This is a genomic window from Paracoccaceae bacterium, assembly GCA_033344815.1.
Classification (GTDB): Bacteria; Pseudomonadota; Alphaproteobacteria; order Rhodobacterales; family Rhodobacteraceae; genus Roseobacter.
On sequence record JAWPMR010000001.1, the window covers coordinates 4,601,107 to 4,716,449 of the forward strand.

Genomic DNA, 115,343 nt, shown 5'->3' on the forward strand with positions numbered 1-115,343 from the left:
GCCGACCTGTGGAAAAACTGCAAGAGCACCGTGCGATTGGACTGATCCCAACCAAAGACGGCAACGCGCTGGCAGGTGTTCTAATGATCGACATGCGAACGGGAAAATTCCGTTTCGTCAGGGCCAAAACGGTTTTGATGGCGACGGGCGGTGGCCCGACCATGTATAAATACCACACGCCAAGTGGCGACAAGACCATGGACGGTTTGGCCATGGCGTTGCGGGCGGGATTGCCGCTGCGCGATATGGAAATGGTGCAGTTTCATCCGACCGGGCTTCTGGCTGGCGAGCATAGCCGTATGACCGGCACGGTGCTCGAAGAGGGGCTGCGGGGGGCTGGTGGACAACTGCTGAATGGCGCGGGCCAGCGGTTCATGTTCGATTATGACGGCAAGGGCGAGCGCGCTACGCGCGATGTTGTCAGTCGGGGTATTTATGCCGAAATGCGCAAAAGTAATGATCCTGGACAGGTGGGCATGTTCATTTCCATGGCGCATCTTGGGCCAGACAATGTGCGGACCAAATTCAAGGGCATGGTGAAGCGGTGTGAGGACAGTGGCCTTGATCTTGCCGGTGGTTTGGTCGAGGTCGTCCCGACGGCGCATTATTTCATGGGGGGTGTTGTGGTCGATGTGGACACACGCACCGCACTTGAGGGGCTTTATGTGGCGGGTGAAGACGCGGGTGGTGCGCATGGTTCCAACCGTTTAGGCGGGAATGGTGTTGCGAATTCAACGGTATATGGGGGCATTGCAGGCGACATCATGGGCGCTGATATCCGATCCATGGAAGCGCTGCGCGACCCGGATGAGAATGTGTTGGCCGCTGAATATGATCGGGCTTGCCATCCGCTGACGCGGCCTCCTGATCTGGTGCAGCCCTTGCGCAACCGCCTGCAAGAAGCGATGTGGGAAGATGTTGGCGTCATGCGCGACGCCGCTGGCATGGCGCGGGGACTGACGCGCATCGAGGCGATCCGCAAGGATTTGATGGAGGTCGGCGTTGCATCGGACAATCTGGCGTTCAACCTGACATGGCATGATTGGCTGAACATGGCCAGCTTGTGTGAGGTGTCGGAGGTGATCACCAGAGCGGCGCTGGCGCGTGAAAATTCGCGGGGCGCGCACTACCGGGAGGACTTTCCCGAGGCTGGCGATATGGCGGCATCCTATTATACAGTGGTCAAGCGGGATGGCACCGGGATGAATGTCGCCCGCGAAGATGTTGATTTTTCAATCGTTCACCACGGTGAGACCATCTTGCCAGAGGGTGAACCTGAAACACTGGTGGCGACATAATGACAGAAATAACACCCGCGCTTCTTACGCTGACCGCCAGCATCGTCTTGGCGTATGTGACCGCGCGCCTGTCTGCGCAGAATGATATGACGAAATTGCGCGCGGAAATGAAGCTGGACTATTCCGTTGAAACGGCCATTCGGCATCTGTTGGAAAATCCGAACTATAAAAAACGCAGCCTCAAGAAAATCAAACACCATCTGCGTGGTTTCGAGAGCGATGATGCCCTGCGTATGGCGCTGGTCCGTGCAGGTGCGGTGGCCTTCGCCGGAGCGGGAGAGGATGAGACATGGGGCCTTGTTTCGCGCAACACAGAGGATTTCAAATGATCCCCATCGACCTCATCCAGAAAACGGCCGAAACTCTGATGGACAAGGCCGCCATAGAAATCCCACAAGATTACCTTGACGGGCTGCAAGCCGCCGCCAAGACCGAAGATGGCGATTTGTCGTCCTTTGTGCTCAAGGCCATGCTGGAGAATTATGAGGCGGCCAAAGAGGACCGACGCGCGATGTGTGGCGACACAGGCGTGCCGCGCTGGTTCGTGAAAATGGGAAATGATGCGCGCATTGAGGGCGGACCGATCGCCCTGGAGGCGGCATTGCGCCGTGCCACAGCCAATGCAACAACCGGCGTGCCGCTTCGGCCTAATCGTGTGCACCCGCTTTGGCGGACGGACCACAATAACAATGTGGGCATCGGCGCGCCCGAGATTGAATACGGTTTTGAACCAGATGGCGAATGGATTGACCTGATCACTGTGCACAAAGGTGGGCTGTTCGGGACCGATTACCGGATGCTTTTCCCGTCGGATGGCGTGCAGGGGATCAAAAGATTCTACCTCGATAGTCTGGTCGCTTTTGGCAAACGCGGGCTGGCGTGTCAGCCTGCGATCATCGGGATTGGTCTTGGAGGATCCAAAGACACCTGCATGGTGTTAGGCAAACGCGCGTCTGTTTTGCGCACCGTGGGCAGTCGGAACCCGGATCCGAAAATCGCCGCGATGGAGGATGAATTCAAGGAGTTGGGCAATTCTATCGGCATGGGGGCCATGGGTTTTGTCGGCAAAAACATGGTGATCGATTGCAACATCGAAGTGGGGTATTGCCACACGGGGGGTATGCAGATGTCGGTGCATGCATTCTGTTTATCATCGCGCCGGGCGGTTGCGCGCGTCTTTCCGGATGGCCGGGTTGAACACCGCACGGACCCCGATTGGTTCACCGATTATCAACGCCGGGAAACCGTTGAATGGGAACCGATCAAGGAGGCTGCGGAATGAAGCTGCGCGAAGTCACGCTCTCGACCACACCAACGGCTGAAGCTGTCGCCGGCCTGCGTCTGGGTGACATCGTCTATCTTGACGGGTTGATCTACACGGCGCGCGAAGGTGTTTATATGCGTGCGCTGGAGGATCAAGCGAACATCCCCATGGAATTGCCGTCCCAAAGTGCTGCAAATTTCCATTGCTCGCCTGCCGCTGTGATCCGTGAAGACGGCTCCTTTGATCTGGGCGCGGTTACGGCCACCGCGAGTTTTCGCTTTGCCAAATGGTTGCCGGAATGGATGGCCAAAACCGGTGCGCGGTTGATCATCGGCAAGGGTGGCATGTCCTCAAAAGACTACAAGGAATATTTCGTGCCCAATGGCGCAGTGTATCTGTCCACTGTTGGATATGGCACCGGCGCGTTGCTAGGGCGTGGGGTTGAAACGGTTGAGGCCGTGCACTGGCATGAAGAGCTCGGTATTGCGCAGGCGATGTGGGTGATACGAGCGCGCCGGATGGGGCCGTTTATCGTGGCGTCGGACTTGAAGGGCGAGTGCCTTTTTGAACGCGAAAACGCCAAGATCGTGCAGAACCTCGACCGGGTGTATGAGGGAACCAAACCTGCCGTGCTCAAACGCTATGGCGAAACGGATGACCGCTCGGACGAGGTCATCGGCTAAAGCCCCTGTTGCGCCATGGCGGCCTGAACGGCGGGGCGTGTTAACATTGCGTCTGTATGTGCTGTCAGTTTGGGGAAAGCATCCAAGGCGATGTCATTTGCACCCATCCAGCGGTGCACCAGAAACACGCATGGGTCGCAGATGGAATACGTATCCCCCAGTACCCAAGGTCCTTTGATCAGGTGATCTTCGACGAACTGCGCACCCTCTTTGATGGTTTGCGGGACCTTCTCCTGCATTGATTTTATCGCGTCGGGATCATCCGACCACCGGGCACCGCGCCCTTTATGGGCGAAGGCCACATGCATCGTGGCGGCCAGATAAAGGTTCACCGATTGCGCTTGCGCGAAGGCATAGGGCTCTGTTGGCACGAGGTTCTTGTCAGGATGGCTTTGTGCGAGATAGGCAAGTATGGCGGGGTTTTCGACAATAACACCCTGCGCTGTCACCAAGGCCGGCACGCGCCCACGCGGATTTATGGCAAGGAAGTCTGGTGAGAGATGTTCCTTTGCAGGAATGGACAAAGTGTGGGTTTCGTAAGGCACGCCGATTTCTTCGAGCAAAATATGCGCGGCAAGCGCGGATGAGCCGTTTGCGATGTAAAGACTGTACATAAAATCACCTTCATGTCTGGCTTCTCAAATAGGGCGACTGTGATCCCGATACAGCCGCAATGTACGATAGGGTTCAATGTCTTCAGGCAAATGCTCAATCCCAAGACCGGGAACCTCCGAAATGTGCCAGAGCCCGTTTTTCAACGGATCAGACGCAAAAAATTCATCCCTGAGCGGGTTTGGATTGGCATCGAGTTCCAGCAAACCCGGCCCGCCCACAGCGGCCAATAGATGCGCAGAGGCCTGCATTCCGATGCCACCGCCGAGAAAATGCGGGCAATACGTCAGGCCTGCGGCACGGATGGCTTTAGCCACTTCAAAACATCCCGAAATGCCACCCCATTTGGCGACATCTGGTTGCAACACGCCAAACACGCCCGAAGAAATGGCCTGATCAAACCCGCTCAGACCTGTTATGTTTTCTCCGCCTGCCAAACGGGTCTGTGAAGCATCTGCCAATTGAACCCAATCTGAAAGGGGCGAGTCCGCCGCGATAGGTTCTTCGAGCCAACCGATAGGTAAATCCCGCGTCGCGGCGATAAATTGCAAAGCTTGAGCGGGTGTCCATGCCTGATTAGCATCGGCAAACAAGGTTTCACCGGGTTGCAAGCCTTTGGATAAATCCAAAAGCCGCGAGATATCATTGGATGCATCAAATCCCACTTTGACCTTGAAGGCGGAAATGCCGCGGGCGCGTTGCAGCGGGATATGATCAGACGCTTGATGGATCGCGAGCCCGCTTGCATAGACAGGAACAGTTGGCAAAGCGTCCTGAGACAGAAACCCCGCTAGGGGGAGTCCGGCACGGCGGGCGAAAAGGTCATGAACGGCGATATCCACGCCCGCCAGAACCTGCGCAAAGGGACCGGGCTCGCCACATTGGAGTGCGCGTATGTAAGTTTTTTGGGTCAGTGTGTCCCAGAAAAGATGCGGTGCGGAAATGGTTTGCCCCAATATCATCTCTGACAGATCTTCGATCAAAAGCCGGGCGCGGTGTTCTGCGCCCGCAGACGGCCAGTTGGCAAATATCTCGCCCCAGCCAAATCCGCCATTTGACGTTAGGAGTTTTACAAATACAGCTGGTCGATCGCGCATTATACCAAAAGAAGTGGCGACCGGAGTTGGGGTGGGCGCGCGAAATACATGTGCTTCGATCCGGTCTATTTTCACAGCAGCTCCCGCAACAACAAGAACGAACCAGACACCAGACAGACCGCAATCAGCAGGCGGCGGAACAGGTCATCATTCACCCTGTGAAACACAAAAATGCCCGCCTGTGCGGCCACCATTGCGGATGGAACAGCCACGCATAAATGCAACATTGTGTCCGTGTCATATGTCCCGTCCCATGCCAGCATGATCGCTGTTAACCCCAAGACCATGACGTTGAACGGTTGCAGCACAGCGCGCGTTTCGTATTTGGGCCAGGCGCGCATCGAACACCACATGGTCGGCAAGGCCCCCGAAAGTGATGCGGCACCGCCAAGGACACCGCCGAAGAATCCCACGATCATGTCGATCACCGGCGTCGGGTTTTCAAACTTGGGCAGGTTGCGACGAAAAGTGAAAAACCCACCGTATAGTATGAGAAAGAACGCGATCAGATACTTCAGCACCGAGACGTCAATCTGTTTCAGGGAGGCGATGCCCAATGGAATGCCAAGGACCGCAGGCAGCAGGAAACGGGCAAGACGGCGTTTGTTCCGGGTTATTGCATGGCGCACGATCCACAGGCCTTGCAAGCCGCTGACCACCGAAATGGCGACCGTGATGGCAACCGCTTCGACCGGACTCATAATGGTCAGGAAAAATCCGAGCGCAAAGAGCGACGTTCCGAATCCTGCCAGCCCGTTGATAAATCCGCCGGCCAACCCGCCAATGATCAAAAAAGTGAGTTCATGAGATGTCATTGGGGCGTTGCCGGTGGTGTTGCTCCGAAGGCGCCAATAGACACGGACTGCAGACAGGTGCTGTGGAGCGCGGCCAACACGCGGCTGCGTGCTGTATCCTGCGGATAGGCAAGCCCTAACCTGCGGATGGGGGCATCCTCGCCAAGCGACAAACGCTTTAGCGGCAACGGGCTGGTGGACTGGACTGCGCGTTTTGGCGCGATCGCGACACCCAAATTCGCATAAACCATGCTGGAGATCGCCTCCAGCCCGTCGAGTTCCATGGTTTCAGCGACGCTGATGTTCTTCTTTTGCAGCCAGCTTTCGATCATGTGCCCAACGACGGCCTCGCGGTTGAAGCGGATGAACGGGTGATTGGCAATCAATTCAAACGGATCGTCGCTGTCTGTGTCCAGCGAGGCAAGCAATTGCAGCGGTTCCTCGGCGATATCGCGAAACTCAAATCCCGGCGGCATCAGTTGCGGACGCGAAATAAGGGCCGCATCCAAAGTCCCCCGTTCCAGTTGCGACACCAATTGATGCGTCAAACCAGGGTAGAGCCTCACATGCACCTGCGGATAGGTTTTGACCAGCATCGAAATCGCCGAGGGGACAAGCGTTGTAAGGGTGGTCGGCAGCGCACCAAGCTTGACCTCGCCACTGACGCTGTTTTCCCCCAGAACCGACGGCAGCATCTGATCATAAGACCGCACGACATCGCGAGCCTTGGCCACCAGAGCGCGACCCAGTGGAGTCAATTCCGGTGTGCGTTTTGAGCGGTCAAAAAGCTGCACGCCCCAGTTTTCCTCAAGGGCGCGCATTTGCTGGCTGACGGCAGCATGAGTGACACATACGGCATCAGCGGCGGCGCTGAACGTCTTGTGATCATGTACTGCGATAAGTGTTCGCAGCGTGCGAATGGACATTCCAAACCGGCCTTTTTCGTTAGCGCTGCTAACGGATTTTGTAATATATTATTACTTCTATAAAGCATGTCTTAACGTTACCAATTGTCAAGGGCGCTATCGGCTTCGCCCCGGGGAGCTTCAAAGGCCGGTCATACTGGGAGGAATACGATGTCTTTTAAATCACTTGGTGCAATCTGCGCCTTGAGTGTCGGGATTGCGGGTGCGGCATTGGCCGAATACCCTGAGCGGTCAATCAATATGGTCATTCCCTATGGCGCTGGCGGCGCTACGGATATTTCTGCGCGCACCATTGCTGAACCGCTTGGCGCCGCAGTGGGCAAGCCTTTGGTGATGGCGAATGTGACCGGTGCGGGCGGCGCCACAGGCTCGGTCGCGGTGCAAAACGCCAAGGCGGACGGGTATACAATGCTGTTTGCGCGTGTGGGATCCCACTCCGTGAACCCTGCGATGAAGGCGACGCTGCCTTACACGCTGGATGATTTCCGGTTTGTGACGGTCTATGAGATCAACCCCTTTGCCTGCGCCGTGTCTTCGAATTCCGACATCATGTCGATGGATGACCTGCTGGCCGCTGCCAAGGGCGACGGCATCAGCTTCTCTTCGTCGGGCGTGGGGTCTGGCCTTCATCTTGCTGGCGCGATGATCCTTGATGCCTTTGGTCTGGAGGACGCGGCCAACACCGCCATACATATTCCGCAACAGGGTGGTGGAGCTGCGGCAACGGCGGTTTTGAACGGTACGGCGGATTTCCTCTGCACCAATACATCCGCGCTTGCGAGTTTTGTGGCCAACAATCAGATGCGTCCCTTGATGGTCACAACCGCAGAGCCTGTCGTGGGTTTTGATGCGCCGACGGCTACCTCTCTGGGTCACCCGGAATTGCAGCAGATGGTTGGCTGGACCGGCATTGCCGGCCCGGCGGATCTGCCTGATGATGTTGCGGCAAAATGGGGCGATTGGATGACCGCAGCCGCCGGAGACGCAAAATTTGTAGAGACCATGGAGTCGCGCGGCTCGATCATCCGCGTAATGTCCCCCGAAGAAGCCAATACTTTCATCCGCACCCAATACGAAACATTCAGGAAACTGGTTGACGATCTGGGTATGAGAATTGAAGGCTAGGGCAATCGCCCGACGAAACGCTTCATAGTGAGCGCCGGGCCGCACATGCGCCCGGCGTTTTTCATGAGAACCGCAGCGGGCAGAAGGGCAGGGCAAATGACACCGCGACAATTACAGTTGCGCCTCGGTCTGGGGGCGATCATGGCTGCCGCATTTCTAACGCTATATGCCATCCCGACCTGGATTTCTTCGCCAAGTAATGTGCGTAATATCGTATTGTCTCCCCTGTTCTGGCCCTATGCCCTGGCCGGATTTACCGGATTGGCCGGGCTGGGACTTGTGCTTTCCGGCGTCCGGACACCGGCGGAGGACGCGCCGGTCAATGATCCGATTGAGGATCCTTTAGCGGCGTGGATGCGGCTGCTTGGCATGGCCTTGATTATGGTCCTAACCATGTTTCTATTACCCCGTTTGGGCATGGTGCTGACCTCGATGTTGGTTTTTGTCGCGACCGCCTTTCTGGTGCGCACGCGCCACCCGATCACGGCGCTTGTCTGCGCTGTCATCATTCCGTTGGTGCTTTATGCGTTCTTTGCGCATGTCGCCGGGGTCGCGATCCCGCAGGGTGATTTTCTGAGGCTGCCATGAGTTTTCTAGACAGTATCGCCGCCGGTCTCAGCCTTGTCGGCAACATTGAGTCCTTTCTTGCGCTTTTCGTTGGTGTGGCAATTGGTGTTGTCGGGGGCGCGATCCCGGGGATGTCAGCCACAATGGCTGTCGCTTTGACGTTGCCGTTCACTTTTGCGATGCAACCGATCACTGGAATTCTCTTACTGCTGGGCGTCTACAAAGGCGGGATATTCGGCGGTTCGATCCCCGCGATTCTGATCAAGACCCCCGGCACGCCGGCGTCTTCTGCGACCATTCTGGACGGCTATCCGCTGGCGGAAAAAGGGGAGGCGGGGCGCGCGCTCGGCATGGCGCTCTGGGCCTCCTGTACGGCAGATGTGATTTCCAATTTAGCGCTGATCCTCTTTGCCGGTTGGCTGGCGTCCTTCGCGCTCAGCTTCGGACCGCCGGAGTTCTTCACGCTCATCCTGTTTTCACTGACAATCATCGCCGGTGTATCAGGTGAAAGTCTTTTGCGCGGTGCCTTGTCGGCCTTGTTGGGATTGCTGTTGGCGACGGTCGGGCTGGATCTGGTCTATGGCACAAATCGCTTTACATTTGGCGATCCGAACATGATGGGCGGTCTGAATTTCATCGCGGTATTGATCGGCTTGTTTGCGATCCCTGAAATTCTCGCCATGGTTTGGCACCCCACTGCGCATGTTGGCAAAGCGCGCAGCCTGGGTAAGAACTGGGTGACATTCGCTGATTATCGCCGCAGCTTTAAATCCATCGTGCGCGGCAGTTTCATTGGTGTGTTCCTTGGGTCCATCCCTGGCATCGGTGCTGCCCCATCTGCCTTCCTCAGCTATTCCGAAGCGCGGCGCACATCCAAAAACAAGGACAACTTCGGCAAGGGTGAAATTGAGGGCGTTGCCGCTTCCGAGGCGGGCAATAACGGCGTGGCCGGGGCCACATTGATCCCGCTTCTGGCCCTGGGTGTACCCGGGGATGTGATCACCGCGATCATTATCGGGGCCTTCATGGTGCACGGGCTGCAACCCGGACCGATGATGTTCATCCTGAATGTAGATATCATTTACGGTCTGTTCATCGGGTTAATTGTCAGCTCTGTCTTCCTCTTTTTGATTGGATCCGCGGCCATTCGCGGTTTCAAATATGTGGCCGACATTCCCAAACGCATCCTGATCCCGGCTGTGCTGGTGCTCTGCATCTATGGCGTTTTTGCGGTGAACAATAACATTTTTGATGTTGGGGTGATGTTCGCCATGGGCTGGGTCGGTTATCTGATGGTGCGCTATCACATTCCGGCTGCACCTTTCCTGATCGCTTTCATCCTGGGACCTCTGTTGGAGGACAATTTCAGGCAATCCATGTTGATGTCGGGCAGTGATCCCAGCATTTTGGTTCGCGGCCCGATTACATGGTTTTTCTGGACCTTGACGTTACTGACAGTGGTGGCCATCGCGCGGGCGGTCAAAAACGGGCCACTGATGGGGCAAAGCCCGAAGCCGTAGTCTGTGAGCCTGTGACCAAGGTCGCAAGCGCGCACAAAAGGGTTGAAAGCCGCGACGTGATCGTGGTCGAATGAACCGGGTGGCAGAGCCAGATAACACCTGACACAGTTTTGCAACAACAGGGTCCATTGTGCGCCGTTTTGCGGAAAATGAAAATTGTGATTTGGCTTATCCGTATGCGACAAGGCAGGCTGCCCCAAAAACCGCCCTGATGCCCGGCCGAAGGCGTCAGCAAACCAGAGCCGACAAGGGAGTCAAATAATGATCGCAACACCCGTCGCCACCCTCAGCGAACTGCCGGACCGTGACCCTCAATATGCCATTGTGGGAGAGGTTGATTTGGTGGTGGTGCGCTGTGATGACGAGGTGTCGGTGTTTTATGGGCGGTGCCTGCACCGCGGGGCATTAATGTCGGACGGGCATGTGCGTGGTAAGGATCTGATTTGTGGCGTGCACGATTGGGACTACCGATTGGACAGCGGTGTGTCATCTTATGCCAATGAGGAGGCATTGCCCAAGTTTCAGTCATGGATTGAGGACGACCAGATCATGGTCGATGCGGATGAGATCAACCAATGGGGGCACGACAATCCGCAGCCCTACAACCGCGATGCCTATCTGGGGCTTTATGCCGATCCGAGCCATGGCGATACGGGCGAACCCTACACAGGTTTGATTCAGCAATATGCACGCGATGGACTGAGTAAAACGGGCCATCACGGAGTGGTGGACGCCATGGGTGTTTTACGCGCTGAGTTGCCGGATTGGGACGATATACAGCTGTTGACCGCGCAATTGGCCAAACCACCGCTTTTGGATGATGAACCAGTCGGCACCGAGGTTGTCATCGGGCCGAATGCCCAAAAACCCTTGCGTTTGGACATTCCGCTGTTTGTGTCGGACATGTCCTTTGGGGCCTTGTCGGAGCCAGCGAAAATCGCTCTGGCGCAAGGCGCGGAGATGGCCGGAACAGGCATTTGTTCCGGCGAAGGTGGCATGCTGCCCGAAGAGCAGGCGGCCAATTCGCGATATTTCTATGAGTTGGCTTCGGCCCGGTTCGGATTTGACTGGCACAAGCTGGACAAGGTTCAGGCGTTTCATTTCAAGGGTGGACAGGGGGCCAAAACCGGAACAGGCGGGCATCTGCCGGGCGCCAAAGTCAAGGGCAAGATCGCCGATGTCCGGGATCTGGATGAAGGTCAGGACGCGATATCGCCCGCGCGTTTCCCTGATTGGACGAACCCGGCGCAGATCAAGGATTTCGCCGACGAGGTACGCGACCGCACCGGCGGCATTCCGATCGGGTACAAACTCAGCGCGCAGCATATCGAAAAGGACATTGATGCCGCTTTGAAGGTCGGTGTCGACTATATCATCCTGGACGGGCGCGGGGGCGGTACCGGGGCGGCTCCGGTCATATTTCGCGATAACATCTCAGTGCCGACGATCCCGGCACTGGCGCGCGCGCGTGCCCATCTGGACCGGTTGGAACGCAGTGATGTGTCACTGGTCATCACTGGCGGTTTGCGCAAACCGGCCGATTTCATCAAGGCAATGGCCTTGGGGGCGGATGCGATCGCACTCTCCAATTCCGCAATGCAGGCCATTGGCTGCCTGGCCATGCGCGCCTGTCATACCAATAATTGTCCGGTCGGGATTGCCACGCAGAAACCGCATCTGGTCAGCCGCATCATTGTCGAGAAATCCGCCCGACAATTGGCCAATTTCTTTGAAGCCTCGGTGGAATTGATGCAAGTTATGGCACGTGCCTGTGGACATAGCCATTTGTCGGAATTCAACCATGATGACCTGACGACATGGAAAAAGGAGATGTCGCAAATCTCTGGCGTCACTTTCGGAGGTGTTGCATGAACCAGGCAGAGGCAATCCTGATGGGCTTGCGCATCTGGGGCAGCATTGGGGCTTTGGTCGCGGCGTTTTTCCTGACCATTGGCATGGACCGGATCGATGAGGACGCGCGTGATGCCTATATTTTTCGCGTGCTTTTGATACCGGGTGTTCTGGTCATCTGGCCGCTGGTGCTGTGGCGCTGGTATCTCTATGAAACGGGTGCCGAAAAATGGCAAAACCGGTATGATCCACCGCGGCGCGCGCATTTTGCAGTCGGATGGGCGCTGCCGATCGGTATCTGTGTGATCATCCTGACGGGACTCAATCTGCGCCAGACCTGGCCGGCTGATTTTGAACCCATCCGCCTGTCCGCACCTGCGGAGGTGACACAATGAGTGTCAAATACATTCCCGTTCAGTGGAATACCAACAAATACATATACGATGCCGTCATGCTGCTGGGCGTTGGCCTGTTCCTTTATGTGTTCCTTTATGCGGCACCGGGTCTGCTCAGCCATGAGCGACCGATCAACCCGCAGATCCACAATGCCCGCGCCTTTGGGGCCTGCGCCTTTGTGATGTTGAGCGTCATCCTGTGCATCGGCCCGCTGGCGCGGCTGGATGAGCGTTTTTTGCCATTGCTGTATAACCGCCGGCATTTTGGTGTGATGACCGTCTTTGTGGCGATCACCCATGCGGGCTATGTGGTCGATTGGTATTTCGCATTCTCGAGTTCTAACAAATACGAGGCCCTGCTTTTTGCAAATACCAGTTACGGCCAGCTGGCAGGCTTCCCTTTTGAGGTTTTCGGCATTTTCGGTTTGTTCACGCTGATCGTGCTTGCGGCCACAAGCCATGATTTCTGGATGAAATTTCTCAGCCCGCCCGTCTGGAAACGCATTCATTACCTGATCTATCCCGCCTACCTTTGCGTGGTTGCGCATGTGTCCTTTGGTATCTTGCAGGACCAGCAAAATCACGTCTTCACGGTGATTTTCATCGGTGGCGCGGTGGCGGTTGGCGCTCTGCACCTGATGGCCGCGATGCAGGAGCGGCGCGCCGATCACGCTATTCAGGCGGATGCGACGGATTGGGTGCCAATCTGTGATGTTGCGGAGATGACCGAAGGTTTTGCCAAAATCAAACTCCTGGCCAATGGCGAGCGCGTGGCCGTGTATTTGAACAATGGAAAGCTCAGCGCGATTTCAAACGCCTGCGCACACCAGAACGGGCCGTTGGGTGAGGGCAAAATCATCGACTGTCTGGTCACCTGTCCCTGGCATGGGTTTCAATACGATGTGACTTCGGGGCGTTCCCCCGCGCCGTTCACCGAAATGGTGCCCACGTACAATGTGAAAACGCAGGGGAGTACAGTGATGGTCGACACAAACGCCAATGCACCGGGTACCTATGTTGAACCGGTCCCGGCCCTAGCAGGGGAGACCGCGACATGAGCGACAATAACAAGCCCTTTTTTGTCGGATACCTGCCAGCCCCACAGGGGTTGCGCGGTCTGTTGTTGGCGATCTGTGTGCTTTTCATCAGCGGTCTTGCTGGTTTTGGGCTGGCGCTTGGCGTAGCGCAGGATGATCCGGGTGAGGGGGCTTTTCGCTTTGACTATGGGCGCCAGACGGTGACGGGTGTGGTCGAACTGACCCCCTATCCGCTGTTGCGCGTCACACAAGGAAATGACCTGATCCAAGCCGGGCACACGCTTATGCTGGCCGGTGGCGGCAAAACCAATGTCGAGAGCCGCGCGATCCCATTGGAGGGACAACTAGCGCAGGTCTCAGGCGTCATTCTGGAGCGTGGTGATCTGGATATGATGCAATTGCGTGGTGGAAAAAACGGTTTGGACGCTGTCGACGGCGACGTACCTGAAATGATCGTAGAACCGCTTGGGCGCTGGAAACTGGCTGGTGAAATCTGTGACGGCAAATGCCTGGCGGGCGCGATGCGGCCGGGACGAGGTCTTGCGCATAAGGCCTGCGCCAATCTCTGCCTGATTGGGGGTGTGCCGCCAGTATTTGTGTCAACGCAGCCGATTGAAGGATCTGAGTTTTTACTGATCACGGGACCGGACGGCACCCCGTTGCCGCAAAAAGCCTATCACTACGTGGCGCAATTTGTTTCACTTGAAGGCGACGTTGAACGGCGGGGAGATCTGTTGGTCCTGCGTATGGATCCCGAAACACTTGAGGTATTGGAATGACGCGCCGGATCGTGATGCTGACCCTCGTGGCACTCATTGCAGCGGTGTTTTTCTATCTGTCGCGCTTTTGGTATCTGTCGTTGTGGCCGCGCCCCGGTCTCTTTGGCCTTTCAGAACTGCGCCCTCAAGGGGGGCTGGTTGCTCAATGGTTGCGCGGGACCGACGCAGCCCCGTTTGAATTGCTGATCTGGGCACTGGGGTGCTTCGTCCTTCTGACACTTGCGCAGAAACTCTATGATTACGCCACGACCCCGAAAGATGCAGGAGAGCCGCATGAGTGATGAAACCCTCGATTGGATCAGTGTCGGCCATATAGATGACCTGCCGGAAGGGCGCGTGAAGACCGTTACGGCGCGCACGACATCTATTTGCCTTGTGCATTTCGATGGCCAATGGGCGGCGATGAACAACCACTGTCCGCACCAGCGCGGCCCCCTGGGCGAAGGATCGATCGAAAAAGGCATCGACGATAAATGCTGGATTCGCTGCCCCTGGCATGGCTGGGACTTTGACCCGCTGACAGGCAAGCCGCCCGGCGGTCATGAGGATAGCGGGCAGGACATGTATCCGGTCGATATTCGCGATGGCGAGATTTTCGTTGGCATTGAGGCTGAACCGCCGCATGTGCGCACGGTCACGGATGTCATGGTCGACACGCTCAGCAATTGGGGCGTGCAGTCGGTATTTGGCATGGTCGGTCACTCCAACCTGGGTCTGTCGGACGCTATCCGTCTGGCCGTTGTCGATGGCAAAATGTCTTACTTCGGGATCCGTCACGAAGGCGCCGCTGCCTTTGCTGCCTCGGCTTACGGCAAACTCACCGGGACTCCTGCCGCTTGTTTGACGATCGCCGGGCCGGGAGCGACGAACTTGCTGACCGGGTTATGGGATGCCAAGGTGGACCGTGCGCCAGTATTGGCGTTGACAGGTCAGGTTCAAACTCAGGTCATGGGGCCGGGTGCTTTTCAGGACATTGACCTGCTCTCTGCCTTTCAGGCCGTCACCCGTTTTTCACAGCCCGTGTTGGGGAGTTCCAATCATGCGGAACTGGCTGCTCTCGCCTGTAAAACTGCAATTGTTGAACAGGACGTAGCGCATCTGATCTTTCCTGATGACGTGCAAACAAACCCCTCTGATCAAGCGGCACGTTCCCCTGAAGGACGTGTAACGCAAGCGCCTATCATCCCGGCGCAAAGCGAGATCGATAAAGCCGCTGCCATGATCAAAACCGCCAAACGCCCGATTATTGTGGTCGGGCATGGCGCTTATCCGATGCGCGATGACATCGCGGCACTGGCCGAAACGCTGGGCACGCCCGTGGTCACCACCTTCAAGGCCAAAGGGCTTTTGCCGGATGATCACCGATGCGCGGGTGGCGTTTTGGGCCGGTCGGGGACGCCCATCGCCAGTTGGTTCATGAACGAGGCCGATCTGATCATTGCGCTGGGCACCAGTTTTTCCAACCATACCGGAATTGAACCCAGCAAGCAGATCATTCAGGTCGATCATGAACGCATGCAGCTGGGGAAATTCCACCCTGTGGCCTTGCCTATTTGGGGTGACGTCGGCGCGTTTTGCCATGCGATCACGCGTGCGGATCACGAAAACCCGGACGCTGTAGATCAAGTGTCCGAGCTGAAAGAACGCTGGGACATCTGGCGGCGCGAGAAACAGCACCGTTTAGAAGAAGACGCAGGCAAAGGCATCCATTCCTTCGCCATATTTGAAGCATTGGGACGACTTGTTCCTGATGACGCGATCTTCGCCGTCGATGTGGGCAACAACACATATTCCTTTGGGCGTTATCTGGAGACCAAGGGCACGCAACGGGTGTTGATGTCCGGATATCTGGGATCCATCGGTTTTGGACTGCCCGCCGCCATGGGCGCATGGGCGGCGACACAGGACAAGGCGGATTTGAAGGGGTGCAAGGTCGTTTCGATCTCCGGTGACGGCGGGTTTGGGCAATACCCGATGGAATTCACCACGGCAGTAAAATACGGCATGGATATCACCCATATCCTGCTGCACAACGGAGAGCTTGGCAAAATATCCAAGGAACAGCGTTCGGGTGAATGGCCGGTCTGGGAAACGGATCTGCAGAATTCGGGTTTCGCGGCGTTTGCGCGACTGTGTGGCGGTCATGGGACCAAGGTCACCGATGCCGGCGACATTGAGGCGGCGATCAAAGAAGCGCTGGATCACAAAGGCCCGGCGTTGGTTGAGATCATGACGGACGCGGAATTGGTCTGATGTGATTGCGCAAGGTCCGCGCATGTCCTAGGAGACTGCAACAGAATTTTGAACGCGTTGTACATGAACCGGCCTGAGACATGAACGATATCTATGAAGGGCTGGTGTCGGCGTTCTGGTTGGTCGTCACCCTTGATCCGGACCTTTTGCAGATCAGCCTGCGTTCCCTGCAGGTCAGCCTCACGGCGCTGATCATTGCCTCGGCCATCGCGCTGCCTTTGGGCACCTTTCTGGCGGTTCGCCGGTTCCGGTTTCGCCGCTTGACCATATCCTTGCTGAACGCGTTGATGGGATTGCCCCCAGTGGTGGTGGGTCTGATTATTTATATCCTTTTGTCGCGTTCCGGACCGTTTGGCGTGCTGGGTCTGCTGTTCACACCCACGGCGATGATCATTGCGCAGGTGGTGATCATCACGCCGCTGATTGCCTCGATCACGCATCAGGCGATGCGCGAATTATGGGCGGAATACCACGACCTTTTGATTTCTCTCAATACAACCAATTGGCAACGGATCAAGACGCTGATCTGGGATGGGCGGCGCAACCTGCTCACGGCCTCGCTCGCCGGATTTGGTCGTGCCATTGGTGAGGTAGGCGCGATCATGATCGTGGGCGGTAACATTGATAACGCAACCCGTGTTCTGACTACCGCGATTGCGCTGGAAACGGGCAAAGGGGATTTCGCGCTGGCCTTGGCCTTGGGCTTTGTGCTGATTGCTTTGGCCATTGGCGTCAATATTTGTATTCACTGGCTGTCACGCACGGAACGGGAGGGCCGGTGGTGAGTACGATCCTGCCCCTGACCCTGTCGGATGTGGCCGTTTATCGACGCGGTAAACGCCTGTTGGGCCCAGTGGATATGACACTGCAAGCGGCAGGGCTGACGATGATCATCGGCCCAAACGGCAGCGGCAAAACCACCCTTCTGCGCGTGATGCATGGGGTTGAACGGCTGAGCAAGGGATCGGCCAGATGGTCGGTTCCAGATGCGGAAGCGCAGCATCGTCAGTCCTATGTGTTTCAGACGCCAATCATGCTGCGCCGCACCGTAATCGAAAATCTACGCTATCCGATGCAATTGATTGGTCTGCCGCGCGCAGAGATCAAAGCACGCGTGGATCACTGGATGGAACGCGTTGGTTTGACGGACCGCGCAACCCTCTCGGCGACGCGGCTGTCAGGGGGCGAAAAGCAACGCCTCGCACTCGCACGTGCCTTGATCCGTAAGCCGGACGTTCTGTTTCTGGATGAACCCTGCGCCAATCTTGACGGCGCCTCAACGCGTGATATCGAGAGTATCCTGCACGGGGCCTTGGGCGAGGGAACCCGCATTATCATGACCACGCATGATCTGGGACAGGCAAAACGGCTTGCGAGTGATGCTGTCTTTATGTTGCATGGATGCGTGCATGAAACCGGCAAAGCTGATACTTTTTTCAATGCACCACAAAGCGCCGAGCTGCAGGCTTTTTTCAGAGGAGACATCATCACATGATCGCGCGTTTAGCCGCTTTTTTGACGGCTTTGGTTTTGGGAACGGCCTCCTTGGCCGATGAAATCAAACTGGCTGTTACCACATCCTTCGAAAACTCAGGCCTTGCAGATGTATTGCTGCCCGCGATCAAGGAAGATCTTGATCTTGACGTGCAATTGCTGGTCGTTGGCACCGGTCAAGCGTTGCGTTTGGGTCAGGCCGGGGATGTCGACGCGATTCTCGTGCATTCGCGTGCTGCGGAAGAGAAATTCGTCACTGAAGGCTATGGCACCTATCGCCGCGAGATTATGTATAATGATTTCGTGTTCATTGGCCCATCAGATGATCCTGCCGCCATCGCGCAATCACAATCTGCAGCGGAAGCGCTGAAACGGATCGGCGTGGTCAAACCGGCCTTTGTCAGCCGCGGTGATGACAGCGGCACGCATAAAAAGGAAATCGCCCTATGGCGTGCGGCGGATCTGGTGCCTGAAACCTTTACGGAGTGGTATCGCGAAGTTGGGGCGGGCATGGGCGCAAGCCTCAATACAGCCGCAGGGCTTGATGCTTACATTCTGGCGGATCGGGCGAGTTGGTTGAATTTTGGCAACAAAGCCAACCTTGCATTGCTCTATGCGGGGGATGCCGCGTTGTTCAACCAATACGCGTTTCTCGCGGTGAACCCGGAACGGCATGCCCATGTGCGCAATGATCTGGCCGTTCAACTCGAAGAGTGGCTGGTTGGCTCACGCGCCGCCGAGTTGATCAATGCCTATACGATCAATGGGGAAGCGCTCTTCACGTTCAATGCGAAACCCGAATGACGTCAGTGCTTATGCGGTTCTTCATCCAGTGAACCATGGATTGCGAATTGCTCGATGCCCGCATCCTGGGGTTCAATCATGCGGTAGCTTTCCTTCACACCCGCCTCCGTCAATTCGCGCGTCACGGTCAAAAGCGTGTTGAACTCCTGATCCTCACAAAGCTCGATCATCTGGCTGATCTCTTCATGGGCCACACCCATCGCGGCCTGTTTTGATGGCGCGCCGTATATGTCGACGAAATACTGCGCGAGCGTGTCCGCAATTGCGTCGCGCTCGCTTTCTTCGATCTGCGTAACCGCAACAAAACTTGTCCGCCCGAATGTTTCGACCCCCATCCAGCCGTTGGTAAAAGCCTGCTTGGCTTTACCGGTCAGGTCGCCTTCAGACCAGTTGGAGAATTCGAACCCGCCCGATATGCACCACTCGCCCGTGCGAGCAGGGCTGGCGAAAACGCGGGTATCGCTGTCGTCGAAATGGATGGCGCGGGCCAGTTTCATGGAGCCTCCGTCAGGGTTTGTGTGAGAGGTATCATCACCGTCTGATCGTCTTGCTGCAAGAGCAATCCAAAGGTTTCGTCAACGCCAAGAAATTTGCCGGTTTGATCGCCAACCGCAACCGTTTCACCCTTGCCATGTGCCAGCCCATTCCATTCATTGTGGACCGGTTTGACACCGTCTTCGTCCCAGCGGTTTATCCAGACCAGCGTGTGTCGTACCCAGGCTTCAAGTAAATGCGCGGCCTCGACTTCGCTGCAACCTTCGTCAAAAAGCGTGGTTTCGTCCGGTGTTTCACCTTTGTCGCTGCCCTCAGACCAAAGCGTGAGGCTCAGTCCAATCACCAGCCAGTCGGGTTCTTCCTGTGGCTCTTGCGGGGATGCCGCGACCTGCAACGCGCCGCAAGTCGCTCCGTTCAGGCGAAGGCCACCCCCCCATTCCAGATGCACCGAAACCTCGGGTGGAGCCAACGCGCCGAGTGCATTCTGAAACCCGATGCCACACAGCGGCAGCATAATCATCGCCTCTTGCAAGGACACTTCGGGGGCAAACACAATGGCGGCGCGAAGCTGGTCGAGGGCAATATCATAGGTCACCAGTCCCGCATCACATCCCGTGTGCGCTTCGGAACAAGCCACCGTAAAAGGATCCGCACCAGCGGTAGCAAGCCCATGAAATAGCGGTGGAAAATTCGGGCCGCTCATGCTTTTCCGTCTGCGATCAAGGCACGTGCGACCGTTCGGAAGGCCTCGGCCTGCGCACTGTCAGGTTTGGACACGACAATGGGTGCGCCGCCGTCAGCAGCCATTCGGATGTCCAGATGCAATGGGATTTCTGCGAGCAAAGGCACGTCCAGTTTTTCCGCCTCGCTCGCGACCCCGCCATGGCCGAACACGTGTTCTTCATGGCCGCAGTTGGAACAGATATGTGTGGACATGTTCTCGATCATACCCAGGATCGGCGTGCCCAGTTGGTTGAACATATCGATGCCTTTGCGCGCATCCAGCAACGCCACGTCCTGCGGTGTTGAAACCACAATCGCGCCGTCCACATGCGCCTTTTGTGCCAGCGTCATTTGCACATCGCCTGTGCCCGGTGGCAGATCAACGATCAAGACATCCAGCGCGCCCCATTGGACCTGGTTCATCATCTGTTGCAAAGCGCCCATTAGCATCGGACCGCGCCAGACAACCGCCTGGTCATCATTGGTCATCAAACCAATGGACATCATGGTCACGCCAAAATTCCGCATCGGCAGAATGGTTTTGCCATCCGGCGAGGACGGTCGCCCCGACACGCCTAACATGCGCGGCTGGGAGGGACCATAAACATCTGCGTCCAGCAAACCCACGCGGCGACCTTCGGCAGCCAGCGCGCAGGCGATGTTGGAGGCCACGGTTGATTTGCCAACGCCGCCCTTGCCGGAGGCAATGGCCACGATCCGGTCAATCCCGGGGATTTTCTGCGGACCTGAGGGGGCGCTCGATTTTTGCGGTTTCAGATCGGGTGGGGCGGCCGGCGTGCTATGGGCGGTCATGACCAAGGAGACCGTTCCGACGCCAGAAAGCGTCTTTACGGCCGCTTCAGCCGCTTTTTGAACATCGCCATAAAGTGAGGCTTGCGAAGGCGGCACTTCGATCACGAAACGCACATCCTGCGTGTCACTGACCGTCAGCGCCTTGACCAGTCCAGCGGCCATAATGTCGGTGTCGCTCACCGGATCGGTGACAGTTTTGAGGGCGGTAAGAACGTCGTCGCGCGTCAGGCTCATTCCGTTTTATCCGTCTTGGCGGCCAGTGATCTGGCCCGTCACTGTATGTTCAAGATCGAGACCATCAACGGTCAGCACGACTTTGGCGGTATAGGTCTTGCCACTGGTGTCGCCGGCATTGCGCATCGCTTCTTCAATGGCTTGCTGGGACGTTACGCCGACCTGCTTGAGGAATTTGCGCATCGACATATTGAAATCTTCGCTCATTTTAGGCTCCTTTTGACTGCTGAAGGAAAGAGATTTTTGAAAAACTTGACGGTTTGCAGGGAGTGGTTTTACGTTAACCTCTCAACCCACGACGGATAGGAGGGCGCGTGCGGATATTTTTGGCGATGATGCTTGTGATATGCGCTCTGCGCCCCGTGTCCGCACAAGAGGGGCTGCGATTGGCAGTTCCGAGCGCTTTGAAACAATCCGGTTTTGCACAATTCGTCGTGCCGCGTTTTGGTCTCAAGACAGGAGTGCGTATTACCCGCGTTGAGGAGGGCGCTGAGGCTGAGATGCGGTTTACCAATGAGGGCGCCGTCCTGTTTGAAGGGGCGGGGGGACAGTGGTCTTTGGCGCATGACGGCACCGCAGGTGCGGAGCGGTTTGCGGAGTGGTTGCGCTCTGACATCGGCAGACGCACGATCGAGAGTTTTGTCGCCCCGGATGGCAGTACGTTTTCCACAGAAGTAAAAGTCGTCGTTACCGCCCCGGTTTCGAGTTATGACGGGGACGCCAAGATAGGCGAAAAACTGTCCCTTCAGATGTGTGGCCGCTGCCATGTGATCAACGCCAAGAACCGCATGAACGGCATGGGCGCCACGCCGTCCTTTGCGGTTTTGCGTGGTTTTGCAGATTGGGACCAACGGTTTGAAACCTTCCATCTGCGTAACCCGCATCCCAGCTTTACCCAGATTGCAGAGGTGACAGAGCCATTTGACCCCAGCCTGCCGCCGCCCATCGTTCCGATGGAAATGACGCAAGATGATCTCACCGCGATCCTGACTTATGTCGCAGAGATGGCGCCTGCTGATTTGGGAGCTCCCTTGCAAACTCAGTGATCCTTGCGCTTGCTGAGGTAATCATCGGTGGTGCGCACCCGTGGCCTGTCCTTGCTGGCGAAAGGGTTATTTTCCGAATGATATTGCGCCTGAATTCGGCAATTGTCGCACATTTGAATCATCCGTGCGGTCTGCGGATTTGAGAACATCGCATGTTTGCCGGCCAGTTTTTCAGTGATTTTCTCGACGGTCGATTTCGATCCGAAAAGCGCACCACATTCCACACAAGGGAAAGGTTCCTCTTCGTTTACGACCTTCTGAGTGAAGGCCTCTTCGGTCAGATTAAGTTGCGGGGTCAGCGTGATCGCATCTTCGGGGCAAATGTTGGCGCACAAACCACATTGCAGGCAGGCGTTTTCTTCAAAGCGCAGTTGCGGCTTGTCAGGATTATCGCCCAAGGCACCCGCCGGGCATAACGATACGCAGGACAGGCACAAGGTGCAGGCGTCCTGATCCACAAGTATGGCACCATACGGTGCCGCATCGGGCAAAGCGATGACCTCGGCCTCGGGCTGCAAAGCCTGCGCGGCCAGACGTGTGACCTGTCGCCGTGTTCCCAAGGGCAAGATCGGTGTATCAACGCATGTTGGTTCCGCGTCGATGTACAATGCGTCGCTGAGGGCGTCAGGATCATTGACGTCAATCAACGTAACGGCATCGCGACCTGCGATGGCACGAGCCAAAACCGCCTCGTCTTCAAGCACCGGGCGCTCTGTTTGCGGCGCCAAGACAACGCAGACCTCGCCAAAACCGCAAGCCAGCGCGGCGAGCATTTCGGCATGACCAAACCCTGCGAGGGCCGAGACCGACATCGGGATCACATCGGCGGGCAAACCGCGGCCAAAGCGTGCGGCCAGCGAGATCAATTCCGATCCGAAATTTTCGTCATGCACCAACAGGCGCGGCGTGTCGCCGCCTGCTTTGCGGTAGGTGCTGGCCAGCGTGTTCACCCGGGAAAAGACGCTGGAAACGGGCGGGGCGTCATATGTGATTGCGCTGGAGGGGCAAAGCGCTGAGCACGCGCCGCACCCTGCGCAAATCATCGGGTCAATGGCGACATGTTCACCCGCTGAGGTGATGGCACCCGTCGGACAGATATCAAGGCATTTTGAACAGGCAGCTTGTTCGGCGCGCGAATGGGCGCAGAGGGATTCTTCAAGCCGCACATAAAGTGGTTTTTCAAAAGTGCCGATCATTTGGGAGGCGTCCAATACGGCCTTGGCAACAGCGGGTTGGCTGCCCGGATCTGCGCGCAGATACCCGTCACGCTTTTCAGGTGCTGGGAACAAGGCAGGTGCGCCGCTCAGATCGAGAATAATGTCGCACTCGGTCATGGCACCGTCCTGTGGCGGTGTCCACTGGGCCGCGCCACGCCCGCCGGCAATGATCTGCTGCAGCTGATCGATACGCAGGCTGAATTGCCCCAACGTGCCGCTGGCGCGTGAAAGCGTGCCACTCACCATGTCAAAGGAAAGGCCGGGATTTGTGTCCTGCGGCGTGGGAACCAAGAGCGTGACTGCCAGTGTCGCTGATAAGTCCTCAGCTGCTTTGCGGGCTGCATCGTTCGACCCGACAATGAGGCAGGCACCTCCGGAGACTACATCTACGGTGCGCTCAGAGGGGCGCGGCAACAGGGCTTCAGCGGCCAATGCCGCCATTTTCGCGCTGGCTTTTGCGCCTTCATCACTCCACCCGGCACGATCCCGCAGGTCCAGAAATTCAGGATCTGGTGCATTTATCTCCTCCACCAATTCGCGGAAAAGAGGCGCTTCCTGTTGGCAGGCGATGATCGCATCCCCCTTGCCAAGCAGGGCGGCAGTCTGTTCGATCTGTGCGCCACAGGCATGCGTGAACATTTTAGAGCAGGCCAGCCCCGTCGCATCACTCAGCTTGTCTGCATCAATGGTCTGACTGCCAAGGCAATCGCACAAAATAAGAGTTTTTGTCATGTCTCCCCCCAAAAGGCACGGCTTGATCTGCGTATCCGTCGCCTTTCGCCGCTCTATAGGTAGTCAGGTATTTAGGGGCGCGTAAACTGGATTCGACCCGATGTTGTTTAAAAGTGCAGCTTTAGATGCTGTTCATACAGGTTTTTTTGTCGGGCCGTTCAATATGCAGGATCGACAAATATCAGGGATTTCATGCCCTTGGCAAAATGCAAGACAAAGCAAGGGCTTGGTCTGAAAGGAATGTGTACGTCTGCATGCAAATTTTCCTAGGATAACGGCGATGTTTTGATAGAGTAGAGAGACTTACAGAGCGCCGGGGAGAAACTTTGGGAGTCGTCTATCCAAATTCACAAACAGTGAAGCTTGGCGTTGTGCTGCGCCGCGCGCCCGGTGTGACTGCTTGGGTCAAGTGGGCTTGGACGGCCACATCGGTGCTGATCGGTGCACCTCAAGCGTCCTGGAAAGTGCTGCGGCAAGAAGGCGATATCACGGAGTATCACGCCTCCACGCATGATTTGGTGCTCTATGTGTCAGATACCGAGGCTTACGTGCATGAGCTTCAGGCAGAAACGCCGTCCGTCTATGTGGTGATGCGCGATGCTGAGATCCCAAATGAAGACGCGCCCTTGAGTATTCTTCACGTGACCGTATCGCCTTACGAGGCGCAGGATTACTGTGATAGCGGCGAAGAAACAGTCGAACGTGTGGCGATGCCCGCGGCTGTTTTGGCTTGGGTCGAGGATTTTGTTGATCAGCATCATGTCGAAGAAGAATTCGTGAAGCGGCGCCGGGACAAGGCGCGGGTGGATCGCAAGGATGATGGCATCGGCGATGCGCGTATTTCGCAAGCCTCTGATGTGTACCGCGCCCCGACGGCTGGACCGCGCGAGGCTGCCGAATGAGCGCGCAAACATCTTTCTGGGCGCGTCGTCGCGCCGGTGTACAAGCCGAGGCGAAGGCCGAAACGCAGGCGCAATTGGCCGAAGAAGCCGCCGTGCGCGCCGAGGTGCATGCGGAAAAAGATGACGCGACAGTTTTGGAGGAAATGGGCTTGCCCGATCCGGACGCATTGACGGCGGGGGATGATTTTGCCGCTTTCATGGCCAAGGACGTGCCAGAGCACCTCAAGAATAAGGCTTTGCGTGTTTTGTGGCGCAGCAATCCGGTACTGGCCTGCGTTGACGGGCTCAATGAATATGACGATGACTATCGGGCGGCGATGCTGGCAGCGGAGCCAATCAAGACTGCCTATCAGGTCGGCAAAGGCATGATGGCGCATGTAGAAGAGATGGCACGCCAGCAAGAAGCTGCAGAGTTGACGGCTGAAGCGCCTGAAGTTGAAGAGGAAGTGCCCGAACAAATGGTTCAGGACGACGCACCGCGTGAACAGGTTGTCACCGAAACCCCGCAAGAGGTCGCTGAAGCGACATTGAGCGATGATCTCGCGCCGGAAACGGCCCCGCGCCGCATGCGGTTCCGGTTTGAGGAGGCAAGCGCATGACGGCAACCGCCGAAACATTGGATATTGCGCCAGAGGATCGCCTGCGGGCGGATCTCTATAACTATCTGGGTCTGTTGTTGGCCCGTCCTGCGGATCAGATGTTGTTGGATCAGACGGCGGGGCTTTCGGGTGACGACAGCCCGATTGGTGAGGCGATCAACGGTCTGGCGCGCGTGGCAAATGCCACCAAACCCAAATCGGCAGAGCGCGAATTCAACGCCTTGTTCATTGGCCTGGGTCGGGGTGAACTGCTGCCCTACGCCAGCTACTATCTGACCGGGTTCTTGAACGAAAAGCCGCTGGCCAAACTTCGTCAGGACATGTCTGTGCTGCAGATGACGCGGGCGGACAATGTTTTTGAGCCCGAAGACAGCATGGCCGCACTGATGGAAATGATGGGCGGTATGATCGTCGGTCGTTTTGGTCAACCCGCCGGGCTGGATCAGCAACGCACGTTTTTCAACAATCACATCGCCCCATGGGCCACGCATTTCTACACGGACCTGGAGGCCGCCAAGACGTCGGTTCTTTATGCCTCTGTGGGTGCGGTGGGGCGCGAGTTCATGGCCATCGAAAAAGAAGCATTCAGGATGACGGCAGACTGATCTGCCAAAAGGGGCGGGACGCCGCCCGACAAGATGAAAAGGAGAGACAGACATGGCAAAGACTTCGGAAGGCGACACAAATCGCCGAGGTTTTCTGAAACTGGCAGGCACGGCGGCACCTGCTGCTGTTGCGGCAGTTGCGGCAGGAACCACGACTGCTGAGGCATCCCCAGTGGATCCAACGGCTGAAACCATGCAGGACACGGCCCATACACGGGCCTATTTCGACAGCACACGCTTCTGAGGTCTTTGGACCTTCAACGCTCATTTTGAGCGACCATAAATACCTAGCCACCTGAATGGGGCAGCAAGGGAGGACTACATGCTAAGGAAAAAGACCAATCGGGTCTCGCATCGCGCAGGACGGACCAACATCCTGTCAGAAGCGGGATCAAAATCGGTAGACCGTCGCGCGTTTTTACGCGGATCTGGACTTGCCATCGGCGGATTGGCCGCCATTTCCGCAACAGGCGGGTCGGTCACGCAGGCCTCTGCGGCCACCGCCGTGAACGGCGCGGTTGAAACCATCAAGACGGTTTGCACCCATTGTTCTGTGGGCTGTACGGTCATCGCGGAAGTCGCAAATGGCGTTTGGACCGGGCAGGAGCCCGGCTGGGACAGCCCGTTCAACCTTGGCGCACATTGTGCCAAAGGCGCTGCGGTGCGCGAGCACGCCCATGGTGAACGCCGCCTGAAATACCCGATGAAGAAAGAGAACGGCGAATGGGTTCGCATCTCTTGGGAGCAGGCGATCAACGAAATCGGCGATGGCATGATGAAGATCCGCGAAGAAAGTGGACCGGATTCTGTGTATTGGCTGGGGTCGGCGAAATCCAACAACGAACAGGCCTATCTGTTCCGCAAATTCGCCGCCTACTGGGGGACAAACAACGTCGACCACCAGGCGCGGATTTGTCATTCCACCACGGTGGCGGGTGTTGCGAACACATGGGGCTACGGCGCCATGACCAACAGCTACAACGACATTCACAATTCCAAAGCGATGTTCCTGATCGGTGGCAACCCTGCGGAGGCGCACCCTGTGTCGCTGCTGCATATGCTCAAAGCCAAGGAGCAGAACAACGCGCCCTTTATCGTTTGTGATCCGCGCTTTACCCGCACGGCCGCACATGCCGATGAATACGTGCGCTTCCGTCCCGGTACGGATGTGGCATTGGTCTGGGGCATCCTGTGGCACATCTTTGAGAACGAGTGGGAGGACAAAGAGTTCATCCGCACCCGTGTCTGGGGCATGGACCAGATCAAGACGGAAGTCGCGAAATGGACCCCGGAAGAAGTCGAGCGCGTCACGGGCGCACCCGGCAGCCAACTCAAACGCGTTGCGCGCACATTGGCCAACAACCGCCCCGGCACCGTAATCTGGTGCATGGGTGGCACGCAGCACACCAATGGTAACAACAACACCCGTGCCTATTGTGTGCTACAGCTTGCGCTTGGCAACATGGGCACCGCAGGTGGCGGCACAAACATTTTCCGTGGCCACGACAACGTGCAGGGCGCAACCGACCTGGGTGTTCTCGCCAATACGCTGCCCGGTTACTATGGCCTGTCTGATGGATCATGGGCGCATTGGGCGCGCGTCTGGGAAGAGGACGTTGATTGGCTGAAGGGCCGTTTCGCGGTCATGGAAGGCGCTGGCAAAGACGGCGGCGACCGGATGATGGTCAACGAAACCGGCATCCCGGTGTCGCGCTGGATTGACGGTGTTCTCGAAGATAAGGAAAACATCGACCAGCCTGACAACACCCGCGCCATGGTGCTCTGGGGTCACGCGCCAAACTCGCAGACCCGTCAGAAAGAGATGAAGACGGCGATGGAGAAACTGGACATGTTGGTTGTGGTTGATCCCTTCCCAACAGTCTCGGCGGTGCTTCAGGACCGTGAAGACGGCGTCTATTTGCTGCCCTGCTCGACACAGTTCGAGACACGCGGGTCTGTGACAGCTTCCAACCGGTCGCTGCAGTGGCGTGACAAAGTGGTTGATCCGCTGTTTGAATCCAAACCCGATCACACGATCATTTCGCTTTTCGCAGAGAAGTTTGGTTTCCACGACAAGATCTTCCGCAACATTGCCATGGATGGTGAAGAGCCGGTGATCGAAGACATCACCCGCGAATTCAACCGTGGTATGTGGACAATCGGCTATACCGGTCAAAGCCCTGAGCGTCTCAAGATGCACATGGCCAACCAGCACACCTTCGACCGCACAAGCTTGCGGGCGATTGGGGGCCCGGCAGATGGTGATTTCTATGGTCTGCCATGGCCAAGCTGGGGCACACCTGAGATGAACCACCCAGGCACGGCAAACCTCTATGACATGTCATTGCCGGTTGCTGAGGGCGGTCTCGCTTTCCGCGCACGTTTCGGCGTGGAGCGCGATGGGGACAATCTGCTCGCAGAAGGGGTGTCCAACCCCGGCGCGGAAATTCAGGACGGGTATCCTGAGTTTACCATGCAGATGCTCATGGACCTTGGATGGGACGGTGATCTGACGGCGGATGAACGCGCCGCCATTGATGCGGTCGCAGGACCTAAGACCAACTGGAAAACCGACCTTTCGGGCGGTATCCAGCGGGTTGCGATCAAGCATGGCTGTGCGCCCTTCGGGAACGCCAAGGCCCGTGCGGTTGTCTGGACCTTCCCGGATCCGGTGCCGGTTCACCGCGAACCGCTCTATACCAACCGTCGCGACCTTGTGGCCGATTATCCGACTTATGAGGACAAGAAGTTCTGGCGCCTGCCGACCATGTATAAGTCGATCCAGGATCAGGATTTCTCCGCGGATTATCCAATTGTACTGACCTCCGGGCGGCTGGTTGAATATGAAGGCGGTGGGGATGAGACGCGCTCCAATCCATGGCTCGCCGAATTGCAGCAAGACATGTTTGTCGAAGTGAACACCCGCGATGCCAACAATCTGGGCATTCGGGACGGCGAGCAGGTCTGGGTCGAAGGCCCCGAAGGCGGCAAGGTCAAAGTGATGGCCATGGTCACCGAGCGGGTCGAAAGTGGCGTGGCGTTCATGCCGTTCCACTTTGGCGGACATCTGGAAGGTGTTGATCTGAGGGATAAGTATCCCGAGGGCGCCGATCCATATGTATTGGGCGAAAGCACCAATACCGCACAAACCTACGGCTATGACAGCGTAACTCAGATGCAAGAGACGAAAGCCACTCTTTGCAAAATCTGGGCAGCATAAGGGAGGCATGAACAATGGCCGCTAGAGCAAAATTTCTCGTCGACGCTGAACGCTGCATCGAATGCAACGCTTGCGTTACAGCCTGTAAAAATGAGCACGAAGTGCCATGGGGCATCAACCGCCGGAAGGTTGTCACCATCAATGACGGCTCTCCCGGCGAGAGGTCGATTTCCGTGGCATGCATGCACTGTTCAGACGCGCCCTGTATGGCCGTCTGCCCGGTGGATTGCTTCTATCAGAACGAAGAAGGCGTCGTTCTGCACTCCAAGGACCTCTGCATCGGTTGCGGATACTGTTTCTATGCATGCCCCTTCGGCGCACCACAGTTCCCACAAGCGGGCAACTTCGGGTCGCGCGGCAAGATGGACAAATGTACCTTCTGTGCCGGTGGCCCAGAGGAAAACAACTCCACAGCCGAATTCGCCAAATACGGTCGCAACCGCATTGCAGAAGGCAAATTGCCGATCTGTGCGGAAATGTGCGCGACCAAGGCGTTGCTGGCTGGTGATGGTGACATCGTTGCCAACATCTACCGCGAGCGTGTCGTCGCTCGTGGCTTTGGATCAGGTGCCTGGGGCTGGGGAACAGCCTACGATCAGAAGGGCGGCTAAAGCGCTGCATCTGTGAAACGACTTAAACTCCAGGGCGGCTCAATCGGGCCGCCCTCATCGTCTTAGCCAATTTGGATATGCCCATGTTCCGACTTCTGTGCCTTTTGGTGTTCACTCTGACCCTATCGCTCCCGGTACATGCGCAGGAAGAAGCCGCACCGGCTGATCGCAGCGCGACAGGCGGGGCACAAACGCTTGAAGACATCATGAAGCGTCAGGAAGGGCTGAAACTGGACAACAGCTTCCGCAGCGACGTAACCGGCAACCCGGATATGGCCAAACCCACGACGGACCAACTTGGCACGCTCGGCGGTGCATCGGACCCTGATTTGTGGCGCGCCTATCGCTTCAACTCTGCGGCCATCACCACACAGGCGCGTGGCCCGGCGGTTGATGTGTTGATACAGGACGGCGGCATGCGCTGGTTGATCTTCCGTGAGGGGCCATTGCTCACCTATGGATCGTGGTTGATGGGGGGCATGGTTGTACTCCTTGCCATATTCTACCTGATCCGTGGCAGGATCAAAATCGACGGCGAGAAAACAGGGCGCACGATCCTGCGTTTCAAGTCCGCTGAAAGATTTGCGCATTGGCTGCTGGCCGGATCCTTTATTTTACTGGGCATTACCGGGCTTATATCGCTGGCAGGTCGGAAACTTCTGATCCCTGCTTTCGGGCATGAGGCGTTCTCCATCATCGCGATCGGATCCAAATGGGTTCATAACAACGTGTCCTGGGCCTTCATTCTGGCGCTGGTCCTGGTGTTTGTGTTCTGGGTCGTGCACAATTTGCCGGACCGCACGGATATCAACTGGATCATAAAAGGGGGTGGCATCTTTGGCGGGGGTCATCCACCAGCCAAGAAATTCAATGCCGGTCAAAAGCTGATCTTCTGGTCGGTAATTATCTTGGGCGGTTCGATTGCCGTGTCTGGGGTATCGTTGCTTTTCCCATTCGAATTACCCATGTTCGCGGCGACGTTTGAGAAACTCAACGCGCTCGGCTTACCGCAATTGGTAGGTTTGGGTGAGTTGAACACGAACCTCGCACCGCACGTGGAAATGCAATACGCACAGGCCTGGCACGCCATCGTCAGCTTTGTGCTGATGGTGATTGTGATAGCTCACATCTATATCGGGTCCGTCGGCATGGAAGGCGCCTACGACGCGATGGGCAAGGGCGAGGTCGAATTGCAATGGGCACGCGAGCACCACAGCATCTGGACGGCTGAAGTCGAAGAAAACGAGAAAAAGGCGGGCACCTCATGAGAGAGATTATCCTCGCCTGCGTGGCCATGATCGTCATTTCGGTGGGCGCAAGTTCCGTACTCAAGGAAGTTGGGTTTTCAGCCGCAGATCAAGCAACAGGCCCAGCAGTACGCCTGGATTGACCTTATTGCGCGGCGGTTCTGAGTTCCGTCATCAGATGACGAAACTTCTCGCCCTGAATGCCAACATGATCACGAAGCGCATTGGCTGCGCGGTTTTCATCACGTGTTTTGAGTGCGGCGACAATCTCTTCGTGCTCGTTCATCGATTGAGCCATCCGACCTCTCAGCCGTAACTGCAATCGGCGAAAGGGTTTCAGCCTGCTGTGCAAGTTCAAGGCTTGATCGGCCAGGTGGTTATTGCCGGATTGCGTGTAGATTGTGTGATGGAACCGCTCGTTCTCGCGGTAAAATGCATCAGTATCATCAGAGGCATTCGCCGCGCGGCACACCTGATTGGCACCTTCCAGCATGTTCAGAGCCTCATCAGAAATCCGCAGCGCTGCCAGCCTGCCACAAACCCCTTCGATCTCGGCCATCGTTTCAAACAGCTCCATCAGCTCGGTGGGCCCGTGCTGGCGCACAAAAACGCCACGCCGCGGCAGTTGTTCAGCAATGCCAGAAGCCACAAGGCGCTGCAACGCTTCGCGGATGGGCGTGCGCGAGACGCCGAACTGTTTGGCCAATCTGATTTCATCGAGGCGGTCGCCATCATCGAACTGACCGGTAAAGACAAGTTCTTCCAATGCGTCGGCAATTCTGTCGGCGTATCTCACTTCCATGGGATGTATATAGGGTCTGGAAGCGCACTCAACAATGGGTGTATTGGATACAAAACCTTTAAGTGTGCATGCCAAAAAGAGAGTACTGTACTGTTGATCAGTGAATGAAATCCTGCAACCCGGGGGGGCTAAGAAGACGAAATGGCTTCTTCAGCCTTGCGATCACTTTGCCTCGTATTTCTGCCGTCGGTATACTTCGGAGGTTGGGTGTTTCGCGCTGAAGTCGTTTTTCAAATCGCGCGATCAAAACAAACCCGTGAACCGGGGATCGTCGAACGTGACTTAGTTTCCTCTGGCCTACGCAAGTGATCAACGAAAGGTTTTCAACCGGACAATAGTATTATTTTCTGGTGAAGCATCACGATCATGCGGCGGGCTTTGGCGGCAGCCTCTTTATGACTGCACGGGACTCAAAAATGGTCGCTGAACGAGTGATCTTATTGGTGCAGGGTGATTTTGCCGATGGCTTCTCGGGAAAAGACAAAGGTAAGATAAGTCCAGAATACTATCTTTATCGGCGAACCTGTGTGATGGCCAAAGAGATTGGACAGATTTTACTGGGGCAGGGGAGAAGATTGTTCCATATAGTCCTTACACATCTGTACTGTCGTTCGAGCGGACGCCTTGCTGTCGGTTAATACACCGTCATCGTGTTACGAGCCAAGATCCAGCCAGCTTGGTAAAACAATCAAAATTTTGGAAACTGTCTGAGACGTTAACCGACCGCCTTTCGCCTCGCCAATTTGAAAGCTGAGGCTTGCCAAAACGCATAATCCTTATAGCAGGATTCGGTGCCTCGTAAGTATTTCGCCTCGCGCACATAGAGATCGCTTAAATGAATGCGTGTGTTCAATAGGGCGGACCCATCGCTACCTAACCCGCCTGCGTGATTTTCTTTGACGCGGGTCCGGATGGCCAATGTTGGTCGTTAAATTAGTTAGTGGGGGCCGCACCATGGCGCGGTTTCTAAACTGAATGATTGGGCTTTCCTGATAACCGGTCAAAACTCCGCAACCAATTCTCAGGTGGGAAATCGTTTTTTTCTCCCGGCTGTTAGATCTTTCGACGAGGTGGGACGATGCGCAACGGTCAAATTGGCGACGGCCGTAACAATCGTTGTTCGGGTGGCTTCCGCACGCCCCATGCTCAACGGTTCAACAAATATGTACCATTTTCAATGGCGCCACACTAGTGGGGCTACCGTATTGACACCCGGCGCGCGGCCATATGAAATTTGATGAGATCCCGCCGGACCTACTTGAAAGGATTGCCGGCAAGTCGCGGAACTGATGCCGTCGCCATTCATCTTGATCATGGATTAACTCGGGCGATCAGCTGGCATTTTGTCCGAGATCTGGGCTGGGGATCGGACACCGTTTCGTGGGTGAATCTGTGGTTTCCTTATCTGGCGTGATCCGCTGAAATTGTGTTGCCAATGCTTTAACCGCTACGGGTTATCTGTAGCATACAAACCAATCCCGAAACAGTTTTGGACTCTTTTTTCCTCCGCGCGTGGGTAGCTGCTGCCACCATCTTCGTCTTGCTTCCGAAAGTGTTCGTTGTCGCTGAACTTCTGGGAGCAACCGGCGGTTTTCTGTTCATCGCGCACATTATTCGCAATCTCAAAACGTGGCCAAAAATCCAATTTGGCAAGTATGACAGACACGCGTGTCTTTCGACACGGATGATCATCATTTTTGGATCCCTAATTGCCAGCATTCGCGCAGGTGAAAACCTTTGTGAGGCATCACGTGCTTCGTTGTTTCGCGCGTTGTACGGCACTGTCATCAGCGACCTTGGGGGTTGAGTAGTCTGGGCCGCAGCACGTCTGCTGCTTGTTTCGTCTTTGGCAAATTGCCGTCCTGATCCCGCCGTTTGCCGTGGTGACATTCCGCAGCGGAACGACGAAAACCTCAATTGCTCGACCGTTTCTGGCTGGGGTTGTTTCGGAGCGATCGGTGGCGCCGTGCATGGTTCGTGCGGTCTATTTTGCGGAGGAATCCGCCGATACGCTTCTACCTCCAGTAGAAGCCGCGAAAACTCAAAGTCCCCTCGCCTGTGCCGCCGTTCATCGGGATCATCATCAATGCACTCCGTGTAAAACGGGATCGCCACTTTTTCGGAAGTTATCGCAGTTCACCTGCGCCCTTCTCAGATCGTCGCGATCATTTGTTTGTGCACCTCATGGAGTCACCACATTGTTGCCTGATCGCATCACGACACTGTCGTTGAGCTCTTTGGCCGATACCTTGCGGACGGTTCTTGAGCGCCGGTATCACGCAAAGCAGCCAAGTCGGTCGGAGCGCTTGATGCAGGAACTCTGCCTCGCTCTACCGGGCAATTCCACCCAGGTTTCAGGCCCGATTACGGCATTTAAATCCCGATTCGGTGACGTCAAACAGGATATGCCGACAAATTAGCGCTTCACTCGTTTCCATCTAAGAATAATAGGTTTGATCTGCAAGTTGTTGAACGCGCTGTACAAAGCGCCATCAAAGCGAACCTGACATTTCTTTACCAAGGCCGGAACGAAAGGGCAAAGGTTGCAAGCGGATCGCACCCAAATGCCAGGTGGAATGACGCAATTTACCCAAATGCTGATTTCTGGTCACGTTTTTTCAGATGATGGACGAAGATGATGGGCCATGAAACCGCACATGCCAAGGACAACCGCATTGCCCCGCACCGCCGAATAAAAACAACGATTGGCGTGCTCTGGAGTTTCCCTTCAGCAGTTGCGAATTCAACACCGGTTGGTGTCGAAGCGGCCTTAACGTGTTGCAATCTTGTGTCGCTCAAGGCCGCGTTTTCAAGCCGTGCGACTTCATTCTGTACGTCCGTGACAACAAGGTAGTTCTCCAATTTGGTTCGAAATGACAGACTGAGGGGGTGATCGCCCCTTGCCACGCGCTGATTGCAAAAGTCATCGCGGGTCTTCCAACGTCATGAAATAGGGCGCGCGTGCCCGCCTCTTGCTCAAGGCGATATGTGCATTTCACAGGCGGCGCGATCGGTTGGTGCAATCTCAACAGTAAATACATGCGATGTTACATGGTGCGTTTTTGGGAGCCGAATTGACGCCGGATGGCATGGCCTAACCGAGAGGATTGCTTTTAAGGCACGATATCGAGTGCGCACAGCGGCGCAGGCTATGCAGTCAAATACAGGGTCTCAGCATCCATTTAATCCATGGCCCTGACGATGGAAACAACAGTGCATTGAAGACGTGGGACGGGTCATCCGCTTTTTTGACTCCATGTCGACATAGAGATGGTCTTGTTTCAACTATCTAATGCTTGGCTCCTCTCGCATGGCGCAGTTCCAAAAATGATCACACGCGACATAGTGATATTGCCAGGATTGGTTCAGGATCGTGCGCTCAATTAGCACTTCGGGTGGAGAAATCCGTACGCTCTTGGCCGTCTACGCCAAGTCTACCGGGTCTGGCTTCTTCTTTGCGTTCACGAATTTCGGGTACATGCCAGCTGAGGTTTCCTTTTTGTTCAAAAACACGGCACCCACCTGCTGATTGGTGGCTCCGGCCGGGTTGACGGGTTGTGTTCGTAGGACGAGGCCGCAGAAGCTCCTTTGGGAACGCCCGGAGCGGACGTCTCGCGTCACTCAGAGGCACGTTTACCTTGGGCTGCGCGCCGTTGCGCGTTGAGACCCGTGTTCTGTTTGATGTTCGGCCAGCGTCACAACATTATGAAATTCTATGGGTTGGCGGAAAACACTTTGGAAACAGTCGATCGGTATCAGGTCGACCGCCGCGTCGTCATAGGTCGTCTCCCGCGGGCAATTGTTGAGCTGCAGGCAACTGACCCTACCAAGGGCGATACACCGACGGATGTGGGATTTGGACCAAATGAGAGGCGTGCAGAAAACCTGTTCAAGACCAATCGGCAAGCGCCCGTAAGAAACGCGATAACTCAATGAAAATAAATGTTTTTTACATCGATGATGTAAGCTTGATCGACAATAATGGCAATTTTCAGGTTGCTGGCTGCAAATAGTTTCTTCAAGAGGTCGCAACCTCCAGCCCGCGGGACTTGAGACCCTGCTGAACGCGCAGACCGGTACGTCCGAGAGTGCTATGATCGATGTTCAACATTCCGGTTTTGGCGGGACCCTCATGGGGAGCTGGCGGTTGAAAAAGACGAGATACTTGACCTTAGTATTCTTTTGGCCACTGCCTGCGTGCACCCGGCGCGGACCAAGCACCCGATCCGTTGTTTGTCCTGCTGGAGTCGCCGCGCAATATTGTGGACAAGCCTCAACAGAGCGTGCCGCAGGGTGATTGCAGCAAACTGTTCACTCGGTGAGGGTCAAAGGGTGTCTTTTGGTGTCTTGCCGGCAAAAAACGCATCGAGATTATCCAGCGCCCTGAAGCCCATCGCGTCGCGGGTGCGTGTCGTGGCAGATCCGATATGGGGCAACATGAAGATATTATCATGCGCCGCAAACGCAGGATTTCCGCCGGGTTCTATCTGAAAGCAATCCAGACCGGCCGCGGCAATCTGACCGTTTTCCAACGCGCCGATCAAAGCGTCCTCATCCACCAGCGCGCCGCGCGCCGAATTTACAATAATCGCTCCTTTCGGCAACAAGGCAAAGCGATCCGCGTTCATCAGGTTTGTGGTCTCGGGCGTTGCCGGGCAGTGTAGGGACAGGAAGTCCGCAACACTCAAAAGGCTGTCAACGGTGTCATGATAGATCGCGCCCTGTGCTTCATCCTGTGGCAGTTCTGAACGATTGAAGTAATGGATTTCCATGTCGAAACCGCGCGCTTTGGCGGCGAAGGCGCGGCCAACGCGGCCCATGCCGACGATTCCAAGACGAGATCCTGTCACCTGTTTGCCGACCATGAAAGACGGCGACCAGAAATCCCATTGCCCGTTGCGCACGATCCGGTCGCCCGCCACTGCGTGACGCGCCGCACCCAGCATCAGCAACATAGCCAATTCCGCTGTGGCATCTGACAGCACATCCGGCGTGTTTGTTACCGTAATGCCGCGCGCTTTGAGAGCAGGTAAATCACAATGATCCACACCAACGGAGTGATTGGCGATAATCTTCAGACGTGTGTCCAGTTTGGCCGCTACATCGGCATTGAAATGCTCCGAATGGCAAGGGATTATAGCATCGAATTCCGCGCTGGCGGCAATCAGTTCCTGTGCGGTGCCGGGGGTGTCCTCGTGGTTGATGACAACATCATAGTCACGTGCTGCGCGTTCCAGCGTCGCATCTGACAGACGGCGGGTGATCCAGAGACGGGGTTTGGTCATGGCTTATTTCTTTCGGATGCATTCGTCCCAGTAGTCGTAAATCGCCATCGCGCAGACGATGATCACGATCACCATGAACGGAAATCCACCCCAGAACCCGGCAAAGCCGGTTGAGATGCTGTGCGACAGTTCGCCGACAAATATCACCAGCAGGGCGGTTCCGATTAACCCGACGATCAGTTTGACGATATATGACATTTTGATGTCCTTTTCTTCAAGCGGCGGCTGCCGCAATGTGGTTTTGTAACCAACGCGCCGTGCGCAGCAGGCGGTTATCTTTTTTCGCAGGTCCGATGAGTTGCACCCCAATGGGCAAGCCGGTTTCACCCACCAACAAGGGCAGGGTCACGCAAGGCAGGCCGGCCAGCGTCCACAGGGTGCAGAAAATCGGATCGCCCGTCCCCGCACCAAAAAGCGGCGCTTCGCCAGCGGCCGCAGGGGCGATGATCGCATCAAATTCAATAAAGAAGTCATCGAAAAACGCTTGCGCCGAGGCTTTGACGGCCAGCGCGTCTTCATATTCGGCTGTGCTGATCTGACGCGCGCGGGTGATGACCGGTTTCAGTGTCTCACTGATCTGATCCCAGTTGTTGTCAAACACCTCGGCCTGATGCAGCGCGATTTCATATTCGTGAATGCGCGCCTGAACGGCAACCAGATTGGAGAGTTGGTTGGCCGGATCCATACGCGTGACGCGTGCGTCGAGGATCTCCATCACACCTTCCAGACCTTCATGCGCGGCTTCTGAGAGGCGGTCATTGAAAGGCAAGTTGAACCAGGCAAAATCGGGATCAACCGGGGCCTCCTCCTGCGCTCCCCTGGACATACTGGGGCGTGCGTGGGCAAAGCTTTCTGGGTCGCGCTGATCATATCCTGAAATGGCATCGGCCAGAAATGCTGCGTCCTCCAGGGTGCGCGCGAAGGTTCCGATCTGATCAAGCGAGACGGAGGTTTGCAAAACGCCCGTGCGGGGGATCATCCCGCGTGTGGGTTTAAGTCCGAAGGTTCCACAGAAAGACGCAGGCCGGATCACAGATCCATTCGTTTGTGTCCCAATTGCCAAGGGAACATGGCCCGCCGCAACAGCTGCTGCCGATCCACTGGAGGAGCCACCCGGCGAATGATCCGCATTATGCGGGTTGCGGGTTTCATTGGCATGCACGAAAGCAAGTTCGGTGGTCACGGTCTTACCCATGATCACCGCGCCCGCCTCGCGCAGCATTTCAACGATCCGCGCGTCAGCCTCGCTTTGACGACCTTTGAAAATGGCGGTGCCGCGTTGTGTGGGCATGTCACGCGTATCAATGATGTCCTTGAGCGCTACCGGGATGCCGTGCAGTGGGCCGGTGGCCAGACCTTTTTGGCGCAGCGCATCGCAGGCCGCAGCCTGAGCCAGTGCCGCTTCGGGATCAAGATGCGCCCAGGCGTGAATGACACCATCCGTCTCTGCGATGTGGTTGAGACAGGATTGCACCAATTGCACCGATTTGAGCTGGCCGGAGGCGATGTAACCCGCCGCCTCCGTTGCTGTAAGCGTATGTGGTTTAATCTTCACGGAACATAGACACCGAAGAGATAGTCAGGGAACCACAGGGCGATGCCAGGGAACTGGTACATCAGGACCATCGTAAAGATCACAATGCCGAGGTAAGGCATGATCCCGCGGAAGATTTCCATGAGCTCGATCTGCTTTTTTAACACCCCTTTTAGGTAGTAGGCCGACATGGCCATAGGTGGTGTCAGGAAGGAAGTTTGCAGATTGAGTGCAACCAGCATGGCAAAGAAATAGGGGTTCACACCGAATACTTCGAGCAGTGGCAGGAAGATCGGGACGAAGATAATCAGGATTTCCGACCATTCCAGCGGCCAGCCGAGCAGGAAGATGATGATCTGCGCGAGCACGAGGAATTCCCATGGCTCCAGATCCATACCGCCCACCCAATCGGCGATGATGTCATGTCCTCCGAGGTATGAGAAAACGCTTGCAAAGGTCCAGGAGCCGACGAAGAGCCAACAGACCATCGCTGTGGCCTTGGCCGTCAAAAACACACTTTCCTTGAGCTTGGTCCATGACATCGAGCGATAAAGAACGGCGAGAACCATACCCCCGAGCGCGCCCATCGCGGCCGCTTCTGCCGGGGTTGCGAGACCACCGAGGATGGAGCCAAGCACCAGTGCGATCAGGACCGTAAGAGGCACGAAGCTCACCAACAGGTTCAAGTAAATCTCGCGCGGGGGCGGGACGTCATCCATTGTTGGCTTTGGGGCCAGTGCCGGATTGAAAAACACCCGAATGATCACATAGACGATGTAAAGGCCCGCGAGGATGATGCCCGGGAATACTGCCGCAGCATAAAGCCGCAAGGGCGAGAGATCTGCGATGGCAGAGTAGACGATCAACATGATCGAGGGCGGGATCAGAATGCCCAAGGTCCCACCAGCACAAATCACGCCTGCGGCGAAGCTCTTGTTGTAGTTGGCATTTGCCATAGCCGGGAAAGCGAGCAATCCCATCAACGTCACAACCGCACCAACGATCCCCGAAGCGGTTGAGAAAACCGCACAGGTCAGGAGTGCCGCGATGGCCAGTGATCCAGGCAGGTTACGCGCCGCCTGATAGAGCGAAAAGAAAAGCTTGTCGACGATGTTCGCGCGTTCCACCACATAGCCCATGAAGAGGAACAGGGGGATGGCAACAAGCGTCGGGTTTTCCATCACCGAATAGGTATTCTGGTTTAGCAGATAGAAAATGTTGTTGTTGAAAATGTCACTGAAGGTCTCGATCGGGCCGCCCTGGTGATAAGCGTAATAGCCAAAGGCCACACCCATCGCCAGCAACGTGAACGCAATCGGAAAACCAAGTAAAACCAGCACAATAAATAGGCCCAGCATCAACAGGGCGACTTCGGGATTTGTCATTTTTTTATCTTTCTTCCTGCAGCGCGTTGCTATTTCTTGCTTGGGTGTATCGCTTGGATTTCGGCCAGATCTGCCTCTGAGAGCAGGTCTTCTGTCTCCTTCACATCCGCCAACCGTTCGGGCCATTCGCCGCTGCGCATCGCCATCACACAACGCACGAGTTCAGCGGCACCTTGTACCATCAGCAAAACGCCGGCCACCGGTATCAGCGATTTGAAAAAATAGACCTGAATGCTGGCCGGGCTGTTGAAGCTGACCTCTTTCCAGCGCCAGCTGTCAGAGGCGATTTCATAACCAAACCAAGCCAACGCGGTGATGCCAGGGAAGAAAAACAGGAAATAGAGGACGAAATCGAGACCCGCCTGCACCTTGACCGGGAAGAGGCGGTACACGACGTCAGCGCGCACATGGGTGTCCTGGGCAAGAGCGTATGCACCACACATCAGAAACAGTGCGCCGTACATCTGGATCATCATGTCAAAAGCCCAGACGGTAGGCGCATTCAGGACGTAGCGCACAAAGACCTCATAAGACACCGAAAGCGTCAGGATCAGAATGCACCAGCCGAAGGCACGACCGACCCAAAGGCTCAGTCCTTCGATGGCGTGAACGAATTTCATGGTATTGATTTCCCTGTCATGGCTGCGCGGGTTTTCTTGTCGAAACCCGGTCAACGCAGTGGAGTCCGGGCGCTCGTCGAGAGCGCCCGAACTCAGTCCGTCACGTGTTAAATCAACCGAAGTAGTGGTTGTAGGCCAGCTTGTAGTCAGGCTGGTTCAGGTTGAGATAGTTCATCACGTCCTTGGCATAAGCTTTCTGTGACTCCATCACCTTGGCAAAGAACGGATCGTCTCCGGCGATGCGGTCGGCAACCTTGTCCCAGGCTTCAAGCTGTGCGGCCATCACCGAATCCGGTGTGCGGTACACGTTCACGCCGTCCGTTTCCTGCAATTTCAGCAGGTCATCGGAATAACGCTTGGTGTTGCCCCAGTAGAAGCCGGAGTTTTCGGCCATGGACGCATTTTTGATGATCGCTTTGTGATCATCGCTGAGCGCATTGTATTTGTCTTTGTTGATTGTGACCTCAAAGAACTCCTGGCTCTGGTGGAACGACGCCAAGTGGTAATGCTTGGACACGTCCTGCATACCAAAGTCACGGTCAGACGTCGGGTTGTTGAACTCTGCCGCGTCAATCAGGCCTGACTTCATTGCAGGCTGGATCTCACCGCCCGGAAGTTGAACAACCGACATGCCCATTTCAAGCAGAACGTCAGCAGCCAGGCCAACGGTCCGGTATTTCAGACCACTCATTTGTGAGGCGTCTTTGATTTCTTCTTTGAACCACCCCAAAGGCTGTGCAGGCATTGGTGAATTGAAGAAAGACACAACGTTCAAACGCAATTCGGCCATCAACTCGTCAAAGAGCTCTTGCCCGCCGCCTGCGTAAACCCAGCCCAGCACTTCCTGGCTCGACCAGCCAAAGCAAGGACCTGTGCCAAAGAGCGACGCGGCTTTTGATTTGCCGTACCAGTAGGCGGGTACGTAGTGCGCTGCATCCAGAACGCCGCGATGTACCGCATCCTGCATCTGGCTGGTTTTGACAACGGCGTCTACCGACAGCACTTCGATTGTCAGCGATCCGCCGGACATTTCATTCACGCGGGCCGCAAAAGATTGAGCGTTTTCAAGGAAAATACCGCCACCCCATGCAGCTTGCATTTTCAATGTGACGCCATGTCCGTCGGCGAGAGCGGGTGTGGCGAGTGCTGCAGCGCCTGCTACGGCAGAGCCACGCAGGAATTTTCTGCGGTTAAGATTATCTGTCATATATCCTCCCAAGGAACGGGCATGATGTGCCCTTTTGTGTGTTGCGTGCGCGAAGCACGCTGTCTGCGAAAAATTTGGAAATCAAACTCGCCAAAGAATATGGCCATTCTCAACCGTATCCTCCTGAAACCGTTGAGCGGAGCCCCTCCCAAATTATCATTTGCGAAGATAGCCTATGCCACCCGGCTGGCAAGGGAAATTTAGCGGTAAAACAACCCTTTAGTTCAACCTGCGAGTGAAAGAAGCTTGATTTCCATCGATATCATAGTGATTCTTGCCGTCTCTCCCTTTTCTCCTTCCTGGAGTTATTGATTTGGCGGCTTGTGTCATTGTGTGTTGCTCAGCATTGCGTTTGCACCGTCCGCTTGCTGATGTTGAATATGTGTTGGTGCGCGTCCGCCAATCAACGTTGTGATGTCGCGCGCTGCCTCCGCAACCGTAGCCCCAAGCGTGGGGACACGCAGATCGTCAAAGCGCGTGCTGGGTCCTGAAATGGACACACCTGCGACCGGATCGGCATACTCGTCATAAATTATGGCGCCAATGCAAGACATGCCCACGTGGCGTTCTTCCTTGTCGAAAGACCAGCCCCGTGCGTCTGTTTTTTCCAAATCGGCAAACAGGGCGTCCGGCGTGACCAGCGTGTTTTCGGTAAAGCTGGTCAGCCCTGTCCCCATCAGCAGTTTTCGCACACGATCCGGCGGCATTGCAGACAAGATCGCTTTTCCGGTGCCAGAGGCGTGCATGGACGTTCGGGTGCCGCGTGCGAAGAAAGCGCGTATCGGGTTTTGGGTCTCTACCTGTCCGACGAAAACGACCTCGGCGCCATCCGGGATTGCCAAATTTGCCGTTTCGCCGGTTTTTTCCATCAGATGGCGCATAACGGGCCGACTGACTGCGCTCAACCCCGTACGGTTCATGAAGGAAATACCAGTTCTATAGGCTTCAATCCCGATCACCCAATCCTGGCGTTCTTCATCGAAGGCGACGAAATCGTGCTTTTGCAGAGTCGTCAGAATTCTATGCGTCGTAGCCGTTGGTACGCCAAGTGAGAGCGAAAGATCCGTCAAGGTCGCGCGGTCAGCACGTGAGACACCCTTCAAAATGCTGAGCGCACGGTCAAGCGACTGCAGAGTTCCTGCAGAGCTTTCGCGAAACTGCGACTTGGGTCTTCCACGTTGCCTTTTCTGCACTTTACCCATCCATGAGAATCAACTTCACTATTTATCACACAATTGAAAAATAATTTCAATTACTCGAATAAAATGATTTATGAAAAAATGAAAAAGCAATAAAAACAATGTATTGAATATTAAGTTGCATAAATGAAAAACATTTTCGAGAAAGTTGATTTTGTCAGGCCATTCGCTAAGTTGCCATGAAACCTAGGAGGAACTCGTCATGTCTGATCAAAACCCGATTTTTATCCCCGGGCCGACCAATATACCTGATCGCTTGCGCGTTGCCATGCATGTGCAGACGCGGGACCATCGCGCACCTGACTTCATTGAAACTTTCGCGCCCGTGCTTGAGGATACCAAGAAGGTTTTCGGAACGCGCGACGGCAAAGTGATTACATTTCCGGCTAGCGGAACAGGTGGCTGGGAAGCCGCCATCTGCAACACTCTAAGCGCAGGCGACACAGTGCTCGTAGCGCGTTACGGGATGTTCAGCCATCGCTGGATCGACTTGTGTCAGCGTCACGGGCTCAATGTGCAGATCATTGAGTGTGCTTGGGGGTCCGGCGCGCCCGCTGACAAGTTTGAAGCCGCTCTGAGTGCGGACAAAGGTCATGACATCAAAGCCGTGCTCGTCACGCACAACGAAACAGCCACCGGTGTCAAATCCGATATCGCAGCCGTGCGCAGTGCGATGGACGCGGCCGACCACCCGGCGATGATGTTCGTGGATTGCGTCAGTTCTCTGGCGTCGATGGATTTTCGGATGGATGAATGGGGCGTAGATGTTGCGGTGTCTGGATCTCAAAAAGGGTTCATGCTGGCAACCGGCATGGCCATCCTTGGAGTCAGCCCCAAAGCGCTCGCCGCGATGGAAACAGCGACATTGCCGCGCACCTTTTTTGATTTTCGCGACATGATGACCGCTAACGCCTCTGGTGGATTTCCTTACACGCCGCCGTTGCAGCTGATTTACGGGATGCGCGAGAGCTTGAAGATGCTGTTCGAAGAGGGGCTGGAGAACGTCTATGCACGACACTACCGTCTCGCCGAAGGTGTGCGTCGTGCGGTGGATGCCTGGGGTCTGGAGCTAGTCGCCAAAAGTCCTGAGTTGTACTCGGATACTGTGAGCGCCATATACGTGCCCAAGGGATTTGACAGCAATGCGTTAACGGATCAAGCTTTCAACGCTTACGGCGTGTCATTTGGCATCGGCCTTGGCGAAATGAATGGCAAAGCATTCCGAATTGGCCATTTGGGCAGTCTGACGGATGTCATGGTGCTGTCTGGGCTGGCAACGATTGAAATGGCGATGGCGGATCTTGATTATCCCATCGAATTGGGCAGTGGCGTTGCCGCTGCGCAGGAATATCTGCGTAAACACCGTGCTGCTCTGATCCAGACCGCTGCGTAAGGAGAACGGAATATGCTGGACATCATGACCGGGTCTGATCTGACAATTGACCATGTGCGAGCGGCACATGAGCGGATCAAGCCCTACATTCACGAGACGCCGATCCTGACCTCGTCGTATTTTAACGCGCTGACCGGGGCCGAATTGTTCTTCAAATGTGAGAATTTTCAGAAAGCCGGCGCCTTTAAGGTGCGCGGCGCCTCTAACGCGGTCTTTGGACTGACAGATGCGATGGCGGAAAAGGGGGTCGCGACGCATTCTTCGGGCAATCACGCTTTGTCTCTGAGTTATGCAGCAGGGCGTCGCGGTATTCCGTGCCATGTGGTCATGCCGCGCACGGCACCGGAGGCTAAGAAAGCAGCCGTGCGGGGATACGGCGGGATCATCACCGAATGTGAGCCCTCTACCACCAGTCGGGAGGCGATTTTCGCCGAAGTTCAGGCGGCCACCGGTGCCGAGTTTGTGCATCCCTACAACGACCCGCGTGTGATCGCAGGGCAGGCGACCTGTTCACTGGAAATGCTGAGCCAGATCGACAACATGGATGCGGTGATTGCGCCGATTGGTGGAGGCGGCATGATTTCAGGCACCTGCCTGACTCTCTCCAACCTCGCGCCAAAAATGGAAATCTATGCAGCAGAACCGGATCAGGCGGATGATGCGGCACGATCGTTCCGGGCCGGACATATTATTGCGGATGATGCACCCAATACGATCGCTGATGGATTGAAAGTGCCGCTCAAAGAGAACACATGGCACTTTGTGTCACACTTCGTGACAGATGTGCTGACCGCTTCCGAGCAGGAAATCATCGACGCGATGAAACTGACATGGGAACGGATGAAGATCGTGATGGAGCCGAGCTGTGCTGTGCCAATGGCTGCGATTCTGCGCAACCCGGAGGTATTCCGGGGCAAGCGCGTGGGCGTGGTCATCACGGGCGGCAATGTGGATTTGGATAAACTGCCCTGGACATTGGGCTAAGGAGGACGCGACATGAACAAGCAAGTGAACTTTGAAGAATACGAAGTCGGCTATGACATCCCCGCCGCAATCGGCATGGATGAGGCGCAAATTCAAACACCGTCTCTGGTGCTGGATCTGGACGCTCTGGAGCGCAACATCAAGAAAATGGGCGATTTCGCCAAATCCAAAGGAATGCGTCACCGCGTTCACGGCAAAATGCACAAATCCGTTGATGTGGCGCTGTTGCAGGAAAAGCTGGGCGGAAGCTGTGGTGTGTGCTGCCAGAAGGTGTCTGAAGCCGAAGTCTTTGCCCGCGGTGGGATCAAGGACGTTTTGGTCTCCAATCAGGTGCGCCAACCCGAAAAGATTGACCGTTTGGCGCGGATGCCTAAGCTTGGCGCGCGCACGATCTGCTGTGTTGATGATTTGGCAAATGTAGCAGACCTTTCTGAAGCGGCGACACGCCATGGCACGCAAATTGAGTGTCTGGTGGAAATCGACTGTGGTGCAGGCCGTTGCGGCGTAACCACCACGCCGGAAGTTGTCGAAATTGCCAAGGCGATTGAGGCAGCAAAGGGTTTGAAGTTCGCGGGTCTGCAAGCTTATCAGGGCGCGATGCAGCATATGGACAGCTATGAGGACCGCAAGGGCAAAACCCAGATCGCCATCGACATGGTGCGCGACGCGGTGGATGCGTTGAAAGGCGAAGGCCTGGAGTGTGACATCGTTGGCGGTGGCGGCACAGGGTCGTATTATTTTGAAAGCGGCTCAGGTGTTTTCAATGAGTTGCAATGCGGATCCTACGCTTTCATGGATGCTGATTATGGCCGAATTCTGGATGAAAACGGCAATCGCATTGATCAAGGCGAGTGGGAAAATGCATTGTTCATCCTGACTTCGGTGATGAGCCACGCAAAGGCCGATAAGGCAATTGTTGATGCTGGCCTCAAGGCCCAATCTGTGGACTCAGGTTTGCCAGTAATCTTTGGGCGCACGGATGTGGAATACGTGAAATGCTCGGATGAGCATGGCGTGGTTGCTGATCCGGACGGCGTGCTGAAGGTCAATGATAAGTTGAAACTGGTGCCCGGTCACTGTGATCCAACCTGCAATGTACATGATTGGTACGTTGGTGTGCGAAATGGCAAGGTTGAAACGCTCTGGCCCGTGTCGGCACGCGGCAAAGCTTACTAATCTGCCTTAAGACTAAAAAAATCACGCGTCCGGCCTTTCCGGGCGCGTTCATTTTGAAAGACAAAAGACAGGAAATCCCAAATGTCCGAAGGATTGTTGATCGTAGGCGAAGACGTCTGTGCGCAGGTGGTGAATAGCAAGGACGCCTTTGATGCGGTTGAGGCCGTTTTCGGTGCCATGGCCAAGGGAGATGCTTACAATTTCCCGGTGATCCGCGAGGCGATTGGGTACGCGGACGCGCTGTATGGGTTCAAATCCGGGTTCGACAAAGCTGGCAAGACGCTGGGCGTCAAATCGGGCGGTTATTGGCCGGGCAACATGGATAAAGGCCTGACCAACCACCAGTCCACGATCTTCCTGTTTGATCCAGATACCGGCATGTTGCAGGCGCTGGTCGGGGGCAATTACCTGACGGCCGTGCGCACGGCTGCATCCTCCTCGGTGTCCATCGCACATCTGGCACGCAAGGATGCCAAAGTGCTGGGCATGGTCGGTGCCGGGCATCAATCTACATTCCAGTTGCGCGCCGCCGCAGAGCAGCGCGATTTCACCAAGGTTGTGGCGTGGAACCCGCACCCGGATATGCTGCCGCGACTGGGCGCCGTGGCGGAAGAACTGGGGTTGGAATTCGAGGCGGTCGCGCAGGAAGAGCTTGGGGCGCAGGCCGATGTCATCATCACGATCACCTCTGCCTTTGAGCCGTTGATGATGAAGGATTGGATCAAGCCCGGCACGCATATCGCCTGCATGGGAACAGATACGAAGGGCAAACAGGAGGTCGATCCGGCGATTCTGGCCAGTGCCACAGTGTTTACCGATGAAATCGCCCAATCCATCAGCATCGGCGAGGCGCAGCATGCCATTGCTTCTGATTTGATTGCCAAGGGAGACATCACACCGATTGGAGCCGTCATCAATGGGGATCATCCCGGGCGCAGCGACGCTGACGAAATCACGCTGTTTGACGGGACCGGTGTTGGATTGCAGGATCTGGCCGTGGCCTCGGTCGCGGCAGAGCAGGCGGAAAAGCAAGGTAAGGCGACACGCGTCGCGCTTTGAGCGTGTATTGCCTGCTTGTAATTCATTTCCGGGCGATGTGAGGTTGACGTTTTATCAGAGAGGTCATCAGAACCTGTCGAAGACTTGGCAAGTGGTTTGATTTGGGGCGCCAAACATCTGTCCGGCTTGGTCCAAGACTTGTTTTTGGTGGGAAACGTGAGGCACTCAGACTGCCGTGCGCTTTCTGGCAAGCGTGGGATTGGGTGATGTCCAGTCCTTCCAACCCTAATGGTCATCCTTGGCAAAGCCAAAGGGACGGAGACCAGAGACGAAACCCTGAAGGCCTGGTTTTCAAATAGTGCGCCGCGTGGTCGCCCATATTAACTGCGGTTCTATGCGGCGCAATTTGAAACACGCTGAATTTCCGTGATTTTTCCATCTTGCGTCCTTGCGATTTCCAAGGAGCTGCTGCGTGCCGGCACGGATCATTTGTATCGTGTTCAGAGCAATGGGCAATGGCGCAGGACAGCTGGCAATCATTACTTTTTCATTTGGTTGTGGCCCCGAATAAGTGTAGAAAACGCTTTCGGTCATTCCTCAATGGTGACGTTCGGCCCTTGATGCCATCGGGTTCAAAATCTCCATGATTGACCTGCGGCAGCGTCTTTTATGTCTCATCAAAGACGGGCCAAGATAAATCATGAAACCTGCGTGGCCCGAAAATTGGGGATCTGATTTGTTCTCGATCATGGGAACAAATGGTCTGCACCGCAACCAAACCGCTTGCTGGATGGTGCGCACAACCGGGCCAGGCGGACCTGTGATGGAACAATAGGTTCCGCTGGTTTTCACGACATTGCCAAGGGTCTGATCTGCACGAACACGGAATGTTCCGGGATGACCGTTGTAACACAGCACCCGAAACCAAAGCATCCAGAGTTTTTTCCAGAATACTGTGCGAATTCTTACGCCTCGGGCATCCAGACTCCGGAGTGCTCAAAAAAAATACAAAACCGTAGATTTTGCACAAAAAATCAGCGTAAATGGCGCTCGCTACGCTTTTCGTACGTCACGGGGTTTCCTTCTCTGACCCCGCTCCAGACGATCTACCCAAAGGTAAAAATCGGAGGTTGCCATGATCTGGTCCAAGTTGCCCTATGTCACATTCGCAATGAGTTTGAGCGCATCCGCCAGTTTGGCGGACGGCCATTTGACACCAACTGTTTTTGGAACGAACTGGTTGGCGCAGGCTGAACATGGCGGGTTTTACCAATCCGTTGCAGATGGTACGTATGCAGCATGTGGGTTGGACGTGGAAATCATCTCGGGTGGACCGCAGGTGAACAACCGGGCGCTGATGCTGGCGGGAAAAATCGATTTCCACATGGGTGGTGACATGTTGCAGGCGTTCAACGCCGTCAAAGAGGGCATCCCCGTTGTCTCTGTCGCCGCAATTTTCCAAAAACATCCTCAGGTCATTCTGGCTCATCCCGGCGAAGCTGAAAGCTGGGAAGATCTCAAGGATCTGACCCTTTTGATCGGGGATAACGGTTTCACGTCCTATTATCAGTGGATGATCGCGGAGCATGGTTTTACCGAAGCACAACGTCTGCCCTACACATTCAATCCCGCACCCTTCATTGCTGACAAACAGAAAGGCATGCAAGGCTATCTGAGCTCCGAACCCTACGCCGTGCTGAAAGAAGCCGGGTTCGAACCCAATGTCTTTCTGATCGCGGACGCCGGATATTCCTCTTATGCCACGACGATTGAGACGATGGCCGGGACAATCGAACAGTCCCCCGAAAAAGTGGAGTGTTTCGTCGATGGGTCGCTGACCGGGTGGTATAACTACCTTTACGGCGACAGTTCTGCAGCGGATGAACTCATTCTGGCGGCAAACCCTGACATGTCGCAGGACAAGTTGGAGTTCGCCAAGAAAATGATGCTGGAACAGGGCATTGTCGATAGCGGGAGCGCTCTGGAAACCGGAATTGGCTCCATGACGGATGAGGTCATCGGCGATTTCTATAACAAAATGGTTGCGTCCGGCGTCCTTGAGGACGGCCTTGATTGGAAGGCGGCCTACACGCTCGATTTCACCAATAAATCTGTTGGCAAAGAGATAAAACCCTAGTTGAATACAAGGAAGACCGCAGGCCGCGCGGCCTGCGTGATCCTCGGGCGGGAGTGACATGACAGAACCGGTGAAGCCGCGGCACCAGCGGTCTGAATTGCTGCGTTTGGAGCAGGTGGACAAGACGTTTAATGGAACTGTCGTGGCGTTGAAGGGCATGACGCTTCAGGTGCGCGAGGGAGATTTCATCTCGCTTCTGGGCCCGTCCGGTTGCGGAAAATCTACGGCATTGCGCCTGATTTCGGATCTTATTCACCCTACGGCGGGGCGCATCAACTGGTCCGGTGGGCATGACACAGGTGATCTTGGTGTGGTCTTCCAGGAGCCCACCCTGATGCCCTGGGCTACGGTGGCGCAAAATGTTTGGCTGCCGTTTCGGTTGCGCGGCAAACCCTATAGCGCGGTAAAGGCTGACGTGCTTGAAGCGCTTAAACTGGTGGGGCTGGAAAAATTTCAGAACAGTTATCCGCGTGAATTGTCGGGTGGCATGAAAATGCGTGTGTCCATCGCGCGTGCCATGGTCACACGGCCCCGGTTGATCCTGATGGATGAACCTTTTGCCGCACTGGATGAAATCACCCGATTCAAGCTGAACAACGATCTGCTGAGGCTCAAGGCGGCGATTGGATGCACAGTTGTCTTCGTGACGCATTCGGTTTTCGAATCTGTCTTCCTGTCGGACCGGATCGTGGTGATGGCCGCGCGACCAGGACGGGTGATTTCGGAACTCGAAGTTGATGCGCCATATCCGCGCGATGAGGATTTTCGTACGTCCTCCGAGTATGCTGGCTACACGCGCCGCGCAACAGAAGCGCTGCATCAGGCGATGGGGGAGGCGGCATGAGCATTGCTGATCCTTCCGGAACGCCACTGACCGTTGATGCGGATGAAACAGCACGGCTGAGGCGCAAGCAGCTGGAAAAATTCGGTAAGTGGATCTTGCCCGTGTTGGTCTTGCTCTTGATGCTGGTGGCCTGGGATCGCACCGTCGTTTGGAATGAAATACCGCATTATATCCTTCCTGGTCCGGGGCTGGTGTTCGACACATTGATCAAGGATTGGGCGCTGCTGTTTGAGGCACTGCTCGTAACGTTGCAGATCACCTTGATGGCACTGGCCGTGGCGGTGATTGGCGGTGTGGGTCTGGCTGTGCTTTTCACCCAGTCGCGTTTGGTGGAAATGAGTTTCTATCCTTATGCGGTCATTTTGCAGGTTACGCCGATCGTTGCCATTGCGCCGCTGATTTTCATCTATGTTGACAGCCGAATTGCTGGCTTGCTGCTCTGTGCGTGGTTGGTGGCTTTCTTTCCGGTGCTCAGCAACACAACACTTGGGTTGAATTCAGCTGATCATAACCTGCGCGATTTGTTCCGCATCTACGGCGCGTCGCGTTGGCAGACACTGCGGTTTTTGCAATTGCCCTCCGCGCTGCCCTATTTCCTGGGGGGGTTGCGGATCGCCGGTGGCCTGTCCTTGATCGGGGCGGTCGTTGCCGAATATGTGGCGGGCACGGGTGGGCTTAAATCCGGCCTTGCGTTCCGCATATTGGAAGCGGGCTATCGCTTGAACATCCCGCGTATGTTCGCCGCCCTGATCCTGATTGCGGTCACGGGCGTGGTGATTTTTGCAGGGCTCAGTTTCCTAAGCCACATGCTCTTGCGAAAATGGCACGAAAGCGCGTTGAAACGGGATCATTGATGGATTTTATCGAGTTTCCGAAAGGTCCATTGACCCTGCAAAATCTGACTGTTCCTGATTGCCTTCTGGGCGGTCAGGGCGATCTGACGCGGCTGGACCTGCACCTTGAGAACGGCAAGATTACGGACAAACCGGGGCAGGTGGTCGATATGAAGGGGGCGATGGTCTTTCCCGCCTTTATCGACATGCACACGCATCTGGACAAGGGTCACATCTGGCCTCGCGCTGCCAATCCCGACGGCAGTTTTGCCGGCGCACTGGCGACTGTTGGCGCCGACAGAAAAGCCCATTGGCATGCGGGAGATGTGCGCACTCGGATGGAATTTGCGCTGCGGTGCGCTTACGCGCATGGCACCCGCGCCATTCGAACGCATCTTGATAGCATCCCGCCACAGGATGACATTTCGTGGCCGCTATTCAGAGAGCTACGTGAAGAGTGGCGTGGTCGGATTGACCTTCAGGCTGCCTGCCTTGTGGGGTGCGATCAGGTCTCTCGTGATGGCGCTTTTGCACATACTGCGGATCTGGTGGCGGAAGCGGGGGGCGTGCTGGGTATGGTTGCCTATCCGGTGCCGGACATCAAAGACCGCATCCAAGCGTTTTTCGAACTTGCGGCCGCGCGTGGTCTGGCGGCAGATTTCCACGTGGATGAAACGCTGGATCCCAGTTCTGAAACCCTGCGTGTCGTGGCGCAGACCGTGCTGGACATGGGGTTCGATGCGCCCGTTACGGTAGGCCATTTGTGCTCGCTGTCCTCACAGGATACTTCCCGCGCCAATGATACGATGGACCTTGTGGCGCGCGCCGGTCTGAATGTGGTTTCGCCGCCCATGTGCAACCTTTACCTTCAAGATCGTCAGGCAGGCACGCCGCGCAGACGCGGTATTACCCTGGTGCATGAGATGAAATCGCGCGGGATCAATGTCTCCTTCGCCTCTGACAATACGCGCGATCCGTTCTACGCCTACGGAGATCTGGATATGATTGAAGTCATGCGCGAGGCCACCCGTATTGGCCATCTGGATCATTCAGGGAAAGATTGGATCCGTGCGTTTTTGGACAACCCCGCCAAGGCCTGCGGTTTCAAGGCCCCCAGCCTGATGCCGGCTGCGCCAGCCGATTTGGTGATTTGCCGTGCACGCAACTGGACCGAACTTTTCGCGCGTCCGCAAGCGGACCGCATTGTGATGCGCGGCGGAGTTCAAATTGATCGGACCCTGCCAGATTACGCCGAACTTGACCATTTGATGAGGACATCATGACCGCGAACATTGCCGCTGCAAAAGCCGCCCTGTCACATCTCGACATTGAACAAAACGCCGCTGCGATCAAATCCAAGAGCCGAGACTTCTTTTGGTATTCGCCGGTTCTGAAGGCGCGTCTTGACGATGTCGTCGCGGATTTTGTGGTCAGCCCGCGCAATGAGGCCGAGGTCATCGAGATCCTGAAGACATGCTATGCCCATAACGTCCCCGTTACGACGCGGGGAGCAGGCACCGGCAACTACGGACAGGCCATGCCTTTGGCGGGGGGCTGCGTCATGCATCTGCGTCACATGGCGGCGGTGCGCGAAATCCATCCCGGACGGGTCATTGTGGAGCCGGGGTGCTTACTCAAGGACCTTGATGCGGCGTGTAAGGAACACTCCGGTCAGGAAATCCGAATGTTTTCCTCCACCTGGGCCACGGCGACCATTGGCGGGTTCATCGCCGGGGGATCGGGTGGCGTTGGTTCCTGCACCTGGGGGTCCTTGCGCGATCTTGGCAACATCATCCGCCTGCGTGTGGTGACCATGGAAGAAGAGCCGCGCGTGCTGGAATTCCAGGGCGAAGAACTGGCCCGGGTCAGCCATGCCTATGGTACCAACGGCATCATCACCGAAATCGAAATGCCGCTGGCCCCGGCCTATGAGTGGGTCGAGATGTTCGTGGCCACGGATGATTTCATGGAGGCCGCGCGCTTTGCCGAGGAACTGGCCAATGAAGATGGCATTCTGATCAAGCTGGCGACCGTATTTGAGGCCCCCATTGCCAAGGATTACTTTCAGCGCGTCGCCCCTCATGTGGACAGCGACACCAACCTCATTGGGCTGATGGTCGCGCCGCATTCCATGGACGGGTTTGAAACCTTTCTGGGCCGCCGATCCGGCGCGCGTCTGATTTACCGCAGTGACGCGTCCGATTGGGAACGCGGCCCGGGCATGGTGTTTGAATACGGTTGGAACCACACGACGCTGCGCGCGCTAAAGGTTGATCCGTCGATTACGTACTTGCAGGTGCGCTACGGCTTTCCGCATCACCTCGATCTGATCGAGCAGATGCGCGATGCCCTGAGCCCGGAGGTTTTACAGCACCTCGAAATTCTCAGGGAGAACGGTAAGGTTATGTACGCGGGCCTCAGTCTGGTGAAATTCACAACCGAAGAGCGCCTGGATGAGATCGTCAAAATCCACGAGGACGCAGGTGCCATGGTCTTTAATCCGCACCGCTATACGCTGGAGGAGGGTGGGCGGCAAACTGTCGATGACCGGCAATTGGCCTTCAAACGCGAGGCGGATCCCAAGGGTCTGCTCAACCCGGGCAAAATGATCGCATGGGATGATCCGGACTGGGCGTTTGATCAGATGTATTCCTATCCGAAAATCCGCGCGGCGGAGTGAGGAATGGCACGTGCGCTGGTCCTTTTTGCACATCCTTGCGCGGAGAGTTTCTCGGCCGCCTTGCACGGCTGTGTGACGGAGCGTTTACATGCAAGCGGCTGGGAGGTTGATGACTGTGATCTGAATGCGGAAGGCTTCTCGCCAGTTCTGACCGCGCAGGAACGGCGCGGGTATCATGAGGAAACTTCAAACACGGGACCGGTTGCTGACTATGTAGAGCGATTGCAGGCCGCAGATGCGCTGGTGATGGTATTTCCGGTGTGGAACTTCGGGTATCCTGCCATTCTCAAAGGGTTTCTGGACCGGGTTTTCCTGCCCGGTGTTTCCTTCAAGCTCGAGGACGGTAAGGTGGTTCCCAACTTGCGAAATATACGAAAACTCGCCGCCGTCACGACCTATGGCGGCACGCGACTGCGTGCTTTCATGGCGGGCGATCCACCGCGCAAGTCCGTCACGCGGGCGGTCTGGCATGTGTGTCGGCCAGACAAGATGCGTTACATGGCGCTTTACGATATGAACCGGGTCACGCAAGACCAGCGTGGGCAATTCTTGTCGCGTGTGGGCGCGGAAATGGAGGCGTTTTGAATGCGCGCCCTTGTGATTTATTGTCATCCGAAAGACACCAGTTATACGGCGGCCGTGCGCGATGAGGTTGTGTCAAAGCTTTCAGATGTTGGCGCGGAAATTCGCATTCACGATTTGTACAAGTCAGGTTTCACCCCGGTGATGACTGCGGAGGAATTCGATCTGTACGAAAATACTGCTCACAACCGCACCCCGGTTGTACAAGCCACAGATGACGTTTTGTGGTGCGATACCCTGATCTTTATCTATCCCACATGGTGGTACGGGATGCCCGCAATGCTCAAAGGATGGATGGACCGTATTTTATTGCCCAATGTCGCATTTTTGATGCCTGATGGGGAAAATGACAATATCAGGCCGGGCCTGACACATATCACCCGTCTGGGGGTCTTCACCACTTGCGGGGCCAGTTGGGGGCTGACGCAGTTGATCGGATCGCCGGGCAAACGTATCATTCTGAGGGGGATCAGGGCGATGTGTGCCAGGCGTTGCAAGACAGTGTTTGCTGCGCATTACCTGATGGACAGTTCAACGGATGCCTCGCGGCGGGCGCATTTGGCGCGTGTCGGGCAGAAAATGGAGAAATTCGTGCGATCGGTGCGTCCGGACCACAAGGAGGCCAATGCATGATACCGGTGCTGGACTGGCAACAATTTGAAACCGACAGGGAAGAGTTTTTGGCAACACTTGGCGCTGCCGTCCGAGGGCCGGGGTTCTTTTTATTGCAAAACCATACTGTTCCTCAACGCCTGCGTGCCGAGGTGTTTCAGATGGCAGGTGCGTTTTTCGACCTGCCCGAGGCAGAGAAGAAAAAACTCTCGATTCTGAACACGTCGCATTTTCGGGGGTGGGCAGCAGAAGGGGATGAATCTCTCGATGAAACCTCTGTCGCAGTGGATCGCAAGGAAAGCTTCAACATTGGCTTTGATCTCGCACCGGACGATCCACGTGTGCTGCGGGGTGAACCATTTCGAGGCGTGAATGTCTGGCCGGATGTGACGGGTTTTCGCGATACTATGCTGGCTTATTATGACGCGGCACTAAAGCTTGGTATTGCCATTCACCGCGCTTTCGCCGCTGACCTGGGTCTTGCATCGGACCATTTTACGCCTTCTTTCAAGGACCCACTGGCGGCGCTGCGGCTGTTACACTATCCGGCGGCATCCGGCGCTGCGAACGAGATTGGCGCGGGCGCGCATACGGATTATGGCGCGATTACCTTGCTGATGACGGATGGTGAACCTGGTTTGCAGGTCAAACCACGCGGTGGGGATTGGACAGATGTCCCCCACGTCGACGGCGCCTATGTGGTCAACATCGGCGATTGCTTGATGCGTTGGACGAACGACATCTATGCTTCCACGCCGCATCGGGTTCTGCCCCCGAAACGACAACGCCGCTCCGTTGCGTTTTTCGTTGAAGCGAACCCGGATACGGTCGTCGCCGCGTTGCCCGGCACGGGAGCGGCGAAATATCAGCCCGTGCGCGCCGCCGATTACTTGCAATCCCGACTGGATGCTACTTACGCAACAAAGGAAGTATCATAATGGGGATGAAGGACTGGGCAGACTTCAGAGCGCCGGATTTCCAATCCATTGATCCAATGAAAACCATCGCGATCTTGCCCACGGCGGCAATTGAGCAGCATGGACCGCATTTGCCGCTTGGGACGGACACGTTGATCGGACTGGGGATGCTGGAAGAGCTGCGCCGCCAAGCCCCTGCGGACATGGATCTGCGGGTTTTACCTATACAAGCGGTGGGCAAATCCAACGAACACCTGTGGGCTGCGGGGACATTGACGCTGACCGCAGCCACGGCTCTGGCGGTGTGGACCGAAATTGGCCTGTCGGTGGCGCGCGCGGGCATTCGAAAGATCGCAATCGTGAATTCGCATGGGGGCAATCTGGATCTGGTATCCATTTTATCGCGCGAACTGCGCGTGCAAGCGGATATGCTGGCCGTGAAATGCCAATGGGGATCTTTTGGCGCGCCTGAAGGCTTGTATTCCGCGCAGGAAGATAATTTCGGCATCCATGGCGGTGATGTTGAAACGTCGCTCATGCTGCATTTCCGCCCGAAAGCCGTGGATATGAGCAAGGCCAAAGATTTCAGGTCCTCGGCGGAAACCAGTGCGATCTCACCGATAGGACCCGTGTCTTATGGGTGGATCGCCAGCGATTTGAACCCCGACGGCACGGTAGGAGAAGCGCATCTGGCAAGCGCCGAGAAAGGCGCAGCGACAGCGGCGCATCAGGTCGCAGGGTTTGTAGATCTGCTGCGCAAAATGGACGAAATGGCCTTGCCGGGGACCTAGATCGCCTGTTTGGCGACAATCACCTGCGTGCCCCATTCTTTGCATTGATCGCTTAAAGCGCGTGGCAAAGCCCTGTCGGTCACAACCATGGATAATGCGCTCATGGACGCGATTCTCGCAGGGGCAGCTCGGTTGAATTTTGAATGGTCCGCGACCAGAAAGCATTTTCGCGACTGCGCAATGATGGATTGACTGACCCCGACTTCCTGAATGTCGAAATCAAGCAGATCACCGTCCCGATCCAAGGCCGAACACCCTATGACGGCGATGTCAAACTTGAACTGTTGTATCGTGTCGATGGTGATTTTGCCGACCAAACCGCTATCAGACCGACGCAAAGCGCCCCCCGTGACGATGATTTGACAATCCGGGTTATCGACCAGAATATTGGCGATGTTCATATTGTTCGTCACGACCATGAGATCACGGTGGTCCAGCAACTCGCGCGCAACGGCTTCGGTACTGGTGCCGATGTTCATGAAGATCGAGCAACCTTCAGGAATGTGATGCGCGCAGGCCCGAGCCATTGCCAGTTTGGAAGACTGGTTCAGGTTCCGCCGTTCTTCGTATTCAATATTGGTTGTGCCCGAGGGAAGAATCGCGCCACCATGCACACGTTCGAGTTTGTTCGCTTCCGCCAGTTCTGTGAGATCCCGGCGAATGGTTTGCAGCGTGACACCAAAATGCTCAGCAAGCGCATCCACCGTAACTTTGCCTTCGCGTTGGGCAATTTTTAGGATGTCCGGATGGCGGAATGTTTGCGACATAATTATTCTCCTCTTTGCGAGATAACTTTAAAAAAGCTGAAATTCCAACATATTTGTATGGGTGGACCGATCACGCTGAACTTTTGCGAGCTAACTATTTGTCGGATCAGGATCGAAAAGACTAAGACAAAGTCCAAGGATTCCAATTCGTTCTGAGGACAGCTCGAAGGCGGCCGGTTGAGAATTGCGACGTCACGAAAATTGAAAGCGAACATAAACGAAAATAAACGCTTGATTACGCAAATGCACTGCGCTACCCATTGCGTCGTCGATGGCACGAAAACTGGGGAGATCTCGTGGCGCAACCGAACACATCATCACAGACCTACGACCTCTTCGTGATTGGTGGCGGGATCAATGGATGTGGTATTGCGCGCGATGCAGCCGGGCGTGGGATGAGCGTCGCGCTGGCCGAGATGAATGATCTTGCATCTGCAACGTCCTCTGCCTCGACAAAACTGTTTCATGGCGGTCTTCGGTATCTTGAGTATTTTGAGATCAATCTGGTGCGCCATGCCTTGGCGGAGCGTGAGGTCTTGCTCAAGGCGATGCCCCATATCAGCTGGCCGATGCGCTTTGTGCTGCCTTACCAAAAAGACATGCGTTTTGAGGGGGCAACGCCGACATCGCGCATCCTGAACGTCGTCATGCCGTGGATGAAGGGGCGGCGCCCCGCATGGCTCATTCGTTTTGGGCTCATGCTATATGATAACCTAGGCGGTCGGAAAATCCTGCCCGCCACCAAAACGCTGACGTTGAGGGGAAGTGCCGAAGGCGCGCCCATCGAGGACCGTTTTGAGAAAGCCTTTGAATATTCTGACTGCTGGATCGAAGATTCCCGGCTTGTCGTCTTAAACGCACGTGACGCCGAGGCGCGCGGCGCCAACATCATGGTGCGCACCAAGGTTGTCAGCGCCGCCCGCATTGAGGATCATTGGGACGTCACGCTGGAGGATGTCGAAAGCGGCGAGACCAAAACACTCAAAGCACGCATGCTGGTCAACGCCGGTGGCCCTTGGGTCGGCGACATTATTCAACAGAAGGTGCGGATTAACTCCACCGAAGGTGTGCGTCTGGTGCGTGGCAGCCATATCGTGACAAAGCGGCTTTATGATCACGACAAATGCTATTTTTTCCAAGGAACCGATGGGCGCATCATTTTCGCCATTCCTTATGAAACGGATTTCACGCTGATTGGCACCACAGATGCCGAACACAGCGATCCCGGCGTCAAGCCAGAATGTACTGCCGAAGAGCAGGACTATCTGATCAATTTCATCAACCAATACCTGAAAAACGATATTAGTGCCGAGGACGTGGTCTGGACCTATTCTGGCGTGCGCCCGCTTTATGATGACGGGGCGAGCAGTGCCACGGCCGCCACGCGTGATTATACGCTCAAGGTCGATGATACCGGTGGCGCACCAATCCTCAATGTATTTGGCGGCAAGATTACTACCTATCGCAAGCTGGCTGAGGATGCGATGGATAAGATCGTCCCATTTTTCCCGGGCACGTCAGATCATTGGACGGCAGGGGTTGCCTTGCCGGGCGGCGATTTTGCGGTCGATGGTTTTGACATGTTGGTGACCCGGTTGCGTGAGGATTTTCCATTTCTGACCGCCTTCTGGGGCAAGCGTCTTGTGCGCGCTTATGGCACCGAGGCGTGGGATATTCTGGCGGATGCCGAAGAGGAGGCCGATCTGGGTCAAGGCTTTGGCGCAACGCTGAGTGCGCGGGAAGTGCGCTGGTTGCAAGAAAACGAATACGCCCGTACCGCTGAAGATATCGTCTGGCGGCGCAACAAACTGGGGCTTAGGCTGACAAAAGAAGAAATAGCTGTTTTGGATGCGTTCATGCGATCCGATCCTGAAGGACGGACGACCAAAGCGGCGGAATAATGGGGGACGGACATGACCTTGATATTGGAAGGGGTGTCTAAAACTGTTGGTGGGGAAACCCATATTTACCCAACAGACATAGAGCTTCAAAAAGGCACGATGAACGTGCTTTTGGGGCCAACCTTGTCGGGCAAAACGTCGCTGATGCGGCTGATGGCCGGGCTTGACGTTCCGGCGACGGGGCGGGTGATCTGGCAGGGTGAAGACGTGACCGGCATGCGTGTTCAGGACCGCAAGGTCGCGATGGTATACCAGCAATTCATCAATTACCCTTCCATGACCGTTTATGACAACATCGCCTCTCCGATGCGGCTTTTGGGCCAGTCGCGCTCTGAAATTGACAAACGCGTGCGTGACACGGCGGACCTGATGAAGTTGACGCCAATGTTGGACCGCAAACCGCTGGAACTATCGGGCGGACAACAACAACGGTGCGCGCTGGCGCGCGCGCTTGTCAAAAACGCAGGTCTTGTGTTGCTGGATGAACCGTTGGCGAACCTCGATTACAAACTGCGCGAAGAGTTGCGCGCAGAAATCCCCAAGATCTTTGAAGAATCCGGCTCGATCTTTGTCTACGCGACAACCGAGCCCGAAGAGGCGCTCTTGCTGGGCGGGAACACGGCGGCGCTTTGGCAGGGTAACGTCACGCAGTTCGGCCCGACGCCGTCGGTGTATCGCAAGCCGGTGAACGCAACCACGGCCCGCGTTTTTTCCGATCCGCCAATGAATTTCCTGAAGATTGCGAAAAAGAATGGCGCGCTTTCATTTGGCGACGCCCAGGCTATGGCCGCCCCTTCGGGATCAGAAAACCTGCCGGATGGCACATATATGGCTGGGTTCCGGCCTAACCATTTGGAACTCTCGCCACATGCAGCAGGGGCGATGTCTTTCAACACAAAACTGACTGTGACAGAAATTACCGGCTCTGAAACCTTTGTGCACCTTGAGCACCATGGCGAGCGTTGGGTCGGCCTCGTACACGGCGTGCAGAGTTTGACACCCGGTCAGGATTTGGAAGTTTTTCTGGACCCCGCACATGTTTACATTTTTGGGGAGGACGGCAATCTGCTCGCCGCCGCCCCCTATGCAAAGGCCGCATAATGGCAAAGATCTCGCTTGATAACCTGGCTCATTCTTATCTGCCCAAACCGACATCCGAGGATGATTTCGCCCTCAAGGAGTTAAACCATGATTGGGTGGACGGCGAGGCTTATGCTCTGCTCGGGGCGTCGGGGTGTGGTAAATCCACCTTGCTCAACATTATTTCGGGCCTGTTGCACCCCAGTCAGGGGCGCATCCTGTTCAATGATCGTGATGTGACCCATGCGCCCACGGCCGAGCGCAACATTGCGCAAGTGTTTCAGTTTCCGGTCGTCTACGACACGATGAGCGTGCATGATAATCTGGCCTTTCCTCTGCGCAATCGCGGCGCCGATACATCATATATCGCACAGCGGGTGAACCAGATCGCCAAGATGATTGGCATGGAAGAGGAACTGAACCGCAAGGCGCGCGGGTTGACGGCAGATGCCAAGCAAAAAATCTCTCTCGGGCGTGGGATGGTGCGAGAGGATGTGAATGCCTTGCTTTTTGATGAACCGCTCACCGTGATTGATCCGCATATGAAATGGGAGTTGCGCACGCAGCTGAAATCCCTGCACCATGAATTTGGTCACACAATGATTTACGTCACGCACGACCAGACCGAGGCGCTGACTTTCGCCGATAAGGTCGTGGTGATGTATGACGGTCGCGTCGTACAGATCGGCACACCGCAGGAATTGTTTGAACGTCCCGCGCATACCTTTGTGGGGTATTTCATCGGCTCACCGGGTATGAACCTGTTTGAGGCGGAAATAGAGGGTGCCGCCGCCCAGATCGCGGGCGTGTCTGTGCCTTTGGGGGCGGGATATGCGCCAGCCAAAGGCAAACTGCAAGTTGGTGTGCGGCCTGAGTTTGTCAAGCTGACTGGTAACACGGGTGGCGTTCCTGCGCGGGTGAAACGCGTTGAGGATGTGGGGCGCCACAAGATCATCCGTCTTGATGTAGAGGGGCGCGAGATCAGCGCCATCATGGGAGAGGGCGATACGATCTCGGATGGGGCGCAGAACATCACATTCGATCCCGAAGGCATCAATGTCTACGCTGATGACTGGCGGATCGCACCAGAAGGGGAGGCCGCCTGATGAACAAGACAGTCAATCAAAAAGCATGGTTTCTGGTGTTGCCAGTGTTGGTGCTCGTAGCGTTTTCCGCCGTGATCCCACTGATGACGGTGGTGAATTATTCTGTGCAGGACACCTTTGGAAACAACCAGTTTTTCTGGGCCGGACTTGAATGGTTCGAAGAGATGCTCGCCGAAGAACGCATGTGGGACGCGCTTTGGCGGCAATTGATGTTCTCGGGTATCATTCTGGCCATTGAAATTCCGCTGGGGATTTTTGTGGCCCTCAACATGCCCAAATCCGGGTTCTGGGCGTCCTTTTGTCTGGTGATGATGTCCCTGCCATTGCTGATCCCGTGGAACGTTGTGGGCACCATCTGGCAGATCTTTGGCCGTGTGGATATTGGTCTTCTGGGTTACACCCTTGATAAAATGGGGATTTCCTACAACTATACGCAGGACATATTTGCAGCATGGGTCACGGTCATCGTGATGGATGTCTGGCATTGGACCTCGCTGGTCGCGCTTTTGGCCTATGCAGGCTTGCAATCCATCCCTGACGCTTACTATCAGGCTGCCAAAATCGATCAGGCCAGCCGCTGGGCCGTGTTCCGCTACATCGAACTGCCCAAGATGGCGGGAGTCTTGATGATCGCGATTCTGCTGCGCTTCATGGACAGTTTCATGATCTATACCGAACCCTTTGTGGTTACGGGAGGCGGGCCGGGCAATGCAACGACCTTCCTGTCGATTGATCTGGTGAAAATGGCGCTGGGGCAGTTCGACCTTGGACCAGCTGCTGCGTTCTCGATCATGTATTTCCTTGTGATCCTGTTGATTTCATGGGTGTTTTACACCGTCATGACGAACCTTGATAAACGGGACGGTGTATAATGACCGATACAACCCTACAGTCGGCAGCCACCGGACAGATGGCCGCGAGTGATGTGAAAACCGCCCGTCGCAAGGGGCCAAAGATCAACGGTTCCGCCGTTGTTATGGGGCTCTACCTGCTGTTCTTGTTGCTGCCGATCTACTGGCTGCTGAACATGAGCCTGAAAACGAATACCGAGATTTTGGGCTCGTTCTCGCTCTGGCCGCGCGATCTGACGCTGGCGAATTATATCAAAATCTTGACGGATGAGAGCTGGTACATCGGCTATATCAACTCGCTGATCTATGTGGTGATGAACACCGTGATCAGCCTCGCCGTGGCGCTGCCCGCAGCCTACGCGTTCTCGCGTTATTCCTTCATGGGCGACAAACATCTGTTCTTTTGGTTGCTGACCAACCGAATGGCGCCGCCTGCGGTTTTTGCGCTACCGTTCTTTCAGCTTTATTCGTCTGTTGGGCTGTTTGACACGCATATCGCCGTGGCTTTGGCGCATTGCCTGTTCAACGTGCCGCTGGCGGTCTGGATCCTCGAGGGTTTCATGCGCGGTGTCCCCAAAGAGATCGACGAGACGGCCTATCTGGACGGCTACTCCTTCCCACGTTTCTTTATCCGCATCTTCACGCCACTGATCGCGTCGGGGATCGGTGTGGCGGCCTTCTTCTGCTTCATGTTCTCATGGGTGGAACTGCTTTTGAGCCGCACGCTGACCACGGTGGATGCCAAACCCATCGCCGCGATCATGACCCGGACCCAAGGGGCCGCCGGTATCGACTGGGGTGTGTTAGCCGCAGCAGGTGTGCTGACAATCGTGCCGGGGGCTTTGGTGATCTATTTTGTCCGTAACTACATTGCTAAGGGCTTTGCCCTCGGGAGGGTGTGATGTCCAACGTGAAGTATTGGGTGTTCCGAAAACACGAAAGCCTCAAAGAAATATGGCAATTTAAGACTAAGGCCGGATGCCTGTCTGACAAGCAGGCGGAAGCAGTATTGCAGCGGTTAGCTAGCACGGATCTTACCGCTGAAGAAGTCATCGAGAGTTCTCTTCGAAAAAACTGCAAAAACTACCGCCCCCTTCTAGAAGTCCAAGGTAAATATGGCAAATCTTTGACTTTGAGCCTTGGCGAAAACCCTTGGTACACCGCAAGAGTTGAGGAATTTTAATATGGCATGGATGGCATGGACCGTACCGACGGCAATCTTTTTCGCGGTGATCGCAAGCCTGTTGATCATCTTCACAATTCTCGCCATCAAATACCCTGAGACGCCCCGTGTGGGCATCTTGCGGATCGAAACAACGCGGGGGGATCGTTTGTTCATCACCCTGCTGGGCTCAGCCTTTATCAACCTGATCTGGCTGGGTCTTGAGGTCGCACCACAGCCCTATGCGCTGCTGGCGTGTCTGGTCTATGCCGTGGCGGTGTTCCGCTGGGTGTAGAACAAGAAGAATGGGATGCTCCGAACAATCGGGGCCTCATATAAAAACAGTTCAATAATGTCTTGGGAGGACTCACATGAACTTTACACTGAAATCCACCACAGCCATAGGCGCGATGGTCGCGTGCATGGCAATGCCGGCCTGGGCCGACATGGAGGCTGCGAACGCGTTTCTCGATAATGAGATCGCCGGGCTTTCCGTGCTCGACCGTGCCGCACAGGAAGCGGAGATGCAGTTCTTCGTCGATGCAGCGGCCCCCTTTGCGGGCATGGAGATCAAGGTGGTCTCCGAGACGATCACGACCCATGAATATGAAAGCCAAGTGCTTGCCCCGGCCTTTACAGCCATTACCGGCATCAAGGTCACGCATGACCTGATCGGCGAAGGCGACGTTGTTGAAAAGCTGCAAACACAAATGCAGTCGGGCGAAAACATCTATGACGCCTATGTCAACGACAGCGATCTGATCGGCACGCATTGGCGTTACAAGCAGGTGCGCAACCTGACCGACTGGATGGCGGGTGAGGGCGCGGATGTGACCCTGTCGAGCCTTGATGTCGACGATTTCATCGGCACATCGTTCACAACCGGCCCGGACGGCAAATTGTATCAACTGCCCACACAGCAGTTCGCGAACCTCTATTGGTTCCGGTATGATTGGTTCAACGACGAGCAGAACAAAGCTGATTTCCAAGAGAAATACGGCTATGAACTGGGCGTTCCGGTGAACTGGACAGCCTACGAGGACATCGCGGAATTCTTCACCGGTCGGGATCTGAGCCGCATGGGTGTTGAAGGCGAAGTCTTTGGCAACATGGACTACGGCAAGAAAGATCCGTCTTTGGGTTGGCGCTACACGGACGCGTGGATGTCCATGGCAGGCATGGGCGACGTCGGTGAGCCAAACGGTCTGCCGGTCGATGAATGGGGTATCCGGGTGAATGAGAATTCACAGCCAACCGGGTCATGTGTTGCGCGCGGGGGGGCGACCAATTCGCCAGCCGCCGTTTATGCGGTGACCAAGGCCATTGAATGGCTGCAGAAATACTCGCCGCCCGCAGCAGCAGGTATGACATTCGGCGAAGCGGGTCCAATCCCGGCGCAAGGCAATGTGGCCCAGCAGATGTTCTGGTACACTGCCTTTACCGCCGCGACCGTGCAGCCTGATCTGCCCGTGATGAACGAAGATGGCACGCCCAAGTGGCGCATGGCACCTTCGCCCCACGGTGTGTACTGGAAAGAAGGCCAGAAGATTGGCTACCAGGACGCAGGCAGCTGGACGTTGATGGAATCCACACCCGTGGACCGCGCGAAAGCCGCGTGGCTCTATGCGCAGTTCGTCGTGTCGAAAACGGTTGATCTGAAGAAATCTGACGTTGGTCTGACATTCATTCGTGAATCGACAATCGACAGTGATCACTTCACCGATCGTGCGGACAAACTGGGTGGTCTGGTAGAATTCTACCGCTCACCAGCGCGCGTTGCATGGTCGCCAACCGGCACAAACGTTCCGGACTATCCAAAGCTGGCGCAGCTGTGGTGGCAGAACATCGGCGACGCAATGTCCGGTGCGAAAACACCTCAGGAAGCGCTTGATGCATTGTGCTCGGATCAGGAGCGTGTGCTTGAGCGCCTTGAGCGTGCCGGTGTCCAGGGCGATCTTGGTCCGGTCCTCAATGAGGAAATGAGTGCAGAGCACTGGTTTGCTCAACCGGGCGCACCTTACCCCAAGCTGGAGAACGAAGACGAAGAGCCAATGACCGTCAGCTACGATGAGCTGATCAAATCCTGGCAGTAAGTCTTTGACCTTTGGCCGGGGCGCATTCTTGCGCCCCGGCTTTTTTGCCGGCAGAAATGCCTGGAACCCTTCAAAAAGGGCAAAATTGCCCGACACCCATCAGACAACGCCCGGGGGACTCCATGACCCATATTCTCGCTATTGATCAGGGAACGACCTCTTCACGCGCGATCATTTTTGACGCTGAGATGAAGATCAAAGCCAGCGCGCAGGAAGAGTTCCCCCAGCATTTCCCCGACAGTGGTTGGGTCGAACATGATCCCGGTGATTTGTGGTCTACCACGGCGGGGACCTGCCGTGCGGTGATCGAAAAGGCCGGTTTGGGGCCCGATGACATCGCCGCTATTGGCATCACAAACCAACGTGAAACGGTTGTGGTCTGGGACAAGGAGACTGGGCACCCCATTCACAACGCCATCGTCTGGCAGGATCGCCGTACGGCTGAGTATTGTCGGCAATTGCGCGAGGCCGGGCATGATGTGATGATCACGGCCAAGACTGGATTGCTGGCCGATCCTTATTTTTCAGGCACGAAACTGAAATGGATTCTCGATCATGTGGACGGCGCCCGCGACCGAGCGCGCAAAGGCGAGTTGCTGTTTGGCACCGTTGATAGCTTCCTGATCTGGAAACTGACCGGTGGAGCGGCGCATGTGACGGATGCCACCAACGCCGCCCGTACCTCGCTTTACGACATTCACAAGGGGCGTTGGAGTACGTCAATTTGCGCGTTGTTCGACATCCCGATGGAGATGCTGCCCGAGGTCAAGGATTGCGCCGCGGATTTCGGCACCACGCGCCCTGATCTGTTTGGTCGTCCGATCCCCATTCTGGGCGTTGCCGGGGATCAGCAGGCCGCCACAATCGGGCAGGCTTGTTTTGAGCCGGGCATGTTAAAATCGACTTATGGGACGGGCTGTTTCGCCTTGCTGAATACAGGTGAAACGGCGGTGACCTCGAAAAATCGCTTGCTGACGACAATTGCTTATCAGTTTGACGGTAAACCGACCTACGCGCTCGAAGGGTCAATTTTCGTGGCAGGCGCGGTGGTGCAATGGTTGCGCGATGGTCTCAAAATCATTCGCGAGGCCTCTGAAACCCAGCCTTTGGCCGAAAAAGCGGACCCCCATCAAAATGTGGTCTTGGTGCCAGCGTTTGTGGGGTTAGGTGCGCCCTATTGGAACGCAGAGTGTCGTGGAGCGGTGTTTGGGCTGACCCGGAATTCAGGCCCCGAAGAATATGCCAAAGCCGCACTGGAAAGTGTTGGCTATCAGACCCGTGATCTGCTCGAGGCCATGCAAGCCGATTGGCAGGGTGAAGGGGCAGGGGCTACGCTGCGGGTGGATGGGGGGATGTCCGCCTCCGATTGGGCGATGCAGTTTCTGTCAGACATCATTGCGGCCCCGGTGGATCGCCCGCAGGTATTGGAAACCACCGCCCTTGGGGCCGCGTGGCTGGCAGGGCAACGCGCAGGGGTTTACCCTGATATGGCCGGTTTCGCAAAGAACTGGGCGCTTGAGCACAAATTTACCCCGGATATGGATGAAAGCCAGCGCGATCAAAAATACGCAGCATGGAAACGTGCTGTGGCTGCCACCATGAGCTTTTGACCCGCATGGGTTTTAGCTTTCTGACGCCGGGACGCATTGAGTTTGGACGCGGAACGCGCGCGCTCACAGCGGAAAGAACCTGTGCTTTTGGCAAAACGGTATTGCTGGTGCGTGGCAGTTCCGTGGCTTGGGTTGATGCGTTGGAAACGGAACTGAGGGACAGAGGCTGTACCGTGACCTCTGTTCTAAGCAGGGGGGAACCGAGCGTCCGCGATGTGCAATCTGCTTTGCAGATAGGGCGAAATGCGAAGGTTGATATGGTGCTGGCCGTGGGCGGCGGTGCCGTAATTGATTTGGGCAAGGTGGTGGCCGCATTGTTACCCGCGCCCGGAGACATCATGGATCATCTCGAAGGTGTCGGCGCTGGCAAGCCGCTTGTCGCTGATTCGCTGCCATTCATTGCGGTGCCTACGACCGCGGGAACCGGCGCGGAAGTCACCAAAAACGCAGTGATCACCGTGCCCGACGCAGGCCGCAAAGTCAGTCTGCGCGATGATCGTATGGTGGCAGATGTCGCGATACTTGATCCCGCGTTGACGGATCATACGCCAAGGGCGCAGACTTTTGCCTCCGGTCTGGATGCGCTGACGCAAGTGATCGAACCCTATTTGTCAAACCGCGCGAACCCATTGACGGACGCAGTCTGTTGCGCCGCCATTCCAGCTGGCGCTGCGGCACTGGCGCAATTGGCGCGCGCCGAAGATGCTGAAGCACGCGATACCATGGCTTTTGTCAGCCTGTCGGGCGGTCTCGCGCTTGCAAACGCCGGGTTGGGTGCCGTGCATGGGCTGGCAGGTGTTTTGGGCGGGCGACTGGGCGCACCACATGGCTTGATTTGCGGACGTTTGATGGGGCCAATTCTGACAGCCAACAGGACGGCGCTCAAAAAAATCAATGACGAGGGCTTGCGATTTGAGGATGTCGCGCGGTGGCTTGGGCAGGGTCTTGATATAGAGAAGTCAGATGTCTTCGACGCTTTGCCGGCACTCTTGGATCAATGGAACGTGCCGCGGCTTGGCCAATGGGTGACGCCATCGACAGATCTCGAAGCAATTGCCCAAGAAGCAGCCGGCGCATCATCGATGAAGGCAAATCCCTGCGTGTTGAGCATTCCGGCGCTGATACAGGCGATGCAGCAGTCTTTATGAGACCTCAGATCGAAGAGAGCCCGGCATTTGTGTTTAAAAAGAACTGCGAAAATATTGGCCCACTGGCGGCCCCAATCGCGCGCGCATTGAAACCAATCACGCCCTTTTCAATCCGTGGAGTCAATAAACCACGTGTATCTTGCGTCACAAGGTAACGCCGCACCCTCTCCACCAAATCCGAGCGAACCTTGTCTGGAAACGCGCCATCAATCAGGATCGCTTCAAAATCAATGACCGAGCAAATCGACAGAGCGGCTTTGGCAAGCTCCTGCGCGGTCTCCCCGATCCAGGGTTCGACATAGCGCATCAAAGCATCCCAATTTTGGGGCATTTGCCATAACTGTTTGGGATCAAGGCCAGCCTCCAACAAGCGTCCTTCCAGCAGATGGAGCGAGGCGACATCGATGAGTTGCCGGCTTTCACCCAAGGGCCCGGTGCTGCGCAGAGATCCCAGCGCGCCTGCATTGCCCTGATTGCCCTCAAACACCGTGTGGTTCAAAACCACACCGCCGCCGACAAAGGACCCGATATAGAAGTAAGCGTAATCGCGGTACTCCTTACCCAGCCCATAAAGATGTTCTGCCCGACAAGCGGCCGTCGCATCGTTACAAGCAAAAATCGGAAGCGCGCTGAATTTCGCGACCTCTTCGGTAAATTGCGTGTCCTTCCATGCGCTGAAGTCGTCAGCTTCGGGACCTTCGAGATCGTGCCAAGTCCACAGCTCAAAAGGCGACGCAATACCAATCCCGCAAATTCGCGCCTTTTGTGCAGCGCTCATCTGGCCCATCAACTGGTCAATGCCATCTTCCAGAAATCCGAACACGATCTCAGGTTGCGGATAGGGATAGGCCAGATGCAATTGTTCGATGACGTCTCCCCGGAAATTCAACAAAAGCAGTTCCGCGCTGCGCCGCCCGATCTTAAGGCCAAAAGAAAATACCCCTTCCGCGGAGAGATCCATCGGTATCGAAGGCTTGCCAACTTTCCCCCGTTGCGGTGCGCCGCGTTTCAAGAGCCCGTCTTTTTCAAGTTTTCGCAGAATCACCGACACGGTTTGAGGCGACAGGCCCGCCATACGTGCAAGGTCACTGCCGGGCATTGGGCCATGGCGCATAAAAGTGGAAAGAAGCAGGCGCTCATTATAATTGCGCACCCCGCGCTGGTTTACGCCGCTGCTTAATCCTCTGACCTTGCTGCCGTCCATCAGGTCGCCCATGCCTCCTTTTACCCTTCGATCATCACGAGGTCCAATTAATAAATCAAGTTTATTTATTTATTGACAGGTGGTCACAAATGCGATGTTTTGACGGGGACCTGTCGGGGAGGATTCGACAGGGATGGCGCACTGCCAGTGCCTTTAAAAAAACAAATTGACAGTTTCCTTGGGAGGAAAAGATGAAAAAACTTCTCGCCAGCACGATCCTTGGTCTGAGCGCGTTCGGTGCCACAAGTAGTGTCGCTCTTGCCGAAGACATTACGGCCTGCCTGATCACCAAAACGGATACGAATCCGTTTTTTGTGAAAATGAAGGAAGGTGCTGAGGCTAAAGCGGCTGAATTGGGCATGACGCTCAAGTCTTTCGCCGGCAAAGTGGATGGTGATCACGAAACGCAGGTGCAAGCGATTGAAACCTGTATTCTGGACGGTGCCAAAGGCATTTTGATCACGGCGTCCGATACCTCTTCTATCGTATCCGCGGTCACGCAGGCGCGTGATGCCGGTGTGTTGGTGATCGCATTGGACACACCCCTTGAGCCGATTGATGCCGCAGACGCGACCTTTGCGACAGACAACTACAAGGCGGGTGTTCTGATCGGCGAATGGGCCCGCGCGCAACTGGGCGATGCAGCCGATAGCGCCAAGATCGCGACATTGGACTTGAATGTCAGCCAGCCAACAGTTGATGTGCTGCGCAATCAGGGATTCCTTGAAGGATTTGGTGTTGATCTGGCGGATCCGAATGTGATTGGCGATGAGACCGATGCGCGCCTGGTGGGCAGCGATGTCACCGATGGGAACGAAGAAGGCGGTCGCCGTGCCATGGAAAACCTCCTGGCCCGTGATCCCAGCATCAACGTGGTCCACACCATCAACGAACCAGCCGCAGCAGGGGCCTATGAGGCGCTCAAAGCGATTGGTCGTGAGAAGGAAGTGTTGATTGTGTCCGTCGATGGCGGTTGCCCCGGCGTGCAAAACGTAGCGGACGGTGTGATCGGCGCCACATCCCAGCAATATCCGCTGTCAATGGCGGCACTCGGCGTTGAGGCCATTAAGAAATGGGCGGATGAGGGCGTGAAGCCGGAGCCGACACCGGGCAAGGCGTTCTTTGACACTGGCGTCGCGCTGGTAACCGATGCGCCTGCGGAGGGTGTGGAATCCATTTCCGTCTCCGAAGGCAAAGATCTCTGCTGGGGCTAAAATCCGGCAAGGGCGGCGCGCACGAGATTGCGCGCCGCTTCTGACAGAAAAAAGTCTCCATCCGGAGGCAAACTGCCATTTTTCACCCCTGAACCGTTACCCGCTAAGTGGGAGGGCCCCGCGTGTCTGAGCCATCTGGAAACCAAGGTTTTGAGACCAACCTGAAGAACAATGCGGAGGCAGTCGCCGATTTCGGAGACACCCGACGCGGGTTTGTTGGGACCATCCAGCATCTGTTGCATGTGAACCCCTCTCTCGTGCCGTTGATCGTTCTTGTGGCCTCCATCGTCATATTCGGATTGTTGCTGGGTACGAAATTCTTTTCGCCTTTCGCACTGACCCTTATTCTGCAGCAGGTGCAGATCGTGGGTATCGTCGCTGCTGCCCAAAGCCTTGTAATCCTGACAGCGGGCATTGATCTCAGCGTCGGGGCCATCATGGTCATGTCGTCAGTGGTGATGGGGCAATTCACTTTTCGATACGGGATCCCTGTTGAGATCGCGGTCGCTTGCGGCTTGCTTTGCGGCACGGCGCTGGGTTTCATAAACGGCTGGCTCGTAGCGCGCGTCAAGTTGCCGCCCTTCATCGTAACGCTGGGCATGTGGCAGATCGTGCTCGCCACCAACTTCCTTTATTCCGCCAATGAGACAATCCGTTCGCAGGATATCGAGGCCCAGGCACCGCTCCTGCAGTTTTTTGGCACCACCATCCAGCTTGGAGCCGCGCGTCTGACGTATGGCGCAGTCTTCATGCTTCTGTTGATCTTCTTTCTGGCCTATGTGCTCAAACACACGGCTTGGGGGCGGCATGTCTACGCCGTTGGCGATGATCCAGAAGCCGCCGAACTCTCCGGTGTGGACGTTAAACGCACGCTGATCTCGGTCTACATGATCGCCGGTCTGATTTGTGCTTTTGCGGGGTGGGCGCTGGTAGGGCGGATCGGATCAGTCTCCCCGACTTCGGGTCAACTGGCGAACATCGAAAGCATCACCGCCGTGGTGATTGGGGGCATATCACTTTTTGGCGGGCGCGGCTCTATCATGGGTACGCTTTTTGGAGCGCTGATCGTGGGCGTCTTCAGTCTAGGCTTGCGCCTTTTGGGGGCCGATGCGCAGTGGACATATCTGCTCATCGGCGTTCTGATCATCGCAGCGGTGGGTGTGGATCAATGGATCAGAAAGGTGTCGGTCTGATGGAACCTATTCTCAAAGGGCGGAACCTCGTCAAACGCTACGGCAAGGTGACCGCGCTCGATCATTGTGATTTCGATCTGATGCCGGGTGAAATCTTGGCCGTGATCGGGGACAACGGTGCAGGTAAGTCTTCTCTGATCAAGGCCGTGTCCGGGGCTGTGATCCCAGATGAGGGCGAGGTTTGGCTCGAGGGCAAACAGATAAAATTCGCGTCGCCCATTGATGCACGTAACGTTGGGATCGAGACCGTTTATCAGACGCTTGCAATGTCGCCTGCGCTGTCCATCGCGGACAATATGTTCATGGGGCGGGAAATTCGCAAACCAGGGTTTCGGGGCAAATGGCTGCGCCAGTTGGATCGGGCCGAAATGGAACGGCTCGCACGCGATAAGCTGAGCGAACTCGGGCTTATGACGATCCAGAACATCAATCAAGCAGTGGAAACACTGTCCGGTGGTCAACGGCAAGGTGTGGCGGTGGCACGCGCGGCCGCGTTTGGATCCAAAGTGATCATTCTGGACGAACCCACCGCCGCCCTTGGCGTGAAGGAATCGCGTCGCGTCCTGGAATTGATTCTCGATGTGAAATCGCGGGGCATTCCGATCATCCTGATCAGCCATAACATGCCGCATGTGTTTGAGGTCGCTGACCGTATTCACGTGCACCGGCTGGGCAAACGTCTCTGCGTGATCGATCCTAAAGACTATACCATGTCCGACGCGGTGGCCTTTATGACGGGGGCCAAAGAACCGCCTGACGAGGCTGCAGCAGCTTGAGCCTGCAACTGGACACTCTCGCGGCGTTATCCAATTTCATTCTGGCCGCGCCGCGTAAGGCAGATCGCCGCATCGTTGCTTTGGCCGGCGCGCCGGGCAGTGGCAAGTCCACCTTGGCAGAGAGGTTGGCGGACAGTCTCAGGCAAAGAGATGTGAGCGCGCAAGTTGTCCCGATGGATGGATTCCATCTTGATAACCCAATCCTGAAAGACCTTGAATTGCTGGAACGCAAGGGTGCGCCGGAAACCTTCGATGTTCAGGGGTTTGTGCGCCTTGTTGCGGCTCTTGGATCCGGAGTATCGGTCTACTACCCGCTTTTTGATCGATCTCGAGACCTTGCCGTTGCCGGGGCAGGGGTACTGGACGCGGACTGCGATACGGTAATCGTGGAGGGCAACTATCTTCTGCTGGATGCGCCGCATTGGCGCGATCTGTCGCAGATTTGGGATGTTCGCATAAATCTCTCTGTGCCTCTTACGGTGTTGCGCGAAAGGTTGACGCAGCGCTGGTTGACGGCGGGACTGGCACCGGAATTGGCCCGCGCGCGGGCGGACGGTAACGATCTGGCCAATGCACGGTTTGTGCTGGAAAGATCTTTGCCTTGTGATGTCGTTTTCAAAAACATGGGATCGCTTGACTGAAGGTGATGCAATGAGTGATTGCGCGCGCAACCTCAATTTTTGTGTTAGACTGAAAACACCTGCGAGCGTGCGCTGGTTTTTCGCAGTACGCGCTCAATTTTAAGATCACATGTGCTTGCGGCAATTTCTGCCATTGATGTTTGGATCAGAATGTGTTTGTTAGCGCTAACAAAAACCTATCGCGCCGTCGCGCGGGAAGCAGAATGATTTCCGGAGGAAAAGAATGTCTCACACAGTCGCAATTAACGGTTTTGGGCGCATTGGGCGCGGGGTTTTACGTGCTTTGGTTGAAAACAATGTTTCCGATGTGGAAGTCGTCGCGATCAACGATCTGTCATCACCAGAGACACTTGCGCATTTGTTGAAGTATGACAGCGTTCATGGGCGCTTCAAAGCGGATGTGAGTGTGCAGGGCGACGCTTTAGTTGTGAATGGCAAAACCATTCAGGTCACCGCCATCCGCAACCCGGCTGAATTACCGTGGGATGGTGTGGATGTGGCGATGGAATGCACTGGACTGTTTACAGCGCGTGACAAAGCCGCTCAGCATCTGGAGAATGGGTCTCGCCGTGTGCTGATTTCCGCCCCCGGTGCGGGCGCGGACCGCACGGTGGTCTACGGCGTCAATCACAAGGATATGACAAAAGACGACATCGTCATTTCCAACGCGTCTTGTACCACCAATTGCCTGGCGCCCGTGGCCTATGTTCTGGATAAGGCGTTTGGGATCAAGACTGGCTATATGACAACGATCCACGCCTATACAGGCGATCAACCTTCCCATGATGCACCCCACAAGGACCTTTATCGAGGTCGGGCTGCCGCTGTGTCGATGGTGCCAACTTCAACCGGGGCCGCGAAGGCGATTTCGCTTGTTTTACCGCATCTTGAGGGGCGTCTTGAAGGGTCAGCCATTAGGGTGCCAACGCCGAATGTGTCACTGGTGGATTTGGCTTTTGTGCCTGAGAAACCAGCGACAAAAGACGCCGTAAATGCCGCCATTCAATCGGCTGCAGCGGGTGAGTTGAAAGGGATTCTATCCTATGAGACCGACCCGACGGTGTCGATAGATTACAATCATGATCCGCATTCATCGAGCTTTGCCGCCCCGCAAACCAGTGTGACGCAGGATGGGCTGGTTCGCGTCGTCAGTTGGTATGACAACGAATGGGGGTTTGCCAACCGGATGATCGACACAGGTCGCAGACTGGCAGAATTGTCAAAAACCTGACCACCCACGGCTTGGCCGGGTCTCCAGCAAAATGGTTTTGAGGATACAGAAATGACCTTGAATGATACGATTGCCCGCGTCACGGACCGCATCATCGCCCGCAGCGAAGGGCCACGCGGCGAATACCTGAACCGGATGGCAGCAGCGCGCTCCAAGGGGCCCGCGCGCGGCCATCTCAGTTGCAGTGGGCAGGCGCATGCCTATGCGGGGGCCGGGCAGGATCAGTCTGCTTTGGTCAACGAGGTAGGTGGCAATCTGGGGATCATCACAACCTACAACGACATGCTTTCGGCACATCAACCGTTTGAGCGGTTTCCCGATCTGATCCGTCAGGCAGCGCGTGACGTCGGCGCCACTGCGCAGGTGGCGGGAGGTGTTCCGGCCATGTGCGATGGGGTGACGCAGGGCGAGCCTGGTATGGAGTTGAGTCTGTTTTCACGCGACCTGATCGCCATGGCTACTGGCATCGCCATGAGCCACAACACCTTTGATGCGGCGGTTTATCTGGGCGTTTGTGACAAGATCGTTCCTGGTCTGATCATCGCCGCGCAAACCTTCGGGCATATTCCGACGGTGTTCCTACCCGCCGGTCCGATGACCACAGGCCTGTCCAATGACGAAAAAGGTCAGGTGCGACAGAAATTTGCCGCCGGTGAAGTCGGACGAGATGAATTGATGAAGGCTGAGATGGGGGCTTATCACGGGCCGGGAACCTGCACGTTTTATGGCACGGCGAATACCAATCAAATGTTGATGGAATTCATGGGTATGCACTTGCCCGGGTCGAGCTTTGTGACGCCAAATACCGGATTGCGCGATGCCTTGACCAAAACAGGCGCGCAGCGGGCGCTTTCCCTGTCCGATCTGGGCGACAATTATTTGCCGGTCTGTGATGTGCTGGATGAAAAAGCCTATGTGAATGGCATCATCGGCCTGAATGCGACGGGAGGATCAACCAACCTGTTGATTCACTTGGTGGCGATGGCGCGCGCAGGCGGTATCATTCTTGATTGGCAGGACTTCTCTGATTTATCGGAAGTGACGCCTTTGCTGGCGCGGGTCTATCCAAATGGTCTGGCGGATGTGAACCATTTCCATGCAGCGGGCGGTCTTGGGTACTTGATCCACGAACTTCTCGGTGCTGGTTTGTTGCATCCGGATACCAAGACGGTTGGGGGCTGTGGGCTTGAAGTCTATACCCAAGAACCCAAGTTGCGTGAAGGAAATGTTGTTTGGGAAGAGGGCACGGCCGAGAGCCTGAACCTTAAAATTGTGCGCCCCGCATCAGATCCATTCCAAGATACAGGCGGGTTAAAACGTCTCAATGGCACCCTTGGGAACGCGGTGATGAAAGTCTCCGCCGTAAAGTCTGAACACCAGATCGTGGAGGCGCCAGTTCGTGTGTTCAACGATCAGGAAGAAGTCAAAGTCGCTTGCAAAGCGGGCGAAATCGTTCAGGACACTGTCGTGGTGGTCCGTTTTCAGGGCCCCAAGGCAAACGGCATGCCAGAGCTTCACAGCCTCACGCCACTTTTGAAAAACTTGCAGGCCAAAGGCATCAATGTCGCGTTGGTAACGGATGGGCGTATGTCAGGTGCGTCGGGATCGGTGCCTGCCGCCATCCACGTCAGTCCCGAAGCCTTGGACGGAGGTGCCATATCCAAATTGCAGGATGGCGATGTGCTGCGGGTCGATGCGGTTTCCGGCAACCTCGACATCCTGACGGATGGCGTGCTTGAACGCCCCTCTGTGCGCATCAATTTGGGTGCAAATGAATTTGGCATCGGTCGTGAACTTTTCGCGCAATTCCGCCGTTCGGTTGGATCTGCGGATACCGGCGCCAGCGTGCTATTTTAACAAAGGACTCTCGATGACACCGCAAGATGCCAGCAAACGCGCCCGCGAAATCTGTGGCTTAGCGCCAATTGTGCCTGTTCTGGTTGTGGAGGATGCGGCGCATGCGCGGCCGCTGGCCGAAGCATTGGTTGCTGGTGGGTTGCCTGCGCTGGAAGTGACACTGCGCACACCTGCTGCGCTGGACGTGATTGCAGAGATGGCGAAAGTGCCCGGCGGTGTGGTCGGCGCTGGTACGCTCGTGACACCGCAGGACGTTAAAAACGCAAAATCTGCCGGTGCGCAATTTGGGGTATCCCCGGGCGCGACGGATGCGCTTTTGGCGGCCTGCGAAGCTGAAGGGCTGCCGTTGCTGGCGGGAGCCGCAACCGCGTCCGAAGCAATGCGTCTTTTTGAGCGCGGTTATGACGTTCTGAAGTTCTTCCCGGCAGAAGCGTCGGGCGGCGCGCCGGCACTCAAGGCTTTGGGTGGTCCTTTACCACAGATATCATTTTGCCCGACCGGCGGTGTCAGCCCGCAAAACGCGATGAGTTACCTTTCACTGCCGAATGTAATCTGTGCAGGCGGCAGTTGGGTTGCGCCCGCCTCGATGGTGCAATCCGGTGACTGGGCTGGTATCGAAGCGCTGTCGAAAGACGCATGCAGCCTTGCAGCTTGACGAGTACCAGAATCTTTCAGCGCGACGTCTGCAACTAACTGGCCGTTGGCCTGCCAATGCAATCCCGGAGTTCAGCCCGCCAATTTTAACTTCGATGCGCGAGGCGCATAAGAAGTTTCTCACATGCCCTTCTTCTGGATTTGAGTGATTGAGTTTTCATCATCCTGCGGACGGGAGTTTGATGCTCTGCTTGCATCAGTTAAGGCGCAAGCAAATATGAGACCCCAACCTATCTGACTCTCTCTTACGGTTCCGAATTTTTGCGGTTCAAAGCTCTGGGTGCCTCTCGATTGAGGTGCAACCTTCGCTCTTGGCATCATGCAGCACCGTTCAGAATGGCAGAGTTGAAATCAACAAAGGGCGTTGCAAACAGGTTGGTTAAGCGTGGCCTCGCAATCGTCTTTATAATAGCTGTTGTGTTCTTTCGGGTAGGAAGTGGATAGGCTGTGTCCAAATGGCTCGGGCGAACTGCCGTCTGATGACATACCGATTGACACAAGCAACATGTTAGCGTTAACGAAAGCGCGAGATGTGGTTGAGCGTCTTTGGTCGAACCGGGAGCTTTGAAGATGATTTTATGTTGCGGTGAAGCGCTGATTGACATGATCCCCGGGCGTTCTGATCAGGGTCAAAAGAGTTTTGTGCCACATGCTGGCGGGGCCGTGTTCAACACCGCCGTTGCCTTGGGCCGTCTGGGCGTGGACACAGGAATGATAACAGGACTATCGCATGATCTATTTGGTGCGCAATTGGCGCAAGCCCTGAAAGACAGCGATGTAAATTGCGAACTGTCGATCACGTCAGATCTGCCGACAACGCTCGCCTTTGTCGAGCTGAATGAGGGTCAAGCCCGATACACGTTTTATGACGAAAACACGGCTGGTCGCAGTCTGACACCTGAACAGCTCCCTGACTTGCCAGAGAAGGTTTCGGCGCTCTACTTTGGTGGGATCAGTCTGATAAGCGAACCTGGCGCAGATTTTTATGCGGCCCTGGCATTGCGTGAAGCACCTGACAGGCTGATTGTCTTGGACCCCAATATCCGTGCCGCTTTTATTCGCGATGAAGCGCGATATCGCGCGCGATTGAACAAAATGATTGCTGTTACCGATGTAGTGAAGGTTTCAGACGAAGATCTGGATTGGATACTGCCGGGTCCTCAAGCCCTTGAGGAGAAAGCCCGCGCACTTTGCGCTCAGGGGCCCTGGGTCGTCATTGTGACGCGCGGTGGAGAGGGCGCACTGGCGTTTCTGACCGAAGGCGATCAAGTTGATGTCCCGGCAAATCGCGTTGCGATTGTCGATACGGTTGGCGCTGGTGATACGTTCAATGCAGGTGTGATGGCCAAGTTGATCGAAAATGGCTTGCTGCGCAAAGCGCGCCTGAAAGACATTGGTGCAAATGAAATGAGCGCAGCCCTCGCGCATGGCGCTACGGTTGCCGCCGTAACCGTATCGCGAGCCGGAGCCAACCCCCCTTGGGCGCATGAGTTGCCATAAACCGGTTTTTGCACCAGGAGAAAACCTGATAGACACCAAGATATCCGTCACCGCCCATACGCCAATACAATAAAGAGATCACATGACCACATCGCGCGTCCCATCTGTTTCCGTTCAAGATTTCAGCGCTGATATTCTGCGCCACCTCAAGCACTCGCTTGGCAAGGATGCCAGCCACGCTTCGCTCTATGACTGGCGCATGTCTCTGTCTTTGGCATTGCGTGATCGCGTGGTTGATCCATGGTTTGAAAGCACGCGCAAAACCTACGACGCACGCGGCAAGCGTGTTTACTATTTGTCGATGGAATTCCTGATCGGGCGGTTGATCGAAGATGTCGCTGTAAACCTTGGGATGGATGTGATCGCCGAGCAGGCATTGAAATCACTGGGTCAGGAGTATTCGGTCGTTGTCGCCAATGAACCGGATGCGGCTTTGGGTAATGGCGGTTTGGGCCGATTGGCGGCATGCTTTATGGATTCATTATCTACGCTGGGCATCCCGGCCTATGGGTATGGGATCAGATACGAACACGGTTTGTTCGAGCAGCATTTTGAAGATGGCGCGCAGATGGAAACAGCCGAAACCTGGCTGGCACAGCGTCACGCTTGGGAATTTGAGCGCCCCGAGGTGAGTTACCCGATCCACTTTGGCGGCGACGTGGTCGAGGAAAACGGCAAGACGATCTGGCGCGCGGGTGAAACGGTCATGGCGTCGGCCTATGATACGCCGGTCGTTGGCTGGCAGGGACGGTGGGCCAATACGCTGCGCCTGTGGGCCGCCAAGCCGACCACGGCCTTTGATCTCGATAGTTTCAATCGCGGAGACTACATGGGTGCCAGCGCGCCCGAGGCACTGGCACGAACGATCAGCCGGGTGCTCTACCCGGATGACACAACTGACATCGGCAAAGAACTGCGGCTGAAACAGGAATATTTTTTCACCTCGGCTTCGATACAGGATCTTATTCGCCGTTTCCTGAGCGAAGACGGAGATCTACGAGACCTTCCTGATCATGTGGCGATCCAACTGAATGATACCCATCCAGCGATTGCGGGTCCGGAATTGGTGCGCCTTCTGATGGATGAGCATGGTTTCGAAGTTGCGCAAGCCATCGCAACAGCGCGTGGTTGTCTGGCCTACACCAATCACACGCTTCTGCCCGAAGCCCTCGAGCGCTGGCCTGAGGACCTGTTTATCCGCGTGCTACCGCGTCACCATCGCATCATCCAACTGATCGAGGCGGCGCATCTCGCCGCGACCAGTAACAATATTCGCATATTAGAACATGGCGAGGTCAAGATGGGTGAATTGGCTTTTGTTATGGCGCATCACGTCAACGGCGTGTCAGCATTGCACTCCGAACTGGTCAAGGAAACCGTTTTTGCCGATTTGCACAGCGACTACCCCGGACGGATTGTCAATCAGACCAATGGGATCACGCCGCGCCGCTGGCTCTATACCTGTAATCCTCCGCTGCGCGAGCTGATCAACGAAACCATCGGAACAGGCTGGCCCGATGATTTGCAGCGGCTTGATGCTTTGAGCGGACACGTTAGTGACGCCGCATTCATCGAGAAGTTTCAGGCGGCAAAAGACGCCAACAAATCGCGTCTTTGCAAGTGGTTACACGCGCGCGATGGGGTTACATTGAACCCGGATGCCATGTTCGATGTGCAAATCAAACGCATCCATGAATACAAACGCCAGTTCATGAACCTGTTGGAAACCGTGGCGCTGTGGAATGACATACGCGAAAATCCGAATGCAGATTGGACCCCACGGGTCAAGATTTTTGGCGGTAAAGCCGCTCCCGGATACGTTGTGGCGAAAGAGATCATTCATCTGATCAATGACGCGGCCAAGCTGATCAATGTTGATCCGGTGACCAAAGAATATCTGCAAATCGTCTATCCTGAGAATTACAATGTCTCGATGGCCGAGATCCTGATCCCGGCCACAGACCTTTCCGAACAGATATCAACCGCGGGTAAAGAGGCCTCGGGCACGGGCAACATGAAATTTGCTCTCAATGGCGCGCCGACGATTGGCACGCTGGACGGCGCTAATGTCGAAATACGCGACTGCGTCGGAGCCGACAATTTCTTTCTGTTTGGATTGACTGCTGCCGAGGTCACCGCAAGACGTGCCGTGCCAGAATATGCCCGCCGCGCCGTCGAGGCGAGCCCGCGTTTGGCGCGCGTGCTGCAGCAAGTGGAAAGCGGGCTGTTCTCGCCGTCGGACAAGACACGATATCACGGGTTGGTGCAGGGCTTGATGAGTCATGACTATTTTCTCGTGACCTGCGATTTTGACGATTACTTCGCCACGCAACGCGTTGTAGACAAAGCTTTTGCTGATAAAAATGCCTGGACCCGGATGGCCGCCCTTAACACCGCACGGGTGGGCTGGTTCTCTTCGGATCGTACCATCAGCGGGTATGCAAGAGATATCTGGAAGACCCCCAGTCTGGTTGCTGCAAGAGGATCGCGTCAGGACGTGGCCTAGGAAGGAGATTGGCGTGACACTCGCACCACAGGACGCACAGGACATCGCTGAAGGCTGTCACGCAGACCCGTTTTCCGTGTTGGGATTGCATGAGGTGGATGGCAAACTTGTGGTACGTGCTTTCGTGCCCGGCGCGCAAACGATCAACGCTGTTGACCCAAAAACCGGGCGCAGGATTGCAACGCTGTCACCCGTCTCAGAGGGGCTGTTCGAGGGTATCGTGCCACGTCGAAAAAAGCGGTTCGCATACCATCTGAGCGTGACACAGGACGGCCATCAATGGTCGGCCGATGATCCTTATCGCTTTGGGCCGGTGATGGGGGAGTGGGATGAATACCTTTTCGGCGAAGGCACGCATCGCCAGCTTTGGCACGTATTGGGCGCCCATGTGATGACCCATGAGGGTGTTCAGGGCACGCATTTTGCGGTCTGGGCGCCAAATGCTGCGCGCGTTTCCATCGTTGGGGATTTCAACACCTGGGACGGGCGTCGGCACCTTTTGCGAAAGCGTGGACAAACGGGCGTTTGGGAAACATTCATGCCAGCAATCGGCGAGGGCGATGTCTACAAATTTGAAGTGCTCGATGGCAATCGCCACCTGTTGCCGCAAAAGTCCGACCCGGTTGGGTTTGGATCCGAACACCCGCCGCGCACCGGATCGATTGTGCGCAAGCTGGCCGGACACAAGTGGAAAGACAAACCGTGGATGACGCGCCGCGCCGCGAGCCAACGGTTTGATCAACCAATTTCGATTTACGAAGTGCATCTTGGGTCATGGCGACGTGTGCCCGAAGACGGCAACCGCCCGCTGAGCTATACCGAACATGCCGAGCAACTGATCGCCTACGTCAAGGACATGGGATTTACCCATATCGAACTTATGCCAATCTCGGAGTTTCCCTTTGACGGGTCCTGGGGATACCAACCGGTGGGCTTGTTCGCGCCCACGATCCGGCATGGCACACCCGAGGAATTCCGCGCCTTCATCGAGGCTGCGCATGCTGCGGATATCGGCGTCATTCTGGACTGGGTGCCAGGGCATTTCCCTGAAGATCCGCATGGGTTGGCAAAATTCGATGGTACTGCGCTTTATGAACACGCAGATCCCAAAGAGGGGTTCCATCCGGATTGGAACACGATGGTGTTCAACTATGGACGTGCCGAGGTTTCCAACTATCTGATTGCAAACGCACTTTACTGGCTGCAGGAGCATCACATTGACGGGCTGCGTGTGGATGCGGTGGCTTCAATGCTCTATCGCGACTACAGCCGTAAAGACGGGGAATGGATTCCCAACAAAGACGGCGGCCGCGAAAACTTGGAGGCGATTGCGTTCCTGCAAAACATGAACGAAACGGCCTATGGAACGGTCGAAGGGATCATGACCGTCGCCGAAGAATCCACAGCTTTTCCCGGCGTCAGCGCACCGACAGACGCGGGCGGTCTGGGCTTTGGGTTCAAATGGAACATGGGTTGGATGAATGACACGCTCAGCTATATGGGCGAGGATCCGATCCATCGCAAATATCACCATTCCAAAATGACATTTGGCCTGCATTACGCGTTTTCGGAAAACTTCATTCTGCCGCTCAGCCATGACGAGGTGGTGCACGGTAAAGGATCACTTCTGGATAAAATGCCGGGGCAAGGTGCGGACAAATTCGCTAACTTGCGCGCCTATTATGGGTTCATGTGGGGGCATCCGGGCAAGAAGCTTTTGTTCATGGGCTGCGAATTTGCACAAGGTATCGAATGGAACCATGACAGCAGTCTGGATTGGCACCTGCTGGACACGCCGTTGCACGCAGGCATGCAGGCGTTAATCCGGGATCTGAATGCACTTTATCGCGGCTGTCCTGCGTTGCACGCGTTGGATGCGAAGCCGGAGGGGTTTGAGTGGATCGAGGAGAACAACGGCGACGAGTCGGTGTTCGTCTGGATCAGGCGAGGCGGGACGACTACGCCGCCGCTGCTTGTTGTGTCCAATTTCACACCGGTGGAACGCAATGCGCGGCGCGTGGGCGTGCCGGATGCGGGGCATTGGCTTGAACGTCTGAACACAAATTCCGAATTCTACGGTGGAGATGGCCGGGGAAACATGGGGGGTGTTGACAGCGAAATGATCGCAGCGTCAGGGAGAGCGCAATCGATCAAGATAACGTTGCCGCCTTTGTCGACGCTCTTTTTTGAATTGAAGAGTGATTAAATCACTGATTTAAAATTATAAAACGGGGGAGGAAGACAAATGGACAGAGAAACACAGAGGCTTGCGCAACAGACCATGGCCTTTGTTCTGGCGGGTGGCCGGGGCAGCAGACTTTATGATCTGACGGACAGGCGTGCCAAACCGGCGATGTATTTCGGCGGTAAGAGCCGGATCATCGACTTTCCTCTTTCGAACGCGGTGAATTCGGGCATTCGTCGCATCGGCGTGGCGACGCAGTACAAGGCCCATTCTCTGATCCGGCATCTGCAGCGCGGTTGGAGCTTTTTTCGCGCAGAACGCAATGAATCGCTCGATATTCTGCCTGCGTCTCAGCAATTGGACAATGAAAACTGGTACAAGGGCACAGCGGACGCCGTCGCGCAAAACCGGGACATTATCGAAGGTTATGCACCCAAGTACATCGTGATCTTGGCCGGCGACCATATCTACAAACAGGATTATTCACTGATGATCCGTCACCATGTGGACAGCGGCGCAGATGTGACAGTAGGGTGCATCGAAGTCCCCCGGATGGAAGCGCGCGGGTTTGGCGTGATGAAGGTCGATACTGAAGACCGCATTCTTGATTTCGTCGAAAAACCCAGCGATCCCCCTGCGATGCCCGGACATCCCGATCATGCATTGGCCAGTATGGGCATCTATGTATTTGAAACCGAATACCTTTTCAAACTTTTGGATGAATGCGCTGCAGATCCGGACTACAACCATGATTTTGGCGGTGACGTGATCCCGAAGATCGTGCGTGACGGTAAAGCGGTTGCGCATCCGTTCAGCCGGTCCTGTGTCCGGTCCGGGATTGAGGAAAAAGCCTATTGGCGTGATGTTGGGACGGTGGATGCGTTCTGGCAAGCCAATATTGATCTGACCGATTTCAAACCGGAACTGGATCTCTATGACAACGAATGGCCAATCTGGACCTATTCTGAGTTGACCGCGCCGGCCAAGTTCATCCACAACGAAGAAGGACGCCGCGGGCATGCGGTGTCTTCAATGGTGTCCGGAGGTTGCATCATCTCGGGGTCGCGGCTGGATCGGTGCCTTTTGTTCACCGGTGTGAAAACCCATTCGTTTTCGACGCTCGATGGCGTTGTCGCCTTGCCCTATGTGGAAATCAACCGGAACGCCCAATTGCGTAATGTGGTGATTGATCGCGGTGTGGTTATCCCTCAGGGGCTGGTGGTTGGAGAAGACCCGGTGTTGGATGCCAAACGGTTCCGCCGCACAGACAACGGTGTGTGCCTGATCACCCAACAGATGATTGACGAGTTGGACGGCTGACGTGAAGAGTCTCTTTGTCGCCTCTGAATGCGCGCCATTCGTCAAAACTGGTGGCTTGGCGGATGTCATCGGGGCTGTGCCCAAAGCATTAGCCGCATTGGGTGTAGAAGCGCGGGTTCTTTTGCCCGCCTATCCGGGGCTGATGGAAATCGTGGCAACAGGCGACACCATCTGGGAAACCAGAGAATTGCACGGGGGTCCTGCGCGTCTTCTGGCCTGCCATGCCGAGGGTTTGGATTTGCTGCTTTTGGAGGCGCCTCACCTTTATGACCGTCCCGGCAATATCTATCTGGGCCCGGACGGGCAGGATTGGCCCGACAATCCGCAGCGTTTTGCCGCTCTGTGCTATGTTGCCGCTGAGCTTGCCATTCAAGGCCTGCAAGGGTGGCGACCGGACGTTGTTCATGCGCATGATTGGCAGGCTGGTCTGGTCCCGGCCTATCTGCGCCAGCATGATGGCGCAACGCCGCCCTGTGTCTTGACCATCCACAACATCGCATTTCAGGGGTTGTTTGATCCCTCCCTGCTTACATCGCTGGGGCTGTCCTCCGAGCTCTATACCTCCGAAGGAATGGAATTTTTCGGGCGTATCGGCTTTTTGAAAGCGGGTATTGCTTTTTCGGACAAGATCACCACCGTCAGCCCGACCTATGCACGTGAACTGATGTTGCCCGAGTTCGGTATGGGGCTGGAGGGGCTCTTGCGCGCGCGCGGCTCCGATCTGTCGGGTATACTCAACGGGATCGACATTGAAGTCTGGAACCCCGAACAGGATCCGTCGCTTGTTGCGCCCTATTCGGTTCGCAGTTTGAAACCGAAGGCCAGGAGCCGCGCAGAGCTGATGAAACGTTTTGGCCTTGAGGATGGCCAAGGCCCGCTGTTCTGTGTGATCAGTCGGTTGACCACGCAGAAAGGGCTCGACCTGTTGCTGGAGGCAATACCTGTCCTTGTGGCGCGCGGGGCGAGGCTTGCGGTGCTTGGGAGTGGTGACAAATCGCTGGAGTCTGGATTTGTTGCCGCCGCGCACGCGCATCCGGGATCTGTGGGCGTGATCATTGGCTATGATGAACCGCTTTCCCACCTGATGCAGGGGGGGAGCGATGCCATTTTAATCCCCTCACGCTTTGAACCCTGCGGTTTGACGCAGCTTTATGGCTTGCGGTATGGGACACTGCCAGTGGTGGCGCGGACCGGCGGGCTGGCCGATACGGTGATCGACGCGAATGAGGCGGCGCTGACTGCAAAATGCGCAACCGGGGTGCAATTCGCGCCCATTACCACAGCGGCATTGGAACAAGCGATCTTGCGCACTTGCGATCTTTACGATCAGCCAACAATCTGGTCTGGGATGATGCGCCGCGCAATGCGCCATCCTGTTGGGTGGGATGTGTCCGCGCAAGCCTACAAGGACATCTACACAGGCCTGATTGGCAGATAAAAGTCGCAGGATAGCGCTCTATGGGATATGAGATTACGTCTGGAAAGCCACATCGGCTGGGTGCACATTTTGACGGCGAGGGCGTCAATTTCGCGGTGTTTTCGGCACATGCGACGAAGATGGAACTGTGCTTGTTTTCTGATGACGGAGGACAGGAAACCGTGCGCCTTGTGCTGCCGGAACGCACCGGTGATATCTGGCACGGCCGGGTTGCCGGGCTGTCTGCAGGCACCCTTTATGGGTATCGCGCGCATGGCGCCTATGCTCCGGAACATGGGCATCGGTTCAACGCCAACAAACTGCTGATGGATCCTTATACGCGGGAATGGCGTGGCAGATGGATCAACGATCCTGCGGTGCTGGGGTATGATGCCAGGTCCAGTGCTTTGGATTTGTCTTTTGATACACGGGATTCCGCCCGGTTTGTGCCAAAATCGGTGGTTTATGATCCTCAACAGTTTGAGGCGATCACGGCACCATTGGGCCACGCCTGGGAAGACACGCTGATCTATGAAGCGCATGCGAAGGGCACAACGCAACTGCACCCGGATGTGGCTGAGGCATTGCGAGGAACATATGAAGGGCTGGCCTCTGATGCCGTCATCGATCATCTGCATAAGATCGGCGTCACAGCGATCGAACTGTTACCCGTTCATGGGTTCATAAATGATGGCTTTTTACTTGAGAAAAAGCTCACAAACTATTGGGGTTACAATACAATCGGGTTCTTTGCGCCAGAGCCGCGCTATTTTGGGCCAGGCGGTATTCAGGGGTTCCGCCATATGGTGCGTCGCTTTCACGAAGCGGGCATCGAGGTCCTTCTGGATGTGGTTTACAACCACACAGCCGAAGGGGACCATCGCGGGCCAACGACTTGTTTCAGAGGACTGGACAACGCGTCATATTACCGTTTGCTCAGCGGTCAGCCGCGCTATTACGTGAATGACACCGGCACGGGCAATACTGTCAATGTCGCCAATCCCTACGTACTGCGAATGGTGATGGATTCACTACGGTTCTGGGTGGAATGCATGGGCGTTGATGGGTTCCGCTTCGACCTTGCCACAACGTTGGCGCGCGAAGATCATGGCTTCGACGTCAACGGTGGTTTTCTGGACGCTTTGCGGCAGGATCCGGTTCTGGCGGGCGTGAAAATGATCGCAGAACCATGGGACATCGGCCCGGGCGGCTACCGTCTGGGGCAATTTCCGCCAAAATTCGGGGAATGGAACGACGCCTACCGCGACACTGTGCGCCGGTTCTGGAAAGGCGATGCTCACAGTGCGCAGGAACTTGGCGCGCGCTTGTTGGGCTCAGCGGGGGAGTTTGATCGTGGCGGCCGGCGTGCCTGGTCTTCGGTCAACTTTCTGGCAGCCCATGATGGGTTTACCCTTGCGGATATTACCCGTTATTCCCGGCGCCACAATGAGGCAAACGGCGAAAACAATCAGGATGGACATAATGCCAACCATTCCGACAACTGCGGCGTTGAAGGTCCAACGCCGGATCCGTTTATCGAAGCGCTGCGCGTGCGTCGTCAACGCAATATGCTGGCCACTCTGTTTCTGTCTCAAGGTACGCCTATGCTTCTGGCCGGGGATGAGATCGGCAATTCGCAGGGCGGTAACAACAATGCTTACTGTCAGGACAATGAGATCGCCTGGTTGGACTGGGTGAATGCCGATGCCAGCATGACACGCTTTGTTGCGCAGATGTCGGCGTTGCGCCAAGAGCACGCCGTGCTGCGACAGTCACGGTTTTTACATGCTGCACGGCGGCCCGCCGATGGCTTGCCGGATGTGGAGTGGTTGGACTTCGAAGGGCATGCGCTGAACTGGCGTGACCCGGGCTTATCGAGCCTTTGTATGATGTTACGCGCTTCTGCTGAGGCTCCTATGAGCCGCGACCACAGCGGCGCAATTTTTGCCATCTTCAACCGGGCGTCAGATAAAGCTGAGGTCCGGGTGCCTGTGGCTCCCACCGGAATGAGTTGGACCGTCTGTCTGGATACCTCTGTGGATGCACCTGATCCAGCCTCGATCACTTCGACAACGATCACGGTTGATGGGCCTTGCGTTGTTGTCCTTTCATTGTCGTCAAAGGGCGCCCCGTGACGTCTGCGCAAGCCCTCGCAGAATTAGGGATGCTATGTGGAATCCATTCGGAATTCATAGATTTGGAGGGTGTGACACGTCCAACCAATCCGGAAACCCTGCGCGCTTTGATCCGCGCAAATGGTTTGGCGATTGATACGGATCGTGAAATGCGCGAAACGTTGGGGGCGTTGCGTGTCGACGCAGCGCAGCGTGTAGTGCCGCACGACATAGTGGTATCCTGCGATCAAACGGCAACGGTTGACTGTTCAGGCCCAACCGAGTGGCATTTGGTGCTTGAAGGGTCGGAAAAACCCTTCGCCGACGGAAGAAGCGACATGCACATCCAATTGCCCGCCATGCCCGCCGGTGTGCATGATCTGCAGGTTTGGTCTGGGCAAACAGTGCAACATTCAAACGTGATTGCAGCCCCGAGTCGCGCGCCATCTTTGCTTGACGTTGCAGGGTATGACCGGACTTGGGGGATCGTCGCACCGCTTTATGGTTTGAGGTCCGAGAGGAGCCGTGGACTCGGGGATTTTGAAGACTTGGCACGGCTTGGCGAAACGCTTGGTTCACTGGGCGCAGGATTTCTCGGGATCAATCCGGTGCATGCGCTTGGATGGGCGGATGAGGAGACGATAAGCCCTTATTCACCGACGCATCGTGGGTTTTTGAACACCAATCATATCAGCTTAGATCAGATCCCGGATGTCTCTCTGGCAGGTACGATCCAAGCGAGCAGCGGCAAGCTGATCGAATATGACGTATTTGGGCGGCAGCATCGTCTGGCATTGCGCGCTGCCTTTGCGCAGTTCAAATCCGAAGCTTCCGAGGCAAGCAAGCGTGCGTTGCATGAGTTCTCTGGCGCTGGTGGGCAATCCTTGGCCGACTTTGCTCTTTTTGAAACGCTCAGTGAAACCATGGGGTCAGGATGGCAAGACTGGCCCGAACGCTTTTGCACGCCGGGCGCGGCCCGAAGGAACACTCCGGATTTGGATCCAGAGTTTCACGTCTGGCTTCAGTGGCTTGCCACGCAACAGCTTGCAGATGCGCAGCGGCGTAGCCAAGAGAATGGGATGGGCTTGGGGTTGTATCTTGATCTGGCCGTTGGGTCCCGTCTCGACAGCGCAGAAGCATGGGGCGCGGGTGATACTCTGGCTGCCGGCGTCTCGCTCGGTGCGCCGCCGGATCAACTCAGTCCGGCAGGTCAGAATTGGCAGTTGGCAGCTTATGCGCCGCGCAAGCTCACCGCGCAAAAATACCAACCATTGCGTCAAGTCTTGAGGCAGGCGATGCAGCATTGTGGCGTCCTGCGGATTGACCACGCATTGGGGCTCAATCGCAGTTACTGGATTCCCGAAAATGGCGTGCCGGGCGGATACATTCGCCAACCGTTTCAATCTTTAATGGCAATAATTGCGATCGAAGCACAGCGCGCGAAAACAGTGATCGTCGGCGAGGACCTTGGCCTTGTACCAGATGGGTTTCGCGATACGATGGCGTCCAAAGGCCTCTATGGCTACACGGTCGTGCAATATGAAAAAACCAAAAAAGGCAAGTTTCGCAAAGCGGATGAACTGCGGCCGCAGTCCTTGGCCTGCTTTGGCACCCACGACACGCCCACCATAAAAGGGTTTTGGGAAGGTGATGACATTGCATGGTGGCACCGGCTGGGGTGGATCGACGCGGCCAGCCAAACCACGGCGAAACATCAGCGACAGAATGAAAAGGCGGCGTTGATGGGAGTCCCCGAGAACGAGTTGCACAGCTATACTTCCCGTGATCTGGCGAACCGCGTACACGACGATCTTGCACAAGGACCAACGGCTTTGGTGGCCGTCCAATTGGATGATGTGATTGGCGTTCAGGACGCGCAGAATCTACCGGGCACCATCGACGAACATCCGAACTGGCGTCGAATAATGCCCGTCTCTGTTGACGAAATTGCACAGGATCGCAACCTGCAGGACACGGCGAATTCGATGGCACAAGCAGGACGCAGCATGCCGAAAAAAGAGACTTGAAAGGATTAGCGATGAGCATTCAAACCATTTCCAAAGGCCCCTTCGAAGGTCAAAAACCCGGCACATCGGGTTTGCGCAAGAAGACGCGCGTGTTCATGGAGCCGGGATATTTGGAATGCTTCGTTCAATCGACTCTGAATGCAATCGGAGGCGCGTCCGAAAAGACATTTGTGATTGGCGGAGACGGGCGATTTTTCAACCGTGAAGCCATCCAGATCATACTCAAGATGGCCGCCGCAAATAAGGCGAAGAAGGTCATCGTCGGGCAATCAGGATTGCTATCCACGCCTGCGGTTTCCAATCTGATCCGGACGCGGACAACGAATGGCGGGTTTGTACTTTCTGCCAGCCATAACCCTGGTGGCATCGACGCGGATTTTGGCTTGAAGTATAACGTGAGCAATGGTGGTCCAGCTCCTGAAAACATTACAGAAAATATGTTTGAGGAGACACAGAGGATCTCTGAATATCTGATATTTGATTCACCAGACGTTGATCTTTCAAACGTTGGCGTTTCAAGCATGGGTGACATGCAGATTGAGGTGATTGACCCGGTGGCCGATTACAAAAGCCTCATGGAAAAACTGTTTGATTTTGATAAGATCCGGGCCCTTTTCGCCAGCGGGTTTTCAATGCGGTTTGATGCGATGCATGCGGTGACCGGACCCTATGCCACTGCGATCCTCGAAGATACATTGGGCGCGCCTGACGGCACAGTGATAAACGCCGTGCCCAGCGAAGACTTTGGCGGCGGCCACCCCGATCCAAACCCGGTCTGGGCCAATATCCTGATGGATGGAATGATGTCCGATGCCGCACCTGATTTTGGCGCGGCATCTGATGGTGATGGTGATCGCAACATGATCGTAGGACGCGGTGCCTATGTGACACCGTCCGACAGCCTCGCCGTTCTGGCGGCCAATGCACATCTTGCACCGGGGTACAAAGCCGGTTTGGCGGGTGTCGCGCGCTCGATGCCCACGAGCGGTGCCAGCGACAAAGTGGCTGAACGGATGGGGTTGGCGTGTTTTGAGACGCCCACGGGCTGGAAATTCTTTGGCAACTTGTTGGACGCTGGCAAAGTCACACTCTGTGGTGAGGAAAGCGCTGGCACGGGGTCGGATCACGTGCGCGAAAAAGACGGCCTGTGGGCGGTCTTGTTGTGGTTGAACATTCTCGCGCAGCGCCAACAGTCTGTATCTGAGATCATGGCCGATCATTGGGCAACCTATGGGCGTAATTACTATTCACGTCACGACTATGAGGCGGTGCCGGTGGATGCGGCAAATGCCCTGATGCAAGGGTTGCGTGATCAATTGGCCGATTTACCGGGCACGTCTATTGGCGGGCTGGAGATCACCAGCGCGGATGAGTTTTCCTACCATGATCCTGTCGACGGGTCCGTCAGCCATAATCAGGGTCTGCGCATTGGTTTCGCGGGCGAGGGGCGCGCGGTGTTGCGCCTGTCTGGCACGGGGACAGAAGGTGCGACGCTGCGCGTTTATCTGGAACAATTTTCCCCAGCGGATGCGGATCATGGTTTGTCGGTCGATGTTGCGTTGCAAAAAGTGCGAGACGCCGTGATCGCCATTACAGACATGCAAGCGAAAATCGGACGCGTTGAGCCAGATGTAAAAACCTGAAACCTCACGCGGGGGTTGGTTGACAGCGCAGGTGTGCTCGCGGAGCATGGCCCGAGGTACAAACCACAACGCGGAGCGCCTGAATGATCAGTCAGGAATTGAACGAAACCTTGACGCAATCCGGGCCGGGGACGCCAGCGGGCGAGGTCATGCGGCGCTATTGGCAGCCCGCAGCGCTCAGCGATGAGTTGGCGCTCAAGCGCCCTGTGGTGCCGGTGCGCTTATTGGGCGAAGATCTTGTACTGTTTCGCGACAGCGATGGCGAGTTGGGTTTGATTGAGCGGGCGTGTCCGCACCGCGGTGCTGATCTATGTTATGGGCGTTTGGAAGACAACGGTTTGCGCTGTCCCTTTCATGGCTGGCATTTCGATCGTACCGGGCAATGTGTTGAGCAACCGGGCGAGCCTGAGAGCTCGACCATGCACAAACAGATCAAAAACAAAAGCTATCCGGTGATGGAACACAACGGGATCATATTTGCCTATATGGGCCCCGGTGCGCCACCGCCCTTGCCGGGGTTTGATTGTTTTCGCGCGCCTGAAACCCATGTTTTCGCCTTCAAAGGATTATGGGAATGCAATTGGTTGCAGGCGATGGAGGTTGGCATAGATCCGGCGCATGCGTCGTTCCTGCACAGGTTTTTACAGGATGAAGACCCCGCGGACAGTTATGGCAAGCAGTTTCGCGATAAGGCAGGGAATACCGACATTCCGATGACAAAGCTGTTACGTGATTATCCGCGCCCGGACATCAGCGTGGAAGAAACCGACTATGGGATGCGCCTGATCGCCCTGCGCCATCTGGAGGATGGTCGTACCCATGTGCGTGTGACAAATCAGATATTTCCGCAGGCGATTTCGATCCCGATGAGCCGCGAAATGATCATAACCCAGTGGCATGTGCCGGTGGATGATGAAACCTGCTATTGGTATTCGATGTTCACCAGCTTCACCGGCCCGGTGGACAAGGACAAGATGCGCGACCAACGGCTCAAAGAGCATCGTTTGCCGGATTACGCGCCCCTGAAAAACAAACGCAACAATTACGGTTATGATCCGGATGAGCAGGCCGATGAGACCTATACCGGCATGGGGCTCGACATCAACGTGCATGACCAATGGGCGGTGGAAAGCCCCGGGCGCATTTTTGATCGTACGCGTGAACATCTGGGCAAAACAGATGTAGCCATCATTCGGTATCGCCGGATGCTGCGTGTGGCTATGGCGGAGCTGGAAAAGGGTAACGATGCAGGGCTGCCCATGTGCAATGGCGGCGATCCCTCGCTGGTGCAGGGGCCGATCAGCAATGACACGATTGCGATGACATCCGATTGGGAGACCGCGTTTCGGGCCAGTGACAGCGAACGACGCGCAGGCTGTGCGGAATGGGATGCGACGATCAAATGAGTGCCCGTTTTCGACAGGATTGCGTGCTGGGACGTGATCTTCCGTGAGTAAAGCAAGAATACGTGACGGCGCCCTCGCGCGCATGGGGCTGTTGAGCGCTGCCGAAATCGAGGCGGCCGAAACCCTGCTCGCTGAGGTGCAAAACAGTGATCTGGAAACCATTCGCGTCCTTTTTCCGGATCAACACGGTGTGCTGCGGGGTAAGACGATCGTTGCCTCCGCATTTGCTTCTGCCTTCACCACGGGTATCGCGGCCCCCTCGACGCTGTTTTTAAAAGACACATCGCACCGCACGGTTTATCCTGTCTGGAGCGCGGATGGTGACAGCCCGGTGCAGGGGGCCGGTGATATCCTGTTGGTGCCGGATCCAGGCTCGTTTCGTCATTTACCCCATGCGCCGGGGTCAGCGTGGATATTATGCGATGCAGTGCTCAAATCCGGTGTTCCCTTGGCTTTTGCCCCGCGGACCGTTTTGCGCCGCGCAGTGGAGAAATTGTCGAACGCTGGTCTGAACATGCGCGTCGGGTTGGAGGTTGAATTTCATGTCTATGAGATCACCAATGATGCGCTGAGCCATGCTGAGGCTACGATGCCCGCAACACCGCCCGTGACGCGGAATCTTGCGCCCGGGTATCAGTTTCTCACCGAAACGGTTTATACCCGTCTGGAACCTGTGGTGGAGGTTCTGCGGCGTGCGGCGCAGGCAATGGATTTGCCGCTGCGCTCGATGGAAGTGGAGATGGGACCGAGCCAGTTTGAATTCACCTTTGATCCCGCCGATCCCATGACCCACGCGGATAATCTCGTGATGTTTCGCACCTTGGTCAAAGAGGTTTGCGCGCAAGAGGGTTTGCATGCCACCTTCATGACGCGGCCCAAACTGGACAACGCCTGTGCCTCGGGCTGGCATGTGCATCAATCCCTGATCGACAGCGCGGGTGCGTCGGTTATGATCCCGCAAAAGGATGGTGCGCTCAGCGTGCAGGGTGCCGGTTGGATTGCGGGATTATTGACACATGCTGTGGAAAGCTGCTTGCTGACCACACCCACCGTCAATGGGTATAAACGCTATCAACCTTTGCAGCTCGCGCCGGATCGTGTGGCATGGGGACGGGATAATCGCGGTGCGATGTTGCGGGCGTTGATGGGCCCGGATGATCCGGCCTCGCGTGTGGAAAACCGGGTCCCCGAGGCGGCGGCGAATCCCTACTACGTCTTTGCCAGTCAGATATTGAGCGGACTGGACGGCGTGACGCGCGGGCTCACGCCGCCGCCAGCCATTGAAAACCCCTACGAAGACACAGCGCAGGTCTTGCCGTCGTCCCTGGGCGCTGCCATTGATGCTTTTGAGACGTCGCAGTTTTATCGCACAGCACTTGGTACGGATGTCGTCGACTATCTGGTGCGTCTGAAACGTGCGGAATGGGAACGATATCTGGCGCATGTCTCAGATTGGGAACAAGCAGAGTATTTTGGGCTTTATTGATGCGTTTCTGGGGTATTATTGGGGCAACCGTCATCGGGTGTGCCGCCGCGGCTGAGGTTCCGGCACCAATCACAGATGCGGATTATATGGATCTGGACATGGCGCAGGTTCGATTGGGTCAGATGCTGTTTTACGATCCCATTTTGTCAGGCAACCGCAACATTTCCTGTGCCACCTGCCACCACCCGAAATTTGCCACAGCGGATGGCGTATCGCTGTCATTGGGCGAGGGCGGCATCGGGTTGGGCCCTGACCGTCATGCCAGTGCGGATAACACGCCCGAACAGCGCATCCCGCGCAATGCGCCGGCGTTGTTTAACCTCGGGGCGCATGAATTCACTGTCATGTTCCATGATGGTCGGATCGAAGTGGATCCCAGCAAACCGGGTGGATTACGCACACCGATGGGCGCGGAGATGACCCAAGGTTTTGCAAATCTGTTGTCCGCGCAAACGATGTTCCCCGTGCTCAGCGCGGATGAGATGGCTGGACACTACAGCGAAAACGATGTGGCTCAAGCGGTGCGTCAAGGGCGGATCACCGGGCAGGGCGGTGCCTGGGGAAAACTCAGTGCGCGCGTATCAGAAACACCCGGTTACGCGCCCTTGATTGCAGAGGCCTTTCCTGAAGTGGAAAACCTCACCTTTACTGATATCTCAGATGCCATCGCGGCTTTTGTCGCTTTTGAATGGCGCTCAGATACCAGCGCCTTTGACGCCTATTTGCGCGGCTCTGCTGACATGCCTGCTGCTGCCAAATTGGGCATGGATTTGTTTTATGGGGAAGGTGGATGCAGCACTTGCCACACTGGAAAATTCCAGACGGATCACGATTTCCATGCGATGGGCGTGCCGCAATTTGGACCGGGAAAAGCTGCGCGATTTGAAAGCCACGCACGCGATCTGGGCCGGATGCGGGTGACGGGGCGTGAAGCTGATGCCTATGCGTTTCGCACGCCTTCGTTGCGAAACGTGGTGCAGACCGGGCCTTATGGTCACACAGGTAGCCATTCCGATCTGGCCCAGTTTATTCTGGATCACGCATCGCCCATTGATGCACTTGATCGGTTTGATCGCTCAGACGTGGTGTTGCCAGACCTGCCCGAGGTTGACGACTGGCGGCATGTGAATGATCCCGTTGAACAAGCCGCCTTGAGAGAGGCGATCGCGTTATCACCTGTGACCCTGGACCCGCCCGATGTCGCGGCACTTGTCGCGTTTCTGGAACAACTCAGCGATCCGGTTGCGCTTGAGGGCCGCTTGGGCATCCCTGTGGCTGTGCCCAGTGGCTTGCCGATAGATCGTTAAGGGGTCAGTGAAAGCCTTTGGTTTGCAGTGATGTTTTTGTGGGTGGTGATCTGCCCATCCGGCCAGGTCACTGTCAATTCTGCATTTTCAGCCTTCCCAAGCCCGAAATGCAAAACCCCCGCCTGTCCACCCGCATGCCCTCCGCCGACAGTGACTTCCTGGGTTTGGGTGACGCCATTTGCGGTCAATTCGACCAGCGCGCCCACAGCGCGCGTGTTCTTCCCTTGCATCCGTAACTCAACAGCCAGCCAATGACCGGTACCTTCCGTGACGTTGCGATAGAGTTCCATCGGCGCGCGTCGGTTCATAACGACCAAATCCAGCAGGCCATCGGCGTCCAGATCGACCAAAGAAGCCCCTCGCGCGCGATCGACTGTCGCGACGCCTGCCTCAATGGAGCTTTCCATAAACGTGCCATCCTCTTGCTGGATCAACAGCGAATTTGGGTCTTCCATGGCAAGGCCAGGCATTTGATCCACATTGCCCTTGGCGATAAACAGATCGGGACGTGCGTCATTGTTTAAATCGCCAAACTCGGCGTGCCATCCGGTAGAGGGCCGCCCATCATCCCCCAGATGCGGGCGTTGCGCGTAGGTGCCTAGTCCGTATGGCGCGCGGGTGTAAAGCCCATCAGCCCCGGCGATCTGCATCAACTGATCGCCCATGGAGGTCAGCATGACCTCGGCGCGCCCATCACCTGTTATGTCGCGACTGGCGATCCCCATACCCCAGAGCCTGACCCGTTCCCAACCGTCCTCCGGCCCCAGAAACCGCCCAAGCGCCAGATCATACATCTGCTCAGACCCTGCGCGCACATAATAGTGGCGGTCATTGGAAATCCTCAGACGCTTTGTACCGCTGGCGTCACGGGCAAAAAGCATCGACAGGGCGCAAAACCCCGGTTCCAGCGTTTGCCTGTCGAAACCGCTGCCATTCCAGGCGTGCAGGGAATTGGTGTCACAGGCCTCAAAGGGGCCGTCGGGATCTGAGCGATCCACATAATTCCCTACGGCCATGACCGGCCCGTCGTTTTCCCACGTTGCAGTAAACGCTGTGGACCATGTGTCTTGAGGTGCATATCCCCAGAGATCATTTGCGAGCACGAAACCACACTGCCCATCCCCGCGCAGCAACTGATTTTCGCCAACCCGCAAAAGCATAACGTCAAGATGACCGTCCCCGTCCACATCCAGTGGGTAGGCGCCGGTTGTGCCAGTGAAGATCGGCAGGGGCGCTGAGGTGAATTGCATCTGCCCCTCGTTGATCATCAAGGCGGCTGGCGTTTCGCCCCCTGCTGCGAGTAAATCCGGCAAAGCATCGCCGTTGCAGTCAAAAACAGCGACTCCGCCGCCGACGAAATGCTCCCAACCTCCGGTGTAGCTATGCGTTGGCAGGGTGGCAGAGTGGTTTTCAAAAACGATCTCGGCACTTGCAGACTGGGCGATCAGGCAAAAAGCGAGCGCTCTCATCTGCGGCGTTCCGCCATGGCGTCCGCGATTTCAGAAAGCGCCAGTGCTGCCGCCCCATGCGCCCACATCAAATCCCCCCAGGCGTGGGTTTCGACCTTTTGTGGCGCGTCGCCCCGGTTCAAAGACAGAGAGTGCATTTCGCGCAGCACGTCGTCCGCATAAAGGTAGTCATATTGCATTCGTTCCCCGGCCAGAATGATCAGTGGCGGATCAAACAGGTTCACCACGTTTGCCAGTCCCAACGCCAGAAAACGTCCCGCACGCCGAAAAATTACGCGCGCGGCCTCATTTCCGGCCTTCGCCTGCTCATAAAGCTGCTGCAACATTACCTCCGGCGCGGCATTACCGAATTCTGAGGAATCAAGGGCCGTTGAAGCCTCGCGCACCAGCGCATAGTCGGCAATATAGGCCTCCAGACAGCCGCGTTGCCCGCATTGACACAATGCGCCGTCCATTTGCACCTTTGTGTGCCCAAGCTCCATGCCCAGGGACCCGGCGCCACGGTAGAGCCTGTGGTTGATGACAAGGCCCATGCCCACACCTTGTTCTACGGTGACCACCGCGAAATCTGCCATCGCACGCCCCTTGCCGAACCACAGTTCCGCCAATGTGACGAGGTTGGCATCGTTATCCACGGCGACAGGCACACCAAAGGCGTCCTCGGCCAGAGCCCGCAAAGGACGGTGTTTTTCAGTCAGAAGAGGGGACCAGACCATCTGGCCGGTTGCGTGATCGATCATGCCGGGCATTCCGAGACCGATGCAGGCGATGTCAGCGCGTGACAGGTTTGCCTGTTGCAACAAGGCGTCGAGGACCTGCCCGGTCTCTGTGATCATCTGGGCCAGTGAACGCCGTCTGAGAGCGCAATTCAGGCTGGCCTGTGCCAATGGACGTCCTGCTGCATCCACTAAAAGGGCGGTATGTTTTGCGCGCGCCAGTTTAATGCCAACGACATAGCCCGCCTCAGGCTGGACCGACAATGCGACCGGAGGACGACCCCGCGTCGTTGTGCGCGTTGTGTCCTGGCTCTCCTGAAGCAACCCCAGATCGAGCAACTCGCCGACCAGGGCCGTGATAGAGGCCGGGCTGACGCGCAATTGTTTGGCCAGATCAATTCGGGAAATCTGCCCTGCAGAGCGCACATGCTCGAATATTCGGTGGCGCAGACTGCTGCCGGAGACGTCCGGTTCGGGGCGAATCGGACCGCATCCGGAGAGACCTTCGCTGACACGATACTGGGAGATTTCCACGTTCATTTATTCACCGGTCAAAAAATAAATAGCCAAAAGGTGCCGAAATGCGCCGTAAATTCGGAAATTTATTAAAAAAGACCAAATTTTTGGCAACATTCGCATAAATTTATTTTGACAGCTGAATTAAAACAGTCAATCCTTTTATCCATGCCGGATTTATAACGGGCATCAACAGTTAACTGAACTGTCCCTTGGGAGGATATAATGAAGAAGATCACAGTTATGGGCGTCGCCATCTCGGCCGCTCTCTGCACAGCCGCATATGCCGAAGAACTGAAAGTCGGCGTAAGCTGGTCCAACTTTCAGGAAGAGCGTTGGAAAACAGACGAAGCGGCGATCAAAGCGGCTTTGAATGATGCGGGCGCCACGTATATGTCCGCTGACGCGCAGAACTCTGCGGCCAAACAATTGACTGACGTTGAAGCACTGATTGCACAGGGCGCAGACGCACTGATCATCCTGTCCGTCGATAAAGACGCCGTTGGTCCTGCTGTGGATAAAGCCGACGCAGAAGGTATCCCGGTTGTGGGGTATGACCGCCTGATCGAAGACGACCGCGCGTTTTACCTGACGTTCGACAACAAAGGCGTTGGCCGTATCATCGCGCAGACCGTGGTTGCAGCCCAGCCAACCGGTAACTTTGCGATCATCAAGGGCGACAAGGGCGATCCAAACGCGGGTTTCCTGCTCGAAGGCATGATGGAAGTCATTGGTGAGAAAGTTGACTCCGGTGAAATTAACATCGTTGGTGAAGTCTTCTCCGACGGCTGGAAACCTGACAACGCTCAGAAGAACATGGAACAGATCCTGACGGCAAACGACAATAAGGTCGATGCAGTGCTGTCCCAGAACGATGGCATGGCAGGCGGCGCAATTGCGGCTCTGGCAGCCCAGGGTCTGAGCATTCCGGTGGGCGGACAAGACGGTGACCATGCGGCGCTGAACCGCGTTGCGCGCGGCGAACAGACCGTTTCGGTTTGGAAAAACTCCCGTGCTTTGGGTGCAGCGGCTGCGAACATCGCGTTGGAACTGGCCGGTGGTACAGCCTTGGCGGATGTCAAAAACGCAGTGAAATGGTCCGGTGGCGAGAACGGCGTTGAAATGAACGCAATCTTCCTGTCCCCGACACCGATCACAGCGGGCAACCTGAGCCAGGCCATCGATGCGGGCCATATCTCTCAGGAAAAAGCCTGTGCGGGCGCAATGGCTGGCGTTGCTGGCTGCTGATCTGCACTTGATCTTGCCGGGCGCTCACGACTGCGCCCGGCCTTTCCAACTCTTCTAAACAACCGATCTGCTTTTCCCCGCGTGACCGCACGCGGACAGGAGACGCATATCTTGCTCGGGGCGCTGCCACATGACAGATCAAACAACGCAACCAACGGGATCGTCACCCGAGAAGGAAAGTGCTGTTGCGCGTTTCTTCCGTGAAACCGAGCTGGACACCCGACTTCTGGGCATGCTGGGGGCTTTGGCGCTCATCTGGGTCGGTTTTCACCTCTATGGCCAGATTTTTCGCGGCGGTGGTTTCTTTCTGACTCCTCGTAACCTGTGGAACCTGTCGGTGCAAACCGCCTCGATCGGTATCATGGCGACGGGCATGGTGTTGGTCATCATCACCCGGCACATTGATCTCTCGGTCGGCTCCATTTTAGGGTTTTGCGCGATCATCATGGGCGTGGTTCAGGTGAACATCCTGCCGCAGTACCTGGGCCTCGGGCATCCGATGATCTGGATCATCGCCATCCTTGTGGGCATCATCTGCGGCACCTTCATCGGGGCCTTTCATGGTGCCTTGATCGCTTACGGCAAAATCCCGGCTTTCATTGTGACCTTGGGCGGTCTGCTGGTCTGGCGCGGTGCTGCATTCCTTGTGGCGCGCGGTGAAACCATTTCGCCGGTCGATCCCACGTTCGCGCTCTTGGGGGGCGGGCCATACGGTGCCATTGGCTCCACCGGCAGCTGGATTGTCGGGCTGCTGGGCTGCGCAGCCGTCTTGGGCCTAATTTTGATGGGCCGTCGCAACCGCCGTATCTTCCACATCGAACAACGCCCTGTTTGGGCAGAGAGCTTCATCGGCATAGTCGGTTGCGGCGCGGTGATCGCGGCCGTCCTTTTGGTCAACGCCTATCCCTGGCCACGCGGCATCGTGCGCCGTTACGCTGAGGCCAATAGCATCGAAATCCCGGCAGATGGATTGTTCATCTCGCACGGTTTTGCCATTCCGGTTCTGATCCTGATTGCAGTCGCGATTTTCATGACAATCCTGATGTCGCGCTCGCGCTTTGGGCGCTACGTGTACGCCATTGGGGGCAATCCGGAGGCAGCAGAACTGGCTGGTATCAATACCCGCTGGATGACGGTGAAGATTTTCGCGCTGATGGGCGCGCTGACCGGTCTTTCCGCAGTGGTGGCTTCTGCGCGGCTCGGCTCTGCGACAAACGCCCTTGGCACGCTGGACGAACTTTATGTGATTGCCGCGGCTGTGATCGGCGGCACATCGCTCGCGGGCGGAGTCGGGACAATATACGGTGCCATCCTCGGCGCGCTTGTGATGCAGTCGTTGCAGACAGGCATGGTGCTGATCGGCTTTGACGCCGCGATGCAGCAGATCGTTGTGGGTTCGGTCCTCGTTCTGGCTGTCTACCTCGACATTCTATATCGCCGCAAATCCAAGTAAGGGGAAAGCTCATGACAACCCAACGTACAGACACCCCGCTTGTCCAGCTCAAGGATATTTCTATCTCTTTCGGGGGGATCCGAGCGGTCGATCACGTCAGTCTCGATCTTTATCCCGGCGAAGTCGTGGGCCTTCTGGGCCATAACGGGGCGGGGAAATCGACGCTGATCAAGATCCTCGCTGGCGCCTATCAGAAAGATGGCGGTGAGATCTGGATCAATGGCGAGCGCGCCGAGATCGCCAGTCCGCGCGATGCCCGGGATTACAACATCGAAACCATCTATCAGACGCTGGCGCTGGCGGATAATCTGGATGCGGCTTCAAACCTGTTTCTGGGGCGCGAATTGGTCACGGGCATGGGCTTTGTAGATGATGCCAAGATGGAGAGCGAGACAGCCAAAATCATGGCGCGCCTCAATCCCAACTTCAAAAAGCTCAAGGAACCGGTCAGCGCGCTTTCAGGGGGTCAACGCCAGTCCGTGGCCATCGCCCGGGCCGTCTATTTCAACGCCAAGATCCTGATTATGGACGAACCCACGGCGGCCCTCGGGGTGCATGAGACGCAGATGGTCGCCGAACTGATTCACGAGTTGAAAAAGCAGGGTCTGGGCATTTTTCTGATCAGCCATGACACCCGCGAAATGCTGGACCTGTGCGATCGTGTTTCGGTGATGAAAAACGGCCAGATGATCGGAACCGAGCGTGTCGAAGACGTCACCGAGGACGATATTCTGAGCATGATCATCATGGGCAAGAAACCGGATCAGGCGGCTTAAACCATGTATCTGGGACTTGATCTGGGGACCTCAGGGCTGAAGGGCTTGTTGATCGATGAGGATCAGCACCTGCTGGCCGAAGCGACAGCGCCACTGAATGTGTCGCGACCGCATGATGGGTGGTCAGAGCAAAGCCCCTCAGATTGGCTGGCAGCGGCTGAAACGGTAATGGTTTCGCTAGCGCAACAGCAGGGCTTGGGCGCTGTGCGCGGTATCGGGCTGAGCGGACAGATGCATGGTGCGACGCTGCTGGATGCGTCGGACGACGTGCTGCGCCCCTGTATGTTGTGGAATGATACACGCAGCCACACGCAGGCGGCCGCTCTTGATGGCAACCCGCAATGGCGTGAGGTTTCCGGTAACATTGTGTTCCCGGGGTTTACAGCCCCCAAAGTAGCGTGGGTGCGCGAGAATGAACCGGATATCTGGGCGCAAACCCGAAAAATCTTACTGCCCAAAGACTACTTGCGGCTCTGGCTGACGGGTGAAGCCGTGTCGGAAATGTCAGACGCAGCAGGCACAAGTTGGCTCGATACTGGTAAAAGGGACTGGTCGGACGCACTTCTGAAAGCTTCCGGGTTAAGTCGGGATCACATGCCGCGGCTTGTCGAGGGGTCCGAGGTGTCCGGGATATTGCGGGATGCACTGGCCACGCGCTGGGGTTTGCCAAAGGGTGTCGTCGTTGCGGGCGGGGCAGGCGACAATGCCGCCGCTGCCGTGGGAATGGGTGTGGTCAAACCCGGGCAGGCTTTTATTTCGTTGGGGACATCGGGCGTGCTTTTTGCCGCCTCCCCGGCCTATCAACCCGACGCACCGAGCGCAGTGCATACATTTTGTCATGCCTTGCCTGATACCTGGCACCAGATGGGGGTGATCCTCGCCTGTACCGACGCGTTGAACTGGTTTGCAAATTTGGTAGGCTCTGATGCAAATTCCCTGACGCGGGACCTTGGCGCACTCACGCCTCCTTCTGAAACGCTTTTTCTACCCTATCTGGGCGGTGAACGTACGCCGCACAATGACGCGACCGCGCGCGGGGCGTTTCTGGGGCTGGGCCATGCAACCGACAAAACAGCCGCCACCCGAGCGGTTTTGGAAGGTGTCAGTTTTGCTTTCAAGGATTGCTACAACGCCTTGCGTGGCACTGGTACGCAGATCGACAGCCTTGTGGCTGTTGGCGGCGGCAGCAATTCCGAATACTGGCTAAGCCTTCTGGCAACCGTGCTGGATATGCCCATCGACGTGCCAAAAGACGGCGATTTCGGCGGTGCATTCGGCGTGGCGCGTCTGGCCCAAATGGCTGCAACGGGCGCTGGCGCTGAAGTGGCGACGGCTCCTGACATCGCCCAAACGATTTCCCCACAACCGGCATTGCAGGATGCTTTTGACGCCCGTCATGCAAACTATCGTGCCGCCTACCATGCTCTCAAGGAGGCCCTATGACCGACTTTTTCGCAGGCATTTCGCCCGTGCAATACGACCCGGACGCGCCCGCGGATCAACTGGCTTACCGCCACTACAACGCGGACGAAATCGTTGCCGGAAAGCGTATGGAGGATCATCTGCGCTTCGCAGTCGCGTGGTGGCACAGCTTTGCGTGGCCCGGTGGGGACCCCTTTGGCGGACAAACTTTTGAACGCCCGTGGTTTGGGGACACGATGGATTTGGCGCGGCTCAAGGCGGATGTTGCCTTTGAGATGTTCGGGATCCTAGGACAACCCTATTACTGCTGGCACGACGCCGATATCCGCCCGGAAGGTGATAGTTTCGCGGAAAGTAAACGCAATTTCGAAGAGATCATCGACTATCTGGCCGGTAAGATGGACGCCCAGGGCACCAAATTGCTTTGGGGTACAGCAAACCTTTTTTCGCACCGTCGCTTTATGTCCGGTGCTGCCACCAACCCTGACCCGGAAGTCTTTGCCTGGTCGGCGGCGACGGTCAAGAATTGCATGGATGCGACGCACAAGCTGGGCGGTGAAAACTATGTGCTTTGGGGCGGTCGCGAGGGTTATGAAACCCTGCTCAATACTGATCTGGCCCGGGAACGTGCGCAGGCGGGCCGGTTCCTGCAAATGGTGGTCGATTACAAACACAAGATCGGGTTCAAAGGTGCCATCCTGATCGAGCCGAAGCCGCAGGAGCCGACCAAGCATCAATATGATTATGATGTTTGCACGGTTTATGGATTCCTAAAGGAATTTGGCCTGGAAGGTGAGGTCCAGATGAACATCGAACAGGGTCATGCCATTTTGGCCGGGCACAGCTTTGAACATGAGCTGGCGATGGCCTCTGCGCTTGGCATCTTTGGCTCCATCGACATGAACCGCAACGATTACCAATCCGGCTGGGATACGGACCAGTTCCCCAACAATGCATCCGAGTCCGCACTGGCCTACTATGAGGTGATCAAGGCGGGCGGGTTCACCACCGGGGGTACAAACTTTGATGCAAAGCTGCGCCGTCAAAGCCTTGATCCAATGGATTTAATTGCGGCTCACGTGGGGGCGATGGACATTTGCGCGCGCGGGTTCAAAGCCGCTATCGCGATGATCGAGGACGGCGGTTTGGAACAAGCCCGCACGGCGCGGTATGCAGGATGGGATGCAGATGCACCGCGCAATTGGCTTGCGACAGCGACCTTAGAGGAAATTGAAGCAACCGTATCCGCCGGCGATATTGATCCGCAGCCCAAATCGGGCCAGCAGGAAATACTTGAGAACTATATCAGTCGATTTGTGTAAAGGCGCAGCAAAATGGCACTTATTCTGGCAGATGTTGGAGGCACGAACGTACGCTTTGCCTGCGCGCGGGGCGGCGTGATTGATGCGGATCTTACACGCCGGTTTCAGAACGATGACTATACAAGTTTCGATGCTGCTCTGGCCGCATATTTGGCCAATGCACGGGTAACCACGGTGGAGGCGCTGACTGTGGCGGTCGCCGGGCCGGGCAATGGGAGAACCGCGCGTCTAACCAATCGGAACTGGCAGTTTGATACACGCCAGCTCGCGCTTTCGCATGGCGCACACCGTGTGAATTTGATGAACGATCTTGGCGCACTGGGCTATGCCCTCGATAGCCTTGATGCGGACGGCGTGCGCTCGGTGGTGCAGGCTGAAACAAGTGTCGCGGCACAAATGCAGCGCCTTGTTGTCGGGATCGGTACTGGTTTCAACGTCAGTCCCGTTGTGTCCCATTCGGGTGGGGTGACGTGCCTGCTGGCTGAAGCGGGTCTGGGAAGTTTGCCCAGCCGGATGCGACGTCCGCTGGAAACCTATCTGGGGCGCTCTGCGGATTGGGTGCGTTGCGTCGAGGACGTCATTTCGGGCCCGGGGCTGTCGCGCCTGCACAGCGAAGCCACAGGGGAGCCGGCGCTGAATGCGCGGGAAGTGCTGGAACGCGCGAATTCCGGTGACACGGCCGCGCAGGCGTGCCGCGAAGTCTTTGCGCGGATGCTTGGGGAGTGGATTCAGGATCTGCGGCTACTCTATATGCCTACCGGCGGTATTTTTCTGGCTGGGTCTGTTGTGCGCGCTCTGTTGGACAGCCCGGCGCGCGGTATATTTGTCGAAACGGTCAGCGCACAACCCACGGTAAAATCGACGCTCCCACCCGTGGCTATATCGGTCATCACACAGGATGAAGCCGCGCTTTTGGGATGTCTGGCCTATGCGAAAGCCGCACTTTAAACAGGCCACCACTGCACACCTGCAGGCGGAATGACAGCGCCATCAAATGTCACAGGATCCGTGCTGTAGTTGAACGCAAACAGATGCGTACGCGTTTGCCGCAGACGCAAACCTTCGGGCATCACACGCGTGGGTATGTCAGCAGATTTTGTCAGATCGTCGATGATACGATCCCAAAGCACGGCATCCGGCCACGCCCCCAGATACTGCAGCGCGCCTGTAGTTTTCAAAACCGCATCACCGGCTTCGGTCTGCAGTCTGGTCTCTGCCTCGCCCTCAAGGGTTTCGATCCAATGATGAATGGCGCCGCCGCCTTGAACGGGGCGCGTCACGTCCGGTGGCAGGGTTTCGATACGCGTGACTGTGACATCAATGCCGTCAATGTCCGGGCCCATCGGGGTCGGAATCGACAATTCCAGCGTGACCGCGTTTGATCGGGGGCCAATCAATACCACTGTTTTGCGCAATGCAGCGCTCAATCCCACTGGAAAGCTGGCCAAACCGGGCGCCAGTACCAACTTGTAGCCCGACAAATCCTTTGTCGTTGAGGGTACAATATCAATAGACAAACCGCGTTTGCGCAAAGCGCGATATGCATCCAGCATTACTCGAAAATAACTGAAACCTTCGCCTTGGGGCAGGGTGGCCCATGCCCATTCGGAAGGGTAATCAAACACCAGCGCCACCTGCGCTTTCTGGATCGCAATCTCGGGCATCTGGGCAATCTCGAGCGCCACCGCGCGTGCCTCGTCCAGACCGGGGGCCGGGGCATCATCGGGACGGCGCAGCCCGGCATGCATTTGCTCTTGGGCAAAAGGGGCCTGACGCCAGCGGAAGTAACTTACAACCTCGGCCCCATGCGCAAAGGCTTCCCAACTCCACAATCGGACCATGCCGGGCAGGGGCGCAGGATTGAACGGCGCCCAATTCACCGGTCCGGGTTGCTGTTCCATAACCCACCAGCGCCCGTCTTTGCCCACGGCGCGGTACAGATCGTGGTGGAACGCCTGCATATCGGGGTCGCCCTGTTGCAGGTAGTGCGCTTTATGGTTTGCAGAGGCTTCCAGTCGATCTGACAAGAACCCAATCGGGTAGCTGTCCCAACTGGCGATATCGATCGATGCGCCCACATCAAAATGATCAAAATCCAGCACGCGGCCCATGTAATTGTGGATCAAAGGCGTATCGGTCCGGGCGCGCAACGCTGCGACTTGTACCTCGTGATAGCGCACGACCTGATCGGAACTGAAACGGCGAAAGGCCATTTCGTGACTAGGATTGGCTTGTGTCACAGTCAGGTTGGGCAGGTCGATCTCGTTAAAAGAGCGATACTCCATGGACCAGAACACATTGCCCCACGCGGTGTTCAGAGCCTCAATTGTATCATAGCGCGCCGCCAGCCAGTCGCGAAACGCATCTCTGGCGGCATCCGAGAAGGACAAGATCGTGTCATGGCAGCCATATTCATTGTCGATTTGCCAGCCATGGATGCGTGGATCGCGTCCGTACCGATCCCCCAGAAGCTCGGCGATTTTCCCGCTGCCGGCGCGGTACCCTGCATGGCTAAAGCAATAGTGCCGGCGGGAGCCAAATTTGCGCGGGTTGCCCTGCGCATCCACGGCCAGCATGTCGGGAAAGCGATCCAGCATCCAACGCGGTGGCGTACAGGTTGGCGTGCCAAGGATGATTTTTAGCCCCGCCTCGCTGAGAATTTCGACTGCACTGTCCAGCCAGTCAAATTCAAAAACGCCGGGGTTTGGCTCCATCCGGCTCCACGCAAACTCCCCGATGCGGACCCATGAAATACCTGCTTCAACCATTTGCGCAGCATCTTGCGCCCACATCTCTTGGGGCCAGTGTTCGGGATAATAACAGACACCCAACGCGCGTTTCATAAGATCACCTGTGGTTCGGGTACGCCCTGTCCGACGTTCGGAATGGCAAAGGTCTGACCGTGATGGTCATATGATTCTAACTGTTCTTTTTCAATGCCTTGCATCGCCGTGGTGACGAACAGCGTTTTCATGTCATCGCCGCCAAACGCAGGGCAGGTCGTATGTGCTGCAGGAATTGGTACTGTCTTTTGGAACATGCCTGTGTCGGAATACACCGCAATCCGCGCGGCCCCCCATTGCGCAATCCACAACGCGCCATCGCGATCTGTGACAGCGCCATCGGGGTTCAATCCTTCCGCGCGGAAATCAATCAAGACCGTCGGATTTTCGTTGGGCCATCCATGGCCGTCCAGCGGCACCTGCATCAGTTTTGCACTGGCCGTGTCGGTGAAATAGGCGACGCTGCGATCTGGCGCAAAGCATATGGCGTTGGAAATAGTGATCTCGCCAAACAGTTTGCGCAGATTGCCATTGTAAAACCGGTAAATTGCGCCCGCGCCGGGTTCCGCATTACAGCCCATTGTCCCAATCCAAAAACCACCCCAGGGGTCGGCGCGCCCATCATTTGATCGCGTCACGCCATTTTCACGTTCCAAAGGCGCCACCAATTTCTTGTCACCCTCTGTCAAATTGAAGTGCCATAACCCCGTGGGCGACGCGATCAGCAAGCTGTCCTTATCAACCCAACCGGCGGCAGAGACCGGTTCATCAAAGGACCATTCCAACGGGCGACCATCGCTTTGGCTCAGTAACTTCTGCCCGACAATATCAAACCAAAACAATTGTTTGCGCAAGGGATGCCAGAGCGGGCCTTCGCCCAACTGGCAACGCCGTGGGTCATAGGGTGTCACGCCGTGGCCTGTTGATAGGCCTCAACGATCGCTGTGGCGCGGGTTGCCACGTCCTGTGCCGTCATGCCGGGCTTGTAGATCGCGGAACCGAGACCAAACCCATCCGCGCTTGCTTTGATCCAGTCACCAAAGTTTTCAGGTCCCGCACCCCCAACGGCAAACACAAGAGTTCCCTTGGGCAGGATCGGGCGCATGGCAGCAAGGCCCGCTGTACCCGCCATGGAGCCGGGGAACAGTTTCAGCCCATCAGCACCTGCCTTCAGCGCGGCAAAGGCTTCGGTCGGAGTAAACACACCCGGCCAGCTTTGCATGCCATTGGACTTCGTTGCGCGGATGACGTCCACGTCACAATTGGGCGACACAATGAGATTTCCCCCAGCCGCTTTGACCGCCGCGACCTCTGCCACGCTCAAGACTGTGCCCGCGCCGATCAACGCGCGATCTCCAAATTCTTGCGCCAGCATTGAGATGCTTTCAAGCGGGTCCGGCGAGTTCAGCGGCACTTCGATCTGGGTAATGCCTGCATCCAAAAGGGACTGGGCAATGGCGATGGAGTCAGGCGGTGTGATACCGCGCAAAATGGCGATGAGAGGGAGCGTCATGAGGGGGCCTTTATCTGTCGGTAAGCCGCCGTCAGCCCGGCGAGCGTGGCGCGTTCTGTATCAACAAGCATGGCTTCAACGCCTTGTGGGCGCAGAGCGGATTGATAGGCGCGTGCCTGACCACCTGTGCCCAGAATTGCGATGTTCTGGCCCAGCCAATAGGGGCGCGCGGCGGCAAGTTCGGACCCGATCAGAAGACCGGACAGAGTGGCGCGTGTTTTGGCAGCGTCGGTCTGGTGCAGCAGTTGATCCGCGCGCAACCCAAAGAGCCGTGCGGCGAACCTTTCGGGGTGTGACATGGCATCGCCAACGGCCGTTTCAAAAGCCTCCCCGTCCCATCCATCATCGCTAACGCTATGCCTCAGAACGGATTTTTGACTGATCAGGGCAAACAACTCGCCGGACATGAACGTCTGGAAACTGACCACTTCACCAGCACTGAGGAGGACCCATTTGGTATGGGTACCCGGCAAACACAGAACCCCGTCCCAGCCCGGATTGAGGTGCAGAAAACCGGCGATTTGCGTCTCTTCACCGCGCATCACATCGGCAGGTTGGTTTTGGGATAACCCACTGATCACGCGCACGTCCAATCCCTGCGCGGTAGGTGCCGCCGTAAGCCTGTCTGCAAGGGGTGTGCAAGGCACGGAACGATAGGGCGCCTCGACCCAACCTTGACGCGATCCCACCATACCGCAGGCGATCACAGTGACATTCCCGTTTGCGATCCAATCCCCGATCAGCGCGCGCAAAGCGGGCTCGAATTGCGCGGTGGTCAGGCCGCCCATTCCGTCCTCTGACTGCGCCCGCGCCAGAACCGTTGCGCCCTGCATGGCATAGGCGCGCAGATTGGTTGTACCCCAATCCACGGCGATCCAGTCAGGGGTGCATTTGTCGCTCATTCCGTCATCCTGTTGTCACCACACCGCCGTCCACAACCATGCATTGGCCGGTCATCATGCGGCTTGTCTTTGAGGCAAGAAACAAGGTGGCGTCAACCACATCTTGGGGGTCGAGGTGGGTTTTGAGGCACTGACGGTCCAGATGCGCGGCGAGCGCTTCGGGGGAGGCCCATTTATCCAGCTGTTTTGGCGTCAGAACCCAGCCCGGCGCGAGCGCGTTCACGCGGATGTTGTCAGGCCCTAATTCGCGCGCCAGAGAGCGCGTCATCGCCGTAATCCCGCCATTCGCCGCCGTGTAAGCCGGATAGCCGGCATTGCCCATCATATAGCTGATGGAACTGAAATTGATGATCGATCCCGACCCGCGCTTGATCATGCCGGGGGCCACGGCCTGCGCGGCAAAGAAATAGGCTTTGAGGTTGATAGATAACAGAAAATCCCAATCCTCTGGCGTCAATTCCAACCAGTTGTGGCGACGATCATTGGCGGCATTGGACACCAGCGTTTCGATAGGACCGTGTGCGTCTTCAGCCGCCGCAATGCTGTTGCGCAACCCGTCGGTGTCGGTGATGTCGCCCTGAAAAAAAAGCGGCGCACGCCCGTGTTTTTCACCCATCTGTGCCACGAAGTTGCTGGCGTCCGAGCGTCCGATAAAGGCAACATTCGCGCCCTGAGCCAGAAACCCGTCCGTGAGGTCCGCACCAATGCCGGAGCCGCCGCCCGTGATGTAAATCGAAGCGCCTTTTAGGTCGTGAAATGTTGCGTTCTGACTCATCTGAAAACCTCGAAAGATGGTATTGCTGCTGTGCACACCCTGTACACAACCTGTACACCGGCTGTACACCGGAGGTATGATTTTTGCGGCCCCGCGAGAATGTTCACAAGCGCCTGCCTTCGAGCACCCACATGCTTTCGGGAAAGCTCCACGGTAGGGTCACGCCGTTTTGCATCAACGCCGCACCCGTCAGGATCACGGGGCCCTCTTTGATCGCCAATGTCCCGCGCGATAATCCGGTGGCGGAAGCGCGGTTGCGCAAGGAAATCTCATAGCGCGCGGCAGGGTCCAGACGGGTCATGCGCAGGGGGCGCGGTGCGATCTGGTTTGACGTGGCGGCCTTTCCGGCAAAGACAACGAACTGGCTGCCGTCGCGGGCCTGTTGCTGTTCCGCAATGACCGACGGATCAGATGCATCCAGCCGCAAGATATCTGCGGTATACATCCAGTCGCGGTTGGCTTTCCACCAGGCGGTGACATCCGCGAGGACCCCCGCTTCGTGGTCTGTGAGCTCGCGCGGGTCCATCTCGAACCCCATATGGCGCTGGGCAGCGACCCAAGCGCGAAATTCGATGTCGAGCGTGCGCCCTGACGTATGACAATGGCGCGGTCCCACGTGACTGCCGGTGACGGCAGAAGGCAGAAAAAGCGCCGCGTTATGCTGCATCTTCAACCGTTCCAGCGCGTCATTGCTGTCTGACAACCAGACCCGCTGCGTGCGCGCGAGGATGCCAAAATCAATGCGCCCGCCGCCCGAGGCGCAGCTTTCAATTTCTACATCCGGGAAATCCGCGCGCAACCGATCAATCAACGCATAGGACCCGCGCGTCTGGGCGGCATCGGGCATCGGCAACACCCGGTTATGATCCCATTTGATGTAATCAATGGGGTGCGTGGAAAGCAGCGCGGCAATGCGGTCATATAGGAAATCGCGCACTTCGGGCAGGGCCATGTTCAGCGCCTTTTGCTGGCGGCCCAATATCTGATCCTCTGCTCCCAGCGCCCAATCAGGATGCGCGCGGTGGATATTGGAATTGGGGTTGATCATTTCAGGCTCAAACCAAATCCCGAAACTCATGTTTTGCCCGTGCACATAGTCGATCAATGGGCCGAGACCATCGGGATATTTGCGCGGATCCACTTCCCAGTCACTCAAAGACGAGGTGTCATCATCGCGTTGTCCGAACCAGCCGTCATCCAGCACAAAGCGTTCCGCGCCGAGCGAGGCTGCGCGCGCGGCAATGTCCTTTAGCACCGGCAGGTCGTGTTTGAAATAGACCGCTTCCCAGCAGTTGTAATGCACCGGGCGCGGGCGTCCGGGCTTGGTCCATGTGACGATGCGGTCGCGCAAATGACGCTGGAATGACACGGCACAGCCATTGAGACCGTCCGAAGAATAGACCGCATACAGCGGAGCGGTGCGAAATTCGGTGGCTGCGGCGGTTTCCATCCGGGCGGCGTGACCAAATTGAATCTGGCGACGCCCATCGGGGAGCTCTTCGGCAATCATCCGGTGACCACCGGACCAGCCATAATGCAGCGCATAGGCCTCGCCGGTTGCATTCGTTGCCCCAAAACAGGGGATCAGCAAACCCGGGAAATGTTCATGCCCGGTGCGGCCCGTGCGGTTTTCGCGGTACCGGATGCCCGGGGACCATGCCGTGCGATTGAGTTGAAATTCGCCGCACCAGCGCCCGGCGAGGTCGATCATTTCATCGCTGTGTTGCGGGGCGGGTAGCACAGGTGCCGCCAGCCAGTGCAAATGCAGCGGGCGATCCGCGCTCAGACGCGCGGACATGGCAATCACATGGGTGTCAGGGTCCAGCGTGAAATCCGCGCCATAGGTCAGCCGGTTGGCCGCATCCACACAGGTTACGATGAGGCCGGTGTCGGTCTGTTCCACCGATTGCAGCTTGAATTTCGGCAAAAGTGGCGTGCCATTTGTATCGCGCACCACCATGCCGGGTTGGCCCGGAAAGCTGCGCGCGGCCTCAGGGCAGAGCGACAGATCCGGGTTCTGATCGAGCATCCCGCCAGTGACATCCAGCGCGGAGGCGGCCGCAAGCTGCACGAGGTCTTCGTCCAGCGGCAGTGGGGCGCCCCAATAGATCACTTGCGGACAGCGCCCGCCGTCCGAGGCGAGCGCCAAAGTCTGGCGCGCGTCGTCCAGTCGCCAGCATCGTGTCACTTTACCGCCCCGAGAGTGAGGCCTGCAATAAAGTGGCGCTGCATCAGGAAGAACATCAGAACCGGGGGCAGGGCCGCGACAATGGAGCCGGCACTCATCAGGTGATAGGCCGCGCGGAATTGTGCGTTAAAGCTGGTGATTCCGGCAGTCACAGGTTGGCTTTCCGGCCCTTGGGTCAGCACCACAGCCCAGAAATAGTCGTTCCAGATGAAGGTGAAGATCAGCACCGAAAGCGCCGCGATTGCGGGTTTCATCAGCGGGATCACCACGTACCAGAAGATTTTCCATTCTGCGATGCCTTCCACACGGGCAGCCTCGATCAGCTCATAGGGCAGCGCGCGGATGAAGTTGCGCATGAACAGCGTGCAAAACCCGGTCTGGAAGGCCACATGAAACAGCACAAGGCCGGTTTTGGTATTATAGAGGCCCATGTCGAGCGTCAGGTCGCGCACCGGCACCATCAGGATCTGAAAGGGCACGAAGTTCCCGGCCACAAACATGAAGAAAATCCAGATGTTGGATTTGAATTTATAAACCCCAAGCGCAAACCCCGCGAGGCAGGAGAGCGCCACCGCCCCGATGACCGTGGGCACGGTGATCAGGAAGGAATTCAGCATGTAACGCGGCATGTCGGAGTCAAAAAACACCAAGCCGTAGTTGTTGAAGAATTCAAAGGAGGAGGGCATGCCCCAGTAATTGCCTTGGGTGAAATCCACAGCCGGTTTGACGGAAAAGATCGCCACGGCCAGCAGCGGCAACAGCCACATGACAAGCGCCACGGGTAGCAGCGATTGATAGGTCAGCTGCCAGGAACGGGAGGTTTTTTCAATGGGTGTTGGGAACATGTCTTAGCCCTCCGTGCGGTTTGGCAAGGCATCGCGCGTCGCCTTGGGCAGCGATTTGCGGATGATGTCATAAGAGATCGCGGAGCGATGCGTGACCTCGGATATGTCGGTTGCCTCAAACGGCAGGCGCACCCAGCTTTTGTGAAAATAAGGCGCTTTGACGGCCGCACCTGCGTCAATCAGCATGGTGGCAGTATCCGTGTCCGGGGTTTTGAGCGAGACGCCCTGCATGTCGGCTTCGCCCCCAAAGCAGGCGAACATCTTGCCGCCCACTTTCCAGCTGACCAGTTCAGGGGGATGCGCCAGTGTTGCACCGGGCAAGGCTGCGCAGATCTGGTCGACCTCGTTGCGTGTCACGCTCATCGTCCCTTCTCCTCTTTCCACATGGACCAGAGGAAATAGGCGATGAAGACCAGCATGATCAGGAAGAGTACAACGGCGATGGCCGCCCCATACCCCATGCGGAACCCGTATTCAGAGAGCGCCTTTTCGAACATGTAAAACGACAGCACGCGGGTTTGCCCAAACGGGCCACCATTGGTCATGATCGAGATGAGGTCAAAGGAGCGCAACGCGCCGATGATGGTCACCACAAAGGCGATGAAGGTGGCGGGCTTGAGCTGCGGGATGATGATATACCAGAGCATTTTCCAGCCCTTGGCATTGTCCAGACGTCCGGCTTCGATCTGTTCGGGGTCCACCGCATTGAGGCCCGTCAGATAGAGGATCATGCAATAGGCGGTCTGCGGCCAGAGCCCGGCGGCGATGATGCCATAGGTCGCCCATGTCGGATCGCCCAGCACGTTGATCGGACCGAGGCCCACCAAAGCGAGCACGCCGTTCAACAGCCCCTCATTGGGCAGGTAGAACCACGAAAACACGAGACCAACCACCACCTGACTGATCACGAAAGGGAAGAAAAACAGGGACTTATAGAGGCGAATGCCGGTCACGGTCTGGTTGAGGAACAGCGCGATGAACAAGCCGCCGGGGATTGCCAGCAAGTAAAACAGCAGCCATTTCAGGTTGTTCCAGAGCGATACTTCAAACGCGCCGTCATCCATCAGTTCGACATAATTGCCCATGCCGACGA

104 protein-coding genes (2 of these 104 only partly in view) are annotated in these 115,343 nt (G+C 56.3%); 73 read left to right on the forward strand and 31 right to left on the reverse strand.

Annotation, left to right across the window (positions count from 1 at the left end):
• The 4 genes in view from R8G34_21330 to R8G34_21345 are tightly spaced (each overlapping or abutting the next) and all read left to right on the forward strand, a layout consistent with a single transcriptional unit that may run on beyond the window.
• A protein-coding gene (locus tag R8G34_21330; protein ID MDW3225397.1) for an FAD-binding protein crosses the window boundary here: on the forward strand, positions 1-1,298 show its 3' portion. The gene continues 451 nt to the left of window position 1, outside the view; the window shows 1,298 of its 1,749 coding nt (coding positions 452-1,749); the start codon falls outside the window, past its left edge; the stop codon is at positions 1,296-1,298.
• Positions 1,298-1,627 carry a hypothetical protein gene (locus tag R8G34_21335; protein ID MDW3225398.1) on the forward strand — a complete coding sequence of 110 codons (330 nt, stop codon included), beginning with the start codon at positions 1,298-1,300 and terminating at the stop codon, positions 1,625-1,627. The genes R8G34_21330 and R8G34_21335 overlap by 1 nt, the downstream gene beginning before the upstream one ends.
• Entirely contained in the window at positions 1,624-2,580 is a 957-nt protein-coding gene (locus tag R8G34_21340) for a fumarate hydratase (GenBank protein MDW3225399.1), read from the forward strand. The genes R8G34_21335 and R8G34_21340 overlap by 4 nt, the downstream gene beginning before the upstream one ends.
• Entirely contained in the window at positions 2,577-3,245 is a 669-nt protein-coding gene (locus R8G34_21345) for a fumarate hydratase C-terminal domain-containing protein (protein ID MDW3225400.1), read from the forward strand. The genes R8G34_21340 and R8G34_21345 overlap by 4 nt, the downstream gene beginning before the upstream one ends.
• Here the strand turns inward: R8G34_21345 and R8G34_21350 are convergent.
• Genes R8G34_21350 through R8G34_21365 form a run of 4 tightly spaced genes read right to left on the reverse strand, consistent with a single transcriptional unit; the run spans position 3,242 to position 6,674 of the window.
• Entirely contained in the window at positions 3,242-3,859 is a 618-nt protein-coding gene (locus R8G34_21350; GenBank protein ID MDW3225401.1) for a glutathione S-transferase family protein, read from the reverse strand. The two genes, R8G34_21345 and R8G34_21350, sit on opposite strands and share 4 nt — an antisense overlap.
• A gap of 24 nt (positions 3,860-3,883) precedes the next feature.
• Entirely contained in the window at positions 3,884-5,029 is a 1,146-nt protein-coding gene (locus R8G34_21355; GenBank protein MDW3225402.1) for a mandelate racemase/muconate lactonizing enzyme family protein, read from the reverse strand.
• On the reverse strand, positions 5,026-5,769 hold the full coding sequence (locus R8G34_21360; protein MDW3225403.1) for a sulfite exporter TauE/SafE family protein: 744 nt from the start codon (positions 5,767-5,769) through the stop codon (positions 5,026-5,028). The genes R8G34_21355 and R8G34_21360 overlap by 4 nt, the downstream gene beginning before the upstream one ends.
• On the reverse strand, positions 5,766-6,674 hold the full coding sequence (locus tag R8G34_21365) for a LysR substrate-binding domain-containing protein (GenBank protein MDW3225404.1): 909 nt from the start codon (positions 6,672-6,674) through the stop codon (positions 5,766-5,768). The genes R8G34_21360 and R8G34_21365 overlap by 4 nt, the downstream gene beginning before the upstream one ends.
• Positions 6,675-6,824: 150 nt before the next feature.
• Between R8G34_21365 and R8G34_21370 the strand changes: the two genes are divergently transcribed.
• From R8G34_21370 to R8G34_21425, 12 genes are all read left to right on the forward strand, one after another.
• Positions 6,825-7,799 (forward strand): tripartite tricarboxylate transporter substrate binding protein, encoded by a 975-nt coding sequence (locus R8G34_21370; GenBank protein MDW3225405.1) that lies wholly within the window; start codon positions 6,825-6,827, stop codon positions 7,797-7,799.
• A 96-nt stretch (positions 7,800-7,895) separates the two neighbouring features.
• Positions 7,896-8,387 carry a tripartite tricarboxylate transporter TctB family protein gene (locus tag R8G34_21375; protein ID MDW3225406.1) on the forward strand — a complete coding sequence of 164 codons (492 nt, stop codon included), beginning with the start codon at positions 7,896-7,898 and terminating at the stop codon, positions 8,385-8,387.
• Positions 8,384-9,886, forward strand: coding sequence for a tripartite tricarboxylate transporter permease (locus R8G34_21380; GenBank protein ID MDW3225407.1), 1,503 nt, complete (start codon positions 8,384-8,386; stop codon positions 9,884-9,886). Before R8G34_21375 ends, R8G34_21380 begins: the two co-directional genes overlap by 4 nt.
• Before the next feature lie 261 nt (positions 9,887-10,147).
• Positions 10,148-11,758 (forward strand): glutamate synthase-related protein, encoded by a 1,611-nt coding sequence (locus R8G34_21385; GenBank protein MDW3225408.1) that lies wholly within the window; start codon positions 10,148-10,150, stop codon positions 11,756-11,758.
• Complete coding sequence (locus R8G34_21390) at positions 11,755-12,132, forward strand: hypothetical protein (protein MDW3225409.1); 378 nt, start codon at positions 11,755-11,757, stop codon at positions 12,130-12,132. Before R8G34_21385 ends, R8G34_21390 begins: the two co-directional genes overlap by 4 nt.
• Positions 12,129-13,190 carry a ferric reductase-like transmembrane domain-containing protein gene (locus R8G34_21395; protein MDW3225410.1) on the forward strand — a complete coding sequence of 354 codons (1,062 nt, stop codon included), beginning with the start codon at positions 12,129-12,131 and terminating at the stop codon, positions 13,188-13,190. Before R8G34_21390 ends, R8G34_21395 begins: the two co-directional genes overlap by 4 nt.
• Positions 13,187-13,948, forward strand: a complete 762-nt coding sequence (locus R8G34_21400) for a hypothetical protein (protein MDW3225411.1) — start codon at positions 13,187-13,189, stop codon at positions 13,946-13,948. The genes R8G34_21395 and R8G34_21400 overlap by 4 nt, the downstream gene beginning before the upstream one ends.
• Complete coding sequence (locus R8G34_21405) at positions 13,945-14,229, forward strand: hypothetical protein (GenBank protein ID MDW3225412.1); 285 nt, start codon at positions 13,945-13,947, stop codon at positions 14,227-14,229. Before R8G34_21400 ends, R8G34_21405 begins: the two co-directional genes overlap by 4 nt.
• Positions 14,222-16,201: a thiamine pyrophosphate-binding protein gene (locus R8G34_21410; protein MDW3225413.1), complete on the forward strand. Its 1,980-nt coding sequence runs from the start codon at positions 14,222-14,224 to the stop codon at positions 16,199-16,201. The genes R8G34_21405 and R8G34_21410 overlap by 8 nt, the downstream gene beginning before the upstream one ends.
• Before the next feature lie 80 nt (positions 16,202-16,281).
• Positions 16,282-16,986: an ABC transporter permease gene (locus tag R8G34_21415; protein MDW3225414.1), complete on the forward strand. Its 705-nt coding sequence runs from the start codon at positions 16,282-16,284 to the stop codon at positions 16,984-16,986.
• Positions 16,980-17,696, forward strand: a complete 717-nt coding sequence (locus R8G34_21420) for an ATP-binding cassette domain-containing protein (protein MDW3225415.1) — start codon at positions 16,980-16,982, stop codon at positions 17,694-17,696. Before R8G34_21415 ends, R8G34_21420 begins: the two co-directional genes overlap by 7 nt.
• Complete coding sequence (locus tag R8G34_21425) at positions 17,693-18,499, forward strand: substrate-binding domain-containing protein (GenBank protein ID MDW3225416.1); 807 nt, start codon at positions 17,693-17,695, stop codon at positions 18,497-18,499. Before R8G34_21420 ends, R8G34_21425 begins: the two co-directional genes overlap by 4 nt.
• Positions 18,500-18,501: 2 nt before the next feature.
• Here the strand turns inward: R8G34_21425 and R8G34_21430 are convergent, their stop codons facing one another.
• Genes R8G34_21430 through R8G34_21445 form a run of 4 tightly spaced genes read right to left on the reverse strand, consistent with a single transcriptional unit; the run spans position 18,502 to position 20,971 of the window.
• Entirely contained in the window at positions 18,502-18,996 is a 495-nt protein-coding gene (locus R8G34_21430) for a DUF6505 family protein (protein MDW3225417.1), read from the reverse strand.
• Positions 18,993-19,697: a DUF4444 domain-containing protein gene (locus R8G34_21435; GenBank protein ID MDW3225418.1), complete on the reverse strand. Its 705-nt coding sequence runs from the start codon at positions 19,695-19,697 to the stop codon at positions 18,993-18,995. Before R8G34_21435 ends, R8G34_21430 begins: the two co-directional genes overlap by 4 nt.
• Positions 19,694-20,764 carry an Mrp/NBP35 family ATP-binding protein gene (locus tag R8G34_21440; GenBank protein MDW3225419.1) on the reverse strand — a complete coding sequence of 357 codons (1,071 nt, stop codon included), beginning with the start codon at positions 20,762-20,764 and terminating at the stop codon, positions 19,694-19,696. Before R8G34_21440 ends, R8G34_21435 begins: the two co-directional genes overlap by 4 nt.
• A 6-nt stretch (positions 20,765-20,770) precedes the next feature.
• Positions 20,771-20,971 (reverse strand): DUF6494 family protein, encoded by a 201-nt coding sequence (locus tag R8G34_21445; GenBank protein ID MDW3225420.1) that lies wholly within the window; start codon positions 20,969-20,971, stop codon positions 20,771-20,773.
• Between the two features lie 107 nt (positions 20,972-21,078).
• Between R8G34_21445 and R8G34_21450 the strand changes: the two genes are divergently transcribed.
• Positions 21,079-21,810, forward strand: a complete 732-nt coding sequence (locus tag R8G34_21450) for a hypothetical protein (protein ID MDW3225421.1) — start codon at positions 21,079-21,081, stop codon at positions 21,808-21,810.
• Here R8G34_21450 and R8G34_21455 read toward each other — a convergent pair.
• Positions 21,804-23,759 (reverse strand): 4Fe-4S binding protein, encoded by a 1,956-nt coding sequence (locus tag R8G34_21455; GenBank protein ID MDW3225422.1) that lies wholly within the window; start codon positions 23,757-23,759, stop codon positions 21,804-21,806. The two genes, R8G34_21450 and R8G34_21455, sit on opposite strands and share 7 nt — an antisense overlap.
• 326 nt (positions 23,760-24,085) lie before the next feature.
• On the opposite strand from R8G34_21455, the gene R8G34_21460 reads away from it, so the two are divergent.
• The 8 genes from R8G34_21460 (at position 24,086) to R8G34_21495 (ending at position 31,086) form a co-directional block, all read left to right on the forward strand.
• Positions 24,086-24,661 carry a DUF3305 domain-containing protein gene (locus tag R8G34_21460; GenBank protein MDW3225423.1) on the forward strand — a complete coding sequence of 192 codons (576 nt, stop codon included), beginning with the start codon at positions 24,086-24,088 and terminating at the stop codon, positions 24,659-24,661.
• The gene (locus tag R8G34_21465; GenBank protein ID MDW3225424.1) at positions 24,658-25,260 is read left to right on the forward strand and encodes a DUF3306 domain-containing protein; all 603 of its coding nucleotides are present in this window, start codon (positions 24,658-24,660) and stop codon (positions 25,258-25,260) included. The genes R8G34_21460 and R8G34_21465 overlap by 4 nt, the downstream gene beginning before the upstream one ends.
• The gene (locus R8G34_21470; protein MDW3225425.1) at positions 25,257-25,865 is read left to right on the forward strand and encodes a molecular chaperone TorD family protein; all 609 of its coding nucleotides are present in this window, start codon (positions 25,257-25,259) and stop codon (positions 25,863-25,865) included. Before R8G34_21465 ends, R8G34_21470 begins: the two co-directional genes overlap by 4 nt.
• Positions 25,866-25,917: 52 nt before the next feature.
• Entirely contained in the window at positions 25,918-26,109 is a 192-nt protein-coding gene (locus R8G34_21475) for a twin-arginine translocation pathway signal protein (protein ID MDW3225426.1), read from the forward strand.
• 78 nt (positions 26,110-26,187) lie between these two features.
• The gene (locus R8G34_21480; GenBank protein MDW3225427.1) at positions 26,188-29,085 is read left to right on the forward strand and encodes a formate dehydrogenase subunit alpha; all 2,898 of its coding nucleotides are present in this window, start codon (positions 26,188-26,190) and stop codon (positions 29,083-29,085) included.
• A gap of 14 nt (positions 29,086-29,099) precedes the next feature.
• Positions 29,100-29,696: a formate dehydrogenase FDH3 subunit beta gene (fdh3B, locus tag R8G34_21485; protein ID MDW3225428.1), complete on the forward strand. Its 597-nt coding sequence runs from the start codon at positions 29,100-29,102 to the stop codon at positions 29,694-29,696.
• Between the two features lie 83 nt (positions 29,697-29,779).
• On the forward strand, positions 29,780-30,964 hold the full coding sequence (locus R8G34_21490; GenBank protein MDW3225429.1) for a cytochrome b/b6 domain-containing protein: 1,185 nt from the start codon (positions 29,780-29,782) through the stop codon (positions 30,962-30,964).
• Entirely contained in the window at positions 30,961-31,086 is a 126-nt protein-coding gene (locus tag R8G34_21495) for a hypothetical protein (protein ID MDW3225430.1), read from the forward strand. Before R8G34_21490 ends, R8G34_21495 begins: the two co-directional genes overlap by 4 nt.
• A gap of 2 nt (positions 31,087-31,088) precedes the next feature.
• Here the strand turns inward: R8G34_21495 and R8G34_21500 are convergent, their stop codons facing one another.
• Entirely contained in the window at positions 31,089-31,745 is a 657-nt protein-coding gene (locus R8G34_21500; protein ID MDW3225431.1) for a GntR family transcriptional regulator, read from the reverse strand.
• 350 nt (positions 31,746-32,095) lie between these two features.
• On the opposite strand from R8G34_21500, the gene R8G34_21505 reads away from it, so the two are divergent.
• Positions 32,096-32,383: a hypothetical protein gene (locus tag R8G34_21505; protein ID MDW3225432.1), complete on the forward strand. Its 288-nt coding sequence runs from the start codon at positions 32,096-32,098 to the stop codon at positions 32,381-32,383.
• Between the two features lie 3,687 nt (positions 32,384-36,070).
• On the opposite strand, the gene R8G34_21510 is transcribed toward R8G34_21505, so the two are convergent.
• The 7 genes from R8G34_21510 to R8G34_21540 all read right to left on the reverse strand — a co-directional run bounded on the left by R8G34_21510 (position 36,071) and on the right by R8G34_21540 (position 42,978).
• The gene (locus R8G34_21510; protein ID MDW3225433.1) at positions 36,071-37,030 is read right to left on the reverse strand and encodes a D-glycerate dehydrogenase; all 960 of its coding nucleotides are present in this window, start codon (positions 37,028-37,030) and stop codon (positions 36,071-36,073) included.
• 3 nt (positions 37,031-37,033) lie between these two features.
• Entirely contained in the window at positions 37,034-37,228 is a 195-nt protein-coding gene (locus R8G34_21515; protein ID MDW3225434.1) for a hypothetical protein, read from the reverse strand.
• Positions 37,229-37,244: 16 nt separating this feature from the next.
• Positions 37,245-38,585, reverse strand: a complete 1,341-nt coding sequence (locus tag R8G34_21520) for an amidase (protein ID MDW3225435.1) — start codon at positions 38,583-38,585, stop codon at positions 37,245-37,247.
• Positions 38,582-39,949: a TRAP transporter large permease subunit gene (locus R8G34_21525; protein MDW3225436.1), complete on the reverse strand. Its 1,368-nt coding sequence runs from the start codon at positions 39,947-39,949 to the stop codon at positions 38,582-38,584. Before R8G34_21525 ends, R8G34_21520 begins: the two co-directional genes overlap by 4 nt.
• Positions 39,950-39,978: 29 nt before the next feature.
• Positions 39,979-40,569 carry a TRAP transporter small permease subunit gene (locus R8G34_21530; GenBank protein ID MDW3225437.1) on the reverse strand — a complete coding sequence of 197 codons (591 nt, stop codon included), beginning with the start codon at positions 40,567-40,569 and terminating at the stop codon, positions 39,979-39,981.
• Positions 40,570-40,681: 112 nt separating this feature from the next.
• On the reverse strand, positions 40,682-41,776 hold the full coding sequence (locus R8G34_21535; GenBank protein ID MDW3225438.1) for a TRAP transporter substrate-binding protein: 1,095 nt from the start codon (positions 41,774-41,776) through the stop codon (positions 40,682-40,684).
• A 326-nt stretch (positions 41,777-42,102) separates the two neighbouring features.
• Complete coding sequence (locus R8G34_21540) at positions 42,103-42,978, reverse strand: IclR family transcriptional regulator (protein ID MDW3225439.1); 876 nt, start codon at positions 42,976-42,978, stop codon at positions 42,103-42,105.
• 199 nt (positions 42,979-43,177) lie between these two features.
• On the opposite strand from R8G34_21540, the gene R8G34_21545 reads away from it, so the two are divergent.
• The 4 genes from R8G34_21545 (at position 43,178) to R8G34_21560 (ending at position 47,587) form a co-directional block, all read left to right on the forward strand.
• Positions 43,178-44,368, forward strand: a complete 1,191-nt coding sequence (locus tag R8G34_21545) for an aminotransferase class V-fold PLP-dependent enzyme (GenBank protein ID MDW3225440.1) — start codon at positions 43,178-43,180, stop codon at positions 44,366-44,368.
• Positions 44,369-44,380: 12 nt separating this feature from the next.
• Entirely contained in the window at positions 44,381-45,352 is a 972-nt protein-coding gene (locus R8G34_21550) for a pyridoxal-phosphate dependent enzyme (GenBank protein ID MDW3225441.1), read from the forward strand.
• Between the two features lie 12 nt (positions 45,353-45,364).
• Positions 45,365-46,528, forward strand: coding sequence for a DSD1 family PLP-dependent enzyme (locus tag R8G34_21555; GenBank protein MDW3225442.1), 1,164 nt, complete (start codon positions 45,365-45,367; stop codon positions 46,526-46,528).
• A gap of 81 nt (positions 46,529-46,609) precedes the next feature.
• Positions 46,610-47,587: an ornithine cyclodeaminase family protein gene (locus tag R8G34_21560; protein MDW3225443.1), complete on the forward strand. Its 978-nt coding sequence runs from the start codon at positions 46,610-46,612 to the stop codon at positions 47,585-47,587.
• Between the two features lie 291 nt (positions 47,588-47,878).
• Here R8G34_21560 and R8G34_21565 read toward each other — a convergent pair whose 3' ends face one another.
• Positions 47,879-48,121 (reverse strand): hypothetical protein, encoded by a 243-nt coding sequence (locus tag R8G34_21565; GenBank protein ID MDW3225444.1) that lies wholly within the window; start codon positions 48,119-48,121, stop codon positions 47,879-47,881.
• Between the two features lie 541 nt (positions 48,122-48,662).
• Between R8G34_21565 and R8G34_21570 the strand changes: the two genes are divergently transcribed.
• From R8G34_21570 to R8G34_21610, 9 genes are read left to right on the forward strand one after another with little or no spacing between them, the layout of a single operon-like run.
• Positions 48,663-49,664: an ABC transporter substrate-binding protein gene (locus R8G34_21570; GenBank protein MDW3225445.1), complete on the forward strand. Its 1,002-nt coding sequence runs from the start codon at positions 48,663-48,665 to the stop codon at positions 49,662-49,664.
• A gap of 58 nt (positions 49,665-49,722) precedes the next feature.
• Positions 49,723-50,508, forward strand: a complete 786-nt coding sequence (locus R8G34_21575; GenBank protein MDW3225446.1) for an ABC transporter ATP-binding protein — start codon at positions 49,723-49,725, stop codon at positions 50,506-50,508.
• On the forward strand, positions 50,505-51,362 hold the full coding sequence (locus tag R8G34_21580; protein ID MDW3225447.1) for an ABC transporter permease: 858 nt from the start codon (positions 50,505-50,507) through the stop codon (positions 51,360-51,362). The genes R8G34_21575 and R8G34_21580 overlap by 4 nt, the downstream gene beginning before the upstream one ends.
• Positions 51,362-52,624 (forward strand): cytosine deaminase, encoded by a 1,263-nt coding sequence (locus tag R8G34_21585; GenBank protein MDW3225448.1) that lies wholly within the window; start codon positions 51,362-51,364, stop codon positions 52,622-52,624. The genes R8G34_21580 and R8G34_21585 overlap by 1 nt, the downstream gene beginning before the upstream one ends.
• Positions 52,621-54,021 (forward strand): FAD-binding oxidoreductase, encoded by a 1,401-nt coding sequence (locus R8G34_21590; protein MDW3225449.1) that lies wholly within the window; start codon positions 52,621-52,623, stop codon positions 54,019-54,021. Before R8G34_21585 ends, R8G34_21590 begins: the two co-directional genes overlap by 4 nt.
• Positions 54,022-54,024: 3 nt before the next feature.
• Positions 54,025-54,606: an NAD(P)H-dependent oxidoreductase gene (locus R8G34_21595; GenBank protein ID MDW3225450.1), complete on the forward strand. Its 582-nt coding sequence runs from the start codon at positions 54,025-54,027 to the stop codon at positions 54,604-54,606.
• Positions 54,607-55,236, forward strand: coding sequence for an NAD(P)H-dependent oxidoreductase (locus tag R8G34_21600; GenBank protein MDW3225451.1), 630 nt, complete (start codon positions 54,607-54,609; stop codon positions 55,234-55,236).
• On the forward strand, positions 55,233-56,153 hold the full coding sequence (locus tag R8G34_21605; GenBank protein ID MDW3225452.1) for a 2-oxoglutarate and iron-dependent oxygenase domain-containing protein: 921 nt from the start codon (positions 55,233-55,235) through the stop codon (positions 56,151-56,153). Before R8G34_21600 ends, R8G34_21605 begins: the two co-directional genes overlap by 4 nt.
• Positions 56,153-56,923, forward strand: a complete 771-nt coding sequence (locus R8G34_21610) for a creatininase family protein (GenBank protein ID MDW3225453.1) — start codon at positions 56,153-56,155, stop codon at positions 56,921-56,923. The genes R8G34_21605 and R8G34_21610 overlap by 1 nt, the downstream gene beginning before the upstream one ends.
• Here the strand turns inward: R8G34_21610 and R8G34_21615 are convergent.
• The gene (locus R8G34_21615; GenBank protein MDW3225454.1) at positions 56,920-57,690 is read right to left on the reverse strand and encodes a DeoR/GlpR family DNA-binding transcription regulator; all 771 of its coding nucleotides are present in this window, start codon (positions 57,688-57,690) and stop codon (positions 56,920-56,922) included. The genes R8G34_21610 and R8G34_21615 overlap by 4 nt on opposite strands.
• Before the next feature lie 296 nt (positions 57,691-57,986).
• Here R8G34_21615 and glpD point away from each other — a divergent pair, with 296 nt between their 5' ends.
• The 10 genes from glpD to R8G34_21665 all read left to right on the forward strand — a co-directional run bounded on the left by glpD (position 57,987) and on the right by R8G34_21665 (position 68,641).
• A complete protein-coding gene (gene glpD, locus R8G34_21620) occupies positions 57,987-59,591 on the forward strand; it encodes a glycerol-3-phosphate dehydrogenase (GenBank protein ID MDW3225455.1) in 1,605 nt (534 codons plus the stop codon).
• 12 nt (positions 59,592-59,603) lie between these two features.
• A complete protein-coding gene (locus R8G34_21625; GenBank protein MDW3225456.1) occupies positions 59,604-60,692 on the forward strand; it encodes an ABC transporter ATP-binding protein in 1,089 nt (362 codons plus the stop codon).
• A complete protein-coding gene (locus tag R8G34_21630; GenBank protein ID MDW3225457.1) occupies positions 60,692-61,777 on the forward strand; it encodes an ABC transporter ATP-binding protein in 1,086 nt (361 codons plus the stop codon). Before R8G34_21625 ends, R8G34_21630 begins: the two co-directional genes overlap by 1 nt.
• Positions 61,777-62,649: a sugar ABC transporter permease gene (locus tag R8G34_21635; protein MDW3225458.1), complete on the forward strand. Its 873-nt coding sequence runs from the start codon at positions 61,777-61,779 to the stop codon at positions 62,647-62,649. The genes R8G34_21630 and R8G34_21635 overlap by 1 nt, the downstream gene beginning before the upstream one ends.
• A complete protein-coding gene (locus R8G34_21640; protein MDW3225459.1) occupies positions 62,649-63,530 on the forward strand; it encodes a carbohydrate ABC transporter permease in 882 nt (293 codons plus the stop codon). The genes R8G34_21635 and R8G34_21640 overlap by 1 nt, the downstream gene beginning before the upstream one ends.
• Complete coding sequence (locus R8G34_21645; GenBank protein MDW3225460.1) at positions 63,530-63,811, forward strand: hypothetical protein; 282 nt, start codon at positions 63,530-63,532, stop codon at positions 63,809-63,811. The genes R8G34_21640 and R8G34_21645 overlap by 1 nt, the downstream gene beginning before the upstream one ends.
• Position 63,812: 1 nt before the next feature.
• Positions 63,813-64,085, forward strand: coding sequence for a DUF2160 domain-containing protein (locus R8G34_21650; GenBank protein ID MDW3225461.1), 273 nt, complete (start codon positions 63,813-63,815; stop codon positions 64,083-64,085).
• A 76-nt stretch (positions 64,086-64,161) separates the two neighbouring features.
• Positions 64,162-65,883, forward strand: a complete 1,722-nt coding sequence (locus R8G34_21655; GenBank protein MDW3225462.1) for an ABC transporter substrate-binding protein — start codon at positions 64,162-64,164, stop codon at positions 65,881-65,883.
• A gap of 122 nt (positions 65,884-66,005) precedes the next feature.
• Positions 66,006-67,493 (forward strand): glycerol kinase GlpK, encoded by a 1,488-nt coding sequence (glpK, locus tag R8G34_21660; GenBank protein ID MDW3225463.1) that lies wholly within the window; start codon positions 66,006-66,008, stop codon positions 67,491-67,493.
• Between the two features lie 5 nt (positions 67,494-67,498).
• A complete protein-coding gene (locus R8G34_21665; GenBank protein ID MDW3225464.1) occupies positions 67,499-68,641 on the forward strand; it encodes an iron-containing alcohol dehydrogenase in 1,143 nt (380 codons plus the stop codon).
• 4 nt (positions 68,642-68,645) lie between these two features.
• Here R8G34_21665 and R8G34_21670 read toward each other — a convergent pair whose 3' ends face one another.
• Positions 68,646-69,845, reverse strand: coding sequence for an ROK family transcriptional regulator (locus tag R8G34_21670; GenBank protein MDW3225465.1), 1,200 nt, complete (start codon positions 69,843-69,845; stop codon positions 68,646-68,648).
• Positions 69,846-70,036: 191 nt separating this feature from the next.
• On the opposite strand from R8G34_21670, the gene R8G34_21675 reads away from it, so the two are divergent.
• The 18 genes from R8G34_21675 to R8G34_21760 all read left to right on the forward strand — a co-directional run bounded on the left by R8G34_21675 (position 70,037) and on the right by R8G34_21760 (position 96,322).
• Complete coding sequence (locus R8G34_21675; GenBank protein MDW3225466.1) at positions 70,037-71,059, forward strand: sugar ABC transporter substrate-binding protein; 1,023 nt, start codon at positions 70,037-70,039, stop codon at positions 71,057-71,059.
• A 122-nt stretch (positions 71,060-71,181) separates the two neighbouring features.
• Complete coding sequence (locus R8G34_21680; GenBank protein MDW3225467.1) at positions 71,182-72,252, forward strand: ABC transporter permease; 1,071 nt, start codon at positions 71,182-71,184, stop codon at positions 72,250-72,252.
• The gene (locus tag R8G34_21685; GenBank protein ID MDW3225468.1) at positions 72,252-73,028 is read left to right on the forward strand and encodes an ATP-binding cassette domain-containing protein; all 777 of its coding nucleotides are present in this window, start codon (positions 72,252-72,254) and stop codon (positions 73,026-73,028) included. Before R8G34_21680 ends, R8G34_21685 begins: the two co-directional genes overlap by 1 nt.
• The gene (locus R8G34_21690) at positions 73,025-73,669 is read left to right on the forward strand and encodes a nucleoside/nucleotide kinase family protein (GenBank protein ID MDW3225469.1); all 645 of its coding nucleotides are present in this window, start codon (positions 73,025-73,027) and stop codon (positions 73,667-73,669) included. The genes R8G34_21685 and R8G34_21690 overlap by 4 nt, the downstream gene beginning before the upstream one ends.
• A gap of 223 nt (positions 73,670-73,892) precedes the next feature.
• The gene (gene gap / locus R8G34_21695; GenBank protein ID MDW3225470.1) at positions 73,893-74,900 is read left to right on the forward strand and encodes a type I glyceraldehyde-3-phosphate dehydrogenase; all 1,008 of its coding nucleotides are present in this window, start codon (positions 73,893-73,895) and stop codon (positions 74,898-74,900) included.
• A 51-nt stretch (positions 74,901-74,951) separates the two neighbouring features.
• On the forward strand, positions 74,952-76,757 hold the full coding sequence (gene edd, locus R8G34_21700) for a phosphogluconate dehydratase (protein ID MDW3225471.1): 1,806 nt from the start codon (positions 74,952-74,954) through the stop codon (positions 76,755-76,757).
• A 13-nt stretch (positions 76,758-76,770) separates the two neighbouring features.
• Positions 76,771-77,412, forward strand: coding sequence for a bifunctional 4-hydroxy-2-oxoglutarate aldolase/2-dehydro-3-deoxy-phosphogluconate aldolase (gene eda, locus R8G34_21705; GenBank protein ID MDW3225472.1), 642 nt, complete (start codon positions 76,771-76,773; stop codon positions 77,410-77,412).
• A gap of 569 nt (positions 77,413-77,981) precedes the next feature.
• On the forward strand, positions 77,982-78,911 hold the full coding sequence (locus R8G34_21710; GenBank protein MDW3225473.1) for a carbohydrate kinase: 930 nt from the start codon (positions 77,982-77,984) through the stop codon (positions 78,909-78,911).
• Positions 78,912-78,993: 82 nt separating this feature from the next.
• The gene (locus R8G34_21715) at positions 78,994-81,417 is read left to right on the forward strand and encodes a glycogen/starch/alpha-glucan phosphorylase (GenBank protein MDW3225474.1); all 2,424 of its coding nucleotides are present in this window, start codon (positions 78,994-78,996) and stop codon (positions 81,415-81,417) included.
• A gap of 13 nt (positions 81,418-81,430) precedes the next feature.
• Complete coding sequence (gene glgB, locus R8G34_21720) at positions 81,431-83,623, forward strand: 1,4-alpha-glucan branching protein GlgB (GenBank protein ID MDW3225475.1); 2,193 nt, start codon at positions 81,431-81,433, stop codon at positions 83,621-83,623.
• Positions 83,624-83,662: 39 nt separating this feature from the next.
• A complete protein-coding gene (gene glgC / locus R8G34_21725; protein MDW3225476.1) occupies positions 83,663-84,922 on the forward strand; it encodes a glucose-1-phosphate adenylyltransferase in 1,260 nt (419 codons plus the stop codon).
• Between the two features lies 1 nt (position 84,923).
• Positions 84,924-86,360, forward strand: coding sequence for a glycogen synthase GlgA (gene glgA, locus R8G34_21730; GenBank protein ID MDW3225477.1), 1,437 nt, complete (start codon positions 84,924-84,926; stop codon positions 86,358-86,360).
• Positions 86,361-86,380: 20 nt separating this feature from the next.
• Positions 86,381-88,474, forward strand: a complete 2,094-nt coding sequence (gene glgX / locus R8G34_21735) for a glycogen debranching protein GlgX (GenBank protein ID MDW3225478.1) — start codon at positions 86,381-86,383, stop codon at positions 88,472-88,474.
• A 71-nt stretch (positions 88,475-88,545) separates the two neighbouring features.
• Positions 88,546-90,480 carry a 4-alpha-glucanotransferase gene (malQ, locus tag R8G34_21740; protein MDW3225479.1) on the forward strand — a complete coding sequence of 645 codons (1,935 nt, stop codon included), beginning with the start codon at positions 88,546-88,548 and terminating at the stop codon, positions 90,478-90,480.
• Between the two features lie 11 nt (positions 90,481-90,491).
• Complete coding sequence (locus tag R8G34_21745; protein ID MDW3225480.1) at positions 90,492-92,123, forward strand: alpha-D-glucose phosphate-specific phosphoglucomutase; 1,632 nt, start codon at positions 90,492-90,494, stop codon at positions 92,121-92,123.
• A gap of 83 nt (positions 92,124-92,206) precedes the next feature.
• Positions 92,207-93,529: an aromatic ring-hydroxylating dioxygenase subunit alpha gene (locus R8G34_21750; protein ID MDW3225481.1), complete on the forward strand. Its 1,323-nt coding sequence runs from the start codon at positions 92,207-92,209 to the stop codon at positions 93,527-93,529.
• 43 nt (positions 93,530-93,572) lie between these two features.
• Positions 93,573-95,015, forward strand: a complete 1,443-nt coding sequence (locus R8G34_21755; GenBank protein ID MDW3225482.1) for a glutamine synthetase family protein — start codon at positions 93,573-93,575, stop codon at positions 95,013-95,015.
• Positions 95,015-96,322 carry a cytochrome c peroxidase gene (locus tag R8G34_21760; GenBank protein MDW3225483.1) on the forward strand — a complete coding sequence of 436 codons (1,308 nt, stop codon included), beginning with the start codon at positions 95,015-95,017 and terminating at the stop codon, positions 96,320-96,322. Before R8G34_21755 ends, R8G34_21760 begins: the two co-directional genes overlap by 1 nt.
• On the opposite strand, the gene R8G34_21765 is transcribed toward R8G34_21760, so the two are convergent.
• Together R8G34_21765 and R8G34_21770 are read right to left on the reverse strand one after the other, a co-directional pair.
• Entirely contained in the window at positions 96,319-97,791 is a 1,473-nt protein-coding gene (locus R8G34_21765) for a CRTAC1 family protein (GenBank protein ID MDW3225484.1), read from the reverse strand. The two genes, R8G34_21760 and R8G34_21765, sit on opposite strands and share 4 nt — an antisense overlap.
• Entirely contained in the window at positions 97,788-99,047 is a 1,260-nt protein-coding gene (locus R8G34_21770) for an ROK family protein (GenBank protein MDW3225485.1), read from the reverse strand. The genes R8G34_21765 and R8G34_21770 overlap by 4 nt, the downstream gene beginning before the upstream one ends.
• Before the next feature lie 201 nt (positions 99,048-99,248).
• On the opposite strand from R8G34_21770, the gene R8G34_21775 reads away from it, so the two are divergent.
• From R8G34_21775 to R8G34_21800, 6 genes are all read left to right on the forward strand, one after another.
• Entirely contained in the window at positions 99,249-100,271 is a 1,023-nt protein-coding gene (locus R8G34_21775; protein ID MDW3225486.1) for a substrate-binding domain-containing protein, read from the forward strand.
• Positions 100,272-100,401: 130 nt separating this feature from the next.
• The gene (locus R8G34_21780) at positions 100,402-101,724 is read left to right on the forward strand and encodes a sugar ABC transporter permease (protein ID MDW3225487.1); all 1,323 of its coding nucleotides are present in this window, start codon (positions 100,402-100,404) and stop codon (positions 101,722-101,724) included.
• Between the two features lie 11 nt (positions 101,725-101,735).
• Positions 101,736-102,500: an ATP-binding cassette domain-containing protein gene (locus R8G34_21785; GenBank protein ID MDW3225488.1), complete on the forward strand. Its 765-nt coding sequence runs from the start codon at positions 101,736-101,738 to the stop codon at positions 102,498-102,500.
• A gap of 3 nt (positions 102,501-102,503) precedes the next feature.
• A complete protein-coding gene (gene xylB, locus R8G34_21790) occupies positions 102,504-103,943 on the forward strand; it encodes a xylulokinase (GenBank protein MDW3225489.1) in 1,440 nt (479 codons plus the stop codon).
• The gene (xylA, locus tag R8G34_21795; protein ID MDW3225490.1) at positions 103,940-105,244 is read left to right on the forward strand and encodes a xylose isomerase; all 1,305 of its coding nucleotides are present in this window, start codon (positions 103,940-103,942) and stop codon (positions 105,242-105,244) included. Before xylB ends, xylA begins: the two co-directional genes overlap by 4 nt.
• Positions 105,245-105,256: 12 nt before the next feature.
• A complete protein-coding gene (locus tag R8G34_21800) occupies positions 105,257-106,192 on the forward strand; it encodes an ROK family protein (protein MDW3225491.1) in 936 nt (311 codons plus the stop codon).
• Here the strand turns inward: R8G34_21800 and R8G34_21805 are convergent.
• The 9 genes from R8G34_21805 to R8G34_21845 form a co-directional block, all read right to left on the reverse strand.
• On the reverse strand, positions 106,189-108,087 hold the full coding sequence (locus R8G34_21805) for a beta-galactosidase (protein MDW3225492.1): 1,899 nt from the start codon (positions 108,085-108,087) through the stop codon (positions 106,189-106,191). The genes R8G34_21800 and R8G34_21805 overlap by 4 nt on opposite strands.
• A complete protein-coding gene (locus tag R8G34_21810) occupies positions 108,084-108,938 on the reverse strand; it encodes an SMP-30/gluconolactonase/LRE family protein (protein MDW3225493.1) in 855 nt (284 codons plus the stop codon). Before R8G34_21810 ends, R8G34_21805 begins: the two co-directional genes overlap by 4 nt.
• A complete protein-coding gene (locus R8G34_21815) occupies positions 108,935-109,540 on the reverse strand; it encodes a 2-dehydro-3-deoxy-6-phosphogalactonate aldolase (protein ID MDW3225494.1) in 606 nt (201 codons plus the stop codon). The genes R8G34_21810 and R8G34_21815 overlap by 4 nt, the downstream gene beginning before the upstream one ends.
• Positions 109,537-110,442: a 2-dehydro-3-deoxygalactonokinase gene (locus R8G34_21820; protein MDW3225495.1), complete on the reverse strand. Its 906-nt coding sequence runs from the start codon at positions 110,440-110,442 to the stop codon at positions 109,537-109,539. Before R8G34_21820 ends, R8G34_21815 begins: the two co-directional genes overlap by 4 nt.
• 4 nt (positions 110,443-110,446) lie before the next feature.
• Entirely contained in the window at positions 110,447-111,217 is a 771-nt protein-coding gene (locus R8G34_21825; protein ID MDW3225496.1) for an SDR family oxidoreductase, read from the reverse strand.
• A gap of 103 nt (positions 111,218-111,320) precedes the next feature.
• A complete protein-coding gene (locus R8G34_21830) occupies positions 111,321-113,405 on the reverse strand; it encodes an alpha-galactosidase (GenBank protein ID MDW3225497.1) in 2,085 nt (694 codons plus the stop codon).
• Entirely contained in the window at positions 113,402-114,250 is an 849-nt protein-coding gene (locus R8G34_21835) for a carbohydrate ABC transporter permease (protein MDW3225498.1), read from the reverse strand. The genes R8G34_21830 and R8G34_21835 overlap by 4 nt, the downstream gene beginning before the upstream one ends.
• 3 nt (positions 114,251-114,253) lie before the next feature.
• On the reverse strand, positions 114,254-114,613 hold the full coding sequence (locus tag R8G34_21840; protein ID MDW3225499.1) for an MmcQ/YjbR family DNA-binding protein: 360 nt from the start codon (positions 114,611-114,613) through the stop codon (positions 114,254-114,256).
• Positions 114,610-115,343: the 3' portion of a sugar ABC transporter permease gene (locus R8G34_21845; GenBank protein ID MDW3225500.1), read on the reverse strand. It continues 187 nt past the right edge of the window; the window shows 734 of its 921 coding nt (coding positions 188-921); its start codon lies beyond the right edge, outside the window; the stop codon is at positions 114,610-114,612. The genes R8G34_21840 and R8G34_21845 overlap by 4 nt, the downstream gene beginning before the upstream one ends.

Excerpts from the sequence above, each read along its gene's own strand:
- R8G34_21585 (MDW3225448.1), top strand. The coding sequence starts at position 51,362 with ATGGATTTTATCGAGTTTCCGAAAGGTCCATTGACCCTGCAAAATCTG.
- R8G34_21415 (MDW3225414.1), top strand. The coding sequence starts at position 16,282 with ATGAACGATATCTATGAAGGGCTGGTGTCGGCGTTCTGGTTGGTCGTC.
- R8G34_21630 (MDW3225457.1), top strand. The coding sequence starts at position 60,692 with ATGGCAAAGATCTCGCTTGATAACCTGGCTCATTCTTATCTGCCCAAA.
- R8G34_21570 (MDW3225445.1), top strand. The coding sequence starts at position 48,663 with ATGATCTGGTCCAAGTTGCCCTATGTCACATTCGCAATGAGTTTGAGC.
- R8G34_21675 (MDW3225466.1), top strand. The coding sequence starts at position 70,037 with ATGAAAAAACTTCTCGCCAGCACGATCCTTGGTCTGAGCGCGTTCGGT.
- R8G34_21400 (MDW3225411.1), top strand. The coding sequence starts at position 13,187 with ATGAGCGACAATAACAAGCCCTTTTTTGTCGGATACCTGCCAGCCCCA.
- R8G34_21800 (MDW3225491.1), top strand. The coding sequence starts at position 105,257 with ATGGCACTTATTCTGGCAGATGTTGGAGGCACGAACGTACGCTTTGCC.
- gap (MDW3225470.1), top strand. The coding sequence starts at position 73,893 with ATGTCTCACACAGTCGCAATTAACGGTTTTGGGCGCATTGGGCGCGGG.
- fdh3B (MDW3225428.1), top strand. The coding sequence starts at position 29,100 with ATGGCCGCTAGAGCAAAATTTCTCGTCGACGCTGAACGCTGCATCGAA.
- R8G34_21780 (MDW3225487.1), top strand. The coding sequence starts at position 100,402 with ATGACAGATCAAACAACGCAACCAACGGGATCGTCACCCGAGAAGGAA.
- R8G34_21835 (MDW3225498.1), bottom strand. The coding sequence starts at position 114,250 with ATGTTCCCAACACCCATTGAAAAAACCTCCCGTTCCTGGCAGCTGACC.
- R8G34_21715 (MDW3225474.1), top strand. The coding sequence starts at position 78,994 with ATGACCACATCGCGCGTCCCATCTGTTTCCGTTCAAGATTTCAGCGCT.
- R8G34_21345 (MDW3225400.1), top strand. The coding sequence starts at position 2,577 with ATGAAGCTGCGCGAAGTCACGCTCTCGACCACACCAACGGCTGAAGCT.
- R8G34_21760 (MDW3225483.1), top strand. The coding sequence starts at position 95,015 with ATGCGTTTCTGGGGTATTATTGGGGCAACCGTCATCGGGTGTGCCGCC.
- R8G34_21530 (MDW3225437.1), bottom strand. The coding sequence starts at position 40,569 with ATGAAATTCGTTCACGCCATCGAAGGACTGAGCCTTTGGGTCGGTCGT.
- R8G34_21565 (MDW3225444.1), bottom strand. The coding sequence starts at position 48,121 with ATGACCGAAAGCGTTTTCTACACTTATTCGGGGCCACAACCAAATGAA.
- R8G34_21670 (MDW3225465.1), bottom strand. The coding sequence starts at position 69,845 with ATGGACGGCAGCAAGGTCAGAGGATTAAGCAGCGGCGTAAACCAGCGC.
- R8G34_21535 (MDW3225438.1), bottom strand. The coding sequence starts at position 41,776 with ATGACAGATAATCTTAACCGCAGAAAATTCCTGCGTGGCTCTGCCGTA.
- glpK (MDW3225463.1), top strand. The coding sequence starts at position 66,006 with ATGACCCATATTCTCGCTATTGATCAGGGAACGACCTCTTCACGCGCG.
- R8G34_21545 (MDW3225440.1), top strand. The coding sequence starts at position 43,178 with ATGTCTGATCAAAACCCGATTTTTATCCCCGGGCCGACCAATATACCT.
- R8G34_21475 (MDW3225426.1), top strand. The coding sequence starts at position 25,918 with ATGGCAAAGACTTCGGAAGGCGACACAAATCGCCGAGGTTTTCTGAAA.
- R8G34_21775 (MDW3225486.1), top strand. The coding sequence starts at position 99,249 with ATGAAGAAGATCACAGTTATGGGCGTCGCCATCTCGGCCGCTCTCTGC.
- R8G34_21595 (MDW3225450.1), top strand. The coding sequence starts at position 54,025 with ATGGCACGTGCGCTGGTCCTTTTTGCACATCCTTGCGCGGAGAGTTTC.
- R8G34_21395 (MDW3225410.1), top strand. The coding sequence starts at position 12,129 with ATGAGTGTCAAATACATTCCCGTTCAGTGGAATACCAACAAATACATA.
- R8G34_21770 (MDW3225485.1), bottom strand. The coding sequence starts at position 99,047 with ATGAACGTGGAAATCTCCCAGTATCGTGTCAGCGAAGGTCTCTCCGGA.
- R8G34_21610 (MDW3225453.1), top strand. The coding sequence starts at position 56,153 with ATGGGGATGAAGGACTGGGCAGACTTCAGAGCGCCGGATTTCCAATCC.
- R8G34_21340 (MDW3225399.1), top strand. The coding sequence starts at position 1,624 with ATGATCCCCATCGACCTCATCCAGAAAACGGCCGAAACTCTGATGGAC.
- R8G34_21405 (MDW3225412.1), top strand. The coding sequence starts at position 13,945 with ATGACGCGCCGGATCGTGATGCTGACCCTCGTGGCACTCATTGCAGCG.
- R8G34_21365 (MDW3225404.1), bottom strand. The coding sequence starts at position 6,674 with ATGTCCATTCGCACGCTGCGAACACTTATCGCAGTACATGATCACAAG.
- R8G34_21470 (MDW3225425.1), top strand. The coding sequence starts at position 25,257 with ATGACGGCAACCGCCGAAACATTGGATATTGCGCCAGAGGATCGCCTG.
- R8G34_21575 (MDW3225446.1), top strand. The coding sequence starts at position 49,723 with ATGACAGAACCGGTGAAGCCGCGGCACCAGCGGTCTGAATTGCTGCGT.
- R8G34_21335 (MDW3225398.1), top strand. The coding sequence starts at position 1,298 with ATGACAGAAATAACACCCGCGCTTCTTACGCTGACCGCCAGCATCGTC.
- R8G34_21480 (MDW3225427.1), top strand. The coding sequence starts at position 26,188 with ATGCTAAGGAAAAAGACCAATCGGGTCTCGCATCGCGCAGGACGGACC.
- R8G34_21410 (MDW3225413.1), top strand. The coding sequence starts at position 14,222 with ATGAGTGATGAAACCCTCGATTGGATCAGTGTCGGCCATATAGATGAC.
- R8G34_21665 (MDW3225464.1), top strand. The coding sequence starts at position 67,499 with ATGGGTTTTAGCTTTCTGACGCCGGGACGCATTGAGTTTGGACGCGGA.
- R8G34_21555 (MDW3225442.1), top strand. The coding sequence starts at position 45,365 with ATGAACAAGCAAGTGAACTTTGAAGAATACGAAGTCGGCTATGACATC.
- R8G34_21510 (MDW3225433.1), bottom strand. The coding sequence starts at position 37,030 with ATGACCAAACCCCGTCTCTGGATCACCCGCCGTCTGTCAGATGCGACG.
- R8G34_21645 (MDW3225460.1), top strand. The coding sequence starts at position 63,530 with ATGTCCAACGTGAAGTATTGGGTGTTCCGAAAACACGAAAGCCTCAAA.
- R8G34_21765 (MDW3225484.1), bottom strand. The coding sequence starts at position 97,791 with ATGAGAGCGCTCGCTTTTTGCCTGATCGCCCAGTCTGCAAGTGCCGAG.
- R8G34_21685 (MDW3225468.1), top strand. The coding sequence starts at position 72,252 with ATGGAACCTATTCTCAAAGGGCGGAACCTCGTCAAACGCTACGGCAAG.
- R8G34_21540 (MDW3225439.1), bottom strand. The coding sequence starts at position 42,978 with ATGGGTAAAGTGCAGAAAAGGCAACGTGGAAGACCCAAGTCGCAGTTT.
- R8G34_21465 (MDW3225424.1), top strand. The coding sequence starts at position 24,658 with ATGAGCGCGCAAACATCTTTCTGGGCGCGTCGTCGCGCCGGTGTACAA.
- R8G34_21500 (MDW3225431.1), bottom strand. The coding sequence starts at position 31,745 with ATGGAAGTGAGATACGCCGACAGAATTGCCGACGCATTGGAAGAACTT.
- R8G34_21580 (MDW3225447.1), top strand. The coding sequence starts at position 50,505 with ATGAGCATTGCTGATCCTTCCGGAACGCCACTGACCGTTGATGCGGAT.
- R8G34_21615 (MDW3225454.1), bottom strand. The coding sequence starts at position 57,690 with ATGTCGCAAACATTCCGCCATCCGGACATCCTAAAAATTGCCCAACGC.
- R8G34_21605 (MDW3225452.1), top strand. The coding sequence starts at position 55,233 with ATGATACCGGTGCTGGACTGGCAACAATTTGAAACCGACAGGGAAGAG.
- R8G34_21550 (MDW3225441.1), top strand. The coding sequence starts at position 44,381 with ATGCTGGACATCATGACCGGGTCTGATCTGACAATTGACCATGTGCGA.
- R8G34_21525 (MDW3225436.1), bottom strand. The coding sequence starts at position 39,949 with ATGACAAATCCCGAAGTCGCCCTGTTGATGCTGGGCCTATTTATTGTG.
- glgC (MDW3225476.1), top strand. The coding sequence starts at position 83,663 with ATGGACAGAGAAACACAGAGGCTTGCGCAACAGACCATGGCCTTTGTT.
- R8G34_21640 (MDW3225459.1), top strand. The coding sequence starts at position 62,649 with ATGACCGATACAACCCTACAGTCGGCAGCCACCGGACAGATGGCCGCG.
- R8G34_21490 (MDW3225429.1), top strand. The coding sequence starts at position 29,780 with ATGTTCCGACTTCTGTGCCTTTTGGTGTTCACTCTGACCCTATCGCTC.
- R8G34_21370 (MDW3225405.1), top strand. The coding sequence starts at position 6,825 with ATGTCTTTTAAATCACTTGGTGCAATCTGCGCCTTGAGTGTCGGGATT.
- R8G34_21805 (MDW3225492.1), bottom strand. The coding sequence starts at position 108,087 with ATGAAACGCGCGTTGGGTGTCTGTTATTATCCCGAACACTGGCCCCAA.
- R8G34_21635 (MDW3225458.1), top strand. The coding sequence starts at position 61,777 with ATGAACAAGACAGTCAATCAAAAAGCATGGTTTCTGGTGTTGCCAGTG.
- R8G34_21655 (MDW3225462.1), top strand. The coding sequence starts at position 64,162 with ATGAACTTTACACTGAAATCCACCACAGCCATAGGCGCGATGGTCGCG.
- R8G34_21590 (MDW3225449.1), top strand. The coding sequence starts at position 52,621 with ATGACCGCGAACATTGCCGCTGCAAAAGCCGCCCTGTCACATCTCGAC.
- R8G34_21445 (MDW3225420.1), bottom strand. The coding sequence starts at position 20,971 with ATGAGCGAAGATTTCAATATGTCGATGCGCAAATTCCTCAAGCAGGTC.
- R8G34_21600 (MDW3225451.1), top strand. The coding sequence starts at position 54,607 with ATGCGCGCCCTTGTGATTTATTGTCATCCGAAAGACACCAGTTATACG.
- R8G34_21455 (MDW3225422.1), bottom strand. The coding sequence starts at position 23,759 with ATGACAAAAACTCTTATTTTGTGCGATTGCCTTGGCAGTCAGACCATT.
- R8G34_21820 (MDW3225495.1), bottom strand. The coding sequence starts at position 110,442 with ATGAGCGACAAATGCACCCCTGACTGGATCGCCGTGGATTGGGGTACA.
- R8G34_21350 (MDW3225401.1), bottom strand. The coding sequence starts at position 3,859 with ATGTACAGTCTTTACATCGCAAACGGCTCATCCGCGCTTGCCGCGCAT.
- R8G34_21560 (MDW3225443.1), top strand. The coding sequence starts at position 46,610 with ATGTCCGAAGGATTGTTGATCGTAGGCGAAGACGTCTGTGCGCAGGTG.
- R8G34_21815 (MDW3225494.1), bottom strand. The coding sequence starts at position 109,540 with ATGACGCTCCCTCTCATCGCCATTTTGCGCGGTATCACACCGCCTGAC.
- R8G34_21375 (MDW3225406.1), top strand. The coding sequence starts at position 7,896 with ATGACACCGCGACAATTACAGTTGCGCCTCGGTCTGGGGGCGATCATG.
- R8G34_21825 (MDW3225496.1), bottom strand. The coding sequence starts at position 111,217 with ATGAGTCAGAACGCAACATTTCACGACCTAAAAGGCGCTTCGATTTAC.
- R8G34_21495 (MDW3225430.1), top strand. The coding sequence starts at position 30,961 with ATGAGAGAGATTATCCTCGCCTGCGTGGCCATGATCGTCATTTCGGTG.
- R8G34_21385 (MDW3225408.1), top strand. The coding sequence starts at position 10,148 with ATGATCGCAACACCCGTCGCCACCCTCAGCGAACTGCCGGACCGTGAC.
- R8G34_21390 (MDW3225409.1), top strand. The coding sequence starts at position 11,755 with ATGAACCAGGCAGAGGCAATCCTGATGGGCTTGCGCATCTGGGGCAGC.
- R8G34_21785 (MDW3225488.1), top strand. The coding sequence starts at position 101,736 with ATGACAACCCAACGTACAGACACCCCGCTTGTCCAGCTCAAGGATATT.
- R8G34_21515 (MDW3225434.1), bottom strand. The coding sequence starts at position 37,228 with ATGTCATATATCGTCAAACTGATCGTCGGGTTAATCGGAACCGCCCTG.
- glgX (MDW3225478.1), top strand. The coding sequence starts at position 86,381 with ATGGGATATGAGATTACGTCTGGAAAGCCACATCGGCTGGGTGCACAT.
- eda (MDW3225472.1), top strand. The coding sequence starts at position 76,771 with ATGACACCGCAAGATGCCAGCAAACGCGCCCGCGAAATCTGTGGCTTA.
- R8G34_21425 (MDW3225416.1), top strand. The coding sequence starts at position 17,693 with ATGATCGCGCGTTTAGCCGCTTTTTTGACGGCTTTGGTTTTGGGAACG.
- R8G34_21840 (MDW3225499.1), bottom strand. The coding sequence starts at position 114,613 with ATGAGCGTGACACGCAACGAGGTCGACCAGATCTGCGCAGCCTTGCCC.
- R8G34_21650 (MDW3225461.1), top strand. The coding sequence starts at position 63,813 with ATGGCATGGATGGCATGGACCGTACCGACGGCAATCTTTTTCGCGGTG.
- R8G34_21745 (MDW3225480.1), top strand. The coding sequence starts at position 90,492 with ATGAGCATTCAAACCATTTCCAAAGGCCCCTTCGAAGGTCAAAAACCC.
- xylB (MDW3225489.1), top strand. The coding sequence starts at position 102,504 with ATGTATCTGGGACTTGATCTGGGGACCTCAGGGCTGAAGGGCTTGTTG.
- R8G34_21435 (MDW3225418.1), bottom strand. The coding sequence starts at position 19,697 with ATGAGCGGCCCGAATTTTCCACCGCTATTTCATGGGCTTGCTACCGCT.
- R8G34_21430 (MDW3225417.1), bottom strand. The coding sequence starts at position 18,996 with ATGAAACTGGCCCGCGCCATCCATTTCGACGACAGCGATACCCGCGTT.
- R8G34_21360 (MDW3225403.1), bottom strand. The coding sequence starts at position 5,769 with ATGACATCTCATGAACTCACTTTTTTGATCATTGGCGGGTTGGCCGGC.
- edd (MDW3225471.1), top strand. The coding sequence starts at position 74,952 with ATGACCTTGAATGATACGATTGCCCGCGTCACGGACCGCATCATCGCC.
- R8G34_21750 (MDW3225481.1), top strand. The coding sequence starts at position 92,207 with ATGATCAGTCAGGAATTGAACGAAACCTTGACGCAATCCGGGCCGGGG.
- R8G34_21625 (MDW3225456.1), top strand. The coding sequence starts at position 59,604 with ATGACCTTGATATTGGAAGGGGTGTCTAAAACTGTTGGTGGGGAAACC.
- xylA (MDW3225490.1), top strand. The coding sequence starts at position 103,940 with ATGACCGACTTTTTCGCAGGCATTTCGCCCGTGCAATACGACCCGGAC.
- R8G34_21380 (MDW3225407.1), top strand. The coding sequence starts at position 8,384 with ATGAGTTTTCTAGACAGTATCGCCGCCGGTCTCAGCCTTGTCGGCAAC.
- R8G34_21440 (MDW3225419.1), bottom strand. The coding sequence starts at position 20,764 with ATGAGCCTGACGCGCGACGACGTTCTTACCGCCCTCAAAACTGTCACC.
- R8G34_21710 (MDW3225473.1), top strand. The coding sequence starts at position 77,982 with ATGATTTTATGTTGCGGTGAAGCGCTGATTGACATGATCCCCGGGCGT.